The 115,343-nt window shown below is 68.3% G+C and carries 105 protein-coding genes and 1 pseudogene (2 of these 106 cut by a window edge); 54 read left to right on the top strand and 52 right to left on the bottom strand.

All coding sequences use genetic code 11. The features are described 5' to 3' along the window. Positions 1–356, top strand: partial view of a dihydrodipicolinate reductase gene (locus IBJ82_RS06475; RefSeq protein ID WP_194824947.1) — the end only. 730 nt of this gene lie to the left of the window's left edge; the window shows 356 of its 1,086 coding nt (coding positions 731–1,086); its start codon lies off the left edge, out of view; its stop codon occupies positions 354–356. Between the two features lie 22 nt (positions 357–378). Here IBJ82_RS06475 and IBJ82_RS06470 read toward each other — a convergent pair whose 3' ends face one another. Further along, a complete protein-coding gene (locus tag IBJ82_RS06470; RefSeq protein ID WP_194824946.1) occupies positions 379–1,074 on the bottom strand; it encodes a PadR family transcriptional regulator in 696 nt (231 codons plus the stop codon). Positions 1,075–1,203: 129 nt separating this feature from the next. Here IBJ82_RS06470 and IBJ82_RS06465 point away from each other — a divergent pair, with 129 nt between their 5' ends. Continuing rightward, positions 1,204–1,710, top strand: a complete 507-nt coding sequence (locus IBJ82_RS06465) for a flavin reductase family protein (RefSeq protein WP_194824945.1) — start codon at positions 1,204–1,206, stop codon at positions 1,708–1,710. Between the two features lie 48 nt (positions 1,711–1,758). Here the strand turns inward: IBJ82_RS06465 and IBJ82_RS06460 are convergent, their stop codons facing one another. Then, positions 1,759–3,390 carry an NAD(P)/FAD-dependent oxidoreductase gene (locus IBJ82_RS06460; RefSeq protein WP_194824944.1) on the bottom strand — a complete coding sequence of 544 codons (1,632 nt, stop codon included), beginning with the start codon at positions 3,388–3,390 and terminating at the stop codon, positions 1,759–1,761. Positions 3,391–3,585: 195 nt separating this feature from the next. Between IBJ82_RS06460 and IBJ82_RS06455 the strand changes: the two genes are divergently transcribed. The 6 genes from IBJ82_RS06455 (at position 3,586) to IBJ82_RS06430 (ending at position 9,221) form a co-directional block, all read left to right on the top strand. Further along, positions 3,586–5,121 (top strand): FAD-binding protein, encoded by a 1,536-nt coding sequence (locus tag IBJ82_RS06455; RefSeq protein ID WP_370585174.1) that lies wholly within the window; start codon positions 3,586–3,588, stop codon positions 5,119–5,121. 106 nt (positions 5,122–5,227) lie between these two features. Next, the gene (locus IBJ82_RS06450; protein ID WP_194824943.1) at positions 5,228–5,599 is read left to right on the top strand and encodes a nuclear transport factor 2 family protein; all 372 of its coding nucleotides are present in this window, start codon (positions 5,228–5,230) and stop codon (positions 5,597–5,599) included. Between the two features lie 11 nt (positions 5,600–5,610). Continuing rightward, positions 5,611–7,272, top strand: a complete 1,662-nt coding sequence (locus IBJ82_RS06445) for an FAD-binding protein (RefSeq protein ID WP_194824942.1) — start codon at positions 5,611–5,613, stop codon at positions 7,270–7,272. An 11-nt stretch (positions 7,273–7,283) separates the two neighbouring features. After that, positions 7,284–7,541 carry a hypothetical protein gene (locus tag IBJ82_RS06440; RefSeq protein WP_194824941.1) on the top strand — a complete coding sequence of 86 codons (258 nt, stop codon included), beginning with the start codon at positions 7,284–7,286 and terminating at the stop codon, positions 7,539–7,541. A gap of 22 nt (positions 7,542–7,563) precedes the next feature. After that, positions 7,564–8,355, top strand: a complete 792-nt coding sequence (locus IBJ82_RS06435) for an SDR family NAD(P)-dependent oxidoreductase (protein ID WP_194824940.1) — start codon at positions 7,564–7,566, stop codon at positions 8,353–8,355. Next, positions 8,352–9,221: an alpha/beta fold hydrolase gene (locus tag IBJ82_RS06430; RefSeq protein WP_194824939.1), complete on the top strand. Its 870-nt coding sequence runs from the start codon at positions 8,352–8,354 to the stop codon at positions 9,219–9,221. Before IBJ82_RS06435 ends, IBJ82_RS06430 begins: the two co-directional genes overlap by 4 nt. Positions 9,222–9,293: 72 nt before the next feature. Here the strand turns inward: IBJ82_RS06430 and IBJ82_RS06425 are convergent, their stop codons facing one another. Further along, complete coding sequence (locus IBJ82_RS06425) at positions 9,294–10,121, bottom strand: mycofactocin-coupled SDR family oxidoreductase (RefSeq protein WP_194824938.1); 828 nt, start codon at positions 10,119–10,121, stop codon at positions 9,294–9,296. Between the two features lies 1 nt (position 10,122). Then, entirely contained in the window at positions 10,123–10,920 is a 798-nt protein-coding gene (locus IBJ82_RS06420) for a mycofactocin-coupled SDR family oxidoreductase (protein ID WP_194824937.1), read from the bottom strand. 193 nt (positions 10,921–11,113) lie between these two features. Between IBJ82_RS06420 and IBJ82_RS06415 the strand changes: the two genes are divergently transcribed. The 6 genes from IBJ82_RS06415 to IBJ82_RS06390 all read left to right on the top strand — a co-directional run bounded on the left by IBJ82_RS06415 (position 11,114) and on the right by IBJ82_RS06390 (position 17,455). Next, a complete protein-coding gene (locus IBJ82_RS06415; RefSeq protein ID WP_194824936.1) occupies positions 11,114–12,169 on the top strand; it encodes a ferredoxin--NADP reductase in 1,056 nt (351 codons plus the stop codon). Positions 12,170–12,184: 15 nt separating this feature from the next. Further along, positions 12,185–13,690, top strand: a complete 1,506-nt coding sequence (locus tag IBJ82_RS06410; RefSeq protein ID WP_194824935.1) for an MDR family MFS transporter — start codon at positions 12,185–12,187, stop codon at positions 13,688–13,690. After that, complete coding sequence (locus IBJ82_RS06405; RefSeq protein ID WP_194824934.1) at positions 13,684–14,469, top strand: 2-keto-4-pentenoate hydratase; 786 nt, start codon at positions 13,684–13,686, stop codon at positions 14,467–14,469. Before IBJ82_RS06410 ends, IBJ82_RS06405 begins: the two co-directional genes overlap by 7 nt. A gap of 53 nt (positions 14,470–14,522) precedes the next feature. Continuing rightward, positions 14,523–15,431: an acetaldehyde dehydrogenase (acetylating) gene (locus IBJ82_RS06400; RefSeq protein ID WP_194824933.1), complete on the top strand. Its 909-nt coding sequence runs from the start codon at positions 14,523–14,525 to the stop codon at positions 15,429–15,431. A gap of 86 nt (positions 15,432–15,517) precedes the next feature. Next, the gene (gene dmpG / locus IBJ82_RS06395; protein ID WP_194824932.1) at positions 15,518–16,552 is read left to right on the top strand and encodes a 4-hydroxy-2-oxovalerate aldolase; all 1,035 of its coding nucleotides are present in this window, start codon (positions 15,518–15,520) and stop codon (positions 16,550–16,552) included. A 303-nt stretch (positions 16,553–16,855) separates the two neighbouring features. Next, the gene (locus IBJ82_RS06390) at positions 16,856–17,455 is read left to right on the top strand and encodes an SRPBCC family protein (RefSeq protein ID WP_194824931.1); all 600 of its coding nucleotides are present in this window, start codon (positions 16,856–16,858) and stop codon (positions 17,453–17,455) included. Positions 17,456–17,458: 3 nt separating this feature from the next. Here the strand turns inward: IBJ82_RS06390 and IBJ82_RS06385 are convergent, their stop codons facing one another. Both IBJ82_RS06385 and IBJ82_RS06380 read right to left on the bottom strand, forming a co-directional pair. Continuing rightward, the gene (locus IBJ82_RS06385) at positions 17,459–18,730 is read right to left on the bottom strand and encodes a glycosyltransferase 87 family protein (RefSeq protein ID WP_194824930.1); all 1,272 of its coding nucleotides are present in this window, start codon (positions 18,728–18,730) and stop codon (positions 17,459–17,461) included. 119 nt (positions 18,731–18,849) lie between these two features. After that, positions 18,850–19,281: a MarR family winged helix-turn-helix transcriptional regulator gene (locus tag IBJ82_RS06380; protein ID WP_194824929.1), complete on the bottom strand. Its 432-nt coding sequence runs from the start codon at positions 19,279–19,281 to the stop codon at positions 18,850–18,852. 58 nt (positions 19,282–19,339) lie between these two features. Here IBJ82_RS06380 and IBJ82_RS06375 point away from each other — a divergent pair, with 58 nt between their 5' ends. Both IBJ82_RS06375 and IBJ82_RS06370 read left to right on the top strand, forming a co-directional pair. Then, the gene (locus IBJ82_RS06375) at positions 19,340–20,359 is read left to right on the top strand and encodes a hypothetical protein (RefSeq protein WP_194824928.1); all 1,020 of its coding nucleotides are present in this window, start codon (positions 19,340–19,342) and stop codon (positions 20,357–20,359) included. Between the two features lie 236 nt (positions 20,360–20,595). Then, positions 20,596–21,513 (top strand): tetratricopeptide repeat protein, encoded by a 918-nt coding sequence (locus tag IBJ82_RS06370; protein WP_194824927.1) that lies wholly within the window; start codon positions 20,596–20,598, stop codon positions 21,511–21,513. A gap of 124 nt (positions 21,514–21,637) precedes the next feature. Here the strand turns inward: IBJ82_RS06370 and thpD are convergent. From thpD to IBJ82_RS06345, 5 genes and pseudogenes are all read right to left on the bottom strand, one after another. Then, positions 21,638–22,510, bottom strand: a pseudogene (thpD, locus tag IBJ82_RS06365) (ectoine hydroxylase); the annotation flags it as partial. After that, entirely contained in the window at positions 22,494–22,898 is a 405-nt protein-coding gene (locus tag IBJ82_RS06360; protein WP_056809684.1) for an ectoine synthase, read from the bottom strand. The gene IBJ82_RS06360 and the pseudogene thpD, both read right to left, overlap by 17 nt. Continuing rightward, a complete protein-coding gene (ectB, locus tag IBJ82_RS06355) occupies positions 22,895–24,166 on the bottom strand; it encodes a diaminobutyrate--2-oxoglutarate transaminase (protein ID WP_194824925.1) in 1,272 nt (423 codons plus the stop codon). The genes IBJ82_RS06360 and ectB overlap by 4 nt, the downstream gene beginning before the upstream one ends. Beyond that, a complete protein-coding gene (ectA, locus tag IBJ82_RS06350; RefSeq protein ID WP_194824924.1) occupies positions 24,163–24,714 on the bottom strand; it encodes a diaminobutyrate acetyltransferase in 552 nt (183 codons plus the stop codon). The genes ectB and ectA overlap by 4 nt, the downstream gene beginning before the upstream one ends. Before the next feature lie 71 nt (positions 24,715–24,785). Then, positions 24,786–25,496, bottom strand: a complete 711-nt coding sequence (locus IBJ82_RS06345) for a response regulator transcription factor (RefSeq protein WP_194824923.1) — start codon at positions 25,494–25,496, stop codon at positions 24,786–24,788. A 278-nt stretch (positions 25,497–25,774) separates the two neighbouring features. Here IBJ82_RS06345 and IBJ82_RS06340 point away from each other — a divergent pair, with 278 nt between their 5' ends. Beyond that, on the top strand, positions 25,775–26,719 hold the full coding sequence (locus IBJ82_RS06340; RefSeq protein WP_194824922.1) for a threonine/serine dehydratase: 945 nt from the start codon (positions 25,775–25,777) through the stop codon (positions 26,717–26,719). On the opposite strand, the gene IBJ82_RS06335 is transcribed toward IBJ82_RS06340, so the two are convergent. The 9 genes from IBJ82_RS06335 to IBJ82_RS06295 all read right to left on the bottom strand — a co-directional run bounded on the left by IBJ82_RS06335 (position 26,716) and on the right by IBJ82_RS06295 (position 38,078). After that, positions 26,716–27,570 (bottom strand): SDR family oxidoreductase, encoded by an 855-nt coding sequence (locus IBJ82_RS06335; RefSeq protein ID WP_194824921.1) that lies wholly within the window; start codon positions 27,568–27,570, stop codon positions 26,716–26,718. The two genes, IBJ82_RS06340 and IBJ82_RS06335, sit on opposite strands and share 4 nt — an antisense overlap. Before the next feature lie 34 nt (positions 27,571–27,604). Continuing rightward, positions 27,605–28,300, bottom strand: coding sequence for an FHA domain-containing protein (locus IBJ82_RS06330; protein WP_194824920.1), 696 nt, complete (start codon positions 28,298–28,300; stop codon positions 27,605–27,607). Between the two features lies 1 nt (position 28,301). Beyond that, on the bottom strand, positions 28,302–29,591 hold the full coding sequence (locus IBJ82_RS06325; RefSeq protein WP_194824919.1) for a VWA domain-containing protein: 1,290 nt from the start codon (positions 29,589–29,591) through the stop codon (positions 28,302–28,304). Beyond that, on the bottom strand, positions 29,588–30,598 hold the full coding sequence (locus IBJ82_RS06320; RefSeq protein ID WP_370585172.1) for a protein phosphatase 2C domain-containing protein: 1,011 nt from the start codon (positions 30,596–30,598) through the stop codon (positions 29,588–29,590). The genes IBJ82_RS06325 and IBJ82_RS06320 overlap by 4 nt, the downstream gene beginning before the upstream one ends. After that, entirely contained in the window at positions 30,595–33,030 is a 2,436-nt protein-coding gene (locus tag IBJ82_RS06315) for a serine/threonine-protein kinase (RefSeq protein ID WP_194824918.1), read from the bottom strand. Before IBJ82_RS06315 ends, IBJ82_RS06320 begins: the two co-directional genes overlap by 4 nt. After that, a complete protein-coding gene (locus IBJ82_RS06310) occupies positions 33,027–34,199 on the bottom strand; it encodes a hypothetical protein (RefSeq protein WP_194824917.1) in 1,173 nt (390 codons plus the stop codon). The genes IBJ82_RS06315 and IBJ82_RS06310 overlap by 4 nt, the downstream gene beginning before the upstream one ends. Continuing rightward, positions 34,196–35,167 carry a glutamate ABC transporter substrate-binding protein gene (locus IBJ82_RS06305; RefSeq protein WP_194825212.1) on the bottom strand — a complete coding sequence of 324 codons (972 nt, stop codon included), beginning with the start codon at positions 35,165–35,167 and terminating at the stop codon, positions 34,196–34,198. Before IBJ82_RS06305 ends, IBJ82_RS06310 begins: the two co-directional genes overlap by 4 nt. After that, positions 35,158–36,429: a hypothetical protein gene (locus IBJ82_RS06300; protein ID WP_370585171.1), complete on the bottom strand. Its 1,272-nt coding sequence runs from the start codon at positions 36,427–36,429 to the stop codon at positions 35,158–35,160. Before IBJ82_RS06300 ends, IBJ82_RS06305 begins: the two co-directional genes overlap by 10 nt. A 149-nt stretch (positions 36,430–36,578) precedes the next feature. Continuing rightward, a complete protein-coding gene (locus IBJ82_RS06295) occupies positions 36,579–38,078 on the bottom strand; it encodes an NAD(P)/FAD-dependent oxidoreductase (protein ID WP_194824916.1) in 1,500 nt (499 codons plus the stop codon). Positions 38,079–38,285: 207 nt separating this feature from the next. On the opposite strand from IBJ82_RS06295, the gene IBJ82_RS06290 reads away from it, so the two are divergent. From IBJ82_RS06290 to IBJ82_RS06280, 3 genes are all read left to right on the top strand, one after another. Continuing rightward, positions 38,286–39,440, top strand: a complete 1,155-nt coding sequence (locus IBJ82_RS06290; protein WP_194824915.1) for an LLM class flavin-dependent oxidoreductase — start codon at positions 38,286–38,288, stop codon at positions 39,438–39,440. 306 nt (positions 39,441–39,746) lie between these two features. Beyond that, the gene (locus IBJ82_RS06285; protein ID WP_194824914.1) at positions 39,747–40,361 is read left to right on the top strand and encodes an HAD hydrolase-like protein; all 615 of its coding nucleotides are present in this window, start codon (positions 39,747–39,749) and stop codon (positions 40,359–40,361) included. Between the two features lie 68 nt (positions 40,362–40,429). After that, positions 40,430–41,011, top strand: coding sequence for a bifunctional 2-polyprenyl-6-hydroxyphenol methylase/3-demethylubiquinol 3-O-methyltransferase UbiG (locus tag IBJ82_RS06280; protein WP_194824913.1), 582 nt, complete (start codon positions 40,430–40,432; stop codon positions 41,009–41,011). An 87-nt stretch (positions 41,012–41,098) separates the two neighbouring features. Here the strand turns inward: IBJ82_RS06280 and IBJ82_RS06275 are convergent, their stop codons facing one another. Further along, complete coding sequence (locus IBJ82_RS06275) at positions 41,099–41,341, bottom strand: hypothetical protein (RefSeq protein WP_194824912.1); 243 nt, start codon at positions 41,339–41,341, stop codon at positions 41,099–41,101. 16 nt (positions 41,342–41,357) lie between these two features. Then, complete coding sequence (locus tag IBJ82_RS06270; RefSeq protein ID WP_194824911.1) at positions 41,358–42,425, bottom strand: NAD-dependent epimerase/dehydratase family protein; 1,068 nt, start codon at positions 42,423–42,425, stop codon at positions 41,358–41,360. 124 nt (positions 42,426–42,549) lie between these two features. On the opposite strand from IBJ82_RS06270, the gene IBJ82_RS06265 reads away from it, so the two are divergent. The 11 genes from IBJ82_RS06265 (at position 42,550) to IBJ82_RS06215 (ending at position 52,496) form a co-directional block, all read left to right on the top strand. After that, a complete protein-coding gene (locus tag IBJ82_RS06265; protein WP_194824910.1) occupies positions 42,550–43,173 on the top strand; it encodes a TetR/AcrR family transcriptional regulator in 624 nt (207 codons plus the stop codon). A 96-nt stretch (positions 43,174–43,269) separates the two neighbouring features. Continuing rightward, positions 43,270–43,590, top strand: a complete 321-nt coding sequence (locus tag IBJ82_RS06260; protein ID WP_194824909.1) for a nuclear transport factor 2 family protein — start codon at positions 43,270–43,272, stop codon at positions 43,588–43,590. Then, positions 43,587–44,735, top strand: a complete 1,149-nt coding sequence (locus IBJ82_RS06255; RefSeq protein WP_194824908.1) for an alkaline phosphatase family protein — start codon at positions 43,587–43,589, stop codon at positions 44,733–44,735. The genes IBJ82_RS06260 and IBJ82_RS06255 overlap by 4 nt, the downstream gene beginning before the upstream one ends. A gap of 63 nt (positions 44,736–44,798) precedes the next feature. Next, positions 44,799–45,119, top strand: a complete 321-nt coding sequence (locus IBJ82_RS06250; protein ID WP_194824907.1) for a hypothetical protein — start codon at positions 44,799–44,801, stop codon at positions 45,117–45,119. Between the two features lie 152 nt (positions 45,120–45,271). Then, entirely contained in the window at positions 45,272–46,546 is a 1,275-nt protein-coding gene (locus IBJ82_RS06245; RefSeq protein ID WP_370585170.1) for a transcriptional regulator, read from the top strand. An 87-nt stretch (positions 46,547–46,633) separates the two neighbouring features. Continuing rightward, entirely contained in the window at positions 46,634–48,151 is a 1,518-nt protein-coding gene (locus IBJ82_RS06240; protein ID WP_194824906.1) for an aldehyde dehydrogenase family protein, read from the top strand. Next, positions 48,151–48,558, top strand: a complete 408-nt coding sequence (locus IBJ82_RS06235) for a DUF779 domain-containing protein (protein WP_194824905.1) — start codon at positions 48,151–48,153, stop codon at positions 48,556–48,558. The genes IBJ82_RS06240 and IBJ82_RS06235 overlap by 1 nt, the downstream gene beginning before the upstream one ends. 219 nt (positions 48,559–48,777) lie before the next feature. Beyond that, a complete protein-coding gene (locus IBJ82_RS06230) occupies positions 48,778–51,117 on the top strand; it encodes a nitrate- and nitrite sensing domain-containing protein (protein ID WP_370585169.1) in 2,340 nt (779 codons plus the stop codon). A 1-nt stretch (position 51,118) separates the two neighbouring features. Continuing rightward, positions 51,119–51,523, top strand: coding sequence for a roadblock/LC7 domain-containing protein (locus tag IBJ82_RS06225; RefSeq protein WP_056809728.1), 405 nt, complete (start codon positions 51,119–51,121; stop codon positions 51,521–51,523). Between the two features lie 12 nt (positions 51,524–51,535). Beyond that, positions 51,536–51,910, top strand: coding sequence for a DUF742 domain-containing protein (locus IBJ82_RS06220; protein ID WP_056809730.1), 375 nt, complete (start codon positions 51,536–51,538; stop codon positions 51,908–51,910). Beyond that, on the top strand, positions 51,891–52,496 hold the full coding sequence (locus tag IBJ82_RS06215) for an ATP/GTP-binding protein (RefSeq protein WP_056809731.1): 606 nt from the start codon (positions 51,891–51,893) through the stop codon (positions 52,494–52,496). The genes IBJ82_RS06220 and IBJ82_RS06215 overlap by 20 nt, the downstream gene beginning before the upstream one ends. 4 nt (positions 52,497–52,500) lie before the next feature. Here IBJ82_RS06215 and IBJ82_RS06210 read toward each other — a convergent pair whose 3' ends face one another. Further along, positions 52,501–53,361 (bottom strand): SDR family NAD(P)-dependent oxidoreductase, encoded by an 861-nt coding sequence (locus tag IBJ82_RS06210; protein ID WP_194824903.1) that lies wholly within the window; start codon positions 53,359–53,361, stop codon positions 52,501–52,503. Positions 53,362–53,478: 117 nt separating this feature from the next. On the opposite strand from IBJ82_RS06210, the gene IBJ82_RS06205 reads away from it, so the two are divergent. Continuing rightward, positions 53,479–54,096, top strand: coding sequence for a TetR/AcrR family transcriptional regulator (locus IBJ82_RS06205; RefSeq protein WP_194824902.1), 618 nt, complete (start codon positions 53,479–53,481; stop codon positions 54,094–54,096). Between the two features lie 293 nt (positions 54,097–54,389). On the opposite strand, the gene IBJ82_RS06200 is transcribed toward IBJ82_RS06205, so the two are convergent. After that, positions 54,390–54,734, bottom strand: a complete 345-nt coding sequence (locus IBJ82_RS06200) for a hypothetical protein (RefSeq protein WP_194824901.1) — start codon at positions 54,732–54,734, stop codon at positions 54,390–54,392. Between the two features lie 162 nt (positions 54,735–54,896). Between IBJ82_RS06200 and IBJ82_RS06195 the strand changes: the two genes are divergently transcribed. Next, positions 54,897–57,092 (top strand): molybdopterin oxidoreductase family protein, encoded by a 2,196-nt coding sequence (locus IBJ82_RS06195; protein ID WP_194824900.1) that lies wholly within the window; start codon positions 54,897–54,899, stop codon positions 57,090–57,092. 34 nt (positions 57,093–57,126) lie between these two features. Here the strand turns inward: IBJ82_RS06195 and IBJ82_RS06190 are convergent, their stop codons facing one another. Together IBJ82_RS06190 and IBJ82_RS06185 are read right to left on the bottom strand one after the other, a co-directional pair. Next, entirely contained in the window at positions 57,127–58,173 is a 1,047-nt protein-coding gene (locus tag IBJ82_RS06190; RefSeq protein ID WP_194824899.1) for a fused (3R)-hydroxyacyl-ACP dehydratase subunits HadA/HadB, read from the bottom strand. Positions 58,174–58,280: 107 nt separating this feature from the next. After that, positions 58,281–58,802 (bottom strand): hypothetical protein, encoded by a 522-nt coding sequence (locus tag IBJ82_RS06185; protein WP_194824898.1) that lies wholly within the window; start codon positions 58,800–58,802, stop codon positions 58,281–58,283. A 155-nt stretch (positions 58,803–58,957) separates the two neighbouring features. Between IBJ82_RS06185 and IBJ82_RS06180 the strand changes: the two genes are divergently transcribed. Then, a complete protein-coding gene (locus IBJ82_RS06180; RefSeq protein WP_228536761.1) occupies positions 58,958–59,365 on the top strand; it encodes a Fur family transcriptional regulator in 408 nt (135 codons plus the stop codon). An 11-nt stretch (positions 59,366–59,376) separates the two neighbouring features. Continuing rightward, on the top strand, positions 59,377–61,605 hold the full coding sequence (gene katG / locus IBJ82_RS06175; protein ID WP_370585168.1) for a catalase/peroxidase HPI: 2,229 nt from the start codon (positions 59,377–59,379) through the stop codon (positions 61,603–61,605). 56 nt (positions 61,606–61,661) lie between these two features. Here the strand turns inward: katG and IBJ82_RS06170 are convergent, their stop codons facing one another. Continuing rightward, complete coding sequence (locus IBJ82_RS06170) at positions 61,662–62,117, bottom strand: SRPBCC family protein (protein WP_370585167.1); 456 nt, start codon at positions 62,115–62,117, stop codon at positions 61,662–61,664. 151 nt (positions 62,118–62,268) lie between these two features. On the opposite strand from IBJ82_RS06170, the gene IBJ82_RS35315 reads away from it, so the two are divergent. The 3 genes from IBJ82_RS35315 (at position 62,269) to IBJ82_RS06155 (ending at position 65,252) form a co-directional block, all read left to right on the top strand. Then, a complete protein-coding gene (locus tag IBJ82_RS35315) occupies positions 62,269–62,985 on the top strand; it encodes a metal-dependent hydrolase (RefSeq protein WP_194824896.1) in 717 nt (238 codons plus the stop codon). Between the two features lie 213 nt (positions 62,986–63,198). Continuing rightward, positions 63,199–64,455 (top strand): alpha/beta hydrolase, encoded by a 1,257-nt coding sequence (locus IBJ82_RS06160; RefSeq protein ID WP_194824895.1) that lies wholly within the window; start codon positions 63,199–63,201, stop codon positions 64,453–64,455. Beyond that, entirely contained in the window at positions 64,452–65,252 is an 801-nt protein-coding gene (locus IBJ82_RS06155; protein ID WP_194824894.1) for a HugZ family protein, read from the top strand. Before IBJ82_RS06160 ends, IBJ82_RS06155 begins: the two co-directional genes overlap by 4 nt. Here IBJ82_RS06155 and IBJ82_RS06150 read toward each other — a convergent pair whose 3' ends face one another. The 3 genes from IBJ82_RS06150 to IBJ82_RS06140 all read right to left on the bottom strand — a co-directional run bounded on the left by IBJ82_RS06150 (position 65,253) and on the right by IBJ82_RS06140 (position 66,668). Continuing rightward, positions 65,253–65,639 carry a VOC family protein gene (locus IBJ82_RS06150; protein ID WP_194824893.1) on the bottom strand — a complete coding sequence of 129 codons (387 nt, stop codon included), beginning with the start codon at positions 65,637–65,639 and terminating at the stop codon, positions 65,253–65,255. It lies immediately after the preceding gene. 13 nt (positions 65,640–65,652) lie between these two features. Beyond that, the gene (locus tag IBJ82_RS06145) at positions 65,653–66,003 is read right to left on the bottom strand and encodes a hypothetical protein (protein ID WP_194824892.1); all 351 of its coding nucleotides are present in this window, start codon (positions 66,001–66,003) and stop codon (positions 65,653–65,655) included. Between the two features lie 80 nt (positions 66,004–66,083). Continuing rightward, positions 66,084–66,668 carry an HdeD family acid-resistance protein gene (locus IBJ82_RS06140; RefSeq protein WP_194824891.1) on the bottom strand — a complete coding sequence of 195 codons (585 nt, stop codon included), beginning with the start codon at positions 66,666–66,668 and terminating at the stop codon, positions 66,084–66,086. A 162-nt stretch (positions 66,669–66,830) separates the two neighbouring features. Here IBJ82_RS06140 and IBJ82_RS06135 point away from each other — a divergent pair, with 162 nt between their 5' ends. Then, positions 66,831–67,805, top strand: a complete 975-nt coding sequence (locus tag IBJ82_RS06135) for a glycosyltransferase family 9 protein (protein ID WP_370585206.1) — start codon at positions 66,831–66,833, stop codon at positions 67,803–67,805. On the opposite strand, the gene IBJ82_RS06130 is transcribed toward IBJ82_RS06135, so the two are convergent. Then, positions 67,787–68,125 (bottom strand): helix-turn-helix transcriptional regulator, encoded by a 339-nt coding sequence (locus IBJ82_RS06130; RefSeq protein WP_056815240.1) that lies wholly within the window; start codon positions 68,123–68,125, stop codon positions 67,787–67,789. The two genes, IBJ82_RS06135 and IBJ82_RS06130, sit on opposite strands and share 19 nt — an antisense overlap. Before the next feature lie 183 nt (positions 68,126–68,308). Here IBJ82_RS06130 and IBJ82_RS06125 point away from each other — a divergent pair, with 183 nt between their 5' ends. Next, positions 68,309–69,076: a M23 family metallopeptidase gene (locus IBJ82_RS06125; RefSeq protein ID WP_194824889.1), complete on the top strand. Its 768-nt coding sequence runs from the start codon at positions 68,309–68,311 to the stop codon at positions 69,074–69,076. 3 nt (positions 69,077–69,079) lie between these two features. On the opposite strand, the gene IBJ82_RS06120 is transcribed toward IBJ82_RS06125, so the two are convergent. Continuing rightward, complete coding sequence (locus IBJ82_RS06120) at positions 69,080–69,982, bottom strand: LysR family transcriptional regulator (RefSeq protein WP_194824888.1); 903 nt, start codon at positions 69,980–69,982, stop codon at positions 69,080–69,082. Between the two features lie 90 nt (positions 69,983–70,072). On the opposite strand from IBJ82_RS06120, the gene mqo reads away from it, so the two are divergent. After that, a complete protein-coding gene (gene mqo, locus IBJ82_RS06115; protein WP_194824887.1) occupies positions 70,073–71,515 on the top strand; it encodes a malate dehydrogenase (quinone) in 1,443 nt (480 codons plus the stop codon). A 55-nt stretch (positions 71,516–71,570) separates the two neighbouring features. On the opposite strand, the gene IBJ82_RS06110 is transcribed toward mqo, so the two are convergent. Then, the gene (locus IBJ82_RS06110; protein WP_194824886.1) at positions 71,571–72,173 is read right to left on the bottom strand and encodes a TetR/AcrR family transcriptional regulator; all 603 of its coding nucleotides are present in this window, start codon (positions 72,171–72,173) and stop codon (positions 71,571–71,573) included. Between the two features lie 113 nt (positions 72,174–72,286). On the opposite strand from IBJ82_RS06110, the gene IBJ82_RS06105 reads away from it, so the two are divergent. Further along, the gene (locus tag IBJ82_RS06105) at positions 72,287–73,138 is read left to right on the top strand and encodes an SDR family oxidoreductase (protein WP_194824885.1); all 852 of its coding nucleotides are present in this window, start codon (positions 72,287–72,289) and stop codon (positions 73,136–73,138) included. 104 nt (positions 73,139–73,242) lie between these two features. Beyond that, entirely contained in the window at positions 73,243–74,253 is a 1,011-nt protein-coding gene (locus tag IBJ82_RS06100; RefSeq protein WP_194824884.1) for a hypothetical protein, read from the top strand. Between the two features lie 78 nt (positions 74,254–74,331). Here IBJ82_RS06100 and IBJ82_RS06095 read toward each other — a convergent pair whose 3' ends face one another. Further along, positions 74,332–74,658 carry a hypothetical protein gene (locus IBJ82_RS06095; protein WP_056809772.1) on the bottom strand — a complete coding sequence of 109 codons (327 nt, stop codon included), beginning with the start codon at positions 74,656–74,658 and terminating at the stop codon, positions 74,332–74,334. A gap of 303 nt (positions 74,659–74,961) precedes the next feature. Between IBJ82_RS06095 and IBJ82_RS06090 the strand changes: the two genes are divergently transcribed. After that, on the top strand, positions 74,962–75,297 hold the full coding sequence (locus IBJ82_RS06090; RefSeq protein WP_056809774.1) for an RNA polymerase-binding protein RbpA: 336 nt from the start codon (positions 74,962–74,964) through the stop codon (positions 75,295–75,297). Positions 75,298–75,371: 74 nt separating this feature from the next. Here the strand turns inward: IBJ82_RS06090 and IBJ82_RS06085 are convergent, their stop codons facing one another. From IBJ82_RS06085 to IBJ82_RS06045, 9 genes are all read right to left on the bottom strand, one after another. After that, entirely contained in the window at positions 75,372–76,172 is an 801-nt protein-coding gene (locus IBJ82_RS06085) for an ABC transporter permease (protein ID WP_056815247.1), read from the bottom strand. Positions 76,173–76,258: 86 nt separating this feature from the next. Then, positions 76,259–77,248 (bottom strand): ATP-binding cassette domain-containing protein, encoded by a 990-nt coding sequence (locus tag IBJ82_RS06080; protein WP_194824883.1) that lies wholly within the window; start codon positions 77,246–77,248, stop codon positions 76,259–76,261. After that, positions 77,245–90,912, bottom strand: a complete 13,668-nt coding sequence (locus tag IBJ82_RS06075; protein WP_194824882.1) for a non-ribosomal peptide synthetase — start codon at positions 90,910–90,912, stop codon at positions 77,245–77,247. Before IBJ82_RS06075 ends, IBJ82_RS06080 begins: the two co-directional genes overlap by 4 nt. A gap of 203 nt (positions 90,913–91,115) precedes the next feature. Then, positions 91,116–92,684 (bottom strand): apolipoprotein N-acyltransferase, encoded by a 1,569-nt coding sequence (gene lnt, locus IBJ82_RS06070; RefSeq protein WP_194825208.1) that lies wholly within the window; start codon positions 92,682–92,684, stop codon positions 91,116–91,118. Between the two features lie 125 nt (positions 92,685–92,809). After that, positions 92,810–94,402: an amidohydrolase family protein gene (locus IBJ82_RS06065; protein WP_194824881.1), complete on the bottom strand. Its 1,593-nt coding sequence runs from the start codon at positions 94,400–94,402 to the stop codon at positions 92,810–92,812. A 70-nt stretch (positions 94,403–94,472) separates the two neighbouring features. Continuing rightward, positions 94,473–94,676 (bottom strand): hypothetical protein, encoded by a 204-nt coding sequence (locus IBJ82_RS06060; RefSeq protein ID WP_194824880.1) that lies wholly within the window; start codon positions 94,674–94,676, stop codon positions 94,473–94,475. A 60-nt stretch (positions 94,677–94,736) separates the two neighbouring features. Next, positions 94,737–95,228: an FxsA family protein gene (locus IBJ82_RS06055; protein ID WP_194824879.1), complete on the bottom strand. Its 492-nt coding sequence runs from the start codon at positions 95,226–95,228 to the stop codon at positions 94,737–94,739. A 72-nt stretch (positions 95,229–95,300) separates the two neighbouring features. Next, complete coding sequence (locus IBJ82_RS06050) at positions 95,301–95,960, bottom strand: response regulator transcription factor (RefSeq protein WP_194824878.1); 660 nt, start codon at positions 95,958–95,960, stop codon at positions 95,301–95,303. A 68-nt stretch (positions 95,961–96,028) separates the two neighbouring features. Then, positions 96,029–97,204 carry a histidine kinase gene (locus tag IBJ82_RS06045; protein WP_194824877.1) on the bottom strand — a complete coding sequence of 392 codons (1,176 nt, stop codon included), beginning with the start codon at positions 97,202–97,204 and terminating at the stop codon, positions 96,029–96,031. A 56-nt stretch (positions 97,205–97,260) separates the two neighbouring features. On the opposite strand from IBJ82_RS06045, the gene IBJ82_RS06040 reads away from it, so the two are divergent. Then, positions 97,261–98,028: a TSUP family transporter gene (locus IBJ82_RS06040; RefSeq protein ID WP_194824876.1), complete on the top strand. Its 768-nt coding sequence runs from the start codon at positions 97,261–97,263 to the stop codon at positions 98,026–98,028. On the opposite strand, the gene IBJ82_RS06035 is transcribed toward IBJ82_RS06040, so the two are convergent. Then, entirely contained in the window at positions 98,025–98,675 is a 651-nt protein-coding gene (locus IBJ82_RS06035) for a TetR/AcrR family transcriptional regulator (RefSeq protein ID WP_370585166.1), read from the bottom strand. The two genes, IBJ82_RS06040 and IBJ82_RS06035, sit on opposite strands and share 4 nt — an antisense overlap. A gap of 137 nt (positions 98,676–98,812) precedes the next feature. Here IBJ82_RS06035 and IBJ82_RS06030 point away from each other — a divergent pair, with 137 nt between their 5' ends. The 3 genes from IBJ82_RS06030 (at position 98,813) to IBJ82_RS06020 (ending at position 102,644) form a co-directional block, all read left to right on the top strand. Then, positions 98,813–100,345 carry a TldD/PmbA family protein gene (locus tag IBJ82_RS06030; RefSeq protein ID WP_370585165.1) on the top strand — a complete coding sequence of 511 codons (1,533 nt, stop codon included), beginning with the start codon at positions 98,813–98,815 and terminating at the stop codon, positions 100,343–100,345. An 8-nt stretch (positions 100,346–100,353) separates the two neighbouring features. Continuing rightward, the gene (locus IBJ82_RS06025) at positions 100,354–101,733 is read left to right on the top strand and encodes a metallopeptidase TldD-related protein (protein ID WP_194825206.1); all 1,380 of its coding nucleotides are present in this window, start codon (positions 100,354–100,356) and stop codon (positions 101,731–101,733) included. Positions 101,734–101,807: 74 nt separating this feature from the next. After that, a complete protein-coding gene (locus IBJ82_RS06020) occupies positions 101,808–102,644 on the top strand; it encodes an HAD family hydrolase (protein ID WP_194824875.1) in 837 nt (278 codons plus the stop codon). Here IBJ82_RS06020 and IBJ82_RS06015 read toward each other — a convergent pair. Beyond that, positions 102,637–103,788 (bottom strand): erythromycin esterase family protein, encoded by a 1,152-nt coding sequence (locus tag IBJ82_RS06015; RefSeq protein WP_194824874.1) that lies wholly within the window; start codon positions 103,786–103,788, stop codon positions 102,637–102,639. The genes IBJ82_RS06020 and IBJ82_RS06015 overlap by 8 nt on opposite strands. Positions 103,789–103,869: 81 nt before the next feature. Here IBJ82_RS06015 and IBJ82_RS06010 point away from each other — a divergent pair, with 81 nt between their 5' ends. Further along, a complete protein-coding gene (locus IBJ82_RS06010; protein WP_194824873.1) occupies positions 103,870–104,577 on the top strand; it encodes a TioE family transcriptional regulator in 708 nt (235 codons plus the stop codon). Positions 104,578–104,665: 88 nt separating this feature from the next. On the opposite strand, the gene IBJ82_RS06005 is transcribed toward IBJ82_RS06010, so the two are convergent. After that, positions 104,666–105,955 (bottom strand): acetyl-CoA C-acyltransferase, encoded by a 1,290-nt coding sequence (locus IBJ82_RS06005; RefSeq protein WP_194824872.1) that lies wholly within the window; start codon positions 105,953–105,955, stop codon positions 104,666–104,668. Positions 105,956–106,034: 79 nt separating this feature from the next. Then, the gene (locus IBJ82_RS06000; protein ID WP_194824871.1) at positions 106,035–106,415 is read right to left on the bottom strand and encodes a PPOX class F420-dependent oxidoreductase; all 381 of its coding nucleotides are present in this window, start codon (positions 106,413–106,415) and stop codon (positions 106,035–106,037) included. 104 nt (positions 106,416–106,519) lie between these two features. On the opposite strand from IBJ82_RS06000, the gene IBJ82_RS05995 reads away from it, so the two are divergent. Further along, the gene (locus IBJ82_RS05995) at positions 106,520–107,224 is read left to right on the top strand and encodes a glyoxalase (RefSeq protein ID WP_194824870.1); all 705 of its coding nucleotides are present in this window, start codon (positions 106,520–106,522) and stop codon (positions 107,222–107,224) included. A gap of 37 nt (positions 107,225–107,261) precedes the next feature. Continuing rightward, positions 107,262–108,260, top strand: a complete 999-nt coding sequence (locus IBJ82_RS05990; RefSeq protein ID WP_194824869.1) for a hypothetical protein — start codon at positions 107,262–107,264, stop codon at positions 108,258–108,260. A gap of 18 nt (positions 108,261–108,278) precedes the next feature. Here IBJ82_RS05990 and IBJ82_RS05985 read toward each other — a convergent pair whose 3' ends face one another. Beyond that, positions 108,279–108,848 (bottom strand): class I SAM-dependent methyltransferase, encoded by a 570-nt coding sequence (locus IBJ82_RS05985; protein WP_194824868.1) that lies wholly within the window; start codon positions 108,846–108,848, stop codon positions 108,279–108,281. 55 nt (positions 108,849–108,903) lie between these two features. Between IBJ82_RS05985 and IBJ82_RS05980 the strand changes: the two genes are divergently transcribed. Continuing rightward, complete coding sequence (locus tag IBJ82_RS05980) at positions 108,904–109,671, top strand: helix-turn-helix transcriptional regulator (protein ID WP_228536456.1); 768 nt, start codon at positions 108,904–108,906, stop codon at positions 109,669–109,671. A gap of 122 nt (positions 109,672–109,793) precedes the next feature. Next, positions 109,794–110,558: a 2-phosphosulfolactate phosphatase gene (locus IBJ82_RS05975; RefSeq protein ID WP_194824867.1), complete on the top strand. Its 765-nt coding sequence runs from the start codon at positions 109,794–109,796 to the stop codon at positions 110,556–110,558. 29 nt (positions 110,559–110,587) lie between these two features. Here the strand turns inward: IBJ82_RS05975 and map are convergent, their stop codons facing one another. Together map and IBJ82_RS05965 are read right to left on the bottom strand one after the other, a co-directional pair. Continuing rightward, positions 110,588–111,355: a type I methionyl aminopeptidase gene (gene map / locus IBJ82_RS05970; RefSeq protein ID WP_194824866.1), complete on the bottom strand. Its 768-nt coding sequence runs from the start codon at positions 111,353–111,355 to the stop codon at positions 110,588–110,590. 60 nt (positions 111,356–111,415) lie between these two features. Continuing rightward, positions 111,416–112,231: a mycofactocin-coupled SDR family oxidoreductase gene (locus IBJ82_RS05965; protein ID WP_370585164.1), complete on the bottom strand. Its 816-nt coding sequence runs from the start codon at positions 112,229–112,231 to the stop codon at positions 111,416–111,418. Between the two features lie 118 nt (positions 112,232–112,349). Between IBJ82_RS05965 and IBJ82_RS05960 the strand changes: the two genes are divergently transcribed. Further along, positions 112,350–112,613, top strand: a complete 264-nt coding sequence (locus IBJ82_RS05960; protein WP_056809815.1) for a helix-turn-helix domain-containing protein — start codon at positions 112,350–112,352, stop codon at positions 112,611–112,613. A gap of 10 nt (positions 112,614–112,623) precedes the next feature. Here the strand turns inward: IBJ82_RS05960 and IBJ82_RS05955 are convergent, their stop codons facing one another. Both IBJ82_RS05955 and IBJ82_RS05950 read right to left on the bottom strand, forming a co-directional pair. Next, positions 112,624–115,032: an MFS transporter gene (locus IBJ82_RS05955; RefSeq protein WP_194824865.1), complete on the bottom strand. Its 2,409-nt coding sequence runs from the start codon at positions 115,030–115,032 to the stop codon at positions 112,624–112,626. A 238-nt stretch (positions 115,033–115,270) separates the two neighbouring features. Further along, positions 115,271–115,343: the end of an NAD-dependent protein deacetylase gene (locus IBJ82_RS05950; protein ID WP_194824864.1), read on the bottom strand. 770 nt of this gene lie beyond the right edge of the window; 73 of the gene's 843 nt are visible here — the last part of the coding sequence; its start codon lies off the right edge, out of view; it ends in the stop codon at positions 115,271–115,273.

The raw sequence follows: 115,343 nt of genomic DNA, 5'->3' as shown, positions 1-115,343 counted from the left end.
TGCCGAAAGGGTCGTTGGGCGCCAACTACATCAAGTACCAGGGCATGGTCGACGGGGTCGCGCGGGTGGAATCACATCTCGAATGGCAAATGACCCCGCACACCGATCCGGCGTGGAATATCAAGGGCTGCTACATCACTCAGGTGACCGGCGATCCCAGCATCTACAGCAAGCACATGATCTTCCCTCGCAAAGGGTTCGACCTGTCGGATCCGCGGAACTTCGCCTCGATCGGCATGACCGTGACCGGGCTGCCCGCACTCAACGCCATCACATCGGTGGTCGCGGCACCCGCGGGAATCATCACCAGCGCGGACCTTCCCTTGCGAGCCTTCGCGGGACGTTTCAAGCTCTGAACCAGCACAGGAAAAACACGGCCTAGTCTGCCGGGTCGTGCTGCTCGAGTTCTTCCGCGCGCACACGCTGCTCGATCTCGCGCCAGCGCCCCGGCGTCGGATGGGGGTATTCGGCGCGGTCGTCGTGTTCGGCATCGGCCAGCACGGTGGCCGCGTTGTCGATGTCATCGATCAACTGCTGGGCGAGGTCGCGTTCGGTCGCGTAATGGCGCTGCGCCCATTGCAGTACGAGCTGCGAATAGGCCCAGCCCGGTTCAGATTTCGCGGCTTCGGCATCGATCGCGGCGCGCTGCGCGAGTTTGTCGACATCGGCGATATGGTCGTGCAGGATCTGCTTGAGCCGATCCGGGGACCCGAGATGGCCGAACATGACGCGCAGCAGCACGTGGTGTTTGAGTACCGACGGATCGACGGGCGCCTTGTTCCACCACGTGGTCACCGCGGCCCGACCCTCCGCGGTGATCTGGTAGAGCCGCCTGGCGCGCATGGTGTTGTCGGGGTCGAGGCGCGAACTCGCGAAGCCGTGCTGTTCGAGCTTCTTCAGCTCGGCGTAGATCTGACTATAGGACGGGGTCCAATAGATGTAGCGCAGGCTCCAATCGGCCCACTTCTTCAGGTCGTAGCCGGAGATCTCCTCCTCGTACGAGAGCATGGCGAGCACCGCCCAGCTGGTCGGCGGCAGATTCGGCACGCCGGTGTCGGGGTCAGGGGTAGCCATTGCTGAATGCTAGCAACCGGCTTTATCGGAATTCACCCGTCAACAACCGCTGACCGGGAGGGCGTCTTGAGCCGCGCCCCGATCTTCCCGGATTCTGGGAAATATCGAATTCCGTTCGGAAGGACCCCTATGAATGCGGACAACGTCGTCGTCGACGCAGGTATCCCGGCCCCCGCGGACCTACGCAGAGTGCTCGGTCACTTCGCGACCGGCGTCGCGGTGATCGCCGCCCACGACGGGACGCGACCGCTCGGCTTCACCTGTCAGTCGGTGGTGTCGGTGTCGCTCGACCCGCCGTACGTGTCGTTCTGCCCGGCCAAGAGTTCGACCAGTTGGCCGCTGCTGCGCGAGGTGGGCGCCCTGTGTATCAACATCCTGGCGCAGGAGCAGAGCGCGCTGTGCCGCCAGTTCGCGGTGAGCGGCGCCGACAAGTTCGCCGGTGTCGAGTGGGACAGGGCGGGCAACGGCGCGCCCGCGCTGGCCGGGGCGCTGGCCCAGATCGAGGTGACAGTCGAGCTCGAGCACGACGCGGGCGACCACACCGTGGTGCTCGCCCGCATCGGTGACCTGCGGGCCACCGAGGGCGCCGAGCCGCTGCTGTTCTACAAGGGCGGGTTCGGCGGCTTCGCGTCCTGATCCGACGACAACGGGGTGGTCCACGCCGGACCACCCCGTCGTCGTGTGTCACGCCTCGATGACGTCGAAGCCCTTGTACCCGGCGGCCGCGACCTCGGCGATGATCTCGCCGTAGACGCCGAAACCGCCCACGAACGGCATGAACACCCGGGGCCTGCCCTCGATGTTCGCACCCAGATACCACGAATTCGCCTGTGTCATCAGCGTTCCCGCGGCCCGGTCGACGCATTCGAGCACCCACTCCGACACCGCGTCCTGGCGCGCCTCGAGCGCCACCGCTCCCCTACCGTCGAGGAAGCCGATGGCCTCGGCCACCCAGTCGACGTGCAGTTCCGAGTGCAGCACCATATTGGCCAGCACCGACGGACTGCCGGGACCGGTGAGGTTGAACAGGTTCGGAAAGCCTGTCATCCCCAGTCCCAGATAGGTTTTCGGGCCTTCTCGCCACGCCTGGTTGAGTGTCTCACCACCCCGGCCGACGATGTTCATCCGCGAAACCGAGCCGGTCATCGCGTCGAATCCGGTCGCGAGCACCAGGGTGTCGAGCGGGTAGTGCGCGTCGGTAGTGTGCACGCCCGCGGCGTCGATCCGGGTGATCGGCGTCGCCTTCAGGTCGACCAGCTCGACATTGTCGCGGTTGAAGGTCTGGTAGTAGTTCGTGTCGGTGCAGATCCGCTTGGTGCCGATGGGGTGGTCGTGCGGAACGAGCAGATCGGCGACACGCGGGTCCTCGATCACGGCCCGCACCTTCTCCTCCCAGAATTCCCGCGCGGTGTCGTTGGCGGCGAGGGTGGTCAGCTGGTCGGGGAAGGTCTTGCTGAACAGCACACCGCCCAGCGCCCAGCGCTTCTCGTAGGCCTCGCGCCGTTCTCGCGCACTCACCGTAACCGCGGAGTCCGGATGCGCCTGATGCGGGGAACCGCCGCCGCTCGCCATCGACAACCGCCTGCGCTCGGGATAGTTCGCCTTCTGCGCCGCGCGGTCCTGCTCGGTCAGCGGCGTATTGCCTGCGGGCACACTGTAATTGGCGGTGCGCTGGAACACGTGCAACTGCTGTGCCTGCTCGGCCACGCACGGGATCGTCTGGATGCCGGAGGATCCGGTGCCGATCACGCCGACCCGGCGGCCGGTGAGGTCGACCCCCTCGTGCGGCCAGTGCGAGGTGTGCAGGATCTGCCCGGCGAAGGTGTCGAGTCCGTCGATGGCCGGGGTGTTCGCGTTCGACAGTGGGCCGGTGGCCAGCACGACGAACCGGGCCGAGACGGCGTGGCCGGTGTCGGTGTCGACCTGCCAGCGCAGGGTCTGCTCGTCGAGCACGATATCGGTGACACGGGTACCGAATTCGATGTCGCGGCGCAGGTCGTAGCGATCGGCGACGTGCTCGAGGTAGGCCAGGATCTCGGGCTGGGTGGCGTATTTCTCGCTCCAGTTCCATTCCTGTTGCAGGGCGTCGTCGAAGGAGTACGAGTAGTCGACGCTCTCGACATCGCAGCGCGCGCCCGGATAGCGGTTCCAGTACCAGACGCCGCCCACGCCGTCACCGGCTTCGAACACCCGCACGGTGAGGCCGCTGCCGCGGAAGCGGTACAGCGCGTAGAGGCCGGCGATGCCCGCACCGACGACGACCACGTCGACGTCGGTCGGGCCTTTCGCTGGTGCCGATGGGGTCTCGGGGTTCACAGTGCCTACCTTTCGATGGAGACCGGTTTCTCTGCGGCGACGCTAAGGACGCGCGCACCGTTCGAGCAGGTCCCCTTCCCGCTGACCGGCACATTCGCGTATCGATGCCCTCCCGGTGATCGGGAGATCCGCCCCACGGCACCCGGCGGCGGGCCTACCGTCGAGCGCAATTCGAGGTGGTACCAGGAGGAAACAGTGGTGGACTGGAACGACGAGGTCGATGTGCTGGTCGCGGGGTCGGGCGGTGGCCTGGCCGGCGCCTACACCGCGGCCCGCGAGGGACTCAGCGTCGCGGTGGTCGAGGCGACCGACAAGTTCGGCGGCACGACGGCGTATTCGGGCGGTGGCGGAGTGTGGTTCCCCTGCAACCCGGTGCTCGAACGAGCGGGCACCGACGACACCATCGACGACGCGCTGACGTACTACCGCGCCGTGGTCGGCGACCGCACCCCCGACGAGTTGCAGCAGACCTACGTCCGGCGGGGTCGCGATCTCATCGAATACCTCGAAGCCGACGACCATTTCGCGTTCATGATGCTGCCGTGGCCGGACTACTTCGGTAAGGCGCCCAAGGCCCGGCTCGACGGTCAACGCCACATCATGCCGACACCCCTGCCCGCCGCCGAGCTGGGCCCGCTGCGCGAATCCCTGCGCGGACCCCTCGACACCGACCGGCTCGGCGCTCCCCTCCCGGACCTGCTCATCGGCGGTCAGGCGCTGATCGGGCGGATGCTGCGCGCGATCTCGAGCTACCCGCACGCGCGGCTGCACCTGGATTCGCCGCTGGTGGAACTGGTGGTCGAGGACGGCGTGGTGACCGGCGCGATCGTCGAACGCGACGGCGCCAGGATCGCGATCCGCGCGCGGCGCGGCGTGATCCTCGCGGCGGGTGGATTCGAGCAGAACGAGGCACTACGCGAGCACTACGGTGTGCCGGGTGAGGCACGGGACACGATGGGGCCCCCGGGAAATCAGGGCAAGGCGCACCAGGCGGGCATCGCGGCGGGCGCCGATACCGATCTGATGGATCAGGCGTGGTGGTCGCCCGGGCTGACCCATCCCGACGGGCGTTCGGCGTTCGCGCTGTGGTTCACCGGCGGCATCTTCGTCGACCAGGACGGCAATCGCTTCGTCAACGAGTCCGCTCCCTATGACCGACTCGGGCGTGATGTCATCCGGCAGATGCGCGAGCGCGGGCTGACCCTGCCGTTCTGGATGATCTACGACGACACCGAAGGCGAGGTGCCGCCGATCAAGGCCACCAACGTCTCCATGGTCGAGACCGAGAAGTACGTCGAGGCGGGGCTGTGGCACACCGCCGACACCCTCGCCGAGCTCGCCGGGAAGATCGGCGTGCCCGCGGCGAACCTCGAGGCCACCGTCGAGCGGTTCAACGCGATGGTCCCCACCGGCGTCGATCCCGATTTCGGACGTGGTGACGAGGCCTACGACCGGGCCTTCTCCAACGGCGAACCGCCGCTGGTGACCATCGAGAAGGGCCCGTACCACGCGGCGGCGTTCGGCATCTCCGACCTGGGCACCAAGGGCGGTCTGCGCACCGACAGCGCGGCGCGGGTACTCGGCCGCGACGGCGAACCGATCCCCGGCCTCTACGCCGCGGGCAACACCATGGCCGCCGTGAGCGGCGAGGTCTACCCCGGCGGCGGCAATCCGATCGGCGCGTCCATGCTGTTCAGCCACCTCGCCGTCCGCCACATCCTCGGCGAATGACCCACTCCCGGTCTCTCCCGCTGGCCGGGAGAGACCGGGGCACCCGGGCCACCGAATGTGGTTCGGTTCACAGACTCATCCCTTTCGACATTTCAGGAGCGACACGATGGCTTCAGCGGACGACATTCGCGCGACGGTGCGCAAGTATGTGGAGGCCGTCGGCAGCGGTACGGCCGCCGACGTCGTCGCCCTCTACCGCGAGGACGCGACGGTGGAGGACCCGGTCGGCACCGAGCCGCATGTCGGGCACGCGGCGATCACGAAGTTCTACGAGAACATCGAGCCGCTGGAGCGTTCGACCGAACTGTTCACCCTCCGCGTCGCGGGCGACAGCGCCGCGTTCAGCTTCCGGGTGGTTACCAAGTTCGGGGAGCAGACCTTCACCCTCGACCCGATCGATGTCATGACCTTCGACGAGGACGCCCGCATCGTGAGCATGCGCGCGTTCTGGTCCCAGGACGACATGGTCGTCGGCTGAGCGAGGCGGACATGACTGCGACCGAACAACACTGGGATCACGAGGTCGATTTCCTCGTCGTCGGCAGCGGCGCGGGCGGGCTCACCGCCGCGCTCGCCGCCGCCGATCGCGGCCTGGACACCCTGGTCATCGAGAAGGCCTCGGTATACGGCGGCAGCACCGCGCTCTCGGGCGGCGGTATCTGGGTGCCCAACAACCCGGCGCTGCTGCGCGAGGGCCTCGGCGATTCCCGCGCCGACGTGCGCGCCTACCTCGACGCTGTCGTCGGCGACCGGGTGCCGACGAAGAATCTCGACGCGTTCATCGACGAGGGTCCCCGCATGCTGGCCTTCCTCGAGACCAGCCCGCACCTGCGTTTCCAATGGTGCACCGGCTATTCCGACTATCACCCCGAAGCGCCGGGCGGACGACCGGCCGGCCGGTCCATCGAGCCGCTGCCGGTCGACCTCAAACAGCTCGGCGCGGACGAAGACCTCCTGCGACCCGCCGCGCTCGCGACGCCGCCCGGGCTGTTCATCACCTCCAAGGACTTCGTCCAGCTCAATATGGTGACCCGCACCTGGCGGGCGCGCTGGACGGCGCTGCTGACCGGTCTGCGGGCGATCAAGGCGATCGTGTTGCGCAGGCACATGGACACTCTCGGCCGGGCACTGATCGCCCGGCTGCGACTGGCGTTGCGCGATGCCGGTGTCCCGCTGTGGCTCGACACCCCGCTGCACTCGTTGATCACCGACGACACGGGCGCGGTGCTCGGCGTTCTCGCCGAACGCGACGGCCGCGAGATCCGGATCAGGGCGCGCGCGGGTGTGCTGCTGGCGACCGGCGGTTTCGAACACAACCAGGCGATGCGCAAGCAGTACCTGCCCGACGGCGGGCGCGACAACTTCAGCGCGGCCTCGACCGACAACACCGGCGACGGCATCATCGCGGGCGAACAGGTCGGCGCGGCCGTCGATCTCATGGACGACGCGTGGTGGATGCCCTCGTTCCAGCGCCCCGAGGGCATCAACCAGGTGCTGGTGTCGGAGCGGTCGATCCCGCGCTCGATCATCGTCGACAGCGCGGGCAAGCGCTTCACCAACGAGGCCTCGCCGTACGTGACGTTCGTGCACGCCCAACTCGCCGGCCGCCATGATCCGGCGTGGCTGATCTTCGACGCGAAAGCCAAGAGCCGCTACCCCATCGGCGGCATCGTGCCCGGCCAGAAGTTCCCGTCCTCCTGGCTGACGAGCGGCCTGATGCAGACCGCGCCCGACATCGAGGGACTGGCCGCGGCGATCGGCGTTCCCGTCGAGAGTCTGCGCGACACCGTCGGGCGCTTCAACGGTTTCGCCCGCGACGGGCACGACGCGGACTTCGGTCGCGGGGTGAGCGCCTACGACAACTACTACGGCGACCCGACCCTGGCCACGCCCGCGCTCGATGTGCTGGACAAGGGCCCGTTCTACGCGCTGCGGGTACGGATCGGCGACCTCGGCACCAAGGGCGGACTGGTCTACAACGCCGACGCCCAGGTGCTGCGCGCCGACGGTTCGGCCATCCCCGGCCTCTACGCCGCGGGCAACACCTCCGCCGCGGTGATGGGCAACGACTACGCCGGTGCGGGCGCGACGATCGGTCCGGCCATGGTGTTCGGCTACATCGGCGCGCGCCATGCCGCCGGCGAGCGATGAGGCGGGTGAGAATGCAACCCGTCGAATGCGCTTCCTGCGGCAACAAGGTGCTCGCCGAGAAGTTCAGTCCGAGCCACACCAGCATCCAGTGGCTCGACGACGCCGAGTCCGCGTGCCCCGAGTTCGCTCGGCGCGCGGCACTCGGTGAGCACAGCAGTTGGATCCCCACCTGCCCCGCCCTGCGCGATTCCATCGAGGACGCCGTTCGCGCAGGCGCGTTGACGACCGATCAGCTCCGCCACGAACCGGTTCCCGGCCGACTCGGCTGACACCCAGACCAGGAGAGAAACCATGAACAGACTCGACAACCACCGGACGCTGGTCACCGGCGCAGCATCGGGCATCGGCCAGGCCACCGCGCTGCGGCTGCTCGACGAGGGCGCCACGGTGGTGGCCGCCGATGTATCGGCCGACGGCCTCGCCGCGACCAGCGCGCAGGCCGCGGAGCGCGGGACCGCGGACCGGCTCACCACCCTGGTGCTCGATATCGGCGACGAACAGTCGGTGGTCGAAGGCGTGCGATCCTCGGTCGAGACCCTCGGCGGACTGGATTCGCTGGTGAACGCGGCGGGCATCCTGCGCGCCTCGCACACCGAGCAGACCTCCCTCGACCTGTGGGACCTGATCATCCGGGTGAACCTCACCGGCACGTTCCTGGTGGTCCGCGAGGCACTGCCCGCCCTGCTGGCCAACCCGCGCGCGACAGTGGTGAACTTCAGTTCCACCTCGGCCGCGTTCGCGCACCCGTACATGGCGGCCTATGCGGCGAGCAAGGGCGGCATCCAGTCCTTCACCCACGCCATCGCCCTCGAGTACGGCAGCAAGGGCCTGCGCGCGGTCTGCGTCGCGCCCGGCAGCATCAAGTCCGGAATCACCGACGCCACCCCGGGATACCTGCCCGCCGACTCCGACTGGGCCCTGTTCTCCAAGTTGTCCCCCGCACTGCCGACCGACCGCGAATCCGGCGGCGCGGGCATGGGTGACCCGACCGCGGTGGCAGGCGTGATCGCGATGCTCGTCTCCGAGGACGGCGCCTTCATCACCGGCACCGAGATCCGCATCGACGGCGGTACCCACGCGTGATCGACCTGAGCTACGAGGGCACACTGCGCGAGATCACCACCGACGCGGGTGTCCTGCGCTACCACGAGGCGGGTGAGGGACCGCCGCTGCTGCTCCTGCACGGATCGGGGCCCGGCGTCACCGGGTGGCGCAACTTCGGCGCCAATCTCGCCGCCTTCACGGACCGATTCCGTTGTCTCGTCCTGGAATTCCCCGGCTTCGGGGTGAGCGACGACTTCGGCGGACATCCGATGGTCACCGCGCTCGACGCGGTGGTCCGTTTCGTCGACGCGCTCGGCCTGGACAGCGTCGACATCATCGGCAACTCGATGGGCGGCGGCGTGGCGCTCAACTACGCCATCGCCCATCCCGAGCGGGTCGGCAAGCTGGTGACGATCGGCGGCATCGGCCGCAACCTCTTCAGCCCCGGCCCCGGCGAGGGCATCAAGCTGCTGCAGGAGTTCACCGAAGAGCCCACCCGCGAGCGGTTGATCCAGTGGCTGCACTCGATGGTCTACGACCCGGCGATGGTCACCGAGGAATTGATCGAGCAGCGCTGGACCCAGGCCACCGATCCCGCGACCCTCGACAGCGCCCGCCGAATGTACAGCAAGGCCGCGTTCGCGATGATGGTCCGCGCCATGGAAGCCTCCGACGCCCCACCACCGTGGGCGATGCTGCACAAAGTGCAGGCGCCCACGCTGATCACCTGGGGCCGTGACGACCGCGTGAGCCCCCTCGATATGGCACTGATCCCGATGCGCACGATCCCGCGCGCCGAACTGCACGTGTTCCCCAACTGCGGGCACTGGGCGATGATCGAACGCAAGAACGAATTCGAGTCGGCCGTACTGGCTTTCCTCACCCGCAAGGACACCGCACTCTGAACAAGACAAATGCGCGGGCTGCCATTCGGCAGCCCGCGCATTTGTTGTTTCTGTGGCCGAAGATCTCCTCGGCTAGCGCTGGGTACTGCCCGCGTCGATGGGCAGCGTCACCGCGGTGATGTAGCGGCCCTCGTCCGAGGCGAGGAACAGGGCGGCGTTGGCGATGTCGACCGGTTCGACCCATGGAATGGGCAGCATGTTCATCGTCACGGCCGCCTCCGCGAATTCCTCGCGGGTGGGATGTTCGCGGTCGGGCCGGAACACCTTGCGCACCATGTCGTTCTGGATCATCGGGGTGTCGACGTTGGTCGGATGCACCGAGTTCACCCGGACATGGTGCGGGGCGAGCTCTTTCGCGAGCGAGCGCATCAGTCCCACCACCCCGTGTTTGGCGGCGGTGTAGTGCGCGACGCCGACCAGACCGCGTAGTCCGGCGATCGAGCTGGTCAGGATCATCGCGCCGCCGCCGCGCGCGATCAGGTGCGGCGTGGCGGCCTTGCACGTCTGCCACACACCGGTCAGGTTGACGTCGATCATCGTCTGCCACTGCTGTTCGGTCAGTTCCAGCGCGCCGCCGCTGGAACTGATTCCCGCGGTGGCGCAGACGATGTCGAGGCCGCCCAACTGCTCGACCGCGGCGTCGACCGCGGCCCGCAGCGCCGCGCCGTCGCGGACGTCGACGGTCGCGGCGACGATCCGCGCGCCGGTCGCCTCGACCGCGCGCACGGTCTCGGCGAGGTCGTCGTGGGTCGCCCCCGGCGACACCACGGTCTCGACCGGTCCGCAGATGTCGACCGCGACGATGTCGGCGCCTTCCTCGGCCAGCCTGATCGCCTGTGCGCGGCCGATGCCGCGCGCGGCGCCGGTGATCAGCGCGATCTTGCCCGAAACCCGTCCCATGTCACACCTTCTGAGTAAGTCCGGCATCCACCACGAGTTGGGTTCCCGTCACGTAACGGGACTCGTCGGATGCGAGGAAGAGCACGGCATTGCTGATGTCGACCGGATCCACCCACGGAACGGGGAGAATCGTGCGGCGGGCGAGCGCCTCCGCCGCGTCTTCGCGGGTCGGATTCGGCAGGTCGGGGCACAGTTTGGCGTACACGGCGGCATTGAGGATCATCGGCGTCGCCACCGAGCCGGGATGCACCGTGTTCACCCGGATACCGCGCGGGCCGAGTTCATTGGCCAGGGTGCGGGCGAGGCCGACCACGGCGTGCTTGCTCGCCGAGTAGTGCGCGGCCGCGGCCGCGCCGACGATGCCGTTGGTGGAGCTCACGATCACGACCGACCCGCCGTCGGTCAACGCCGGAACGGCTGCCCGCACGGTGTGCCACATGCCGGTGAGATTGATGTCGATGGTGCGTTGCCAGGCCTGGTCCGACAGCTCCCAGGACAGGCCGAGGTCGCTGTAGATGCCGGCGTTGGCCACGATCACGTCGAGGCGGCCCAGTGCGGCGACGCCGTCGGCGACAGCCACATCGAGCTGTGCCTGATCGCGCACGTCGGCGACGCCGGTGACGCACAGGCGGCCCACCGTCTCGACTTCCCTTGCCGTCTGGGCCAATTCGTCCGCGGCGGCCTCGATGTCGAGGGCGATGATGTCGGCGCCCTCCTCGGCCAGCCGACGGCAATGGGCGCGGCCCATTCCCCCGGCCGCGCCGGTCACCAGCGCGACGGTGTTCTGCATGCGGTTCATCGGGCGCCCCCGGAATATCTGGTGTCCACGAGCCCGACGCTAGGGTCGTCGACCACCGCGTCTGCCCTGGTCTTCCCGGTCAGCGGGCTGTGCGCGGCGATCTCCCGGCCACCGGGAGCCATGGGCTCCGCAATGACGTCGGGCCTGCGACGGTTGCTCCGCAACGCCGGTTCTGTGATCGAGGAGGACACCAGTGACGAGGGCGACTGTCGACGTTCCGCGTGGCTCGCGGGTGGTGACGCTGCGGGTGTCGGCGGTGATCGAGGAGACCGAGGACGCCCGCTCGCTGGTGTTCGATGTGCCCGATGCGGTCGCCGACCGCTTCACCTACCGGCCCGGCCAGTTCCTCACGCTGCGTATCCCGAGCGAGCGGAGCGAAGCGGTGGCGCGCTGCTACTCGCTGGCGAGTTCGCCGTTCACGGGCGATCCGCCGCAGGTCACGGTCAAGCGCACGCTCGGCGGTTATGGCTCGAACTGGTTGTGCGACAACATTTCTGTCGGCGACACGCTCGACGTGCTGCCACCGCAGGGAACCTTCACCCCGGCCTCCCTCGACACCGATCTGCTGTTGTGGGCGGCGGGCAGCGGCATCACGCCGGTGATGTCGATTCTGCGTTCGGCCCTGGCGCGCGGCGCGGGCCGGGTGGTGCTGTTCTACGCCAATCGAGGGCAGGAATCGGTCATCTTCGCCGAGGCCCTGCGCGACCTCGTCGCGCGGTACCCGGGCCGAATCACCGTGGCGCACTGGCTCGAATCCCTACAGGGCCTGCCGACCGCGGCGCAGCTGGCCGAGTTCGCCGCGCCGTATCCGTCCTACGAGTCGTTCGTGTGCGGGCCGGGCCCGTTCATGTCGGCGGTGACCGAGGCGCTGTCCGGTGCCGGGTGGCCACGCGAGCGCATCACCACCGAGGTATTCGTCTCGCTGTCCGGTGATCCCTTCGCCGAGCCCACGCCCCTCGACCCGGTCGACGCCGAGGATGCCGCGCGCGTGGAGGTGGAGCTCGACGGGACGGTGCACGCGCTGAGTTGGCCGCGCTCGCGCACCCTCGTCGACGTGATGCTCGCCGACGGACTCGATGTCCCCTATTCCTGCCGTGAGGGCGAATGCGGTTCGTGCGCGTGCACCGTCGTCGACGGCGAGGTCACCATGACCAACGCCGCGATCCTCGATCAGGAGGATATCGACGCCGGCTACGCCCTGGCCTGCCAGGCCCGTCCGCGCACCGACCGGGTCCGTATCCGCTTCTGAGACGAAAGGTGTGCCGTGGCAACCGATACCGCGCGATCCGATGTCGGATTCGGCTCGGACCGTGGGCCGGTGCTGGCCTCACTGATGCTCGCCACCGGACTCGTCGCCCTCGATGCGACGATCCTGGCGACCGCGGTGCTGTCGATCACCGACAGTCTCGGCGATTTCACACTGTTCCCCTGGCTGTTCACCATCTACCTGCTCGCCCAGGCGGTCACCGTGCCGATCTACGGCGCGCTCGCCGACACGTTCGGCCGCAAGCCGGTGATGCTGTTCGGCATCGCGGTGTTCGCGCTCGGCTCACTGCTGTGTGGGTCGGCGAGCAGCATGCTCGCTCTGATCGTGTTCCGCGCCGTGCAGGGCATCGGCGCCGGCGCCATCCAGCCGACGACCATGGTCATCGCCGGTGACCTGTACACACTGGCCGAACGTGCCACTGTCCAGGGCTATCTGGCCGGGGTGTGGGCGGTGGCGTCGGTGACGGGGCCGCTGCTCGGCGGCATCTGTGCCGACTACCTCGGCTGGCGGTGGATCTTCCTGATCAACCTGCCGCTGGCCGCGCTCGCCGCATGGATGCTGGTCCGCAACTTCCACGAGTCCGTACCCCGGCGTCGCCGCGGCATCGACTACGCGGGGGCGGTGCTGTTGACGCTCGGGGCGGGGGCGCTGGTGCTCGGGCTGCTCGAGGGTGGGCACGCCTGGGCGTGGGGGTCGCCGCTCGGCTTCGCGGTGTTCGGTTGCGCCGCACTGTCGCTCGTGCTGTTCGTGGTCGTGGAAGCGCGTGCCGCGCAGCCGATTCTGCCGCTGTGGGTGTTCACCCGGCGGGTGGTGGTCGCGAGCTGCGTCGCGGCCATGCTCGGCGGGGCGCTGCTGTTCGGGTTCACGACGTATGTGCCGATGTTCAATCAGGGCGTGCTCGGTACGAGCGCTCTGGTCGCGGGGCTCGTCACCGGCGCACTCACCCTCGGCTGGCCGCTGGCGGCGGCTCGCGCGGGAAAGGTGTACCTGCGCTTCGGGTTTCGCGCCTGCGCCGTGCTCGGCAGTACCGTCGCGGCGATCGGCGCGGCGACGACGCTGCTCCTCGACGAGAACTCGGCGCTGTGGCAGGTCGCCGCCTCCTGTTTCGTCGTCGGCGCGGGCATGGGGTTGGTGGCCACACCCACGCTCATCGCGGCGCAGACGAGCGCGCAGTGGACCGAACGCGGCGTCGTCACCTCGGCCAATATGTTCGCTCGGTCACTGGGCAGCGCGGTGGGGGTCGCCGCGTTCGGCGCGATCGTCAACGCGCGCCTCGGTGACGTGGATGTGCCGTCGCCGCAATCACTGTCGGCCGCAACACATCTCGTGTTCGCGACCATCGCGGCGATGACTGTCGTTCTGGTAGCCGCGTGCGCGGCGATCCCGCGCCGGGCCTCGCAATTTCCTGTCCATCCAGCGGGAGGGCATGCACCTGTGCACGGTCTCGGCCACGAGCATGGGGTGGTATCACCAGAAGAGAAGAAGAGGGAGCCAGGATGCTGACAACCGGCATGCGCGCCGAGCTCGCCGCCGAACTGGCGCGGGCGGAGCTGGACCGGGTGGCCGTGTCCCCCATCGTCGACCGGTATCCGGGCATCGATGTGGTGGACGCGTACGAGGTCCAGCTGCTCAATATCCGGCGCAGGCTGGACGACGGCGGGAAAGTCGTCGGGCACAAGGTGGGGCTGTCGTCGAAGGCGATGCAGCAGATGATGGGCGTCGACGAACCCGACTACGGTCACCTGCTCGCCGACATGGAGGTCTACGAGGACCTGCCCGTCGACACCTCGAAGTTCCTGCTTCCCCGGGTGGAGGTCGAGGTCGGGTTCATCCTCGGCGCCGACCTGCCCGGCGAGGACTGCACCGAAGCCGATGTCCTCGCCGCGACCGTCGCCTACGCCCCGTCGATCGAGCTGATCGACTCACGGATCACCGATTGGAAGATCGGGCTGGCCGACACGATTTCCGACAACGCGTCCTCGGCCGGGTTCGTCCTCGGCGAGGAGCGAGTCGCACCGGGCGACATCGACATCACCGCGATCGACGCCGTGCTCACCCGCAACGGTGAGGTCGTCGCCGAAGGCCGCAGCGACGCGGTCCTGGGCGATCCGCTGATCGCGGTCGCCTGGCTGGCCCGCAAGGTCGCCACCTTCGGGGTGCGACTCAAAGCCGGTGACATCGTGTTGCCCGGCTCCTGTACCCGCGCGATCGACGCCCGCCCCGGCGACGACTTCCTCGCCGACTTCGCCGGACTCGGCTCCGTCCGCTTGTCGTTCACCTGAGCCGACCCCACCCCGCCGGCCTGCCCGGCCGCTATTCCACGAGGAGGCCGACCGTGTCCCACGGTTCCGTCACCGCCGCGATCGTCGGATCCGGCAACATCAGCACCGACCTGCTCTACAAACTGCTGCGCTCGGAATCCATCGAGCCGCGCTGGATGATCGGCATCGACCCCGACAGCGAAGGGCTCAAACGCGCTCGCGGCCTGGGCCTGGAAACCTCCGCCGAAGGCGTGGACTGGCTGCTCGCCCAGGATGAGAAGCCCGACATGGTGTTCGAGGCGACATCGGCCTACGTCCACCGCGCCGCCGCGCCCCGGTATGCCGAACTCGGCATCCGTGCCGTCGACCTCACCCCCGCCGCCGTGGGCCCGGCCGTGGTGCCGCCGGTGAACCTGGCCTCGCTGCTGGACGCACCGAACGTCAACATGATCACCTGCGGTGGCCAGGCCACCATCCCGATCGTCGCCGCCGTCTCACGCGTCGTGCCGGTGCCCTACGCCGAAATCGTCGCCTCGGTTTCGTCCAATTCCGCAGGCCCCGGCACCAGGGCGAATATCGATGAGTTCACCAAGACCACCAGCCGTGGTGTCGAGACCATCGGCGGTGCGCAGCGTGGCAAGGCGATCATCATCTTGAATCCGGCCGAACCGCCGATGATTATGCGCGACACCATCTTCTGCGCGATTCCCGACGACGCGGACCAGGATGCGATCGCTGCGTCGATCCATCGCATGGTCGCCGATATCCAGCAGTACGTGCCCGGCTACCGGTTGCTCAACGAGCCCCAGTTCGACGAACCCTCCGTCGTCTCCGGTGGGCTGGCGAAGGTATCGGTGTTCGTCGAAGTCGAAGGCGCAGGCGACTTTTTGCCGCCCTACGCGGGCAACCTCGACATCATGACCGCCGCCGCCACTCGCGTCGGCGAGGTCATGGCCGAACAGATCCTGTCGACTCGGGTGTGATCATGACCGATTCATCAGCCTTCGACACCATCACCCCCGAGGCCCTGCGCTCGCCGCAGCCGAGCCGGGCGTAAGGAGACTCGACCATGCCATTCTCTGCCGATCTCGACATCCGGATCACCGACACCTCCCTCCGTGACGGCTCCCACCACAAACGCCACCAATTCACCACCACCGAAGTCCGCGACATCGTCGCCGCCCTCGACAACGCCGGCGTACCCGTCATCGAAGTCACCCACGGCGACGGCCTCGGCGGATCCTCGTTCAACTACGGATTCTCCAAAACCCCCGAACAAGAACTCATCACCATCGCCGCCCAAACAGCCAAAAACGCCAAAATCGCGTTCCTCATGCTGCCCGGCGTCGGCGTCAAAGAAGACATCAAGATCTCCCAAGACAACGGCGCCTCCATCTGCCGCATCGCCACCCACTGCACCGAAGCCGACGTCTCCATCCAACACTTCGGCTACGCCCGCGACCTGGGCCTGGAAACCGTCGGCTTCCTCATGATGTCGCACACCCAACCCCCCGAAGCCCTCGCCGAACAAGCCCGGATCATGGCCGACGCCGGCTGCCAATGCGTCTACATCGTCGACTCCGCCGGCGCCCTGGTCCTCGAACAAGTCTCCGACCGCGTCGCCGCCGTCGTCACCGAACTCGGCACCGACGCCCAAGTCGGCTTCCACGGCCACGAAAACCTCGGCCTCGCCGTCGCCAACTCCGTCTACGCCGTCCGCGCCGGAGCCACCCAGATCGACGGCTCCACCCGCCGCTTCGGCGCCGGCGCCGGCAACACCCCCGTCGAAGCGTTCGTCGGTGTCGCCGACAAACTCGCCATCAAAACCGGTGTCGACTTCTTCGCCATCGCCGATGCCGCCGAAGACGTCGTCCGCCCCGCCATGCCCCAAGAATGCCTACTCGACCGGCAATCACTGATGATGGGCTACGCGGGCGTCTACTCCAGCTTCCTCAAGCACGCCGAACGCCAAGCCGAACGCTACGGCGTCTCCGCAGCCGAAATGCTCGTCCGCGCGGGCAAACGCAAGCTTGTCGGCGGCCAGGAAGACCAGCTCATCGACATCGCCTTGGAACTCCAACGCGAAGCTTCCGTCACCGCCTGAGGGGCGCATTCCGGCAGCTTTCGCCCCGTGCATCACAGAGGAATGGTGACTCACCACGAAGGAAGCGGTGCCGGTATGGTGTTGCTCGCGAGATCCTCTGTCCGGGTAGACATTCCGAACCGATCGGCTAGCGTCTCATGCACGCCGATCGGGACGAGGAAAACCTTTCAGGAGTGGTAGCCGGGAAACCGGCGGTGCAGCGCGGCACCTGCAACACCCTGTCTGTAGACCTACCGCTCGGCATTTTCTCCTCGGCGTCGACGTGCGAGCATCGCACGCGACGTCTTGATGAAGTGGGGGATCATGGCCCAGCGAAGTAATCGCAGGCGTCAGGACGCAGTACTGATCACGTCCGACACCACACCCTCACACGGCTTGGACCAGGTGCGCGTCAGCGGCGAGGTCTCCCTGGCTGTTGCGCCGGAAACGCTGTGGCGCCTACTGTCCCAGCCGGAGCACATCGCCTCGTGGATGTCCGAACTCCACGCCTGGACCGGCCCGACAACAGATCGAGTCGATGCCGGTCGCGAACTCGCCGCACAGGTTCAGATGTTCCACATGATCCAAGACGTGCACTTGGTCGTCACCGAATATCGCCCGACCCGCGGTTGGACGATGACGTGCAGCGCGGTAACCGGGGTCGCTGTCGCCTTCACCGTGGAAGTCGAGCAGCTGCGAGACGTTACCCGCGCGATGCTGCGAACCAGCCTGCACGGCCAGGCATTGCGGGACGCCGATGTGGTCGTGCTCCGTCACGCCATTCAGTCCGGACTGGACGCGAGCCTGCGTCAACTGGCCGACATCGCCCACCCCGACATCGCCCACCCCGACGTCACCGTCTATCCGCTCCCGGTAGCCCTCGGTTACCACCCGACACGAGACAAGGCCGCCGGTTTCACCTGATAGTCAGGCGACGCGTACGTGTTCCTCGACCGTCGCGGGCTCGGCCACCGGCTGCGCGGGCCGACGTCCGGTGACGAGGAACAAGACAACGAGCGCGACGGCCAACCACACGTACGTGTCGCCGATGATGTGTTGATCCCAGGTCCACGAGGTCTCACGGTGTTCGCCGTCGGGCAGGAAGCTGTGCGGCGCGATCACGAAGACCGCAGCGACGGCGACAGCCGTGGCGTACCAGCCTCGGGCGCTGGCGACGGGCAGGGTGCGGGCGTGGCAGACCATCGCGAGCAACGCGGGCGCGATCCAGACCCAGTGGTGCGACCACGAGATCGGCGACAGCAGCAGCGTGAAGACCGCGTTGAGGGACAGGGCGATCGCCGGGGCGTCGGCGGCCTTGCGCATCGCGGCTACCACGAGGACGAGCAGCAGCGCACCCAGCACGAGCCACAGGACATCGAAGGGCAGGCCCGTGATGTGCAGGCGAGCCATGACGGCCTGGATCGACTGATTGGTGTGGAAGGCCGAGCCACTCAGACCCGAAACATTGCCGAGGCCACCGAACCAGTAGCGGGTGGATTCGGTGGGCAGGAACGCGAACGAGGCGATGGTGGCGATCGCGCCGGTGGCCGCGGCGGTCGCGGCGGCCTTGTAGTCCTTGCGGACCAGGAAGTAGAGCACGAAGGCGGCGGGCGTGAGTTTGATGGCGGCGGCGAGGCCGATCAGCATGCCACGGGGGTAGCGGGTCTTCGGGAGCAGGCAGTCGGTGGCGACCAGCACCATCAGCAAGAGGTTGACCTGACCGAAGTCGATGGTCGAGCGGACCGGTTCCAGCAGCATCGCCAGCGGCAGTGCGCAGGCGGTGACGAGCAGGGCGACCTGCTTGCGGTCGGGATGGTAGCGACGGGCGACCAGGTACAGGGTCCAGGCGACGGCGGCGATCGACACCACGACGTAGAGGATCTTCGCCGTGCCCCACGGCAGCAGCGCGAACGGCGCCAGCGCGATGGCCGCGAACGGCGGGTAGATGAAGGGCAGGCCGATGCCGATCGTGGTCTTGGGCAGCTGGCCGTACATGTCGGCGCCGTCGCGCATCGCCTCGATGCCGAGGCGGTAGACCTGGAGATCGATGAACCCGTCGGAATAGCGTTCGAAGGGCCAGATCGGCGTCCTGACGCAAACGACCGAGACAATGGTGAGCAGCACCGGCACCAGCCACCATGCTCGATTGATCGGGCGTGGTGAACGCTCTTGCACGGGGTGGGTGGTGTCACTACTCATCCGCGGCGACTATACCGACTCGCGTGCGCTGCCGGGGCACCGCCCATCGGGCGGAGTGACGCGCGCAATAGCCAGGCGGATGCCCACCGATGGACCGAACGCGCTGAATAGCGGGCTGGTCAGTCGCCGCGGTTGTAGCGGGTCAGGTAACCGGCCATGGCCGCGACGTCGTCGTCCGTCCAGTCGGCGAAACGCGCCTGGAAGGCCTCCCGCCGTCGGCGTTCGGCCTCTCGGGCGACGATTCGGCCCGCGGGGGTGGCGTGCAGGACGTGATTGCGCCGATTGTCGGGGTCGACCGCCCGTTCGAGGTAACCGAGCTTCTCCAGCGCGCCGACCTGTCTGCTGACGGTCGACTTGTCGAGCAGGAACTGTTCGGCGAGATCGGTAGCCAGGCAACCGTCGCGTTCGAGGATCAGGTCGAGAATGCTGTAGGCGACCAGGCTCAGCTCGGGATGCAGCTCGGCGGCGCGGCCGCGGGCGCGCCGGGCGAAGGCGGTGAGCTCTCGCTGGATGGTGTCGACAGCCTGGGTTCTTGTGCTCTGCGCTTTCATAGTTGTATGATACAACCATACTTAGTTGCATTTACCAACTGTTTGGAGATTCCCCTCGATGACTCGCACACAGTTCCGGCACCTCGCCGGACATCTGCTGACGCCGCTGCTGATGTGCCTCGGAATGGCCTTCGCCTACCTGGGCGCGTTCCACCAGCCCGAGCCGAACAATATGGCGCTCGCGGTCGTCGGCGACTCCCCGCAGACGATGGTGCTGGCGCAGACGATGAAGGACAAGGGCGGCGCCGGCCTCGACATGGTCACCGTGCCCGACCGCGCGGCGGCCGTCAGCGCGCTACAGAACCGCGAACTCATCGGCGCCTACGTGCCCGACGCCGTCACGCCGGAACTGCTCGTCGCCACCGCGAGCTCCGATACCAGCGCGATGGCCGCGGAGGTGGCGTTCCGGTCGGTGTCCGATCATCAGGGCGTGCCGCTGGTGGTCACCGATGTGACGACCAAGGCCGGCGGTGATCCGACGGGTCAGGGCATCTTCTTCCTGCTGGTCGCGTTGAGCGTCGGCGCGTACGGCAGCGTCGCCGTGATCGGCGCCGCCGGGGCGATGTTGCGCATGCGGGTGCGCGCGGCAGTCGGTGTGGTGACGGCGCTGGTTGTCAGCCTCATCGGTGTTCTGGTGGCGGGTCCGGTATTCGGCGTGATCGACAGCGACTTCGCGAGCGTGTTCGGTATCGCCTGGCTCTACACCTCGGGCATCATCCTGATCGGCATCGGCCTGCACACGTTCCTGAAGCGCTGGACCACCCTGGCCCTGATCACCCTGTTCGTGATGCTGAACTTCACCACCTCCGGCGGCGTCTACGGGCCCGAACTCCAGAACGGCTTCTTCGGTGCGCTGCACTCGTTTTGGAACGGCGCCGACTTCGTCGAAGGTCTGCGCGACCTGCTCTATTTCGACGGTGGTGCCGGGTTCGGTACCCGGCTGTTCGGGTTGTTCGCCTGGTTGGTGGCCGGTCTGGTGCTGGTCGTGGTGGCGGGTCGCCACGAGGCACGGCACGCGCCGAAACCGATCGCGCCTGCCGCGGTCGAGGAGGAGATCGGCGAATCGGTCGCCGTCTGACGACGTGATGCCACGCCCGATCAGTCGCGTCACGCCCCGGCGAATCCCGTTGCCCGACATCCGGACACACCGCTCCGGATCAGGTCGACGCACTCGCCGCGGCGCTCGCGTATTCCCCGGCGATGTTGTCGTGAATCGGCCACGGCCGCCCGTAGACACGAGTACGGTGTAGCGCGCAACCGCGGACCATCTGGCGCCGCGAGGGGGTGTGACAGCGGAAAGAATGGGTGCCACCGATGAATGACCCCGGCGCGCAACGCCCTGGCGAATCGGTACCGCTCGATCAGCGCTATCAGGGCGCCGATCCGATCGAATGGTGCGGTGCGGCGGTCTATCCGATGTATGCCGAGGCGCTACCCGCCGGGACGACGGCGCTGCATCTGCGCGCACTGTCGGTGATGGCGCCCGAGGACGTGACGGGCCTTGGCCTAGGGCTCTCCGTGCACGAGGGGCACGTGAACCTCGACGGGAGATCGCTGGCGGGCGTCGACATCTGGTACGAAGCACTCGCCGATGGCATCGACATCTCGGTGACCGCCGACGCACCCGACGCGCTGTTCACTCTCACACCCGTCTGGGTGGCGGGGTCGGGCACACATCAGTCCTGGACCGGCAATTACGGCATGGTCGTCGACCTGCTCCCCGACGGAGCGTCGACGCTGTGGTGCAGCACCGGACCCGGCACACCCGATTTCAACGAACTGGTCGTCGAGCTCACCACGGGCCCAACCGAACCCGATCGACCCAGCACACCCGTCGATGCGGTCGAGCCGACCTCACCCGTCGGCCCCACCGAGCCGATTCCGCCGTCGGTATCCACGGAGCCGGCACCCCACACGACGAACCCCGACCCCCCAACTGACGTCGCCATCGCACCCGTCGGCCCTCCGACTCCCCCGCGATCCGCCAGCCAAGGTGTCGGTGCCGCCCTGCACGACCTCGGAACCGCCATGCACGAACGCGGCGAACACGATTCGGCCCGCGCCCTGTGGACCCAGGCCGCCCAGGCAGGCCACAGCGGCGCCGCCTACGACCTCGGCACCCTCCTCTTGCAACAGGGCGAACGCGCCGCCGCCGAACAGTGGTGGAAAACCGCCGCCCACGACGACCCACGAGCGGCAGCCTCCCTCACCGCCTTGTCCGAACTGCCCTAGGTCTCGCGGGCACGACAAAGCCGCCGCCCGCGATGATTCGCGAGCGGCGGCCGCGTGTTCGGGCTGCCCTAGGTTGCCTGGTTCGCCAGTGCGCCGACAGCTTCCGGCGCGACATCCCGCAGCGCGGCGTGAAGTCGCGGGCCGCGATGTATTGCGGGCGGCGCTGGGGGGCGGCGAAGGGCTCCTCCAGGGCGTTTTCCACGCTGTTGAACACTATGAAGATGTTCGATCGCGGGAACGGGGTGATGTTGTTCGACGATCCGTGCATCATGTTGGAGTCGAACAACAGTGCCGAACCCGCCCGACCGGTGAACTGGGTGATGCCGTAGCGGGCGGCCAGGAACGTGACGTCGTCCGTCGTCGGGACCCCGATTCGCTGCTCGCGCAACGACTCCCGATAGTGACCGCTCGGCGTTTCGCCCAGGCACGGCACGAAGGTGCGGTGTGAACCGGGCATCAGCATCAGGCTGCCGTTGAACGGGTAGTTGTCGGTCAACGCGATCGACAGACTCACCGCACGCGGGGTGGGCATGCCGTCCTCGGCGTGCCAGGTCTCGAAATCGGAATGCCAGCCGAAACCGCTACCACCGAAACCGGGCATGTAGTTCACCCGGGTCTGATGCAGGTACACCGGCGAACCGAGGATCTGCTCGGCGAGCCCGGCGATCCGCGACTCGGCGACCAGCTCCGCGATCGGTTTGCTGAGCTGATGTACCTGGAACACCGAACGGACCTGCCCCGCAACGGGTTCCACGATCACCCGTGCGTCGCCGTAGAGCACCGGGTCGGCCGCGAGGTGGCCGACCTCGGCGCCGAACGCGGCCACCTCGTCGGGGGTGAGCAGATCGGGGATCGTCGCGAAACCGTTCGCGTCGAATCCGGTCAGCTCCGGCGAGGTGACCCGGCCCCACACCGTCGGATCGGTGCGCTCGATGTGCGGGGCCGGCTCGGACAACCGGGTCGGGTAGCCGTCGAGCTGATCAGACACTGGCGCCATCCTCCTCGATAATCAGCGGATACACCCCGTTCTCATCGTGTACCTCGCGGCCGGTGACCGGCGGATTGAAAACACAGAGCATCCGCAACTGGGTGCGGGCGGTCACCTGGTGACGTTCGTGGCCGTTGAGCAGGTACATCGAGCCCGGACCCAGCTCGTAGTCGGTCTCGTTGTCGAAGTCGTGCAAACTGCCCTCGCCCTCGACCAACCACACCGCCTCCACGTGGTTCTGGTAGTGGAATTTGTGAACTGTGCCTGCCTCGATCGTGGTCTCGTGGAAGGAGAAACCGACTTTGTCGCCGCCGAGCACGATGCGCTTGCTGCGCCAACCGGGCCCTGCCACATCACGTTCGGTACCGGTGATCTCTGCTGTGGTGCGCACGATCATGCGGCACCACCACAGACGGTGTCGATCGAGGAGACCAGCACCGACAGGCCCTGATCGAGTTCGTCGCTACCGAGCGTCAACGGCGGCAGCAGTTTGACGACCTCGTCCATCGAACCCGAGGTCTCCACCAGCAGACCCTGTTCGAACGCGGTACGGCACACCTTGCTCGCCTGCGACGGGTCGTCGAAGACGATGCCGTGCACCATGCCGCGGCCACGGGTGGACACTCCCTCGTGCCGCTGCGCGACCGCGCTGAGGGTGCGGCCCACGTATTCGCCGTTCTCGGCGGTGCGCAGGGCGAGCTTGTCGTCGGACCAGTACTCGCGCAGGGCGGCGGTCGCGGTGACGAAGGCGGGGTTGTTGCCACGGAAGGTGCCGTTGTGCTCACCGGGTGCCCACTGGTCGTGCTCGGGCTTGAGCAGCACCAGCGCCATCGGCAGGCCGTAGCCGCCGATCGATTTGGACAGCGTCACGATGTCGGGGGTGATACCCGCGATCTCGAAGGAGAAGAACGGGCCGGTGCGTCCGCAACCCATCTGCACGTCGTCGACGATGAGCAGGATGTCGCGCGCGGCGCACAGACCGGCCAGGTGGCGCAGCCACTCGGCACGGGCCAGGTTGACACCGCCCTCACCCTGCACGGTCTCCACGATCACCGCGGCGGGGCGATCGAAACCCGAGGAACTGTCGTCGAGGACGCGCTGCATCCAGCCGAAGTCCTCGATGGTGTTGTCGAAGTAGCCGTCGTAGGGCATCGGCGTGGAATGCTCGAGCGGCACACCGGCGCCGGCCCGTTTGGCCGCGTTGCCGGTGACCGCCAGCGCGCCGAGGGTCATGCCGTGGAAAGCGTTGGTGAAGCTCAGGATGGTCTTGCGCCCGGTGACCTTACGGGCCAGTTTGAGCGCGGCTTCGACGGCGTTCGCGCCGGTGGGCCCAGGGAACTGCACCTTGTAGTCGAGGCCACGCGGCGTCAGCAGATTGTCGCGGATGGTCTCGAGCAGCTCGCGCTTGGCCACGGTCGACATGTCCAGACCGTGGGTGATGCCGTTGCTGCCGATGTATTCCAGCAGCGCCTTCTTCAGAATCGGGTTGTTGTGGCCGTAATTCAACGCGCCGGCGCCTGCGAAGAAGTCGAGATATTCGCGGCCTTGCTCGTCGCGCAACCAGGCGCCTTCGGCGGTGCCGAAGATGGCCGGCCAGTCACGGCAGTATCCGCGCACGTTCGATTCCATTGCCTCGAAAATGCTGGTGTCGGTGGTCGTGATCATCGTCGTTCCTCCTGGCGCTGAGCCGGTGAAATCACATACAGCAGCTCTGCCTCGTGTGAATCGGGGAAATCGTTTTCTTCGAACAGGTCCTCGGTGCGCAAATCGGCACCGCGTTCCCGGGCCACCGCGGAGAACAACGCATGGGATGCGGTGTTTCCGGGTGAGATCGTGGTTTCCAGGGTGGTGATGCCTGCCGCTGCTACCGAATCGAGCAGTGCGTGCAGGATGGCGGCGGCCAAGCCGCGGCCTCGGGCTTGCGCGTCGACGGCGATCTGCCACACGAACAGCGTGTCCGGAGCTTCCGGACGCACATATCCGATGACGAACCCGACGGGCTGACCGTCACTCTCGGCGACCAATGAGGTCGCACTGAAATCGCGACACCACAACAGGTACGCATAGCTGGAATTGACGTCGAGTACCTGCGAATCACGGGCGATCCGCCACAGCTGAGCGCCGTCGCCCAGTCGTGGATGACGCAATCTCGGTTCCGAACCAGGGGCCGCCACACTAGCGGCCGACTCGATGGACTTGGTGGACGTTGTCATATATCTAACGTGCCCAGCTGACTTTGCGGTCATTGTGTCGAACTCTTTGCGGTTGTATGACGAATCGTTTACTACGACTGCACATCGAGGCGATACCCGAGACCGCGCACGGTAACCACGATGCGCGGGTCGGAGGGGTCGCGTTCGATCTTGGTGCGCAGGCGTCGCACGTGGACGTCGACGATCCGCTCGTCACCGTAAAAGCCTTGATCCCACACTCTTTCGAGCAGCACGGATCGACTCAGCACCCGGCCGGGGGTCTCCGCCAGTTCACACAGCAACCGGAATTCGGTGACTGTGAGGTGGATCTCCTCGGTACCGCGGCGCACCGCGCCCGCGTCGGCCGCCAGCACCAGCGGAGCGTGCGGATCGGCGTCGAGCACGGCTTCGGGGGTCGTGTCGCGATCGGCGGTGATGCGGGCACGACGGCGGAGCGCGCGCATCCTGGCAGTGATCTCCTTGATTTCGAACGGCTTGCTCACGAAGTCGTCGGCCCCCGCCTCCAGGGCCGCGACCACATCGTGGGTGTCGTAACGGGTACTGATCACGATGATCGGTACGTCGTGGTCGCGACGGATCTCCCTGATGCAGTCGAAGCCGTCGGCCTCGCCGCGCATCAGGTCGACGATCATCAGATCGGGTGGCCCGTCGTTTCGCAGCCGATCGAGGGCGTCGGAGGGCACGCCTGCCTCGGCGACGGCATACCCTTCGTCTTCCATCGCGCGACGTAGGTTGCCGCGCATCTGGACGTCGTCGTCCACGATCATCAGGTTCGCGCTCATGCCAGCACCTCGCTGACGCTCGGCGCCGACATGACCGCGATGGCGGCTGTGTTTACCCGCTCACTTCGCTCGCTCATTGTGCACATCCTTTGCTGACACGCCGGGCGTGTGCCGGTGCACTGGGGAATTTCGCGTCCCCAGACCGACACGCCATCCCGCCTTCGAGCTTGTTACCGGTTTGTTATGTACCCAGACCGGCCCCGGCGTAAACCCGTCGTAACAATCCACCCGGTCAACAGCCCGTTCAGCGAGGCCGATCCGGTGGCATAGTCGTGAGCGTGACCCCGACTTTCGCTGACATCGAAGCCGCCGCGGCGCGTATCGACGGACTGGTTCGCCCACTCACCGTCGCACCTGCTGGACCAGGGCCGGACCAGCTCTGGTTCGCACTGGAGTTCTTGCAGTTCACCGGCACTTTCAAGGCGCGCGGTGCGCAGAACTTCGTGCGCGCGCACGCCGCTGCGGGGACGTTGCCGGACGCGGGTGTGACGATCGCCTCAGGCGGCAACGCCGGGTTGGCGTGTGCGTGGGCGGCACGCGAGGCGGGGGTGCCCGCGACGGTGTTTCTGCCCGAGACCGCTCCCCCGGTCAAAATTGGTCGACTTCGTGACTACGGCGCCGAGGTCCGACTGATCGGTCCGGAATACAAGCAGGCGCTGGCGGCATGCCGGGAATTCGCCGAGACCAGTGGGGCGCTGGCTGCGCACGCCTACGACCATCCGCTCGTCGCGGCGGGTGCGGGCACGCTGACGCGCGAGATCCAGGCGCGGATACCCGATCTGGATACGGTGCTCGTCGCGGTCGGTGGCGGTGGGTTGTTCACCGGAACAGCGATCGCCGCACAGCATTTCGGGATTCGTACGGTGGCCGTCGAACCCCTGGGTTGTCGATCGCTGCATGCCGCGCTCGAAGCCGGTCGCCCGGTGGATGTCACCGTCGACTCGATCGCCGCGGACTCGCTCGGCGCGCCGAACGTGTCCGCGATGGCCCTGGCCGCGGCCCAGCATCCGAGCGTGCGTTCGCTGCTGGTGCCCGACGAGGCGATCCGCGCGGCCAGGAAGCAACTGTGGGACGCACACCGCATCGTCGTCGAGAACGGCGCGGCCACCGCGGTGGCGGCGCTGCTCGACACCGGGTCGGGCCCGGCCTATCGCCCCGAACCCGACGAACGGGTGTGCGTGATCCTGTGCGGGGCCAATACCGACCCCAGCGACCTCGTTTAGCGGACCAGGGCGTTCTTGTCTGCGTAGTTGGTCATCGCGGTGTTCAGGCCGCGCATGGCCAGGGTGTAGCCGTAGGGGAAGTAGCGCTGGCCCCAGTGGGCGAACTGGATGTCGCGGGAGGTGTAGACCCAGTAGCGGTTGCGTTCGACACCCTTGATGACGGCCGTGGCGCCCTGTTCGGGGGTGACGGCGTGGCGCATGAACAGGCGGATCGCCTTCTGCAGGGCCGCGTTGTCGCGGTCGACACCGGCGATGTCGATGGTGTCGGCCATCGGGGTGGCCATCGCGCCGGGGCAGACCAGGCTGACGCCGATCTTGTGACGGCGCAGGTCGAAACGCAGTACCTCGGAGATGCCGCGCAGGCCGAACTTGGTGGCGCTGTAGGGAGCGTGCCACGGTAGGCCGAAGATGCCCGCCGCCGAGGACACGTTCACCAGGTGACCGCCGCGACCCGCGGTGATCATCGGGCGAACGAACTCCTCGATCACGTGGATCGGGCCCATCAGGTTGATGTCGACGGTGCGGCGCCACTGCTGGGGAGTGAGCTTGTCGACGGTGCCCCAGGTGGCGATGCCTGCCACGTTCATGACGATGTCGACATGGCTGACGGCCTCGAAGGTGTGGGCGGCCAGTCCGACGACCGCGGAATGGTCGCTGACGTCGGCCGCGTGCGCGAGATGCACCGTCGCGCCGGTCGCGCGCAGTTCCTCGGCGGTGGTGGCGAGTGCGTCGGCCGTGATGTCGGTGAGGACAAGAGACGCCCCTTTGGCGGCGGCCGCGAATGCCGTGGCGCGACCGAGGCCGCTGGCGGCACCGGTGATCAGGCAGGTCTTCCCGTCGAACTTCGTCATGATCCCGACCCTACGGTTTGGTGAACAGATGCGTCTACGGTTCCATGGTGATCGCGATGGTGGTCCAGCCGCCGACGTGGATCCGGCTGCCTTCGCGCAGGGCGATCGCCTGCTGTGGGGTGATCGGAGATTCGGCGCCGTCCAGGCTGGTCCCGTTGGTGGAACCGAGGTCGGTGATGGTGAGCGCGCCACCCTGATCGACCTGGATCATCGCATGCGCGCGAGAGACACCGATATCCGCGGGGGCGATGCCGAGGTCGATCTCGGGCAAGATTCCTTGCGAAGCCGATCGTTTTCCGATCAGGAACTGGGTACCGCGCAAGGTGATTCGGCGTTCGGGATAGAAATCAGGGAATTCGACACGCTCGGCATCGGGCCCCTTGCGTGCTTGGACACGCGCGTAGAACTCGCGGTCGGCGAAGATCCGCGCGACCCACATCCTGGACCGACCGCTGTCGGGCGGCAGGCCGGTAGCGACCATGGTGGGGTCGAACCCGCTGGCGGGGTCAGCCGATTCCGGTCGGTCACCGGGCCGCGACGTCGCAGTCGGTGGCGGAAGGGCGGAATCGTGGCCGCATCCTTCACAGAAGCGCCCGCTGGTCGGCGCGTGGCAGTGGGTGCACAGGCGCAGCGCTGCCGGGTCGGGCGCGGGCGGTGCGCCGAGTGCCGATCCGCACACATCGCAGTAGTCGGTCGACCGCGACTGGTGTCCGTCCGCGCACATCGGCATGTCAGCCGCCCTCCGGCCGCACCCGCGCGGTTTTGGTCGAGCGGATGTCGAGGGCGAGTTCGTCGGCCGCGGCGACCTGACCGCGCAGCTTCACGGTGCCGTCGTGCTCGACTTCGACCACACCGCGCAGCAGCTTGGCGGTGGATTCGTGGCCGGAGGCAGCGGCCAGCTCCACCGCGCGCCGCAGTTTCGCGGTGGCGGTCGTGACATCGCCGTTGCGGCGGGCAGCCAAACCCTCCTGGACGGCCTGGGCCAGTTCGACCTGCCCGGTGTAGTGGGCGACGCGAGTGCTGATGCGGGTCGACAGGGTCGAATCGGTGGTCCAGACGGCGCGCACCAGACCCTGGCCGAGGACCTCGGCGCCGGCCAGCACACTCAATCGCGCGGCCAACTTCTCCCGGCCCGGCGCGGCCGGTTCCAGCTCGATCTGGACGTGGTATTCGCGTTCCTCGGCGGCCCACGACGACAGCGGGTACTCCCCCACCTGCGCGCCGACATCGGTACGACGTCCGGTCAGATCTTCGAGCACCGGCGAGACCTGTTTGACCATGCGCACCCGAGCGCCGGCGGGGGTCCAGACCTTCAGGGTCAGTTCCGGGATCACCCGGGCGGCCGACGAGCGCATCATCGCGGCGAAGTCTGCGGCCAGGTCCTTCGGATCGGCGACGATATTGGCGTCACCGGATAATTTCTGGGCGATCTTGCGCACTTCCTCGGCGACCCAGTCGTCGCCGACACCGCGACAGTCGCAGACGAAAAGGCCTTCGGCCCGGTCGAGTTCGGTCGCGAGTTCCTGCGGGGTTTCGTGTTCGTTCTTGCCGTCGGTGAGCAGAATCGCGTGCGCCTGCGCACCGGGGTGCGCGGCGGCGACCTGGCGGGCCAGCGCCAGCCACGATCCCATCGCGGTGCCGCCGTCCGGACGCAACCGATCCAGGGCCCGACGGGCCGAGCCGCGGTGGGCGCGGTCGGCGGGCGCGGACATGGTGTTGTCGGTCGGGTAGATCAGCCGGGCCGATTCGGTGCCCTCGATGATGGCGAACGCGGTGCCGTCGGGGATCTCGTCCAAGGCGGTGCGGGTGGCGTTGCGCGCGTTCTCGAATTTGCGCTTGTTACCCATCGAGCCCGAACAGTCGATGATCAGGATCTCCAGGCGCGGCGGCGGCGTTGCGACGACGGCGAGTTCGGGACCGGTGGTCACCGTCAGCACCGCGTCCACCACGTTCGCGCCTTCGGCGAGGAATTCGTTCTGGTCGACGGCGATCGAGATACCGGCTGTCTCAGGGGAACTCATGACACTCCTGGTTCGTGCGATACGGCGACGGGCACCGGAGCCAGTGCGACCGTGATGTTGTCGCTGCCCCCGCTGTTCAGGGCGAAGTCGGCGAGCGCGCGGGCGGCGGCCTGCGGTGAGGTCTCGACCGTGAAGCCGGCGAGCGCGACCGCCTCGGGCAGGTAGTTCCACAGGCCGTCGCTGCACAGCAGCAGCGTGCCCGGTTCGGTGGCGAGCATGCGTTGCAGGCAGTTCGCCGACCACGGCGCTTCGCCACCGTCGGCGCCGAGCCAGCGCAGCAGGGTGTGCGCGCGCGGGTCGTTCATCGCGGCGGTCTCGTCGAGGGCGCCCGCGTCGACGAGAGCCTGGGCCCACGAATCGTCGATGCTGAGTCGACGCGAGGCGGTGGGATCGCCCGCGGCGAGCCAGAAAGCCCTGCTGTCACCGACATTGGCGACGGTGATGTCGGTACCCAGATTCGTCTCGCGCATGATCGCCGAGACGTAGGTGCACGACGGCGCGTACTCGGGAGTGCGCGACATGCCGCGCACCGCCGCCGTCGCCGCCGCCAGTCCCGCCATCGCGGCGTCGGAGTCGGGCCTGCCCTCGGCCAAGGCCGCCAAGGCGGCGTCGACGCCGGTACGAGCGGCATTACCCGAGGCGGCCTGCGGATCCTGGGAAGTGGAGACGCCGTCGCTGACCACGATCACCCGGATGCCGTCGCCCTCGCGCACCGCGGCCGCGACCGCGTCCTCGTTGCGGGAGTGGCTGATTCCGCGGTCGGTGAGGACATACACCGCGCCGAGGTCTTCCTCGAAGCGATCGGGCATGGGCTTGGGGCTGCCGCACTTGACGCAGTAGCCGCCCTCGTAGCGACGTTCACCACAGGTGGAGCACTGCGGCACCGACACCGGATCATGCACGGGCAGTGCGACTTTCCGCACGCCGAGTTCGCGACCGCAGCCTTCGCAGAAGCGGTGCCCCGCCCGTGCCGAGCCCACGCAATCGGCACAGCCCGGCGCCGTCACAGGGTGGTCCTCGGGCGCACCGAGTTCGCCTGGTCCACCAGGACGAATCGGGTCCACATGTCGTCGGCCTCGCGCGCCAGTGTCCGCAAGCATCGTTCCAATCCCGTCCGCACGCCCTGCTCGGTGAATTCCACGTCCAACAGCTTGCCTGGTGTGCTCGGCCGCTGTCCCGACCGGATCCAGTTCAGTGCCGCCTCGAGGACGAACATGCGCACCTGTGCGGTGCGTTTGCGCGAGTCGAGGCGCAGTTGGTCGACGCGCTCGCCGGTACGGCGCAGCAGCGCTTCGTCGAGGTCGGCCGGATCACGGTGCGTCAGTAGGGTTTCGACGGCGGAGACCCGGGCCTCGGTGAACATCGAGGAGGTGCGGTCCACTTGGTCGAGGACCGCTACCGCGCCCGCGCGGTCGCCGCTGGTGCGACGCAGTCGCGCCGCGCCGAAGGCGGCGGACAGGAAAGTGTGGTCGGTCCGCCAGACCATGTCGTAGAGCGCCGACGCACGGCTGAGCGCGAAGGATCCGGTGCCCGGGTTCTCGCTGCCGCCGGCGGCGCCGAGCTCCAGTGCGGCCGCCAAGGCGAGTTTCGGGGCGGGCTCACCGGGCAGCGCGGCGTAGACGGACTCGAAATCCGCTGCGGCGGCGGCATAGTCGCCGGTGAGCAGGGCGGCCTGGGCCCGATACCAGACGGGGCGCCAGTCGAATTCGAGCTCGGCGTCCAAGCCGGCGAGACGGTTCAGTGCCGCTGCCGCGTCGCCTGCTTCGAGTTCGGCGCGAACCAGTCGTAGCGGGATCTCGACCGACTCGCCCGCTCCGGTGACCACCGCGCGCAGTCCAGCGGTGAGCGCCTGCTCGAGTTCGGCCGGGGTCGCGGCATCGGTGGTCGCCAGCAGGGCGGCGCCGCTGTCGCCGGGGTCGACCAGCGGAGCGGGCAGGCCGGTGATGAGGGCGGCGGGTTCGGGTGTGACGCTGTCGATGCCGAAGACAGCACGGGCGGGACCGAACTGGCTCGACATGCCAGGGCGTGGGATGCCGTCGCCGGTCGCCAGCACTTCCCGCAGGACACCGGTGAGCTGGTCGGCCATCTCGCTCATCGAGGCGAAGCGCGCGAGCGGGTCGGGGTCGGTGGACCGCTGCAGGAAGCGGTCCAGCGAATCATGTTCGGCCAGTAGCGGTTCGGTGTCGGGACCGGGTATCGGACCGAGCTTGCCGTCGACGGAGGGCACCCGCATCATCAGCACGGCCAGCGTGCGGCCCGCGGTGTAGATCTCGGTGGCCACCGTCGGCCCGGTTTCGGCGATCTCGGGCGCCTGGTAGCCGAGGGTGCCGTAGATGGGGCTGGTCCGGTCGTCCATCGCGATGACCGCGCCGAGGTCGATCAGTTCGAGGCGTTCCTCGGTCTGCATCACATTGTCGGGCTTGAAATCGCAGTAGGCCCAACCACGAGCGTGCAGATAGCCGAGGGCGGGCAACATCTCCAGCACATAGGCGATCGCCTGGGCGGGCGGCAGATAGCGCTGGGTCTCGGCGCGGTAGGCGCGCAGGATCTGTTTGAGCGACGTGCCGCCGACATAGGCCATGACGATGTAGCCCACGGGCTCGCCGTCGGCGTCGGCGTGTTCGGTGAAGTTGTGGATCTTGACGATGTTGGGGTGGTCGACCTCGGCGAGGAAGCGGCGCTCGGCCAGCGCGGCGGCCAGCGCGTCGGGGTCACCGGTGTCGATGAGGCCCTTGAGGACCACCCAGCGCTTGTTGACGGCGCGGTCGGTGGCCAGATAGATCCAGCCGAGACCGCCGTGGGCGAGGGCGCCCGCCACCTCGTACTGGCCGCCGACGAGATCGCCTGCCCGCAACCGTGGCACGAACGAGTAGCGGGTGCCACAGTGCGGACAGAACCCGGAGGTCCGGCCGGGAACGCCCGCCTGACCGCGGCCGACGGGCTTGTCGCATTTGCCGCAGAAGCGGTCGGGTTCGGGCACCTGGGGATCGGTGAGCACGGCCGTGGCCGGGTCCACGCGCGGGACCGGCGGCACTTCGACGAGTCCGGCGCCGAGCCTGCCGCGCGCGGCCGACCGTGCCGAGCCCGACCGGGTTCGCACCGAGCGACTCGAGGTGCGGCCGCTCGCACTGACCGTCGACGCGGACGGGCTGTGCATCGGGCCGGTCACCGCGGCCGGAGCGGTACCGCAGGTGTCGCAGTAGCCGTCGACGATCGTTCCGTCACACTCGGTTTCGCCACAGGCACCGGGGACCGGCACGGGCGGCGGTGGCGCCTGACGGTTACCGCTGCGTGGTTGCGCCGTGGTGCGCCCCGACCGGCCGTTGGCCACGGAGCTGGGCTGCCGCACCGGCGGTGGGCTCGCGACGGGCGCGGTACCGCACAGTGCGCAGTAGCCGTCCTCGATCGTGCCGCCGCACCCCGGTTCACTACACGTCATGCTGTCCGCCCCGCTTTCTCCCCGATGATCGAACGATAGTCCGCGACCGCCCGGGTGACCGCGGGCAGATCGCACGGTGTTCGGGTGAGTAGACCGGCCGCGATCCGGTCGGCCGCGAGCACATCACGGTCCTCGCTCACGCCGAGCCGAGAGGCCTTGGCGCGGTAGGCCGTGAGTCTGCCGCGCAGTTCGGCGCGCCGGTCGAGCAGTCCACGCGCTAATTCGTCTCGCCGCGTGGCCTTTTCGGTGGCGTCGGCGGTGCGCACGCGCAGCGCGAGGAGTTGTTCGACCGTCGAGCGGTCGGGCGCATCGCCGAGCGCGGCGAGTTCGGCGCCCAGCCTGGTGGCCGGTTCGCCGCTGTCGGGCAGCGCGCCGGTCGCGACCTTGTGCTCGGCCTGGGTCGCGGTGTCGTCGGCGCGATGTTGGAGTTCGCCGAGATCGGCCAACCGCGCGCGTAGGGCAACGACCGCGCCAGGTATGTCGGCGGCCACAGCGAGATATTCACTGTGGCGGGCGGATTCGGTGTCGATCAGCGCGGTGAGTGAGGCCAGGGCGGTGTCGATCTCGCCCGGTCCGAAGCCGAGCGGGTCGGTGCCCGCGCGACGCAGGAGGGTGGCCAGTGGTTCGCCGGCCGCGTCGAGTGCGCCGCGCGCCTGTTCGACGCGCTGTTGCAAGGGGGCGAGCGCGCCGAGCACCTTCTCGTCGACCGCCGCGATCTCGTCGGCGAAGGGGGCGACGAAGGCGAACGCGGCGCGCATCCGGTCGAGGCAATCGGCGATACCGACCGTCACGATGGTCTCGCTGGGGCCGGTGAGACCGCGCTGCGCCAAGGGAATCGGGATTCTCGCCACTTCGTGGGGGCGGCCACGCAGCAGCTCCGTGAGCCGCCCGCGTGCGCGCTCGTCGACCTTGCCGCGCCCGGCCCGCACCGCCTCGGCTTCGGTGAGGATGGCGCGCACCCGCCCCAGGTCCTCCCAGAGTTCGCCCAGCGCCTTCTCCACCGGCACCCAGCGACGTGCGGTTTCCCCCGTCGGCGGATAGCGGCGGACCAGTGCCAGGCCGGGATGGCGGTCCAGCTCGAGCAAGGTCGTGGTCACCTTCGCCAGTTCCGCTGTCCGCCCGGTGAGTTCACGATCGATCTCGAGCACACCGAGCATCGGCCAGGTCATCCGACGTACCGGGGCACCGGTGGGCCCTGTGAGGCACCGAGAGTCGACAGGTGCTGGGCGTAGATCCGCTGCCAGGTGCCGTCGTTGCGGGTGCGGTCGAGCACGCCGTTGACGAAACGCACCAGTTCGTCACTGCCGCGCGGCACGCCGACCGCGTACGCGCCCGCACCGATCGGGTCGCCGACGACCTCGAGATTGCGGTCCTGGGCGACCAGACCCGCCAGGATGGGCTCGTCACCGCTGATCGCGTCGACGGTGCCCTGCTGCAGGGCGACCAGGCAGTCGGTCCAGTTGGTCACGCCGAGCACGTTCGGGGGCGTCGGCAAGGTGAACAGCGGTGCGGCCGCGGTCGTGCCCTTCGCCACGCACACCCGCTTGCCCGCGAGCCCGGCGCCGTTGGTGATGCCCGCGCCGTGGGGGGCCGCGATCCGTTGCGCCGCACGGTAATACACGCTGGAGAAGTCGACCTCGCGGCGGCGTTCACAGGTCGCCGAGAAGGTGCGCACGATCATGTCGACCTTCTTCTCCTGCAGCAGCGGGATCCGGTCGGCCGCGGTGACGGAGCGCAGTTCGATCTTGTCCGGGTCACCGAACAGGTCGCGCGCGATCTCCCTGGCGAGGTCGATATCGAAACCTTCGAGCCTGCCGGTCGACGGATTGCGGAACCCGAACATGTAGGTGTTCTGATCGACACCCACGCGCAGCCTGCCGTTGGCCACGATCGCGGCCATCGCCGATCCCACCGGCATCGCACCCGGTCGCGGCTGGGTCGTCGGTGCCAGAGTCGCTTCGGTATCGCAGGTTCCGGTGCCCTCGGCTGCCGGGGCCGAGGTGATCGCTTCGGCGCCGGGCAGCGGTGGGGCGATGGCGGTGGCGGCGATGGTCGACGGTTCGGGTGCGTCGGCGCAGCCCGCGACCAGCGCGAGGGCCGCGGCGAGCACGACCAGCAAGGGGCGCCTCACAGGAATTCCTTCAGTCGTGGCCAGAGTCCGGAGATCACCGCGCCTGCCGCGGCCAGGAGCAGGAACAGGGTGCCGAAGGGGCTCAGCGTCAACGACGTCGCCGCGGCGGCGACGCCGTCGCGCAGGTCGTCGCGGGCCTGGGCGAGGTCGTCGCGCAGTTCCTGATCGAGGCGCGCGAAGCTGGTGGCCGAGCTGTCGGGGCCGGTGCCGATCGCCTGGGTGACCGCACCGGGATAGTCGGCCTTCTCGTAGGCGGTGCGCTGGGCGTTGTGTCCCGCGCTCCAATTCGTCAGCGCGCGTTCGGCATCGGAGTCGCCGCCGCCGGCCGCGGTGAGACGCCCGCGCAGGTCGTCGCTGTGGGTTTGGAAGGCCCTCTCCGTGGCGGTGATGTCGCCGCGGGTGATCAGGGCCAGGGTTTCGTCGGTGCGGGCCTGTTGGGCCAGGATGCGGGCGCCCGCCAGGTTCTCCACGCGCGCGCCTGCGCCGGAATTACCGTTGTCGAGCAGTTGCGCGGCGGTCAGGGTGGCACCCGCGGTCCACAGCAACGCCACCAGGGCGGCCAGCCCCGCCATGGCCATCCCGGTGTTCACCAGACGGTTGGTCCTGCGCAGCAACACGATCGATCCGACCGCGCATACCGCGAGTACGAGCACCAGGAGCACGATGCTCGTCCACGGCAGCGTGCCGATGCGCTGTTGGTCCTCCCGCACGGCGGCGAAGCGGGCCTTGCTGAGTTGTTCGGCATTGGGCAGCAGCGAGGTCTGCATCAGATCCGAGGCCTGACGCAGATAGGCCGACCCCACCGGAAAGCCCTGACGATTGTTGGCGCGCGCGGTCTCGACCAAGCCGGTGTAGGTCGGCAGGTCGGCGGCGATGCGGGCAACGATCGCCCTGGTCTGCGCGTCGGCGGCACCGGCTGTCGCTTCCGCCAGTGCGGCGGCGGCATCGGCGAGTGCCTGCTCGTAAGTGTCTCGTACCTGCGGTGATTCGATGCCACCGGACAGGAAGGCCGTCGCCGCGCCCGCGTCGGCGGCCGAGAGCGACACGTACAGACTCTGCGCGGCGAAGGCAAGTGGCTCGGTCCGATCCAGCACCTGTTCGGTACGCACGATCTTCGCGTCGAGCTGTTGGCCCACAGTCGATCCGGCAACCAGGCAGGCCACCGTGGTCACGACGAGGACCACCCCGATCACACCTGGTGTCGTCGCGGCGAATCGCCGCAGCCACGTCCCCGCGTCACGGATGGTCGCCGGTAGGCGAGATCCCACACCGTCCTCCTTCATCTCCCCGGGCGGTGTCTTCGATCGCGATAGTACGGGAGCGGCTGAAAGTTCGCCCGGGTGAAGGAAACCGGCCGATCACGGACAGCGAAAGGCCCGCCACGGTTCGTTGTGGCGGGCCTTTTCGGGTTCGGTGTCTACGCTCCGGCGACCTTCTCACCGGGCTTGACGGTGGTGCCGGTCTTGGTGAACTGCAGCACGCCGTCTTCGATCGGCGCCTTGTGCATCAGCGTGCGGTCCCGGTAGTAGTTGTTGATCAGCTTCCAGGCGCCGCGGGCACCCTGGCGGGGCATGGCGTCGTTGCCACGCTGGATGTAGCCCGAGGTGAGGGCGCCACCCATGAGCGACTCGTCGGCGATGTCCTCGGGGTCGGCGTGCACCTCGAAGGTGGTGTAGCCGCGGTCGCGCATGATGTTGAGCACGCGGCACAGGTAGGCGGCGGCGAGGTCGGCCTTCAGCGTCCAGGAGGCGTTGGTGTAGCCGATGATCATCAGGAAGTTCGGGATATCGGAGTACAGGACGCTCTTGTACGCGACCGTCTCGTTGAACTTCACCGGGGTGCCGTCGATGGTCAGGGTGATGCCGCCGAGCATCTGCACGTTCAGGCCGGTGGCGGTGACGATGATGTCGGCCTCGAGCTCCTGACCCGACTCGGTCAGGATGCCCTTCTCGGTGAACTTCGCGATGCGGTCGGTGACGATGTCGGCCTTACCGCTCTTGAGCACCTTGAACAGGTCGCCGTTGGGAACCACGCACAGGCGCTGATCCCACGGGTTGTAGCTGGGGGTGAAGTGGCGCAGGTCCACCTTCTTGCCGAGCTGCAGGCGCACCTGGGCCAGCATCAGCTTCTTGGCCAGCTCGGGGTTGGTGCGCGAGAGCTGGAAGCTGGCGCGCTGCAGCGCGATGTTGCGGGCGCGGCCGATCTTGTAGGCGACGGCGTCGGGCACGCGCGACTTCTTGAAACCGATGGCGACCGGGTCGTCGGAAGGCAGGGCCTGGATCCAGGTGGGCGAACGCTGCAGCATGGTGACGTGCGCGGCGGTGTCGGCCATCGACGGGATCAGCGTGATCGCGGTGGCACCGGAACCGATGACGACGACCTTCTTGCCCGCGTAGTCCAAATCCTCGGGCCAGTGCTGCGGGTGCACGATCTGACCCTTGAAGTCGTCCTGACCGGGGAAATCGGGCTGGTAGCCCTTGTCGTAGTTGTAGTAGCCGCTGGCGCCGACGACGAAGTTGGCGGTCCAGGTCTCGGTCTCGCCGGTGGCCTCGATCACAGCCTGCACGGTCCACAGCGCGGTGCCACGATCGAAGTCGGCGGTGACGACCTTGCGGCCGAAGCTGATGTGGTCGGTGACGCCGTATTCCTTGGCGGTGTCCTCGACGTAGTCACGGATGCTGGCGCCGTCGGCGAGCACCTTGGTGCCGATCCAGGGGCGGAATCCGAAACCGAAGGTGAGCATGTCCGAGTCCGAGCGGATGCCGGGGTACTTGAACAGGTCCCAGGTGCCACCGATGTTCTCGCGGCGCTCGAGGATCGCGTAGGTGCGTCCGGTCTGCTCGCGAGTGAGGTGACAGGCCGTGCCGATTCCGGACAGGCCAGCGCCGATGATCAGTACGTCGACATGCCGCGTCATTGAGGAAACTCGTTTCGTGGGGTCGCGACCCGTGCACCGTCGCCCGAGCCTGTGTCGAGGTTACGTGTTTCGCATAGTTACGTCTAGTTAGGTGTGGTGGCGCCGCGGCGTGTCGTGGGTTGCGCGCACGGTGATCGGAATCCGTGACGGGGGCGGGCGCACGGGTCAGCATCGATGGGCCCCATCACTGCAACGAAAAAGGCGGACATGACCGAACGCGGACTGTCGTTCCACTGGTTCCTACCCACCTACGGCGACTCGCGCGGCCTGATGGCGGGCGGACACGGCAGCTTCATGTCCGGTGATCGTCCCGCGACGCTGCGCTATCTCAACCAGCTCACCGCCGCCGCCGAGGACAACGGCTTCGAGGGCGTGCTCACACCCACCGGCGCCTGGTGCGAGGACGCGTGGCTGACCACCGCCATGCTGGTGCAGACCAGCGAGACGCTGAAGTTCCTGGTGGCGCTGCGCCCCGGACTGACCAGCCCCACCCTGGCCGCGCAGATGGCGGCGACATTTCAGCGCCATTCGGCCGGGCGTCTGCTGCTCAACGTCGTCACCGGCGGTGAGCAGCGCGAGCAGGAGGCCTACGGCGACTTCCTGGACAAGACCCAGCGCTACGCGCGCACCGGCGAGTTCCTGCACATCGTGCGAGAGCTGTGGTCGCGGACCGAGCCGTTCAGCTTCACCGGCGAGCACCTGCGGGTGAAGGACGCGATCCTGAGCGCTCGTCCCGACCCGATTCCGCCGGTGTTCTTCGGCGGCTCGTCGGGTCCGGCCGGACCGATCGCCGCCCGCTACTCCGATACTTACCTCACCTGGGGTGAGCCGGTCGACGCCGTCGCCAAGAAGCTGGACTGGATTCGTGGGCTGGCCGCCATCGAAGGCCGCACGGTCGACTTCGGCCTGCGCATCCACGTGATCAGCCGCGATACCGCCGCCGAGGCGTGGGCCGAGGCCGACCGCCTGCTCGACGGCATTTCCCCCGGTGAGATCGAACGGGTGCAGGCGAACCTGGCCAAGAGCGATTCCGAGGGGCAGCGACGCATGGCGCGGCTGCACAACGGTCGCACCGACGGACTCGAGATCGCCCCGAATCTCTGGGCGGGCGTCGGCCTGGTGCGCGGCGGCGCGGGTACCGCGCTGGTCGGATCGCACACCGAGGTGGCCGATCGCCTCCTCGAATACGCCGCGATCGGGATCGACCAGTTCATCCTGTCCGGGTATCCGCATCTGGAGGAGGCGTACTGGTTCGGCGAGGGTGTGCTGCCGATTCTGGAGCGCAAGGGTGTGTGGACGCATCCGTCGCGGCCGGTGTCGGTGCCCACGATCGCGCCGTTCACCGCGGCCGCCAGTAGCTGATGCCGCGCGGTGAGTGCACCGTGCCGAATGGCAGTCGTTGCACCGTTGCGTTATCTGCCATCGGCTGAGCGACGGGATGGCTCAACACCTTTCGGCGTCGCCCGAAGCGGGCGTGACCTGCCGATCTTCCGGTTACCAACTGGTAGGTCCGAAATGCCGTGACGCACATCATGCTTCGCTGCACCGCACTCCCCCAACCGTTTTCGGCATCGAGTGCAGCCGGGGTTCCACGTGAATCAGTGCAGTTCGGGGCAGGTGCGGCCTCGATCGACAGGGTTCGGGGCAGTCGGCGATAGGCTCGCAACCGTGACTCTCACCGTCGGCTTCGACCTGGACATGACTCTCATCGACTCACGTCCGGGCGTCGCCCTGGCGATCGACACCCTCGCGCGCGAGTTCGATCTGCCGATGGACGGCTCGCATTTCGCGGAGCACCTCGGTCCACCGCTGGCCACGCTGCTGGGCGAGGCAGGCGCACCCGACGATCTGATCCCCCATCTGGTCACCCGCTACCGCGAGCTGTACCCGGACGTCATCGACCACATCGCCGCGCTGCCCGGGGCCGACGACGCCCTGGCCGCCGTGCGCACAGGCGGTGGACGAACCTTGGTCGTCACCGGCAAGTTCGAACCGCACGCGCGACTGCACGTCGATCACCTCGGCTGGCACGTCGATCGTCTCGCCGGTGATCTGTGGTCGACCGGGAAGGCCGAGGTATTGCGCGCGGAGGCCGCGTATGTCTTCGTCGGCGATCACGCGGGTGACATGCGCGGCGCCAAGGCCGCCGGTGTGGTGGCCGTCGGTGTCACGACCGGACCCTACGACGCCGAGGGCTTATGGGCCGCGGGCGCCGATGTGGTGCTCGACGACCTCACCCAGTTCCCCGGGTGGTTGTCCGCTCACAGGGCGTTCGACCAGTAGTTCGCCGAAACAGCTTGTTACGCAGCCCCGTTCCGGAACCCATCCGAGACCCGGCGCGTTGACCGGTCATGCCGACCGACCCCTACTGGAACCACAACACGCACTACCACCCCTGGGTACTCGAGCAGGTGCCCGACAACGCCCGCACGGCATTGGATATCGGCTGCGGTGACGGGCTACTCGCCCGCAAACTCGCGACCCGCTGCGATGCGGTGCTCGGGGTCGACATCGACGACCAGGTGATCGCCAACGCCCCCGCCGCACCCAACGTCCACCTCGAACACGCCGACTTCCGCGACCTCGACCAGACCTTCGACGTGGTCACCGCCGTCGCCACGCTGCATCACGTCCCCGTGCGCGACGGCATCACCACGCTGCGCCACCTGGTCGCTCCGGGCGGCACCCTCGCGGTGGTGGGTCTGTGGAAGATGCACCCGGTCAGCGACTTCCACTATCTGCCCCTCTTACCCGCCATCTGGGGACTCGATCGTTGGCGGCACCGTTCGCACGGTGGCCCCGATGTCACCCTGGCCGCTCCACGGGAAACCCTCGCCGAAATCCGGTCCGCCGCCGCCGAACACCTTCCCGGCGCCGAGATCCACCGCCGCCTGATGTGGCGCTACACCCTGCGGTGGCAGCGGCCACGCTGAGCCGGCCGCACGACGCGCGCGGCGGCCATGGCGGCGAACTCCTTGCCCGGTGATCCTGGATCTGCAACGCCGAGAATGGCGTTGACGTCAGACCTGGCCCGCACAGGCCAGGTGCGTACCGACAACGGCGAGTCCGAGGACCGCGACGGCCACCGAGAGCGCCGGGGCCGGTTCGCGAACCAACCGGGTCGCGCCGCGCCGTACCGCGTCGCCGACCCGCTCGAGCCGGATCCCGAGTGTCGAACCTCCCGTGGACTCCGCGCCCGCACGACCGCGCAGCTTCCGGCGGACGACGCCGACGAGAGTGAGCAGGAGTGCGGTGATCAACATCGCGGCCCCTTCCCGCTCAACGAGTTCCGACTACGGCACGCGATGACTTCGCGGGCCGGCCGGGAGCGGTGACGATGCCGAAGGCGATCAGGCTGTCGGCGGTGTCGCGGACGGTGTCCTCGATCGGGCGCATGGTCCAGCCGAGTTCGCGGCGGGCCTTGTCGGCGCTGACGTGTTCGGTGCGACCGAGGACCGGCACCGTCAAGCGGACGCCTTTGTCGAAGACCGCGACGAGGCGGATCACCCAGTTCGGCAGGACCCGGGTCGGAACACGGAAGCCCTCGGCGGCGTAGTCGCGGGCCAGCAGGCGGGCCAACTCCCCCATCCACAGTGGATCGGTCGCACAGATGTATCGATTGCCCGCGGCCTCGGGTACTTCCATCGCCAGCCGGTGCGCGACGGCGAGATCGCGGACGTCGACCGGGGTCCAGCCAGTTTTCACCGAACCCGGGACATCGCGAGCCAGCAGGCGGCGGACCGGTTCGTGGGAGGTGCTGGTCCTGGCTTCGAGCAGCGGGCCGAGGATCATGCCCGGGTTGACCACCACCAGTTCGAGACCGGTTGCGGCAGGCATGGATTCGACGAAGTCCCAGGCCGCTCGCTCGGCGAGGGTCTTGCTCTTCTGGTAGGCGGGGATGCGGTCGACCACCGACCAGTCCTCCTCGGTGCGCACCTCGTCCACGTCGTGGCCGTAGGCGACGGCGGCAACCGAGGAGGTGAGCACGACGCGTCGAACACCGGCGGCCGCGGCGGCGCGCAGCACTCGCAGGGTGCCCTGTACCGCGGGTTCGATCAGGTCCTGCTCGTTCTCGGGCGGGGTGGCGGGGAACGGCGACGCGACGTGGAGCACGGTGTCGCAACCCGCGACCGCCGCGGCCCAGCCCGCGTCGTCGCCGAGGGAGGCCGCGACGAATTCCAGGTCACCGCCGGTGCGGCGCGCGAGCTCGATGAGGTGGGCACGGGCGGCGTGCGCGGCGAGATCGCGCACGGTGGCGCGGACGGCGTAGCCGTGGTCGAGGAGTTCGGCGATGCAGTGGCCGGCGACGAAACCTGTCGCGCCGGTGACGAGTACCCGAGTGGTCATGGTGGTCATCCATTCCGTCGATTCGGTGGGGCGTGCATCTAAGCGATGCTCAATTAATCTAAACACTGCATAGATTTCCTGTCCAGTGCCAATTTCGGCCGCGGTCTCGCCTAGGCTCTCGAATGTGAAGCGCACCCGTTACCACCACGGCGACCTGCGCGCCACGCTGATGGACGCCTGCCTGCGCCTGATCGAGAGCGAGGGCTTGGCCGCGGTGAGCCTGCGCCGCGTCGCCAGGGAGGCCGGGGTCAGTAGCGGCGCGCCCTACCACCATTTCGCCGACCGCGCCGCACTGCTCTCGGCGCTGTCGATCGACGGCTTCCAGCAGTTGGCCTCCTACATGACCACCGCCAGGGCTACGACGCCCGACCCGCTGGAAGCCCTCACTGAACTCGGTGCGGCCTACGTGCGGTTCTCCCGCGATCACCCCGCCCAGTTCCGGCTGATGTTCCGCCCCGAACTGTCCCAACCGGACAAGCACCCCGACGCCCACGTGGCCGGTGACGCCGCCTTCAACGTCCTGGTCGACACCGTCGCCGAATGCGTCGCGGCCGGCGCCATCCCCGCCGACCGCGCCGAAACCCTCGCCGTCGCCTGGTGGGGGCTGGGGCACGGACTGGCGTCGCTGTGGCTCGACGGTCATCTCGAAAAGCGCAGCGAACAAATGGGCACCCACGCGCCCGAGCTCGTCGACACGATCATGCACACATTCACCGCGCTGATCACGCCGGGCCCGCCGCCCGCCTGACGCACCGACGATATTCCGCCGAACCGGCGTGCGCGCTGACCTAGAGTGGGTACGACCGTGTTTGTCGTTGCGTAGCCGTTTCGAGCAGGAGGCCCGATGTCTGGCACCGCGAAACTCGATCCCGTGGTCGAGGCGTTCGTCGACGCGCTCAACGCGCAGGACACCGACCAGTTCTACGGCGTGCTCACCGAGGACGCCACGATGTCCGATGACGGCGTCGAACGCAATCTCGCGCAGTGGACCGAGGCCGAGATCTTCAGCAGCAACGGACATCTCGTCGTGGACACGGTCGACTCCGAAGACGGCCTCGCACTCACCGCCGACTACACCAACAGTAGGTGGGGTTCGATGCGAACCACCTGGAAGTTCGTCCTGCGTGACGGGCTGATCAGCCGATTCGAAACAGGACAGGCGTGAGCGACGATCTCCTGCTGACACCGCGTTACGGCACAGCCGCACTCTCCGATCTACTCCCGTCGGTACTGACCTGCCTCGGCGCGCCCGGCGATACCGACCGGCTCGGCCTCGCGCTCGATGTCGACCGGGTCTGCGTCCTGCTCGTCGACGGACTCGGCGCGCAAGCCCTGGCCGCCGAATCCGCTGCCGCGCCATTCCTGACGAGCCTGCCCGAGGCCAGTCTCGACGCCGGTTTCCCCAGCACCACGGCGACGAGCTTGACCACCCTCGGCACCGGACTGCCGTCGGGCGAGCACGGCATCGTCGGCTACAGCATGCGGCTGCCCGGCGAGGAGCGCCTGTTCAATTCGTTGCGCTGGCAACTCATCGGCGCCGGCCCCAAGGTGGAGGCGCTCACCGCCTTCCCACCCGACCGAATTCAGCCGCACCGCACCATCTTCGAGCGCGCCACCGACGCGGGCATCGCCGCCGTGCAGGTAGCGCCGAGCTATCAGGACGGCTCCGGCCTGACCCTGGCCGGGTGGCGCGGCGGCGGATTCCGCACGGCCTTCTCGGTCGGCGATCTCGTCGACGGCGTCCTGACCGCCCTCACCTCCGCACCGAAAACCCTGGTCTACACCTACCATTCGGAGCTCGACACCACCGGTCACGCCCGCGGACCCGCCAGCCGCGCGTGGCGCTTCGAGCTCGCCAATGTCGACCGGATCGCCGCCGAGATCGCGGCCCGTCTGCCCGCGCGCTCGGCGCTGGTCGTCACCGCCGATCACGGCATGGTCGAACTCGTCGAACGCATCGACTTCGACACCCACCCGTACCTGTCGGACAACGTGCTGGCACTCGGCGGTGAACCGCGCGCCCGCCACGTCTACACCGACGACAGCGCTTCGGTCGCCGACACCTGGCGAGGCGTGCTCGGTCCCGGGTTCCTGGTCCGCACCCGCGAGGAGGCGATCGACGCGGGCTGGTTCGGCCCGATCCTCACCCGCGACGCCGCCGCGCGCATCGGCGATCTCGTCGTGGTCGCCGGCGGCGACGGCGGTGTCGTGCGGTCCGGCGCCGAACCGCTGCAATCGCTGATGGTCGGCCACCACGGCTCGCTCACTGCCGCCGAACTGCGGGTTCCCCTGCGGATCCACCGCGCCTGAGCACCACCACTTAAGCTGTCCCGGACGCGCAGGCGCGCGCTGTGAACCATTCCAGGAGGAAACATGGCTGCCAACACCCGAACCGGCGCCGTCGCGGTGGGCGTCGCGGTGCTGGCGGCACTGGCCACCGGCTGCACCGAGGTCGAGCGCGCGCTCAACCAGGGTGGCGAAACGAGCTGCCGCGACTACGTCAACCAGGACGCCAACACCAAGCGGATCACCATCACCAAGGCGATCAAGCAGCAGACCGGCAACGACAACGAGCCCGCGGGCACCGTGGTCGATTCGATGATCGTGCAGGTCGACGTGTTGTGCGCGACCCAGCGCAATGTCGACACTCCGATCAAGAACGCCGACATCGCCGGGATCTTTCTGAACAAGTAGTCGGCGTCAAGCCGACACGACAGGTCAGCCACCGGTGACCTGGCCGTCCTCGACACAAACGTTCCCATGGTGGCGGTGCAGCTGATAGACAGTAAGCGCCACACCCGTTCTCGTCGCTGGAACGGTGCGTCACCGACGAGCAGGGAGTGAACGTGGGCGAAGAACTGGGAAGAGCTCGACCAGACGCCCCCGACAACCCGATCGCCGGCCCGCACCGCCCCGAACGGCTCTCGGACTACCGCGTCGAGCTCGAGAAACAGTGGAACCGCCTGGCGGCACCCTCGCGCCCACTGACCCTGCCCCGCGACACCGGCGCCGTGCGTAACGATGTCGCCAAATCCTGGCAGCGCTCCCTGCACACCGTCGACCCCGCCACCGAGGTCGCGCCCGGACTCGACGACATCAGCGACCGCTGGTCGGAATCCCCGCTGCGCAGGCCCGTCACCGAACTCGCGGGTCAGCTGCGCGGAATGGCCGAGGAATCGGGCTATCTCGCCGTCGTCAGTGACGAATCGGGCACCATCTTGTGGACCGCGGGCGACCGCACGCTGCGCCGCCAAGGGGAAGCGGTGAACTTCGCGCCGGGCGGGGTCTGGGACGAAAGCCATATGGGCACCAACGGGTTATCCCTTGCCCTGCACGACGACCGGGCCGTCACCGTGTTCTCCGCGGAGCATCTCGTCGCCGCGTTGCACGGCTGGGTCTGCTACTCGGCGCCGATCCACGGCCCCGACGGTCGAACGGTAGGTGTGCTCGATCTGTCCTCGACCTGGGAACGCTCGCATCCGATGGTGATGACCTCGGTTCGCGCGCTCGTCACCGCCGTGGAGACGATGCTGCGCGCGGAAGCACCGACGCCCGCGCCGGGTGTGCGGCTCGAATGCCTGGGCGCGGCAAGGCTTTTGCGCGACGGACGCCCGGTGCCGCTGCCGCCACGCCAACTCGAGATCCTGGCCCTGCTGGCGCTCGAACCCGACGGCTACACCCCCGAACAGCTACACGCCGCGGTCTACGGTGAGCGGGCGGTATCGCTGAACACGCTCAAAGCCGATGTGTCGCACCTGCGCCGCGCCACCCGCGGCGAGATCGCGAACCGGCGCTACATGCTCACCGGCGCGGTGTCCTGCGACGCGGTGGATCTGCTGGCCGCCATCGAGGGCGGCGACCTCACGTCAGCGCTGTGGCTGTATCGCGGGCCGCTGCTGCCCGGTTCGGATCTGCCCGGCGTCGAACAGTGGCGCGCCCACCTCGACGTCGGTATCCGCAATGCCGTGCTGGGCAGCGACCGGCCCGAGCACGCGGTCGCGTTCGGGCAGCGGTGCCCCGGCGATGTCGCCGTGCACGAGCATGCCCTGCGGCTACTGCCTCGTGACGACGTCCGTCGTGCCGTCGTTACCGCCCGACTTTTCACCGCACGTCAAGGCTGACCTGCGCAAACGCCGTCACCAACCTCGTACCAACCTTCGCCGACCATAGTGTGGGGCACCACGCAGAGGTCGCGAGGAGCGAGGCGCATGATCTACGGCAAACCCGGATCGGATACCGGCATAGTCAGCTATGCCCCCCGATACGACAACTTCATCGGAGGTGACTGGTCTCCTCCTGTCGAAGGCCGTTATTTCGACAACACCTCACCGGTCGACGGTGAGGCCTTCTGCGCGGTGGCCCGCTCCACCGCCGCGGATATCGACATGGCGCTCGAGGCCGCGCACCGCGCCACCGAGCGCTGGGCCGCGACCTCGGCCACCGAACGATCCGACATCCTGCTCAAGATCGCCGACCGGATCGAGAACAGTCTCGAACCGCTAGCGGTGGCCGAAACCTGGGACAACGGCAAACCGGTTCGCGAGACCCTCGCCGCCGACCTCCCCCTTGCCATCGATCACTTCCGCTATTTCGCGGGAGTGCTTCGCGCCCAGGAGGGATCGCTGTCGCAGATCGACGCCGACACCGTCGCCTATCACTTCCACGAACCGCTCGGAGTGGTCGGGCAGATCATTCCGTGGAACTTCCCGATCCTGATGGCCGCCTGGAAACTCGCCCCCGCTTTGGCGGCGGGCAACTGCGTGGTGATCAAACCGGCCGAGCAGACTCCGGCGTCGCTGCTGCTCGTCGTCGAACTCATCGCCGATCTGCTGCCCGACGGAGTTCTCAACGTGGTCAACGGTTTCGGCGTCGAGGCGGGCAAACCGCTGGCGCAGAGCCCGCGCGTGGCCAAGATCGCCTTCACCGGCGAGACCACCACCGGACGGCTGATCATGCAGTACGCCAGCGAGAACATCATTCCGGTCACCCTCGAACTCGGCGGCAAGAGCCCCAACATCTTCCTACCCGATGTGATGGCCGCCGACGACGACTATCTCGACAAGTGCGTCGAGGGGTTCGTCATGTTCGCCCTGAACCAGGGCGAGGTGTGCACGTGCCCGTCGCGCGCGCTGATCCACTCGTCGATCTACGACGAGTTCCTCGCCCGCGCCATCGCCCGCACCGAGGCCATCGTGTCCGGTCATCCGCTCGACACCGAGACGATGATCGGCGCACAGGCCGGCAACGACCAGTACGAGAAGATTCTGTCCTATTTCGACATCGGCAGAGCCGAAGGCGCCCGCGTGCTCACTGGAGGGGAAGCACGCAAGGTCGACGGTCTACCGGGTGGGTACTACATCGAACCCACCGTCTTCGAGGGTGACAACACGATGCGGATCTTCCAAGAGGAGATCTTCGGCCCGGTCGTCGCGGTCACCCGCTTCGATACCGTCGACGAAGCGATCCGCATCGCCAACGGCACTCTCTACGGTCTCGGTGCGGGCGTGTGGACCCGCGATATCAACACCGCCCATCGGCTGGGCCGCGGCATCAAGGCGGGTCGGGTCTGGACCAACTGCTACCACGCCTACCCCGCCCACGCCGCGTTCGGCGGCTACAAGAAGTCGGGATTCGGCCGGGAGAACCACGCGATGATGCTCGGGCACTACCAGCAGACCAAGAACCTGCTGGTCAGTTATTCGACGACGAAACTCGGGATGTTCTGATGCAGAATCGAATCCACCGTGTGGAGATCACCGAGCGCGCCCAGACCCTGCTGCGCCGCCTCATCGAGGACAACGGACCGGTGCTGTTCCGCCAGGCGGGCGACGGCTGCGACGACGACAGCACACCGGTATGCCTGTCGACCAAGCAGTTCCCGATCGAGAAGGCCGACATCCTGCTCGGCCGACTCACCTGGCACACCGAATTCTGGATCAGCCCGGCGCAATTCGAATGCTGGAAAGATACCCACCTCACCGTCGATGTGACGCGCGGTGAGGCCGCCGAGGATTCGCTCGAAGCCGGCCAGGGCATGCGATTCGTGTTGCGCGCCAGGCTGCTGACCGATGCGGAGAACGCGGCACTGGCGGCCGGGCCGCCACCCCGAACCGGCGCCGACCGCACCCTGTAGCGGCCCCCCCGAAAACCTGACCTGGCAGCATCTTTCCGGCGCTGCCAGGTCGCGGCGAGCCCCCGCCGACTGGGCCATCGCGGCTCAGCCGGCGGGGTGAGCTCGCCGTTTTTTCGTGTTCGACCCCATATAGCAAATGTGTTCCCGCACAAACCAAATCGCGTCTCGCTCACCGAGACACACACGACAACACTGCAACGATTCCGTTACGTTATGGCGATGTTCTTAGCGAGACTCGGTGTGCGCACCCGGATTCTGGCGATTGCTCTCATTCCGAGTTTGACCCTGGTGGTGGTCGGGGTCGGTACCGCCGGCTATCTGGTCGAGGAGAGCAATACGGCCAAAGCGTGGGCCACCGAACTCCAACAAGCCGGCCGCTTCACCCAGGAGATGGTCGAGGCGATCCAGTCCGAGCGTCACCTCACCCTGTCGCTGGTCGCCGGAGACATGACCACCACCCCCGCTCTACCCGCCGCGCGTACGCGCACGGACGCCGCGTTCCTGAAGCTCAATCAAATCGCGCAGCAGATGCAGGCCGTCGACGGCGCCGATATCGGCGACGACCAGACCGAATTCGAAGCATTCCAGGGGCACCTCAAGGCCATGCGCGGCGGCGCGGACGTGGGTATGTTGCCCGCACCGGACGCTTACATGTTCTTCAACCTGGTGGTCGACAAGTTCATCCGTGGCACCAAGATCGCCATGCTCGCCGCCCCCGACGCGACCGTGTCCTCCGGCGTGGGTGAGGGCATGCGCCTGCTCAACGTCATCGAGGCCATGTCACGCGGCAACGCGCTCGGGTCGGCGCTGGTATCGGCCGAGGGCGACTTCGCTGTCACGGTCGACGAATTCATTCGTCAAAGCGGCTTCTACCGCACCGAACTCAGCAACCTGACCCCCGAACTGCCCGAAGGCGAGCGCAACGCGATCGTCGCGCTGACCGCCTCGGCGCCGTGGCAACAGCTCACGCAAATGGACAACGCGATCATCGCGCGCTTCTCCGCTCCCGCCGCCACCACGAGCACCGCCAGGGCGACTACCCCGCCCGCACTGCCGATGTCGGCCGCCGAATGGCAGAGCGCCTCGGCGAGCGTCAATCGCGCGCTGCTCGATGTCTATACCGGTCACAACCAATTCATCCAGACTCTGGCCAAGGACTCCGCACAGCGCTCGGAGGCGACCGCGGCCGCCGCCGGCGGCGGCGTTATCGCGCTCAGCGTGCTCGTCTTCCTGGTCTCGGTGGTCCTGGCCAATCGAATCATTCGTCGCCTACGTCGCCTGCGCACCGCCACACTGCAGCTCGCCGACGAAAAGCTGCCGGCCACCATGCGCGCTCTGCGCGACGGTGAGGAGGTCGACTCGGCCGAGACCTCGCCGTCCCTCGACTTCGGGCAGGACGAGATCGGTCAGGTCGCCAAGGCCTTCGAGCACGCCGCCGCGGCGGCGATCGGTGCCGCCGTCGACGAGGCCCGCACGCGGGAGGGTGTGCGCGCGGTGTTCCTCAATATCGCCCACCGCAGCCAGATCGTGGTGCACCGCCAGCTCGAGATCCTCGACGAAGCCGAACGCCGCCAAGAGGATCCGGCACTGCTGGAGACGCTGTTCCGGCTCGACCACCTGGCCACCCGCGAGCGCCGCAACGCCGAGAACCTGATCATCCTCGGCGGCGGTCGGCCGGGGCGCCAGTGGCGTCAGCCGGTGCCCGTGATGGACGTGGTGCGCAGCGCCATCGGTGAAACGCTCGACTACGCGCGCGTGCGCGTCACCAAGCTGCCCGATGTCAACGTCGTCGGCACCGTCGTGGCCGACCTCGTGCACCTGCTCGCCGAGCTCGTCGACAACGCCACCGCGTTCTCCCCGCCGCAGTCGCGGGTCGAGGCGGGCGGCAATGTCGTCGGCAAGGGTGTGGTCGTCGAGATCACCGACCAGGGCATGGGCATGAGCGCCGACGACCTGGTCCGCTACAACAGCATGCTGGCCGATCCGCCGGACTTCGGTGTCGGCACGCTGTCCTCGGACTCGCGCCTCGGCCTGTTCGTGGTCGCCCGGCTGGCCCTGGCACACGGCGTGTCGGTGCGGCTGAGCGAATCCGATTACGGCGGTATCCGTGCCATCGTGCTGATCCCCCAGCAGTTGCTGGCGGGCGAGGCCGACTCGGCAGGCACGCCGCCCACGACGACGGGCCCGCTGCGGCGTGGTCTGCCCGCCCCGCAGGAATCATCGGGACCGGTCGCCGCCCTCGAAGCGGCTCCGGCGCCCGTCGCGACCCTGGTCGCCGACCCGCCGACCCCGCGTCCGATGGCGCCGGCCCCGGAGGCGCCCCCCGTGCAGAACCCGCGCTACGACACCGGCTCCGACGAACGCCCGGCACTGCCGCGGCGCAGCAGGCAGACGAATCTGGCACCCGAGCTCACCGAGCCCGCCGCCGAGGTGCCACCCGCACCCGAGCGTCCCCGCTCCGCAGAACAGGCGCGCGACATCATGTCCGCGATCGAGAACGGCACCCGCCAGGGTCGCAAGCAACAGACCACATCGAATCAGGACGAACAGGAAGGCTGAGGTGAACTCTTCCCCCGGTGATCTCAACTGGCTACTCGACGATCTCGTCGACCGGCTGGCAGGGGTCCGCTACGCGGTTGTGCTGTCCACCGACGGACTGCTGCTCGGACGCTCCTCGCAGATGAAGCGTGAAGATGCCGAACACTTCGCAGCCATGTCCTCGACCCTCTACGGTCTCGCGCGCAGCGCGGGTAGCCGGTTCGACGGTGGCGGTGTGCGCCAAGCGGTGATCGAGCTCGATCGAGCGGTGCTCTTCGTCACCTCCGCGGGCGAGAACGCTTGCCTGGCGCTGCAAGCCAACGAGTCGGCCAATCTCGGCATGGTCGCCTACGAAATGAATCTCACCGTGCAGCGGGTCGGCAGTTATCTGTCGACGGAGCCGCGGCACGGGCATGCGCAGCTATAGAAAGTTTCGACAATGACTCGACTCGGCGATCCGTGGTTCGACGACGCGGCCGGACCCCTGGTCCGGCCGTACGCGGTGACCCGCGGCCGCACCATGGGTGCGGCGCACGACCTGGACATGCTCACGGTGGTGGTAGCAGTGCATCCCGCCCCCACCCTGCGCAAACCAGAACCCGAGTACACGACGATCGCACAGTTGTGCAAGCGTCCGCAGTCGGTGGCCGAGGTCTCGGCCGTGCTGAAACTGCCTCTGGCGGTGACCAAGATCCTCGTCGGTGATCTCATCGCCGAGGGCCACCTCATCTTCCGGGCTCCGGTATCGGCCGAGGCCGGTGCCGGTGACCTCAACATATTGCGAGCGGTTCTGGATGGCATCCGAAAACTTTGACCCGACGTCCGCAGGCGACCAGCACATGGCCGCCTCGGTCAAAATCCTCATCGCCGGCGGCTTCGGCGTCGGCAAGACCACCATGGTCGGCGCGATCAGCGAGATCGCGCCGCTGCGGACCGAAGAGTTGATCACCGAGGTCAGCACCGGTGTCGACGATCTGTCGGGCGTGGAGCAGAAGCACACGACCACCGTCGCGCTCGACTTCGGTCGCATCACCATCGACCGGGATCTGGTGCTGTACCTGTTCGGTACGCCCGGACAGGACCGCTTCTGGTTCCTGTGGGACGAGCTGTGCCGTGGCGCCCTCGGCGCGATCGTGCTGGCCGACACCCGGCGGTTGAGCAACTCGTTCGCGGCTGTGGACTTCTTCGAGCGACGCGGTTTGCCGTTCCTGATCGCGGTGAACTGCTTCGACGGTGCCCCGCGCTACACGGTCGACGAGGTGCGCGACGCGTTGGACCTCGACCCGAACACACCGGTGATCCTGTGCGACGCGCGCGATCGGCCCTCGGCCAAGGCGGTGCTGACGCACCTGGTCGAGTACCTGATCGATCGCGCCGCACGGACTCCCGTCACCACCTGAGCGGCTAGGCCGAGCCCGGCGCGGCTACTGCCCGCTCCGCGGCTCGGCTGGTCTGCTCCCATGCCGACCAGGTGGCCAACTTGGCGCGCGCGAGGTCGAAGGCCAAGTCGTACACCATGTTTCCGAGCAGCAGGCGCAGCGGCGGTTCCTCCGCGCCGACGAGCGTGAGCAGCGCCTCGGCGGCGAGAGCCGGTTCGCTGTCGATCGACCCTTCGGCCCACTGTGCCTCCAACTGGGCGCGCAGCGGGGCGTAGGCCTCGATCGGTGTGGTGTTCGCCATCGCCGAATACAGGTCGGTCCAGTACCCGCCCGGTTGCAGAATGCTCACGCGCGCACCGAATTCCGCGGCTTCCATCGCCAGCGCCTCGCTCATGCCCTCCAGCGCGAATTTGCTCGCGGCATACATTCCCGACAGCGGGAACCCGGCGAGTCCGCCGATGCTGGAGACCTGCACGATGTGCCCGCCATGCTGGGCGCGAAGGTGCGGCAGCACCGCCTGGCTCACCCAGAGCGCGCCGAAGAAGTTGACCTCCATCTGCGCGCGGGCCTCGGTTTCGGTGAATTCCTCGATCATGCCCATCGACAGAGTGCCCGCGTTGTTGACCACGATGTCGAGGCGACCGAAGTGCGCGACGGCGGCATCGACGGCCTCGTGTACCGCATCGCGATCGGTGACGTCGAGTATCAACGGCAGGACCCGGCCCGGATGGGCGGCGGCGAGTTCGTCGAGTGCGGAGCCGGTGCGCGCGGCAGCGGCGACCCGATCCCCCGCCGCCAGCGCGGCCCCGGCGAAGGCCCGGCCGAGACCGCGGCTGGCTCCGGTGATGAACCAGATGCGGGATGCGGTGGTACCGGCGGTGGTCATATCTATCCTCCTTGCCTAGACAAGACGTTGCGTCTCGTTTGATGATTCGAGGATGCCACCGACACACCCGCCTGTCAAGACGCAACGTCTCGTCTCTTCGGTTGGTAGGATGGCGCCATGAGTCAGCAGGTGAACCCCGCACCCCGTCCTACGGCCGACGCGACCCGGCGCAACGAGGGATCTCGGCGCGCGATCCTGTCCGCCGCCTTCGAATTGGCAGGCGAGATCGGCTACGACAAGCTGACCATCGAGGCGATCGCCGCCAGGGCAGGCGTCGGCAAGCAGACGATCTACCGATGGTGGCCGTCCAAGGGCGCCGTTTTGCTCGACGCCTTCCTGATGCTCAGCGAGACCGGCGACGACGCGACACCCGGCCTTCCGGACACCGGCGACCTGGAAGCGGATCTGAAGCTCGTCCTGCGCGCCACCGTCGCCGAACTGGCCGACCCCCGCTTCGATCTCCCCCTGCGCGGTCTGACCAGCGCCATCATGCACGACACCGCCCTGGCCGCCACTTACGTGGAACGCCTCCAGGGCCCCGTAGACGACCTGAAACGCCGACGGCTGGCCGCCGCGCAGACCGCCGGCCAGATCGCCGCCGACATCGACCTCGACGTGGCCATCGCGATGATCTGGGGCCCACTGATGGACCGATGGCTACTGCGCACGGGCACCCTGACCACCGAATTCGCCGATCGCGTGGTCGAGACCGCCCTGCGCGGTCTACGCGGCTGAACTCACGGAACAGGCTGCCCAACAGCGCTGTTCGGCCGACTCGGCCGGGCCTCGGCACCCCGAACACCCCGGCTGCCACGCTCGATGCCTTCCAGCGCGCCTGGTACGTGACCGCCGCGGTCGCGGTCCCGGCCGGACTCATCGGCTTCGCCGTGCGGTTCGGGCCACCGATCGAATCACCCGGCGGGGTCACCACCCCGGTGGCAACCGAGAACTCCGGGGGCGCACCAGTTTCCGCCTGACCCCCGAGCGGTCGGCGACGACGATGTCGCCGGCCGCGTCCCTCGGTCCGCTCAGCCCCAGTTCGCTTGGTTCGGGACCGACGAATCGAAGATTACGTAGAAGAAGTGACCGGGGGTCAGTTCGTTCATGTCGTGCCAGCGACCCCATGGGTCTCGCTGGTAGTAGTGCTCCATCCCGGTGCCATCGTCGAAGCAGACGATGTTCGAGGTGCCGAACGGGCTCCAGTACGCGTCGGTGCCGGGGCGCGGCGGTTCGAGCGGGGTGCGGAACAGGTGACTGCACGGCGTGATGACGGGATCGTAGTAGGTGGGCTGGGCGGCGGCGGTGGCCTGCCCGGCGATCCCGGCGACCGTGACCGCGGCGGCCGCGAAGCCGAGACGAACGGTGGAACGCATCGCATCTGCTCCTCACCCGAGCGGAAAGGAAGGCGCTTCGTATCGCAAACGATTTTACGCCCGCTCGCCGGGCTGCGCGGAAATCCGACCGTAGACGGATATGCCGAGCACCAGGTCGCGCTACCGTGGCATGACCGGGCTCAGCGGAAAGTAGGAACAGCTGTGGACAGCACGACGATTGCACGGCAATGCACACTGTGCGAGGCACACTGCGGAATTCTGGTCACCGTCGAGGATTCGCAGGTCACCCGCATCGAAGGCAACCCTGACGACGTGCTGTCGAAGGGCTACATCTGCCCGAAGGCCACCGCCATGGGCGGTCTGCACCATGATCCGGACCGGCTGCGGACACCGATGCGCCGCGTCGGCGACACCTTCCAGCCCGTCGGCTGGGACGAGGCATTCCGAGAGATCGGCCAGCGTTTGCGCGCGGTCCGGTCCGCGCACGGTTCCAGCGCCACCGGGATGTACATCGGTAACCCCGCCGCCCACAGCTCCTCGGTGATGTACGGAGCGCTGCTTCGGACCGCCCTGCTGACCCGCAACTTCTTCTCCGCGTCCTCGATCGATCAGTTCCCGCAGGAATTCGTCGCGTGGCGGATGTTCGGTTCGAACGTTCTCATGCCGGTCACCGATATCGATCGCACCGACCGGCTGGTGGTGCTCGGCGCCAATCCCGCGGTATCCAACGGATCGATCACCACCATGCCCGGCGCGAAAACGCGGATCAAGAACGTCCGCGCACGGGGCGGCACGGTGGTCGTGATCGACCCGCGCCGCACCGAAACGGCCAGGCTGGCAGATGAGCACGTGGCGGTCCGTCCCGGCGGCGATGTCTACCTGCTGCTCGGGATGCTGCATGTGCTGATCGCCGAGGAGCTGTGCGACGAACGGGCGGTGCGGTCACTCTGCACCGGCTGGGACGAGCTCGCCGAACTGGTCGCCGATACCACCGCGGAACGCATGGCGCCGCTGGCCGGCGTCGACGCCGATACCATCCGACGGCTGGCCCGCGACCACGCGGCGGCGCCCTCCGCGGTGTTGTACGCACGGATCGGGGTGTGCCAGCAGGTGACGGGCACGCTCACCCACTGGCTGGTCAACACGATCAACGCGGTGACCGGAAATCTCGATCGAGCGGGCGGTCAGATGTTCGCCTCCCCGGCCGTCGACGCCGCCCGCTACGCGAAGTACCTGCCGATGGGCCACGGCGCGTGGACCGACCGGTCCGGCGTACACAAGTCGTTCCGCAGCGAACTGCCGGTCGCGGTCCTCGCCGAGGAGATCCTCACCCCCGGACCGGGTCAGATCAAGGCGATGATCACCTACGCGGGCAATCCGGTGCTCTCGACACCGCAGGCGGACAAGCTCGACGCCGCGCTGGAGTCACTGGATTTCTACGTGGCTGTGGACATGTACGTCACCGAGACGACCCGGCACGCCGACTTCATCCTGCCGCCCGTCTCGGCGCTGGAGCGCGAGGAACTCAGCCTGCTGTTCCCGATATTCAGCGTTCGCAACAACGCCCGCTACGACGCCAAAGTCTTCGAACCATCGGCCGACGGACTCGAGGACTGGCAGATCCTGGCCCGACTGGTGACCGAGGTGGTACCGCTGCCGCTACGACGGTTCGCCGGACGCGCGCTCAACGCCGCGTTCGAACAGCTCAGTCCCCTGCGATTGACGGCGGCGGCCGTCGCGACAGGCCCCTACGGCGTCCTGCGCCGCGGGCGAAAAGGGCTGACGCTCAGCAAGATCCGCGACACACCGGGCGGTGTCGACCTCGGCCCGTTGCAGCCACGGCTGCCCGAACTGATCGGCACCAGCGACCGCAAGACGCACTTGGTGCCCGAGGATTTCCTGGCGGCGATGCGCACGGTCCTCGACGAGACGACCGCGGCGCCGGAACCCGGCTACGACCTCCAACTCATCGGACGGCGCCACCTGCGCAGCAACAACTCCTGGCTGCACAACATCCCGTCGATGGTGAAGGGCCGTGACCGCTGCACCGTGCTCATCCACCCCGACGACGCCGCCGCCCGTGGTCTCGCCGACGGCGATCCGGCGACGATCGAATCCCCCGTCGGTTCGATCGAGATACCGGTGGAGATCAGCGGCGATATTCGCCCCGGGGTGGTGGCGATCCCGCACGGATGGGGGCATCGCGAACCCGGGGTCGGCTGGACCGTCGCGGCGGGACTGCCGGGCGCCAATGTCAACCTGTTGCACGACCCGGCCCGCATCGACCCGCTGTCCGGCACCTCCGCGGTCAACAGCACGTGGGTGCGGGTGAACCCGGTCGAGACCGAAATCCCGGACGCCACAACGCGATCCGAGGTCGCCGCCGCGCCGCGGTGAACCCGATCAGGAATCCGGGTCCACCGCGTCGGGTTCAGCGAAAGCGCAGGTTCGCGGTGGCGAGACCGAAGATCTTGCGACCGCCGGACTTGGCGACGATGGCGATCACCGCGCTGCGGGTGGCCGGGTCGAGCGACTTCACGCGGCCGACGTATTCGACCTGGCCGCCTTCCCTGCCGACGATCGTGTAGGTCGACAGGCGAACGCCGTAGCGGGTGACAGCGCCGGGGTCGCCGGACCAGGTGGAGAGGAAGCCCGCGCCCAGACCCATCGTCAGCATGCCGTGGGCGATGATGTCGGGCAGGCCGGCCAGCTCGGCGATCTTCTCGTCCCAGTGGATCGGGTTGACGTCACCGGAGACACCGGCGTAATTGACGAGGTCGCCGCGCGAGAGGCGGGCATCGCGCAGCGGGAGTTCGTCGCCGACGGTCAGTTCGTCGAACGACATCGTGGTGTTCGGAACGCGGGCGCCGCCCTCGACGGACAGCGGAACCTCACCCTCGGGACGCAGCGTGGTCTCCACGACGGCGTTCTTGTCGGCGCTGTAGATACTCACGCCGTGCACCATGATGTTCTCCACCGCGGCGGTGATCGCGGGATCGACCCCGTCGTCACCGGTGATGCCCACGACAGTGGTGTGCATGATGTGGACGGTCTCGCCGAGCTCGTCGACGAAGGTGTTGGTGACAGTGATCAGGTCCTTGCCCGCAATCGTGCGCACCGAGGAGAGCTCCACGTCGACGACGAGGCGGTCACCGGCCACGATCGGCTTGTGCTGTTCGAAGACCTGCTCGGTCTGCACGAACATGTCGTAGCCGACCACCACCGTTTCGAACAGCAGCCTGTTGGCCGCCATAGCCGGGATGGACACGAACGTCAGCGGCGCGACCAGACCCGGGTAGCCGAGCGCGGCAGCCGCCTCGTCCTCCCAGTGCGCGGGGTGGAAGTCCTGGACCGCGCGAGCGTATTCGCGGATCTTCTCGCGGCCGACCTCGTAGACACCCTCTACCCGGTAGTAGTGCCCTACCTTCGACGCAGTATCAGGGGCATCGACGGGCGGGACATCGACTACGGAAGTCACTATGAATCACCTTCGTTCGGGGAACGGACACCCGGCAGGCTAGTCGACGCGCAGGCGGACCGGGCATTCCTTGGCACAGTTCACAGTTCTGTCGCCTTCCCTCGCGCTCAGAAGGAGGGTACGTCGCTGGTGCTGGCATTGCCACCGATAGAGGGTTGCAGCGTGATCTCCCAGTCGGAATCACCGTCGAACGGGTCGTCGAACTTCTGGAACTCGCGCTCGCGGGTGAAGGCGAGCGTCGCCTCGTCCCAATCCTTGCCGGTCTTGAGATAGACGTAGTAGGTGCCGTCGATGCCGTCGAGCGTGGCGTTGGAATTGCCCTGGACGTAGATGGTGGCCTGCGGCTTCTTGGGATCGCCGTTGGTGACCACGACCGCGAAGTCGTCGCTGTTGCCGTTGACGATGTCGAGCTTGCCCGCGCCGACCAGCCCGTCCTGCTGGACCACCGCACCGTTCTCGCCTCGGCGGTTCAGCACCGGCGCCGCGGGAGTGGTCGCGCGCACGGTCGTGGTGGCCTTCGACGAACTGCTCGTCGGCGTGGCGGCGACAGACGTGTCCGAACCCCCGCAACCACCGACCAGAAGCACAACCGCGATCGCGGAAATGGCATACCACTGACGATTCGACATCGATCCCCACCCCGTGTTCCTTGACCGATCTCCCCGACCGGCCTCCTCGCACAGTATTGCTCGAGTTTCGCCGAATTGTCAGACGGAAAGCCTTGCCACATTATCTGGAATGAGTCATAATCTGGAATGTGTCCATACAATCGGACTTCGAACAGATGCTGCGCGCAGCCTCACTGCGCGTCACCGCGCCACGCCTGGCGGTGCTCACCGCAGTGCACCAGCATCCGCACGCCGACACGGACACCATTCTGAGCCGAGTCAGAGCCACCCTCGGGGCCGTCAGCCAACAGGCCGTCTACGACGTACTGCGGGCACTAACCAGCGCCGGACTGCTCCGGCGGATCCAACCGATGGGCACCGTCGCGCGCTATGAGACCCGCGTCGGTGACAACCATCATCACCTGGTGTGCCGATCCTGTGGGGTGATCGTCGATGTCGAGTGCGCCGTCGGCGACACGCCCTGTCTGACTCCCCTCGACGACCGCGGTTTCGTCGTCGACGAGGCAGAAGTCATCTATTGGGGCAGGTGCCCCGACTGCACGACATCACCATCACTCTCCTGAAAGGATTCACCGTGCCCGAGGAACACCCACCTATCGCGGAAGCCAACACGGAAGCCGGTGACAGTGGTTGCCCCGTCATGCATCGTCCGTTCGCCTCCACCGACGCGCGCGGAGCGAACAGCGAGTGGTGGCCGAACCAGCTCAATCTCACACTGCTGCAGAAGAATCCGCCCTCGGTGAACCCGATGGGCGAAGACTTCGACTACGCGGCCGAATTCGCCACCCTCGATCTGGCCGCGGTGAAGGCCGATATCGAGCAGGTCATGACGACCTCGCAGTCCTGGTGGCCCGCCGACTTCGGCCACTACGGCCCGTTCTTCATCCGGATGGCCTGGCACTCCGCGGGCACCTACCGGGTCGGTGACGGCCGCGGCGGCGCGGGCGCGGGCCTGCAGCGCTTCGCCCCGCTCAACAGCTGGCCCGACAACGCCAGCCTCGACAAGGCGCGCCGCCTGCTGTGGCCGGTGAAGAAGAAGTACGGCCGCAAGCTCTCCTGGGCCGACCTCATCGTCTACACCGGCAATGTCGCGCTCGAGTCGATGGGCTTGCCGACCTTCGGGTTCGGTGGCGGCCGCGTCGACGCGTGGGAGCCGGAGGAAGACGTGTTCTGGGGTCCCGAGCGCACCTGGCTCGGCGACGAACGCTACAGCGGTGACCGCAATCTCGACCGTCCGCTCGCCGCGGTCCAGATGGGCCTGATCTACGTCAATCCCGAAGGCCCCAACGGCAATCCGGATCCTCTCGCCGCCGCCGCCGACATCCGCGAGACCTTCGCCCGGATGGCGATGAACGACGAGGAGACCGCCGCGCTCATCGCCGGCGGGCACACCTTCGGCAAGACCCACGGCGCGGGCGACGCCGACCTGGTCGGCGTCGAACCGGAAGCCGCGCCGCTGGAAATGCAGGGGCTGGGCTGGAAGAGCAGCTTCGGCTCCGGTGTCGGCGAGGACGCGATCACCAGCGGCCTGGAAGGCATCTGGAACAGCACCCCCATCACCTGGGACAACAACTTCCTCGAAACCCTTTACGGGTTCGAGTGGGAACTGTCTAAGAGCCCGGCGGGCGCGCATCAGTGGATCCCGAAGGACGGCGCGGGCGCCGATACCGTGCCCGATCCGTTCATCGCGGGCAAGAAGCGCGCGCCGGTCATGCTGACCACCGACCTGTCGCTGCGGTTCGACCCCGTCTACGGGCCGATCACCCGCCGCTGGCTGGACAACCCCGCGGAGTTCACCGACGCGTTCGCGCGCGCCTGGTACAAGCTCACCCACCGCGATATGGGCCCCGTCGTGCGCTACCTCGGCCCGCTGGTGCCGTCCGAGGAACTGCTCTGGCAGGACCCGGTTCCCGCCCAGAACGGCCCGCTCATCGGCGACACCGAGATCGCCGCCCTCAAGGGCCAGATCCAGTCCTCGGGACTGTCCATCGCCCAGCTGGTGACGACGACGTGGGCGGCGGCCTCGTCGTTCCGCGGCAGCGACAAGCGTGGCGGTGCCAACGGCGGCCGGATCCGGCTGCAGCCGCAGGCGGGCTGGGCGGTCAACCAGCCCGACGAGCTCGCCCAGGTGGTGCGGGTCTACGAGGGCATCCAGGACACGTTCAACGCCACGGGCGGCGTGCAGGTGTCGTTCGCCGATCTGGTCGTCCTCGGCGGTGCGGTCGGTGTCGAACAGGCCGCCCAGGCCGCCGGCTTCCCGGTGACGGTGCCGTTCACGCCGGGCCGCACCGATGCGACCCAGGACCAGACCGACGTCGAGTCGTTCGACGCGCTCGAGACCGCGGCCGACGGGTTCCGCAACTACGTGTCCAAGGACGCGCAGATCCCCGCGGAGTTCCTGCTCATCGACAAGGCGAACCTGCTCACGCTCAGCGCACCCGAGATGACCGTGCTCATCGGTGGTCTGCGCGTGCTCGGCGCGAACTACCAGTCCTCGTCGCTGGGTGTGTTCACCGAGACCCCGGGGGCGCTGACGAACGACTTCTTCGTCAACCTCCTCGACATGGGCACCGAGTGGACGCCGTCGGCCACCGACGACAACGTCTACGAAGGCCGCGACCGCGCCACCGGTGCGGTCACCTGGACCGGTAGCCGGGTCGACCTGGTGTTCGGCTCCAATTCGCAGCTGCGAGCGGTGGCCGAGGCCTACGCGACCGACGACGCGAAGGAGAAGTTCGTGCACGACTTCGTCGCCGCGTGGACCAAGGTGAGCAACCTGGACCGGTTCGACGTCACAGCCTGATCCGAACAGCGAAACACCCTGCGACGCACAGTGCGTCGCAGGGTGTTTCGCTGTCGTCAGGACTCCGCGAGCTCGGCCAGCCGGTCCACCGAGGCCTGCAGCTTGTCGGCGGTCGTGGCCTTGGCCCGCACCTGCCGCAGCTCGTCGTGCAGTTCGGTCCAGTCGTAGGTGTGGGTCACCCGGGTGTGGGTGTCGTCGATCGGCTCGAGCTCCCAGCGCCACAGGTGTCCGGGCGGGGTCTTGTCACGCTCGGACGGGTTCCACGCGATGCGGCGACCCTCCTCGAACTCCACGATGTGGTTGTCGCGGTCGGCACCGTTGGTCAGCGTCGTGGTGAACACGTCACCGACCGCGCGGACCCGCTGGCCCGCGCTCGCCTGCGCGAGGTTGTCGTTGCCGTCCCAGCGGGGCTGCTGCTCGGGATCGGCGATCAGGTCGAAGATCGCGGCGGGGCTCGCCGCGACGTCGCGGGAGGCGTGGACGATGCGTGGCACGTCGATGGTTTCGGTCACCGCGCGATAGAACCAGCAGCTCACCCACCCCGGCAACCATTCCGCTCGAGGCAGCGATTAAGTGCCTGCCCCAACGATCTTGATGAGCACCGCATTCCGGCGCTGTCCACGGCATATGCGTCGAAGTCGTGACGTACTCTAACGTTGCGGGGTGCTAGGACATTCACATGCGACGAGTGGGGCGCTGGCCTGGGCCGGTACTGCCGCGGCGTTACCACTCACGGTCGCGGCTTTCCCTCTGTTCGACAGCGAGACAACGCAATTCGGCATCGCCGAACTCATCATGGGCACGCTGCTCACCGCGGGTGCGGCGCTGCTGCCGGACGCGGATCATCCCAGCGGCACCATCTCCCACGTGCTCGGCCCGGTGTCACATCACCTGTGCCGGTTCATCTCCTGGGCGTCGGGCGGGCATCGTCACGGAACACATTCGCTGCTGTTCGTCGTTGCCGCGGTCGCGGCGACCTGGGCGGGCGAGCACTATCTCGGAAGGCCGTTCACGCTGGGCCTGGTGTTCTTCCTCCTCGCGCTGGCGGTGCGTTCGCTGCACCTGTGCCCGCCGGGGAAGAGTGTGCGGACCTACGGAACCGTGATCGTGCTGGCCACGGCGGGAACCTTCGCCGTCGATCACTGGATCGTCGATCGGCCGGTGTGGCTCCCGATCTGCGTGGGCCTCGGATGTCTGGCGCACCTGCTCGGCGACTGCCTGACCGACCGGGGCTGTCGACTGCTGTGGCCGTTTCCGTTGCGTACCCGGGTGCCACTGATCGAGCGGACCGGGAACCGGGTCGAGACCTGGGTCATCTCCCCCCTGTTCGTGCTCGGCACGATGGGCGCGCTCTGGTACGCGATCACGCACCAGCCGTGATCACCGGGGCGGCGGGGCTCCCGCCGTCCCGAGCCCGGTCGGCGCAGCCGGCCCCCTTGTCATCCTGACGCAACTACATTCGTTGATGCGCATATCGCTGTATCACGATGTTATTTGTGACCCGCCCCAGACCCAGCGGCTCGGCATCGTCGCAGGTCTCGAAGCCGCCCCCAGATCGAACGTCTTTCAGTGCACAGTTGTACTCTCAGGGCTGTGACGGAGCAGCTCCCCCAATCCCAGGCCGAAGTACAGGCGCTCACGCGGCTCGCCGGTGACGAGTTCGTCGGTGCGGTCGACGGGATCGCGGCCATCCACCGCGCCATCTCCGATCGGGTGTTCGCGGCGGTGCGGTTCGGCGTCGGACCCGCGGCGGCTCCGGTGAAGATCGTGCACGACGCAATCACCGACGGCATATACGCGGCCGTCAGCGGCACCGGATTCGTCGTCGGCGAGGTCGCGAGCGCGGTCACGCTGCCCGGCGTCACCGCGCCGTCGCGCACGGTGTGGGGCTCGGGCGTACTGGCGGCGATCCAGGGGCTGATCGGTGACTCGCTCGAAGACGAGACCCCGATCCTCTCCTCCCCCATGACCTTTCGCGTCGACGGCGTTCCTGTTCCGCCCGAAGAGTTCGCCGCCCACGTCCCGGTGCCGACGACCAGACTGGTCGTGCTCCTGCACGGACTCGTGGAGACCGAACACTCCTGGCGCCTGGGTCACCGCCCCACCTACGGCGAGCGCCTGGAAGCCGATCTCGGCTATATCCCAGTCTTCGTCCGCTTCAATTCCGGGCTGCACATCTCCGAGAACGCCGCCCAGCTCAGCGCCCTGCTGACCCGCCTTGTCGACAGCTGGCCGATGCCGGTGCACGAGATCTGCCTGGTCGGGCACTCGATGGGCGGACTGATCATGCGCAGCGCCTGCCATCAGGCCGAGGAGTCGGGCCAGGCGTGGGTGCGATCGGTGCGACAGGTCGTGTGCCTTGGTTCCCCTCATCACGGTGCGCCGCTCGAACAGTTCGTGCACTACGCCTCGGCCGCACTGGACCGGCTGCCCGAGACCCGGCCGCTGAGCACCCTGCTGCGCAGGCGCAGCGCGGGCATCCGGGACCTACGTCAGGGTTCGCTGGTCGACGAGGACTGGCGCGACCTCGATGTGGACACCCTGCGGGCGCGGGCGGTCAAGGAAGTGCCGCTGCTCGCCGGCGTCGAGCACTACTTCGTCACCACGACCATCACCCACAGCCCGAAGCATCCACTCGGCGTGATCATCGGCGACGGCATGGTTCTCACCGGAAGCGGGTCGGGACGCGGACGGACCAGGCGCCTGGATTTCGACGCGGTCAACGGCCTGCACATCCCCGGGGCCAACCACTTCAGCCTGCTCAATCACGACGCTGTCTACGATGCGCTGCACAGCTGGTTGTCGAGCACGCCCCGCCGCTCGCGTCAGGTGGATACGCTGTGGCCATGACTCTCGACCACGGCGATCCGGGCGACGCACCTGCCATTCCGCTGCCGACCGCTCCCCTGGCCAACGAGGCCCGCCCCTCGCCGGCCGAAGAAGCCAGAACCATCGCGGCAGGCACCAATACCGGCACCCTGGCCAGCCTCACCGCCGACGGCGCACCGTGGGCCTCGTTCATCACCTACGGATTGCTCGACGGCGCACCGGTATTGAGCGTGTCGCGGCTGGCCGAACACGGCCGCAATCTGGCCGCCGATCCGCGCGCCAGCATCGCGATCGTCACGCCCGACATTCCAGCCGACCCGCTCGCGGGCACCAGGATCACCCTCGCGGGTTTCGTGGAACGGCCGACCGGCGCCGAGGCCGAAGCGGCCCGCGCGGCCCACCTGGCGGCGATCCCGGCGGCCAAGTACTACATCGACTACAGCGATTTCACGCTCTGGGTGTTGCGGATCGAACGGGTGCGCTGGGTCGGTGGCTACGGCCGGATGGATTCGGCCTCCGCGGCCGATTACCTTGCCGCACAGCCGGACCCGATCGTCGCGCACGCCGCGCCCGGCATCGCGCACCTCAACGCCGACCACGCCGAAGCACTGCTGGCGATGGCCCAGCAGCTGGGCGGCTTCCCCGACGCCATCGCCGCCACCTGCGAGCGCGCCGACCGCTACGGCCTCGACCTACGCGTGGAATCCCCCCGCGGAGTGGCGCGCACCCGGGTCGGCTACGCCGCGCCGCTGTCGGAGATCAGCGAATTGCGCGCGGCGACGGTCGAGTTGGCCAAACGGGCCCGCGCGACGGACTGATCACGCCTCGTACAGCTCGAGCGGCAGGTCGTCCGGATCGAAGAAGAAGGCCATCTGTTTGCCGGTGTGTTCATCGGTGCGCAGTTCCTCGGTCCGGACGCCACGGGCTCGCAGCTCGTCGAGGGCGGCGGGCACGCTCGCGACCGCCAGAGCCAGGTGCCGCAAGCCTGCCGCTTCCGGCCTGCTCGACCGTGCAGGCGGGTCGGGAAACGAGAACAGTTCGATGCGGACCCCGCCGGGCAGCTCGATGTCGAGCTTCCACGAATCGCGATCGGCCCGGTAGTTCTCGTCGATGACGGTGCCGCCGAGGGTTTCGGTATAGAAGCTTCTGGAGCGGGCGTAGTCCGTCGCGATGATCGCGATGTGGTGGACGCCGAGAAATCGCATGTCGCTCGCCCGCTCAGGTCCAGAGCACCGCGACCAGCACGTTCACGATCGCGAGGCCACCGGCGGCATCGGTCATCCAGTCGATCTGCTTGCCCCGCTTCGCATCGCCCCTGCCCATTTCGGCGAACGCGGCCACCGCGAACGCGACCGCCAGCTTCACCGCCAGCTTCGCCGTATCCGGCTCCTTGTCGAGCGAGTCGATTCCCGAAGCCATCCCGGCCAGGATCACGCCGGTGATCAGCTGCGCGCGAGCACCCCACACCATCAGCTCCGACACCACCGGGCGCCCTGCGACGTAGCCACCGACCACCGCGGCCATGCCGAGCAGATGGGTGACGACCACCAGGTTGTAAACGAATTCCATAGCTGCGAAGCGTAGTTCAGACGAAAACGGCCGGTACCCGAAGGCACCGGCCGGTTCAGACGAACTTTTCCGTGGGGGGCTCAGACCACCTGCTGGTCCAGCAGATGCGCGTCCTTGCGGACACCGAAGGCGGTGATGACCTCCATGACACCGATGATGATCAGGAAGATGCCGACGACCCAGACCAGCGTGGACAGCGACGAGATCGGCCACACGATCAAGACGACACCGGCCAGCGCGCTGATGATGCCGTAGAAGATCTGCCAGCCGCGGCCGGGCACGCCCGACTCCGAGAGCGCGGCGAAGAGCACGGCCACGCCACGGAACAGCCAGCTGATACCGATCCACAGCCCGAGCAGCACGATCGAGGCCAGGTCGTCGCGGAAGCAGAAGACGCCGATGATCAGCGACAGCACACCGCTGATGAACGACAGCACGCGAAAGCTGGTGCTCGGCAGATGAGTGAAGGCGGCGATCAGCTGGAAGATTCCGCTGACAACCATGTAGATACCGAACAGAATGCCCGCCACGAGCAGTGACGGACCGGGCCACACCAGCACGATGATGCCGAGGACCACCGCGAGGAGGCCGGTGACCAGAATTGTTTGCCAGGTCTTCTTGGCAAGAGCCGTCAACGGGCTCCCTATCACGGTATTTGTCGTCATAACGAGATGTTATGCCCGGTCGCTCCGGTTTTCCGGAAAATAGCTGGGGCTGTCATCGTGTCGCGATCTGGCGGGTCGCACGCCGCGGCCGTCGAACCGGCCCGCCACATCGTTGCCCTGGCGAAAAGTTTGGTCGGCGACCGTCTCGGGTAGATGAAGAATGTGTCGGTTGTACTCGTGCTGCAAGCTCGTGGCCTCGGTGAGCTTCTCTCCGCGGTCCCGGCTCTGCGTGCCCTGCGCCGGGCCGAACCACAGAAACGGATCGTCTTGGCGGCGCCGCATCGGTTGGAGCAGATCGTCGACCTGATCTCCTCGGTCGACGAACTCGTCGCCACCGCCGATCCGGCCGCCTTGATCTGGGATGGACCCGCGCCCGAATTGGCGGTGAACCTGCACGGCCACGACGGCGACAGCGCACGAGCGCTGGCCGATACCGGGGCCGAGCGGATCATCGGCCATCGAACGCCCGCCCTACCCAAGCTCGCCGGTCCGCGCTGGGATCCGGAGGCGCATGGGGTCGACCGGTGGTGCCGCCTGCTCGAAGGCGAGGGCATCGACGCGGATCGACGCAACCTAGGGCTGGTTCCGCCGGTGGCCTCGATCAGCCGCCGTGACAGCATCGTCGTCCACATCGGTGCGGGTGCGCCCGCGCGCCGGTGGCCGCCGGAGCGATTCGCCGCGGTGGTGCGGCACCTGCTGGTACTGGGCCGCGACGTGGTGCTCACCGGCGACCCGTTCGAGCACGACATCGCTCGACAGGTGGCCGCGCAGGCCGGCCTGCCCGACGACCGCGTCCTCGCGGGGAGACAGAACCTCACCGATCTCGCGGCGACGGTGGCCGAAGCCGCCCTCGTGATCAGCGGCGATACCGGTGTCGCCCATCTGGCGACGGCGTTCGGCACCCGCACGGTGCTGCTGTTCGGTCCGACACCGCCGCGCCGTGGCGGCCCGCCCGCACACCTGCTCGGCAGGCACGCGGTGCTGTGGGCCGGACAGGTCGGCGATCCCGACGGCCTCTCACCCGACCCTGGCCTGCTGCGGATCGGCGTGCCCGAGGTGATCTCGGCGGTCGACATGCAACTGGACAAGCAGGCCTGGGCCGAATCCGGCAGGTCGCGCTACCGCCGAGTGGGCTGAGCCGGGTCGTCGCCGACCGCGTCCCGCAGCGCGGCGGCATGGGCCGCTAGGGCGCTCGGCCAGTATTTGTCGAGGTAGTCGCGGGCATCGTTGAGGCCGCGGGGGTCCAGGGAGTAGAGGTGCCGGTTCCCGTCGCGACGCATGCGGACCAGGTGGGCCTCTCGTAGCACGCGCAGGTGCTGTGACGCGGCTGAACTGGTGATTCCGGTGGCGGTGGCGAGGTCGGCCACCGAGCGGGGACCCTGCGGCAACGATTCGAAGATCGCGCGCCGGGTGGGGTCGGATAACGCCGTGATGGCACGGACTCCGTTAGCGTCCACTGAATCAGTGTCCCCGGGATGCGATATTTCGGCAACGATCTTGACCAGCGACATTTCACCCGGTGAGTCCGAGGATGCCAGCTATCGTTAGGCTATTGTTATAGATCAACTGGGGTTTTGCCGCTTCGTGATCGCAGCCACAGGATTCGCCGCGAAGGTTACGGTTTAGCTACGTTCTTAAACATGTTCGTGACCAACCCGTTATCTGCTCGAGTCTCCGACGCCTTCGCAGGTCGTTGGGGAGGCGTGGTCGCGGGTGCGGTGGCTTTGTCCGCACTCGTGGGTACCTCCGTCGCCACTTTCAGTGAGCCCGAGAGCCCTGTCCCCACTACCACGATCGCCGCGGATACCACCGAGGCCATCAACACGGGCCAGTCACCGTACCGCTTCACCGCGTACACCCCTGCCGAGGCCCAGGGCCCGCAGGGCGTGACCCCCGCCCCCGCCTCCGCCCCGATCCCGTGGGAAGAGCACCGCGAAGCGGTCGGCCTTGAACTGTCGGCGCTGCCGTTCATCGCTCCCCCGCCGCCGCCGCGCCCGCAGACCGTTCGCCCGGTCAGCGGCAGGCTGACCTCCTACTACGGCGCCCGCTGGGGCACCGCGCACAACGGCATCGACTTCGGCGACCCGGTCGGCGCACCGATCTTCGCCGTCACCGACGGTACCGTGATCGAAGCCGGTCCGGCTTCGGGCTTCGGCCTGTGGGTCCGCGTCCAGCAGGACGACGGCACCATCGGTGTGTTCGGCCACGTCAACGACATCCTGGTTCAGGTCGGTCAGCACGTCAACGCCGGTGACACCATCGCCACCGTCGGTAACCGTGGCAACTCCACCGGCCCCCACCTGCACTACGAGGTGCACGTGCCGGACGGCTCGCTGTACGGCGCTCCGATCGACCCGCACCCGTGGCTCGCCGCGCGTGGGATCGACGCCGGCGTAGCCCAGGACTGATCCTCACCCACTGATCGCCGCCCGACGCGCGATCAAGAATTCCCGAAGCCGCGCGACCGCGAGCGTCGAGTCATGGTCTCCCGAGACCAGGCCGACCTCGCGGTCGCGTTCGCCATCGATGGGGATCACCGCCAGGTCGGGATTCGCGACCTCGGCGGCAGGCAGGAGCGCGACCCCCTGCCCGAGCGCGACCAGGGCGCGCAGAGTTTCGAACTCGGTGATCTCGAATACCACTCGTGGTGTGAACCCCGCTGCGGCACACCAGGTGTCGAGCAGGGTGCGCAGCTGATAACTTGGCGGGTTCGCGATGAACGCCTCCTCGGCCAGTTCGGCGAGGTCGATGCGGGTGCGCCGCGCCAGCGGATGCGCGCGCGACACGTGCAGGTCGATGCGCTGACGTCCGAGGTCGACCGTCGGCAGGTCGGACGGGGGCGGGATCATCACCGCGAGGTCGAGCCTGCCGTCGCGCACCTGCTCGGCCAACGCCTCGCCGTGTGCCTGCACCAGATGCAGCCGGATCCGCGGCGCGCGGGTATGGAACTGCGCGAGCAGCGAGGGAATGCTGACCGGGCCCAGCGTGAGCGGGAACCCGAAACGCACCAGCCCGCTGTCGGGGTCGGCGTCGGCACGCACCCGGTGCACCGCGTCGTCGAGTGCGCGCACCAGCCCGCGCGTGCGTTCGTAGAGGTCACGACCCTGCGGGGTGAGCGTGACGCCGCGCCCGACCGGCTGGAACAGGGCCACTCCGAGTAGGTGCTCCATCGTCTTGATGCGGCGGCTCAGCGAGGACTGCGGCACGCCGAGACGCTGGGCGGCCCGGGTGAAGTGACCTTCTTCGGCTGCCGCGTCGAAGGCGGAAAGCAGCGGGGCCAGCGCCTGCGCTCCCGACTCCGATGAATCATCCATATCCGGATCATATACTCGGCGATTCCGTGTTGGACGGATCACTGCTCCCGGCGTGACGATAGGGGAACACAGCTCACGGGAGGTTCGACAATGAACGACACCACACCCATCCGGTCCGAATCCGGCAGTGGCGAAGACATTCTCGACGCGGTGCTGATCGGCGGCGGCATCATGTCGGCCACGCTCGGCGCCCTGCTGAGCACGCTCGCGCCGGACTGGTCGATCGCACTGTTCGAGCGCCTCGGCGAACCGGCGGCCGAGAGCAGTCATCCGTGGAACAACGCGGGCACCGGACACTCCGGGATGTGCGAGCTCAACTACATGCCCGACCCGAGCGAGGGCGCCAAGGCGGCCGGGATCGCCGACCAGTTCGCGCTCTCGCGCCGGTTCTGGTCCGCGCTGGCCCACCGTGGCGAGCTGGAGCCCGCCACTTTCCTCACCCCGACACCGCACGTCACGGCGGTGTTCGGCGAGGCCGATATCGCCTACCTGCGCCAGCGCTACGCGACACTGCGGGAACTGCCGGCCTTCGCGGAGATGGAATACACCGAGGACCGCGCGGTGATCGCCGACTGGGCACCGCTGCTCGTGCGCGGTCGGGCCGACGGCGAGGCGATGGCGGCCACCCGGCACACCGCGGGCACCGATGTCGACTTCGGCGCGCTGACCAGGTCGCTGTTGTCGACGATGCGCGCGGCGGGCAACGCGGTGCGGATGCATCGTGAGATCACCGGCCTCACCCGGGGCAAGGACGGACTGTGGACCGTGCGCGGGCGCGATCTCGACAGTGGGCGGCGGTTCCAGGTGCGGGCCCGGTTCGTGTTCGTCGGCGCGGGCGGATACGCGTTGCGGCTGTTGCAGCGGGCCGGGCTACCGGAGGTGCGGGGGTACGGAGTGTTCCCGCTGGGTGCGCAGTTCCTGCGGACCGACAATCCCGAGGTCGTCGCCGAGCATCACGCCAAGGTCTACAGCCAGGCCGCGCTGGGCGCACCGCCGATGTCGGTGCCGCATCTGGATCGTCGTGAGGTCGACGGCATGGGCGCCTTGCTGTTCGGTCCCTACGCGACCTTCAGCACCCGCCTGCTGCGGCACGGCAAGCTCACCGACCTGTTCACCACCCTGCGCCCGCACAATATCGTCCCGCTGGTCGCGGTCGGCCTGCGAAACTTCGATCTGGTCCGCTACCTCGTCACCGAACTGCTGGCCTCACCCCGGCGCAAGTTCGCACAGCTGCAACGCTTCTACCCGACCGCCGACCCCGCCGACTGGACCTTGATCCAGGCCGGGCAACGCGCCCAGCTGGTGAAACCCGATGGCCGGCGCGGCGGAGTACTCGAATTCGGCACCGAACTGGTCTCCGGTGCGGACGGCAGCATCGCCGGGCTCCTCGGCGCCTCTCCCGGCGCCTCCATCGCACCGTCGATCATGCGGGATCTGCTCGAGCGCTGCTTCCCCGAGCGCCGCTACGAGTGGGCCCCACTGCTCGCGGAATTGCTCCCGCCTACCGGAGCGACCACGAAGGTTTCCTCGTAAGCGACTGTCGCACAACTGAATCCGCACCCCAGCGGGAGTCGGGGTGCGGATTGCGTCATCGTGGGGCCGTCAGGAGTGCGCCGATCAGCCGGTGGCTGCGGGCGGTCATCTGAGCGGCCGTCTGATCGGGGTGGCGCAACCACCACAGGACCAGCGAGGTCACCGCGCCCATCCAGACGTCGGTCAGCGCGGACAGGTCGGTGGGGTCGGTGAGCTCGACAGCACCGATGGCGTCGGCGACACCGCGGGCGGCCTGGGCGGCAATCCGGCGACGGGCGGCACGGACGGCGTCGGCGGCGGGCCCGTCGTCGGGGTGGGATCGATCGAAGAGCACAGTCCAGTCGTGCGGGCGCGGCGCCAACGCGACGAAAATCGCGTCGAGGGTACGTTCGGCCTTGCTGATACCGCCCGTCCCGCCGATGGCGGACTCGATCGCGTCGAACAGCACACCCGCCGCCCGGTCCACGCAGGCGATGTAGAGCCCGTCCTTGGAGTGGAAATAGGTGTACACCAGCGGCTTGGACACTCCGGCGCGCTGCGCGACGTCGGCGAGGGAGAGCCCCGCGTAACCCACACGGCCGATCTCGGCGACAGCCGCGTCGAGGATCTGCTGTTCGCGCTCGGGGCGCGGGACGCCCTTGGTACCGGCTGTGCTCACCCAGCCATCCAACCATTCGACCCCCCGCCGGTTGACACCCAATTGGCCTCTTTGTAATTTACTATTAAGTAAATTAGCTGTTCGTCCCACCGCTCGACTCGACAGGAGTCCCCGTGTTCGCCGAAGTCGCACAATCGGTGCTGCTCAATCCGCCCGCCCTTCCCGGCATGCTCGCGCGATGGGTCCGTGGTGAGCGACAGGAGATCGCGGGCAAGACCGTCGTGTTGACGGGAGCCTCCTCGGGTGTCGGTAAAGCCGCGGCGCATACCCTCGGCCGACAAGGGGCGCGGGTGGTTCTCGTCGCCAGGAACGCCGAACCACTGGCCGAGGTGCGCGACGCGGTCCGCGCCGACGGCGGCAATGCCGAGATGTTCACCTGCGACCTCGCCGACGCCGAGCAGAACGACGCACTGGCCAAGGCCCTGCTCGAGCAGTTCGGAACCGTCGACGTGCTGGTGAACAACGCGGGCCGTTCGATCCGCCGCGGCGCCGCCGACACCACCGACCGGTTCCACGATTACGAGCGCACCATGGCGCTGAACTACTTCGGGGCGACGCGGCTCACGATGGGGCTGCTGCCGTCGATGCTCGACGCGGGTACCGGGCACATCATCAATGTCGCGACGTGGGGTGTGGCCGCCGGGTCGATGCCGCTGTTCACCGCTTATCACGCGTCGAAGGCGGCGCTGGGGGCGTTCGGACGCAGTCTCGGCGCGGAGACCAGGCGCCGCGGCGTGCACGTCACCACGATCGGCTATCCGTTGGTCCGCACGGAGATGATCGCACCCACCGGCAAATACGCCGACGCGGCAGCGCTGTCGGCCGAGGAGGCCGCCGACTGGATCACCACCGCCATCCGGACCCGTCCGGTCGAGCTGTACCCGACCTACACCCGAGTCCTGCAGGCACTCGCGCTCGTCTCCCCCCGTGCGGTCGATGCCGCGATCTGGCGCATGGGAATCTGAGAAAACCCCTAGAACTCGGGTAGGACGACCCGTACCCCGGTATCGGAGTCGAACCGTTCCGCAGCGGGACGTGATGTGGCGCACCGGATTTCTACCTTCGATCCATGGCGACGATCGATCTCACCCACACCCTGTCTCGGATAAAGTTCCACAGTGCGCGCGATGGCACCGACCGCGCCCCCTGGCACGGCCCGCTGCTGGTGAATTCCGCGCTCATGGCCGCGTTGGTCGTGGTGTCGATCGTCGGGATGGTGGTCGACGACCGACTGCTGCTCGGCGAGTCGGTGTGGCTCAAGCCTGCCAAGTTCGGCCTCGCCTTCGCCCTCTACGGCGTGACCCTGGCCTGGATTCTGCGGCTGCCGCATCGCGGGCGGCGTGCCACCTGGTGGCTGGGCACCGTCTTCGCGATCACCGGCGTCGTCGATGTGGGGTTCATCGCGATGCAAGCGGCGCGCGGGACGTTCAGCCATTTCAACGACTCCGCCGATCCGGTCAACGAGATCGGGCAGCAGGTGTTCGCCTCCGGCGTGCCCGGATTGTTCCTCGCGAATCTCGTCCTGGCGGTGATCATCTCCTGGCAGAAGCTGGCCGACCGGCCGACCAGGATCGCGTTGAAGGCGGGACTGTGGCTGGCGGTGACCGGGATGGCGCTCGGATACCTGATGGGGCTCACCGGGCCGCAGCTCGTCCGCCAGGCCGATGGCACCGTGGTGGGATTGGTGGCCGGTCACACGGTGCGCCCCGGCGATACAGCACGTGACAGTGCCGCGGGCATGCCGATCACCCACTGGAGCACCATCGGCGGCGACCTGCGCATCCCGCACTTCGTCGGCCTGCACGGCATCCAGGTGCTTCTCCTGCTCGCCGTCGTCCTGGTCGCCCTCGCGCCTCGATACGCCTGGTTGCGCACCGAGACGACCCGCGCCGCCCTGCTCGTGGTCGCCGTCCTCGGCTACTTCGGCCTGCTCACGCTCGTGGCCTGGCAGGCGCTGCGCGGACAGGCCCTCACCAGCCCCGACCTCGCGACCGCCGGCGCCGCCGCGGCCCTCGTGCTGTTCGTCGCAGGGGGCGTCACCGCCGTGTACCTACGTTCGCGCGAGGCATTGTCGACCTGACGCCGTTGTCGCCCGCCCGATGCCGAGGCCCCGTGTTCCCCCACCGAATCACAGTGGGAAGCACGGGGTTTCGCGCATTCAGCGGAGTCGTTCAGCTTCCCGCGCCAATTGCACCAACGTCGCGCTCAACTGCGCCAACTCCGCCGGGGAGGCACCCTCGCCCACCGCCGTCGCCACATCCTCGGCCGCACACCGCGCCGCGAACCACCGATCTGCCAGATCCGCGGCTTCCTGCGCGGTCAGCACGACCGCGTCCTCGGGAATCCCGGTCCCCTTGAGACTGCTGCGGTGTTCATAGGCACGTTGGCGGCACGACTGGCGGCAATAACGGCGACGCCGACCCGACTCCGAATCCACGATCTCCCGCCCGCACCACAGGCAGGACAGCAGGCGACTGCGCGACATGATCGGAAACCCTATCGGCCCGCGCCGGTCTTCGCCGGTTCAGGTCTCGCTGAGCGGGCACCCTCGGCGATATCGACCCACCGCCACCACAGATTCGGGGGTTGCTCGGCTTACCTCGCCCTACGACTACAATGGAACAGTTCAGACCTCGCGCGCGTTGAAATAGTACTTAGTCCTGTTTTCGGCGCGCCTCCGCCGATGGACTGACCGAAGGGTGCGACGAAGGAGTGCCCGTAGGGAGGGAAGAGGCGGAGTTAAGCGCCGAAAACCGCGGCCCCGGCCGCCATATATACAGGAGCACACATGGCAGATCGCGTACTCCGGGGCAGTCGGCTCGGAGCGGTGAGCTACGAGACCGATCGCGACCACGACCTGGCCCCGCGTCGGATCGCCCGCTACCGCACCGACAACGGTGAGGAATTCGACGTCCCGTTCGCCGACGACGCGGAGATCCCGCCCACCTGGTTGTGCCGTAACGGCCAGGAGGGGCAGCTCATGGAGGGCACCTCCGTGGAGACCAAGAAGGTCAAGCCGCCGCGCACCCACTGGGACATGTTGCTGGAACGTCGCAGCAAGGAGGAGCTCGAGGAACTGCTCAAGGAGCGCCTCGACATCCTGAAGACCCGCCGCCGCGGGTAAGACGGTTCGACCGCACAACGCCGAAGGCCGCCTCCCCCATCGGGGAAGGCGGCCTTCGGCGTTCGAGGGCTTGTTCAGTGGCTCGCAACCTTGCGGTACTGCAGTAGGGCGGCCGGCATCGCGATGGCCAGAATGACCAGCGAGCAGATGATCGCGTAGAGGATGCAGTTCTCCGCGGCCCAGCCCGTCGCCGGGACGAAGGTGGGGGGCGAGTCGTTCTCGAAGAGTTTGCGACCCGCTGCCGAGACCGCGGTGATCGGGTTCCATTCGGCGATGGCGCGCAGGGGTCCGGGCAGCGTTTCGGCGGAGATGAACGCCGAGGAGATGAACGTCAGCGGGAACAGCCAGATCAGGCCCGCGCTCTGTGCCACTTCCACCGTCGGCGAGACCAGACCGGTCAGGGCGCCGACCCACGACATCGCGAACGCGAACAGCAAGATGATCGAGAAGGCGATCACGGCGTCGCCGAAGCTGCCGTGGATGCGCCAACCCACGATGTACCCACAGATCGACATCACGCCCAGGCTCACGATATTGACGACCAGGTCCGACAGGGTGCGCCCCATCAGGACCGCCAGCCGCGACATCGGCAGCGTCCGCATCCGGTCGATGATGCCCTTCTGCAGGTCACCGGCCAGCCCGACGGTGGTGAACGCGGCATTGAACGCCACGGTCTGGGTGAAGATGCCCGCCAGCAGGAATTCGCGGTACTGATCGCCGCCGAGCGAGGCACCGAAGATGTAGGCGAACAGGAACACGAACATCAGCGGCTGGATGGTGGCGGTGACCAGCAGCGTCGGTACTCGCAGGATGGTGAGCAGGTTGCGGTAGGCGACGATCGCGCTGTCACGCACGAACCGGGCCCGTGGTTCCATCTCCTCGGGGCCGGCCGACCGCGGGGTGGTCGACTGGACCGGCAGGTCGCGGGTTTCGTACTCGTCCACCGTGACCTCGGGGGCACTCACGACAGAACCTCCTCTTGCACATCGTCGGTTTCGGGTTCGGGGATCGGCTCGGCCGGGGTGCCGGTGAGCGAAAGGAAAACATCGTCGAGAGTCGGGCGTACGACGGTCGCGTCGAGGACGCAGACCCCGGCGTCGTCGAGGCGGCGCAGCGCTTCGACCATCGTGCGTGACCCGTTGCCGACCACCACCGACACCTCGTCGCTGCCGGGTTCGTGGAGGGGTTCGCCGACGCCCACCTGGTGCAGCACCGACATCGCGGGCCACGGGCTCTGCCCGGCGGCGAGGGTGACGGTGAGCCGGTCGCCGCCGATAGAGGTCTTGAGTTCGTCGGCGGAACCACGGGCGATGACGGTGCCCTTGTCGATGACGGTGATCCGGTCGGCGAGCAGGTCGGCCTCTTCGAGGTATTGGGTGGTGAGCAGCACGGTGGTGCCGTCGTCGACGAGATCGCCGATCACCTGCCACATGTCGAGGCGACCGCGCGGGTCGAGGCCCGTGGTCGGTTCGTCGAGCACCACCACGGGCGGTCGCGCCACCAGCGCACCGGCCAGGTCGAGGCGACGTGCCATACCGCCGGAGTAGGTGCCCGCCCGCCTGCCCGCCGCGTGGTCGAGTCCGAACGCGGTGAGCAGTTCCTCCACGCGGGCGACCGACTGCTTGCGGCCCATCCCGTACAGGCGAGCCACCATGCGTAGGTTCTCGTAACCGGTCAGGTTCGCGTCGACCGCCGCGTACTGGCCGGACAAGCCGATCCTGGTGCGCGCGGTGGCCGGATCGGCCAGCACGTCGATACCGGCGACCCGCACCGAACCGGCGTCGGGTCGCAACAGCGTGGTGACGATCCGCACGGTGGTGGTCTTGCCCGCGCCGTTGGGACCCAACAGCCCCAGTACGGTGCCCGCCGGGATCTCCAAATCGATTTCTTTCAGGACGCGCACCTTGCCGTAACTCTTGGCCAGGCCACGCACTTCTACCGCGAGACTCACGGATGCATCTCCTTCTGGCCGCTGCCGCACACGGTGATCTCCGGTATCGCGTCGAGGTGGCGATGCAGCACGGGGCCGATCGCCGCCAGCGATTCCGGTGTGGTCATCGCCGCGTGCCTGCAGGGCAGGTCGTGGTTGTGGATGTTGCCGGTGACGAACGGCTGCCAGGCTTGGGCACACCGGCTCGGATCGGCGGCGTTGATCTCGTCCGCCGTGGCGGTGAAGAACACGAGATCGCCGTCGAAGGTGCGCGGCCGGAACCGGTTTGCCATGACAGTGCCGTCGGCGTACCCGGTGTAGAGGCGTTGCAGGTGGTCCACCGAGAGCGCGGCGAACGGGCCCGCCTGTGCCCGTAGCAGATCCGCCGCTTCGTGCAGGTCCAGGTCGGCGGGCAACGGTGCGCCGTCGACCAGGTCGGCGCCGAACTCGCCGAGGATATCGGCGACGCTGGGCATCGAGGTGTCGAGCCAGCGGTCGCCGAGTTGGTAGCTGTCCATCATCGCGAGCAGTGCGACGTCTTCACCCGCTTCCTGCAGTTGCACCGCGACCTCCTGCGCGATCAGGCCGCCGAGCGACCAGCCGAGCAGGTGGTAGGGACCGTGCGGCTGGATCGACTTGATATGGGCGACATAGTGTCCGGCGGCTTCGGGAATCGAGGTGAAGCTGTCGTCGCCGGACACGTGCGGGGCCTGCAGGCCGTATACCGGGCGCTGCGGGGCGAGATGAGCGAGCAGTCCCGCGTAGCACCAGGCCAGACCGATCGCCGGGTGCACGCAGAACAGCGGGGTGTCGTGCGGGCTGGTGGATGGGCGGATGGGCAGCACCGGGCTGGTCGCCGCCTCGATCACCGCCTCCGGGTCGGCGCCGTCGAGCCTGGCCGCGATGGCCGAGGGGGTGGCGTCGCCGAACATCATCTGGACGGGCATCTCGTACCCCTGCTCACGCAGTGCCGCAACAACTTTGGTGGCCAGCAAGGAGTTGCCGCCGAGTTCGAAGAACCCGTCGTCCGCGCCGACCCGCTCCACCCCGAGCACCTCGGTGAACACCGCGCACAGTGCCCTCTCGGCCGCGGTCACGGGCGCGCGGTAACCGCCGGACGCCGTGAACACCGGCTCGGGCAGCCGGGCGCGATCGAGCTTGCCGACCGGGCTCAGCGGTACCTCGTCGAGCAGCATGATCGCCTGCGGGACCATGTAGTTCGGCACGTGCCCGGCGACGTGGGTGAGCAGATCGGGCACGCTCGGCGCGGACCCGTTGCGCGCCTTCACATACGAGACGAGCGCCGTGACCCCGGCCTGCGTGGTGTGACCGATGGTGAGCGCGAGCTCGACATCGGCGTGCCGGGCGAACGCGACGTCGATCTCGCCGAGTTCGATCCGGAAACCGCGGACCTTCACCTGATGGTCGGTACGGCCGACGTACTCCACGTCCAGCGCCGACTTCGCGCCGTTGCGCCAGCGCACCAGGTCGCCCGTGCGGTACATCCGTTCACCCGGTGCGCCATAGGGATCGGCGACGAACCGCTGGGCGGTCAGACCCGGCCGGTTCAGGTAGCCGCGGGCCAGCGCCGAGCCGGCCAACTGCAGTTCACCGGTGACGCCGATCGGCGTCGGATGCAGTCGCCGGTCGAGCACGGTCGCCGCGACGCCGCGGATCGGCCCGCCGATGGTGATCGGACCCTGTGGGGTCATCGGCTGCGGCATCAACGTGACGATGGTCGTCTCGGTGGGGCCGTACACGTTGTAGAAGTTGCGCCCCGGCGCCCAGCGGGCGAGCAGTTCCGGCGGCAGCGCTTCACCACCGGTGAGCACATGGGCCAGCGAGTGCACGCCCGCCGGGTCGACGGTGCCGAGCGCGGCGGTGGTGACGAACGCGTGGGTGATCCGTTCCCGGATGAACACCTGCCGCAGATCCTCGCCGCCGACCACCCCGGCCGGGGAGATCACCAGCGTCGCCGCACCACCGAGCGCGAACAGGATGTCGAGCATGGCGGCGTCGAAGCTCGGGGTGGCGAAGTGCAGCACCCGGCTGCCGGGACGCACGTCGAAGCGGTCGGCGGTCTCGGCGGCGAAATTCGACAGACCACCGTGGGTGACGACGACGCCCTTCGGTGTACCGGTGGAGCCCGAGGTGTAGATCACGTACGCCGGATTGTGCACGCGCAGTGGGCGAACGCGTTCGGCGTCGGTGATCGGCGAGTCGTCGGTGCCGAGCACGGTGGCCCTGGTCTGCGGATCGTCCAGCACCAGCCAGCGGGTGTCGCTGGGCAGCCGATCGCGGTGCTCGAGCAGCGTCAGACCCAGTGCCGCGTCGGAATCGGTGAGCATGTGACTGATCCGCTGTGCCGGGTAGTTCGGGTCGACGGGCACGAAAGCGGCGCCCGCCTTGGCGACGGCGAGCATGGTCGCCACCGATTCCACCGAACGCGGAATACCCAGTGCCACCAGGGTTTCCGGACCGACGCCCCGACCGATGAGGACGCGGGCGAGCCGGTTGGTCCACCGGTCGAGCGCGTCGTAGGTGACCACCGTGTCGCCGGCGCACAGCGCGACGCCGTCGCGCGAGCGAGCCACGGCGGCGCCGAAGACCGCGGGCAGTGTGACCGGCTGCTCGGCGCGGGTGCCGTGCACCGGCGCCAGCGCGGTCCACTCGACCGCGTCGAGCAAGGCCAGGTCACCGACCGCGGTGTTCGGGTCGGCGGCCACGGCGGTGAGCAGCCGGACCAGCCGGTCGCCGAGCCTGCGCGCGGTGACCTCGTCGAACAGGTCGGCCGCGTAGTTCACCGACAGGCTGATGCCGTCGCCCACCCGGTCGGCGGTCTGGGTTTCGGTGAAGGTGAACTGCAGGTCGAACTTGGCGATACCGGCGTCGGCGTCGACCGCTTCGATCCGCAGGCCGGGCAGTTCCAGCATGCGCACGGGGGTGTTGCGCACCGAGAGCATCACCTGGAACAGCGGGTGATGTGCCTGTGAGCGCGCCGGGTTGACCACTTCGACGAGCCGTTCGAAGGGCACGTCGGCATTGGCGAAGGCGTCGAGGTCGCCGTCGCGCACGGTGCGCAGCAGATCGACGAACGCGCGCTCGTCGGCCACCTCGGTGCGCAGCACCAGGGTGTTGACGAACATGCCGATCATCGCGTCGAGCGCGGGATGCCCGCGGCCCGCGCTGGCGGTGCCGACGGCGATGTCCTCGGTGCCGGTGACCCGGTGCAGCAGCACCGCCAGGGCCGCGTGTAACACCATGAACATGCTGACGTTGTTCGCGGTGGCGATGCCGCGCAGCGCCCGGTGGGTCGCCGCGTCGACCGCGCAGTCGACGGTGCCGCCTCGATAGGAGGGCACCGGCGGGCGCGACCGATCGGCAGGCACGGTGAGCAGTTCGGGCAGGCCGTCGAGCACGCCGCGCCAGTGCCCGAGCTGCTTGCTGATCAGCGAATCAGGATCGTCCTCGGTGCCGAGGAGGTCCTGCTGCCACAGCGTGTAGTCGGCGTACTGGATCTGCGGGATCTGTTCGCCGAACGGTTCACCGATCTGGATGCCACGGTAGGCGGCGGCCACTTCGGCCGCGAGCGGTTCCAGCGACCAGCCGTCCATCGCGATGTGGTGCACGACCAGCACCAGCACATGCTCGGTCGACCGCGCGACGGCGAACTTGGCCTTGGTCGGCACCGACTGCCCCGTGTGGTCGACGCTGATCAGCGCCGCCCGCATCGGCACCGAGGCCGACAGGTCGAATCCCGGGGTGACGAAACGGGTCACAGCCGTTTCGACCTCACCGGCGGTGGCCGTCGCGTGGAACAGCGTGACGGCGGCGATCGCCGGGTCGAGCACCAACTGCTCGGGCTCCCCCGAGCTTTCCGGGAAGACCGTGCGCAGCGTCTCGTGCCGACGTTGCACCGTGTGCAAAGCGGCGATGAGCGCATCGAGGTCGACGGTGCCGTGCAGACGCAGCACGACCGGGATGTTGTAGGCCCCCGACGATTGGCTCTCGCCATCGGCGCCCGCGTTGAAGCGGTTGAGGAACCACAGCCTGCGCTGCGCCGCCGACAGCGGAATCCGTTCCGGTCGGCGCTGGGGCACCAGGTCCGGCCGGTACTCGTCGCCGGACGGTCCGGATTCGATGAGCGCGGCGAGCTCGGCGACAGTCGGCGTCGCGAACACGGTGCGCACTTCCAGGCGCACATTGCTGGCCGCGGCCAGGCGGGCCACCAGCTGGGTGGCCAGCAGCGAGTTGCCGCCGATGTCGAAGAAGCTGTCGGTGGCGCAGACCTCGCTCGTCCCGACCAGATCCTCGAACACCCGCGCGACGGTCCGCTCGGCTTCGGTCTGTGGCGCCCGGCCCGCGGTGGCGGTGAATTCCGGTTCGGGCAGCGCGGTGCGGTCGAGCTTGCCGACCGGAGTGAGCGGCACCTGGTCGATCAGGTTCAGCGACGACGGAACCATGTGCCCGGCCAGCCGGACCATCGCATGGCGCTTCACCCCGGCCACTTCGGCCGGGTCGATGCCCTCGTTCAGCTGGATCCAGGCGACGATCCGATCGTCGCCCGCGATCCGCCGCACATCGGTGTGCGCGAAGCGGACCTCGGGATGGCTGCCGAGCACGGCGCTGATCTCGCCGAGTTCGATGCGGAAACCACGCACCTTGACCTGATGGTCACTGCGACCGAGGTAGTCGATCTCCCCACCCGCGGTCCAGCGAACCACGTCGCCGGTGCGATACATCCGGCTGCCCGCCGGGCCGAACGGGTCGGCGATGAATCGTCCGGCGGTCAGGCCGTAGCGCTCGTGATAGCCCTGGGCGATACCGGCGCCACCGAGGTAGAGCTCACCCGGCACTCCGGTGAGGACCGGCCGCAGCCGTTCGTCGAGCACGAGTGCCCGTGAACCACGCACGGGCGTTCCGATGGCCACCGGAACACCCACCCGCAGCTCCGACATCGCGGCGATGACGGTGAACTCGGTGGGCCCGTAGGCGTTGACGAACCGCCGGCCCGGTGCCCAGTTCTCCACCAGGTCCGGTGGCACCGCCTCGCCGCCGGCCATCAGACCGCGCAGCATCGGCAGCGGCCAGCGGCTGGCATCGATCGAGGCCAGCACCGCGGGCGTCAGGAAGGTGTGGGTGATCTGTTCGTGTTCCAGCAGGGCCCCGAGTTCGTCACCGCCGTAGATGTCGATCGGGCCGATCACCATCTCGGCGCCGGAGTAGACGGCCAGGAGCATGTCCAGCACCGAGACGTCGAAACTGGGCGTGGAGAAGAAGAACGTCCTGGAGAACCGGTCGAGACCCATGCGTTCGCGCAGGTCGAGCGCGAGGCTCGTGAGACCGCTGTGGGTGACGGTGACACCCTTGGGCAGGCCGGTGGAGCCGGACGTGTAGATCTGATAGGCCAGGTCGGCGGTGCGCACCGGACGGATCCGCTCGGCGTTGTCGATCCGGACCCCGTCGTAGCCCGCCAGTTCGGCGTTCAGCTCGTCGTCGTCCATCAGCAACCACTGGGTGTCGAGCGGGCCCGCGGCCTCGCGCAGTGCGTCCGCGTCGGCGCGCACGGTGATGACCGCGCCTGCACCGGAGTCGGTGAGCATGTGCCGCACCCGGTCGGCCGGGTAGCGCGGGTCGACGGGGACGAACGCCGCACCGGAGGCCGCGACGCCGAAGATGGCAAGAGCGCAGTCCAGTGAACGGGTCAGACCCACCGCCACGCGGTCGCCGGTGCCGATCCCGCGAGCGATCAGTGCCCGACCGAGCCGGTGTGCCCGGCTGGCGACTTCGGCGTAGTCGAGCTCGCCCACTTCGCCGGTGGCACTGCCCTCGGCGAACCAGCGCAGCGCGGGCCGACGCGGAAACTTCGTCGCCGCGCCGTCGAGAATGTCGGCCAGGATGACCGGCGTGACCGCGGCCGGTCCCTGTGCGGGGACGTGGTCGCGCCGTTCGAGCACGGTGAGCGGGTTCAGATCGCACACGAGCCGCCGCGGGTCGGCGGTCACCTGGGTGAGAATCTGCACGAACCGATCGGCGAGGGTGGCGATGGTGGCGGCGTCGAAGAGTTCGGCGGCGTAGACGAACTCGAACCGCAGCCCGTCCTCGTCGGCGGGCGCGACCCGCAGTTCCAGGTCGAACTTGGCCAGCGCGATGTCGAGCTCGCGCGCGTCCAGCCGCAGGCCGGGCAGTTCCAGCGTCGGTGTGCGGTTGTCCTGCATGCTCAGCGCGACCTGGAACAGCGGGTGCCGGTTGCTCGCCCTGCTCTCCCGGCCGAGCGCGTCGACGACGCGTTCGAACGGCACATCGGCGTGGGCGAGGGCGGCCAACTCACTGTCGCGGTCGGCCTGCAGCAGTTCGGTGAAGCTGCGGTCGGGGTCGACATCGGAGCGCAGAACCAGGGTGTTGACGAACATGCCGACGAGGTCGTCGAGCTGGATGTCGGTGCGCCCGGCGACCGGAGTACCGATGGGGATGTCGCGTCCGCCGGTGACGCTGCGCAGCAGCACCGACAGGGCAGAGCGCACGACCATGAACAGACTGACACCGGTATCGCCTGCCAGCTCGGCCAGTGCTTGTTGCAGCGGCGCCGAAACCTGGCAGGTCACGGTGCCCGCCGCCCCCGTCGGTTCGACCGGACGGGGGCGGTCGAACGGCAGCGGCAACTCGTCGGGCAGCTCGGACAGGGTTTCGCGCCAGAACGCGAGCTGGGTGGCGGTGATGCTGTCCGGATCGTCCTCGGTACCGAGGACGGCCCGCTGCCACAGGCTGAAGTCGGCGTACTGCACCGGCAGCGGCGCGTGCTCGAAGGCGGTGCCGCCGGTCCGCGCTACGTACGCCATGGCGAGATCACGCGTCAGCGGGCCGAGCGACCAGCCGTCGGCGGCGATGTGATGCACGACGACGCCGAGCAGATGCTCGTCGGATGCGGTGCGCTGCAACGACACTCGCAACGGCGTCTGCCGGGTGAGGTCGAAGCCCTTGCGGGCCAGCGCGGTCAGCGCCGCCTGCGCCCGATCCGGTGCGGTGTCGACGACCTCGATCGCCGGCATCGCCTGCGCGAGCGGCAGGATCACCTGCTGCGCGCCGGAGAGGTCTTCCGGGAACACAGTGCGCAGTACTTCGTGGCGCTCCACCAGGTCGGTGAGGGCGCCCTGCAGCGCGTCGACGTCCAGATCTCCGCCGATTCGCAAGACGAATGCGATGTTGTAGGCGCTGGATTCGGGGGACAATCGGTTCAGGAACCACAGCCGTTGCTGCGGCAACGACAGTGGTATGCGTCCCGGGCGCGGGGTGTGTACCGCCAGCGCCACCCGCTGCGTCCGGGGCGCTTCCGTGATCAGCCGGGCGATGCCCGCCACGGTCGGCGCCTCGAAGATCTGCCGGACGGGCAGATCCACTTCGAAGTCGGCGTGCAGCGCGGCGGCGAGCCGGGTGGCCAGCAGCGAGTTGCCGCCGATGTCGAAGAAGCTGTCCTCGGCGCCGGGAATCGGGCGACCGAGAATCTCGGTGAACACCGCGGCCACCCGCATCTCGAGGTGCGTGCGCGGCGCGCGTGACCCACCGTTGACCACGAATTCCGGTGCGGGCAGCGCCTTTCGGTCCAGTTTGCCCGCCGGGGTGACCGGCATCGCGTCGAGCACCGCCAGCGCGGCGGGCACCATGTAGCCGGGCAGCCTGCCGCGGGCGGTGTCGAGCAGGGCGGCCGGTTCGATCGGGCCGTCGGCGGTGACGTAGGACGCGAGCCGCTGCTGACCCTGCTCGTCGACGTGGACGATGGTCAGCGCGGACCGCACGCCCGGGTGTTCGCGCAGCACATGGTCGATTTCGCGCAGTTCGACGCGGAAGCCACGGATTTTGATCTGGTCGTCGGCACGGCCGAGGAAGCGCAGGCGGCCGGTCATGTCGGCGACCACGAGATCGCCTGTGCGATACATTCTTTCGCCGACTCGACCGTGCGGATTGGCGACGAATCGCTGCGCGGTGAGTGCCAGCTTGCCGAGGTACCCGCGAGCCAGACCGGGCCCGGAGACGTACAGCTCGCCCGGTGTCCCCGGCGGCACCGGGTTCATCCGGCCGTCGAGGACGAACAACCGCATGCCGCGCACGGGCGCGCCCAGCGGCACCGGCTCCCCCGGCACCATGGCCGCGCTCGCGGTGACCGCGACGGTGGCCTCGGACGGGCCGTACATGTTGTGCATCCGGTATTTCTTGGCCCAGGCGTCGACGAGCTCGTCCGAGCAGGCCTCGCCACCGACGATGACCGTGCCGAGGGCCGGGAACTCACCCGCGGGCACGGTGGCCAGCGCGGCGGGGGTGATGAACGCGTGGGTGATGCGTTCCGAGCGCAGGAAACCGGCCAGTTCCGCGCCGCCGTAGAGGTCGGCCGGGGCGACCACGATCGTCGCGCCCGCGGCGAACCCGAGCAGCAGTTCGAGCACCGAGGCGTCGAAGCTGGGCGAGGAGAAGTGCATGGTGCGCGCGTGGTCGGTCACCTTGAACAGCTGGGTCTGTTCGCTGGCCAGCGAGGCGATACCCGCGTGGGTGACCACGACGGCCTTGGGGATGCCGGTCGAGCCCGAGGTGTAGATGAGATAGGCGGGCTGACCCGCCCGCATCGGATTCCTGCGGTCGGCGTCGGACAGCGGGGTGGCGGAGCGGACCGCGCAGTCGGCCTCGAAATCGGCCGTCCCGAACACCATCCACTCCGGCGCCCGCCGGTGCTTGCCGGTGGTAGTGGGCAGCGCGGCGAGGTGTTCGGGCAGGGTGAGCCCGAGCGTGGCGCCGGAGTCGCCGATCATGTGCGCGATGCGTTCGCTCGGGTAGGCGGGATCGACGGGCACATACGCGGCGCCGGTCTTGGCGACCGCCCAGATGGCGATGATCGACTCGAGGCTGCGCGGCAGCGCGACGGCCACCACCGATTCGGGGGCGGCACCGTGCGCGATCAGGCTGCGCGCCAACCGGTTCGAGCATTCGTCGAGCTCCCGGTAGGTGGTGTCGAAACCGAGGTAGCGCACTGCCACCGAGTCGGGCAGGTGTTGCGCGGTGTCGCTGAGCAGCCGGGCCAGCGTGCCCGCCGGTTCGGCGGGCGCACCGGCCACCGGAACCAGTCGGGCGATCTCGCGGCGGTCGAGCACGTCGAGGTCACCGATGGCCGTGGCGGGGGTCGCGACGGCAGCGGCCAGCAGAGTGGTGAACCGCCGGGCGATGGCCTCCACCGAGGCGCGATCGAAAACGTCGGTGGCGAACCCGAATTCGGCGTGGAGCGGTCCGTCGTCGTGGTTGTCGCGCACCTCGAGCTGAAGGTCGAACTTGGCCACACCGATCTCGATCGGCACCAGTTCCGCTGTGACGCCGGGCAATTCGACGCGCAGCTCCGGAGTGCGGTCGTAGGACAGCATCACCTGGAACAGCGGATGCCTGCTGGTCGAGCGATCGGGGTTGACCAGTTCCACGAGCCGCTCGAAGGGCACGTCGGGGTTGGCGAAGGCATCGAGATCGGTCTCGCGGACCAGGTCGAGCATGCGGTCGAATCCGGCATCGAGGTTCACGTCGGTGCGCAACACCAGGGTGTTGACGAACATGCCGACCAACTCGTCCAGCGCCGGATCGGACCGGCCCGCGATGGGCGTACCGATGGTGACGTCGGTACTCGCGCACAGCCGGGCCAGCAGGGTGGCCAGCGCCGCGTGCAGCACCATGAACATGCTCACCCCGCGACCGGTCGCGAGTTCGGCTGCCGCACGCCGGGTTTCGGCGTCGATGACGAATTCGACGGAGTCCCCACCGGTGCCACGCTGCATCGGCCGCGGCCGATCGAGCGGCAGGTCGAGCTGATCGGGCAGCCCGGCCAGCGTGCCGCGCCAGTGCCCGAGCTGACGCGCGATGGGCGCTTCGGGGTCGGTTTCCTCACCGAGCAGTTCGCGCTGCCACATCGCGAAATCGGCGTACTGCACCGGCAGCGCCGCCCACTGGGGTGCGGCACCGCCCGCGCGCGCCGACACCGCGACCATCAGATCCCTGGCCAACGGGGCGACCGACCAGCCGTCACCGCTGATGTGGTGCAGCACCACGAGCAGCAGGTGATCTTCGGCGCCGACCCGGTACAGCGCGACCCGCAGCGGTGTCTCGGTGCGCAGATCGAAACCACGCGACGCCACCTGCGCTGCCAGCGCGGGGATCTCGGCGGCGGACACGTCCACCGGCGTGAGTTCGGGTTCCACCCCGGCCGCCGCGTGGATGAGCTGGTACGGGCCGTCGGGGCCCTCGGGGAAACTGGTGCGCAGGCTCTCGTGGCGGTCCAGGACGTCGCGCAGACCCGCGCGCAACGCGTCGAGGTCGAGATGTCCGGTGAGCCGCAGGGCCAAGGGCATGTTGTAGGCGGCGGCGTGTTCGGCGAAGCGGTTGAGGATCCACAGCCGCTGCTGGGCCAGCGACAGCGGCACCTGTTCGGGCCTGCGCACGGGAACCAGTTTCGGCGTGGAGGTTTCGGGCCGATGGGTGCTGATGTAACCGGCCAGCGCGGCGATGTTGGGCGACTCGAACATTTCCCGGATGGTGAGGTTCGCATCCAGGGTGGTGTTGATCCTGGCAACCGCGCGGGCGGCGACCAGGGAGTTGCCGCCGAGGTCGAAGAAGCTGTCCTCGACACCGATCACGGTGCCGTCCAAGGCGAGCACCTCGGTGAAGATCTCCGCGAGTGCGCATTCCAGTTCGGTCTGCGGCGCCGCGGCGCCGGAGGTCACCCGCACACTCGCCTCCGGCGCGGGCAGCGCCTTACGGTCGACCTTGCCGTTCGCGCTCAACGGCAGTTCGTCGAGCACGACCAGCGCCGAGGGCACCATGTAGGACGGCAGGCCACGGCGCAGTGTCGAGAGCAAGGCGGTGGACTCCGGCGCCGGGGCGCCCCGCGCGGCGACCACGTAGGCGACGAGTTCGTCGTCACCGGTACGGCTGGCACGAGCGACGCAGACCGCGCGGGCGATCCCGTCCTGCGCGAGCAACGCGGATTCGATCTCGCCGAGTTCGATCCGCAGTCCGCGGATCTTGACCTGGAAGTCGGTGCGGCCCAGGTATTCCAGGACACCACCGGCGATCTGCCAGCGCGCCAGGTCACCGGTGCGATACATCCGCTGCCCCGGTGTGAACGGGTTGGCGACGAACCGGTCGGCGCTCAGGTCGGGGCGCCCCAGGTAGCCGCGAGCCAGCTGCACGCCGGCCAGGTACAACTCGCCCGCGACACCGGGCGGCACCGGTCGCAGATACGAGTCGAGCACGTAGGTCTGGGTGTTCCACACCGGCGAACCGATCGGCACCGTGGTGGCGTCGGCCGGGCACGGCCAGTAGGTGACGTCGACCGCGGCCTCGGTGGGCCCGTAGAGATTGTGCAGTTCCGGTCCCCCGTCGGGACCGTGCAGCGCGGCATGGAAATCGCGAACGGTGGCGCCCGGTAGCGCCTCGCCACTGCAGAACACCCGGCGCAGCCCCGCCCCGCCGCGCACGCGCGGGTCGGTGACGAACAGCGACAGCATCGAGGGCACGAAATGTGCGGTGGTGATGGCCCTTTCGGTGATGATCCGCGCGAGGTAGGCCGGGTCGCGATGCCCTTCGGGAGCGGCGACCACCAGGCGCGCACCGACCTGCAGCGGCCAGAAGAACTCCCACACCGACACGTCGAAGGTGGCCGGGGTCTTCTGCAGGACCGCGTCGGTGTGATCGATGGGGTATTCGGCCTGCATCCAGCGCAACCGGTTCACGATCGCGGCATGCGTGACGCCGACGCCCTTGGGCTTACCGGTGGAGCCGGAGGTGAAGATCACGTAGGCGAGATGCTCGGGCCGCAAGGGCGCGCGACGGTCGGCATCGGTGATCGGCGCGACATCGTTGCCGCTCACGTCGAGAGCGTCCAGATCGACCCGGACGGTGCCCGCAGGCAGCCGGACACCGTCGCGATCCGCGGTGAGCACACACACCGGATCCGCCTGTGCCACTACCGCTTCGATGCGATCGACCGGATGCTCGGGATCCAGCGGCAGGTAGGCCGCGCCGGTCGCGAGCACCGCGTAGATCCCGACGACCAGATCGATACTGCGATGCAGGCACACACCGACGGTGGTCTCCGGGCCCGCACCGCGGGCGATGAGTTCGCGCGCCAGCTGGTTCACCCGGTCGCCGAGTTCGGTGTATCCGATGGTGCGGTCACCGAATTCGAGACCGACGGCATGGGGGCTGCGGCGCACCTGATCCTCGAACAGCGAGACCAGGGTCGCGGCCTGCATCGGCATCTCGGTGACGTTCCACTCCCGCAGCACCCTGTCGTTCTCGGCGGCGGTGATCGCGGTGAGCGCGTAGGTGGGGGTGGTCGGCTCGGCAGCGAGGAAGCGCGCGAGGAAGTCGAGGTAGCGGGAGTGGTGGGCAGCGTTCTCGGACTCGCCGTAGAGCTTCGGGTTGGCCTCGAAGTCGAGTTGGATGCGGCCGCCGTCGCCGTTGTAGATGTTGATCGAGAGGTCTTCGACGGGTCCGGTGGCGAGAACATTGACCTGACCGGCGATATCGTCGAACTTCAGCTCGTCGTGGAACAGCATGATGTTGACCATCGGCCCGAAGAAACCCCGCGCGTCGCGGGAGTAACCGCAGTCGCGACGGATGTCGTCGGAGCGGTAGCGCTGGTGCCGCAGTGCGCCGGTGATCTGCAGTTCGGTCTGGCGCACGACGTCGGCGACGGTGGTGTGCTCGTCGAACCGGACCCGCAGCGGCACCACGTTCGACACCACGCCCGCCGAACGGCGCAGCACCACGGTGGTGCGGGCCGAAACCGGCAGACTCAGCACGACATCGGGGTCACCGGTGACCGAACGAACGTAGGCGGCCAGTGCGGCGACGATGAGCGCCGAGTTGGCCGAACCGTGGGTGGCGATCGCGTCGGTGAGCAGGGTGTCGAGGTCGGCGTCGAGCACCGCGGTCGCGCGGTGGCGACCCGCGTCGTGGGTATCGCCCGCGGCGGTGACCGACGACAGTGTCATCGGTTCACCCACGCCGGCGAGCTGTTCCTTCCAGTACTCGCGGTCGGCGCGGAACCGGCTGGACTCACGGTAGCGGGATTCGTCGGCGTAGAGGTCGACGAGAGCGGCGGCCCGGGACACCGACGGTTCGCGCTGCTCGCCGACGGCGGTGTAGATCTCGGCGGTGCGCGAGAGCGCGTTCATCGCACCGTAACCGTCGATAACGATGTGGTGTCCGCGCTCGTACCAGAACCATTCCCGGTCACCGACCCGCAACACCACATTGATGGTGAGTGGCTCGTGCTCCATGTCGATCGGGGTGCTGGCGTGGGAGTTCATCCATCCCAGCGCGGCAGCCCGCGGGTCGGATTCGCCGCGCAGGTCGATCCGAGCCCACCCGGGCCGCCAGGTCGGGTCAACTCGTTGGTGGGGTACGCCGTCGATCTCGAGTAGGCGGACATGTCCCACCTGGGACTCCGCACCGTAGCGCTCCACCGCGTAGAGCAGCCTCCCGACATCGAGATCACCGTGCAGTTCGACGTAGTGCGCGATGGTGAGCGGGATGTCGGGCCGGATCCGTTGCGCGTACCACAGTGCTGTCTGACCGGGTGAGAGGGCGAACGGTTGGCCCGGGTCCTCGTCGGTGACGCTCGAGCTGACGTGGTCGGTGGCCAAAGAACTCATCAAGCACTCCGTTTCTGCCTTGTGTCACAACTCCCCGAGCAGCGCCCGGGCACACGACGGCCCAGGGCGTGGCTTTTCCACGCCCATGATTCGGAGTACTCCGGCAGCCGGATGGCTACCGAGATGGATTTATTTTGATCTCTGTGGATTACGCCCCTGCAGCAGCAACTTCGTGCCGCTTCCCCCGGGTTGAAACAAACCGCTTATTCAGAATTGTCCGAAATCCGCACAGCCTTCGCCGGATTCGCTCCGCGCCGTCGAAGAAACACCAGCCCGACGCCGATCGCGGTCAGGATAACGGACGCCATTTCGGGCCATGCACCGACTCGGGTAGCGATTGTCGTCGCGTCGCGCAAAGGTAGCTGAGCCACCAGCGCGGCGGGGATGACCTGCTCGGTGTGCTGCCTGAGCACGCCATCAGCAGTGATGATCCCGCTGACTCCGGTGGTTGCTGCGACCACGAGCGCGCGCCCGTGTTCGACCGCACGCACCCGCGACATGGCGAGTTGCTGATAGGTCATCTCGCTCTCACCGAACGTGGCGTTGTTGGTCGGCACTGTCAGCAGTTGAGCGCCCGCGGCGAGAGATTCCCGAAATGCTCGATCGAAAGCGACCTCGTAACAGGTCGCCACACCGATCGGAACACCAGCGGCTGTCACCGTTCCGTCACCGTTACCCGGCACGAAATAGCCCGCACGATCGGCATAGGAAGAGAACAAACGGAAGAAACCACGCATCGGCAGGTATTCGCCGAATGGCTGGATGATCTTCTTGTCGTGCCGCTCCCCCGGGCCGGCCGTGCCGTTCCACACGATCACCGAGTTGGTGGTCGTGCGGTCACCATTCACCAGGACTGCGCCGACCAGGATCGGGGCGCCGATCTTCACCGAGGCTTCGGTGATCTCCGCGGCGGCGTCGGCATTGCGCAGTGGATCGATATCGGAGGAGTTCTCGGGCCAGATCACGATGTCGGGCCGTGCGGCCTGTCCGCGGTTGACGGCGTCGGCCAGCTCCTCGGTGCGCCGGACGTGGTTGTCCAACACCGCGCGGCGCTGGGCGTTGAAGTCGAGCCCGAGCCGCGGCACGCTGCCCTGGATGGCGGCGACCGTGATCGTCCGGGTGCCTGCATCCGGGGCGGGCAGTGTCGGCCGCAGGATCACTCCGGCCAGGGGCATGATAGCCACGGTCACCACGGCGGTGGCAAATCCGATGCGCGCGGCGCGGGTATTCGCGCGCGGCGCGGGGGTGCGCGCCCAGGCGAGCAAGCGCAGGGCAAGGGCGGCCAGGCCGGTGCCGGTCAACGCGACCGCGAAGCCGACCAGCGGCGCACCGCCGTAGGCGGCCAGCGGCAGATACCAACCGTCGGCTTGCCCGAACGCGACGCGCCCCCACGGGAATCCACCGAACGGGAAACTCGACCTGACCCATTCGCTCGCGGTCCACGCCAGCGCGAGCCACACCGGCCAGCCCGGCAGCGCGCTCAACCACCGGGCGAGCACGCCCCACAGTCCGAAGTACACCGCGCACACCGTCGAGAGCGCCAGCCACGGCACCGGCCCCACATAGATCCCGGTCCAGGGCAGCAGCGGCACGAAGAACGCCAGCCCGCCGAGCATCCCGTAGCCGAACCCACCACGCAGCGTGCCCGGCCCGCGCACCGCGACGGTGAGCAGGGCGATGGCGACCGGCGCGAGGAACCAGAACGGGCGGGGCGGGAAGCTGCCGAACAGCAACAACCCACCCGCCGTCGCCACCAGCATCCGCAGCATCATCGTGTAGCTCTGTCCCTTGTGCGTGTCGGCGACGTCGGACGTCGTGGCGTCGGGATGGGCCGTGGCGGGGTCGATCATGGTGTGCTGCTCCGTGATTCGTTGCTGGCGCGGGTGCCGACGGCGGGTCAGGCGGTGTAGATCGTGGTGCCGTTGTGCACGGTGCGCAGGCAGGTCGGCAACTCGGCACCCGGGTCGAGGCGTGGGAGGCCGGGGACCCGGGAGCGGGGGTCGGTGGACCAGCGCTGCACGGTATCGGCGGCCGCGGCGACGACGAGGTCACCCGCGTCCCAGACCGCGTAGGAGGCGGGGGCGCCGGGGACCAGCGTGCCGGCCATGCCGTCGCGCACGCCACCCGCTCGCCAGGCGCCGCGGGTGGCGGCGGCGAAGGCGGCCCGCGGGGACAGTCCGTGACCGGAGGTGCGGTGATGCACGGCCGCGCGCACCTGTTCCCACGGGTTCATGGCGGTCACGGGTGCGTCGGAGCCGATGGCGAGGGAGATGCCCGCCGCCGCCATCGCAGAGAAGGGGTTGAGGCCGGCGGCGCGCTCGGCGCCGAGGCGCGTCGCGTACATCCCGTCGGGGCCGCCCCAGGCGGCGTCGAAGCCGGGCTGCACGGACGCGATCACGCCGAGCGCGGCGAGCTGTTCGATCGCGGCGGCGTCGGTCATCTCCGCGTGCTCCACCCGGTGCCCGCGTGCGGCGATCGCCGGACCTCCGAGTTCGGCTGCGACACGGGCGAATCCGGCGACGACGGTATCCATGGCGGCGTCGCCGATGGCGTGGAAGCCTGCCTGGATGCCCGCCTCGGTGCACGCGTGAATGTGCGCGGTGACGGTGTCTTCGTCGAGGAAGCTCTTGCCGCAGCCCGCCGCGTCGGCGTAGGGCGCACGCAGCAGCGCGGTGTGTGAGCCGAGCGAACCGTCGACGAACAGGTCGCCGCCGAGCGCGTGCACCCCGAGCTCGGCGATCAGGGCGCGCGCCTCATCCGCGGTCCGCACGGCTTGACCCCAGTAGGCGCGCACGGCCACGCCGTGTTCGAACGCGAGCAGTTCGCGAATGTCGTCGCGGCCGGAGATATCGGGCCCCGCGCATTCGTGCACAGCGACGATGCCGTGTGCGGCCGCCGCGTCCAGAGCGGCCTTGCGCGCCGAATCGCGCTGGGCGCGAGTGAGTTCCGCGAGGGCGACCGTGCGCACCCGGTGGTGGGCGTCGGCACGCAGCAGTTCGCCGCGCTGGTATCCGTCGCCGAGATCGCCTGCCGCGTCGAGCAGCGCCGAGGACGCCACGGCCGAATGCGCGTCGACGCGCGCCAGGTAGACGAGCCTGCCCGCACCGGCAGCCTCGTCGAGTTCGGTGACCGTCGGCGGGCGCTGCTCGGGCCAGGTGGTGTCGTCCCAACCCTCGCCGATGATCACCCCGTCCGGCTGATTCGCGGCGTGGATGCGGACCGTCTCGAGCAGTTCGGCCAGGGATCCGGCGCCACTCACGTCGAGTCCGGTCAGCTGCAGTCCCAGCGCGGTGATGTGCACATGCGGGTCGACGAACGCGGGTGCGACGAACGCACCGTCGAGGTCGACGATCTCCGCGTCGGGATGCATCGCGCGCCCGGGCGCTTCAGCGCCCAACCACACCACGGTGCCGTCGGTGACCGCCATCGCGGTCGCGTCCGGGGAACTGGAACTGTAGAAACGACCACCGATCAGCAACTGGGTACTCACGATGCCCCAGTCTGCCGTATCGACGGATCGTCACCTCGGCAGGGACAGTCTCAGCCGGGCGGCGAGCGGGTCAGGTCGGCAGCGACAGCGCGGCGCGCACTTCGGCGTCGCCGAACCCGGCGGGACAGTGCCCGCCCGCCTCCACGGCGATCAGTTCCAACCGCCATGCGGCGGTGGTGAAGTCCGACATCGACTGTCCGGCAGCGGCGCTCGCTCTACGCACCGCGTCGGCCAGTTCCTCGCTCACCGTGACGGTGATCTGCTCGGGGGCCATGTCGGTACTGTAGACCCTTCGCCGCCGCGCGCGGGCATGTCGCTCGGAGCCTTTTCGAATTCAGGCGGGGCCGAGCGCGCGCGGACCCGCGGTGTGACCGTCGTCGTACCACTGACCGACCACGGTGCCGTCCACCACGTCGCCGTCGGCGTCGACCACCATCCCGCGATACGGCGAGGGCGCGAACGAGGGCAACGGACCGAAGCGCCGGGTACCGAGCTTCTCCAGCGCCGGTCGCAGCAGTGCCCTGGTCGGCGGGAACAGCGCGAGCAGGCCGACGAGTCCGGTGACCAGGCCCGGCACGAACAGCAGCACCGATCCGGTGGCGACGATCACGCCGTCGGCGACCGCGCTCTCGGCGGTCACCTCGCCGCGTGAGGCCCGCCGGAATCGGTCGAACACCCGCCTGCCCTGCCGTGCGAGCAGTACCAACCCCACGCCCGACACCGCGACCAGCGCGACCAGCGCCCAGCCGATGCCGATCAGCTGGGCGAGACCGACGAGGGCGGCGATCTCGACGACGAGGTAGAGGACGAACAGCAGGGCGGTCATGGCGATCCTTTCGGACGATCTATCCCGTCAACGCACGAGCGCCCGATTTTTCTCCCGAGCGGGACCGCGCGCTCAGCCACCGGGCCGGACGAGCCCCGTTTCGTAGGCCAGCACCACCGCCTGCACCCGGTCGCGCAAGCCGAGTTTGGTGAGCACCCGGCCGACATGTGTCTTCACCGTCGCCTCCGACAGGAACAGCGCCGCGGCGATCTCGGCGTTCGAGCGGCCGATCGCGATCTGTTCGAGTACTTCGCGTTCGCGGGCGGTGAGGACGTCGAGGATCTTCGGGTCGCGCAGACTCGTCGGGTCCTCGGCGACGAGCCGGTCCAGCAAGCGCTTGGTGACCTTGGGCGACACCACCGCGTCCCCGCCGGCGACGCTGCGGATGGCCGAGATGAGGTCCTCGGGTGGGGTGTCCTTGAGCAGGAATCCGCTCGCACCGGCGCGCAGGGCACCGAGAGCGTGTTCGTCGAGGTCGAAGGTGGTCATCACGAGCACCCGCACACCCTCGCCCGCGGCCACGATCCGCGCGGTGGCGGTCACCCCGTCGACGACGGGCATCCGCACGTCCATCAGCACCACATCGGGGCGCAGTTCGCTCGCCCGCCGCACGGCCTCGTCACCGTTGCCCGCTTCGCCGATCACCTCGATGTCGGGGTGTGCGCCCAGCACCATTTTCAGGCCCATCCGCATGAGTTCCTGATCGTCCACCACGAGCACGCTGATCGGCATTGCCTCACCCTAATGCGCACAGCCGCGCCGCGTTCTTCCGTTTTTCGCGTAGGGCCGCAGCGCGTGGGTCAGTCCGTTTCGGTGCGCAGCGGGAGGTCGGCCCGCACCCGCCAGCGTCCGTCGTCGAGCCTGCCCGCGCTCAGGGTGCCGCCGAGCACCGCGACTCGTTCGCGCATCCCGACCAGCCCCATCCCGGCACCGGGAATCTCGGCGCCGGGGCTCACCCGAGCGGGAACGCCGCCACTGTCGGTGACTTCGACGAGGATGTCCTCCTCGCGCCGGTGCACCCGGACCACGGCCTTCGGCTCTGTTCCCGCGTGCCGCAGGGTGTTGGTGAGCGATTCCTGCACGATGCGGTGCAGGCCGAGGCTCACCTCGGGAGCGATGTCGTCGAGTTCACCGGTCAGTTCCAGGTCCACGGCCAGACCCGCCTCGCGCATCATCTGGGCCAGCTTCGCGATACCCGCGCTGCCGTGTTGGGGCAGCAGTTCCGGGGCGTGCTCGGTGCGCAGCAGCGCGACGGTGCGGCGCAGCTCGCGCAGGGCTTCGCGCCCGGTCCCCGCGATGGTGGCGAGCGCGCGTTCGGCGGTTTCGGGGTCCTTGCGCAGGGCGTATTTGGCGCCGTCGGCCTGCACGATGATGACGCTCACCGCGTGCGCGACCACATCGTGGAGTTCGCGGGCGATGCGGGTGCGTTCGGCGGCGACCGCGTCGTGCGCGCGACGTTCCTTGTCGTAATCGGCGACCGCGAGCCGCGCGGCGACCTCGGAGTCGTACGCGTGCCGGGCGCCGTTGAACTCGGCCAGCGTCCAGCACAGCGCGTAGATGAGCCCGGCCATCGCCAGATCTCCACCCCTCGGCTGGTCGAGCAGCAAGACCGACAACGCCATGTCGAGCGTGAGAAAGGCGAGGAAGATGAGCCCCTCACGCCGGCCGACATAGGCGACGAGCGTGTAGAGCATCACCCCGAGGCCGATCAAGGCGACGTGGTCGGCGGCGTTTTCATCGGCCAGGTAGCCGATCAGGGTGTTCAGCAACGACAGCACCAGCAGCGCCGCCGCCACCGCGCGCGGATACACCCGGCGAAGGATCAGCGGCAACGGCAGAATCACCGAGAAGAACAGATAGACGACCTTGTTGCGTTCGTCGCCCACCCCGAGGGCGTCGAGCAGCAGGAGCAACCCCGCGAGAATCGAGTCAGCGACGATGGGTCGTCCGCGTAGCCACAGGCTGAACCGGCGCACGAGGCCCAGCGTAGCCCCGGCTGGCTTTCCGGCCGTGATCTTGATTGCCTGGACGCGTGCAACTCGGAGACTGGACGGTGCTACTGGTCGCCGCCGCGGCGGCGGGCTGGGTCGATGCCGTGGTCGGCGGCGGTGGGCTGATCATTCTGCCGACGCTGTTCCTCGTCGTCCCCGGCATCGCACCGCAGACCGCGCTCGGCACCAACAAGCTCGCCGCTCTGGCAGGTACCGCGACCGCGGTGGCGACCTTCGCGCGCAGGGTGCCGATGCAGTGGAAGATCCTGCTGCCCGGCGCGGTGATCGCCGCGATCACCGCCGCGTGCGGCGCGGCGGCGGTCTCGCTGATCGACCGCGACCTGTTCATCCCCCTGGTGATGGTGGTGCTCGTCGGCGTGGCGGTTTTCGTGACCTTGCGCCCCTCGGTCGGCCTGACGATGGCCACCCATCCGCCGACGCGCCGCAAGGTGATCCTGGTCGTCGGCCTCGCATCCGGACTGATCGGCCTCTACGACGGGCTGCTCGGACCGGGCACCGGCACCTTTCTGATCATCACTTTCGCGACGCTGCTCGGCACCGAGTTCGTGCGGGCGGCGGCGATGGCGAAAGTGATCAACTGCGGGTCGAACGTGGGTGCGCTGCTGTTCCTCGGCTCGACCGGCCACATCCTGTGGGGCCTCGGTGCGGGCATGGCGGTGGCCAATGTCATCGGTGCGCTGATCGGTTCGCGGATGGCATTGGCCAAGGGCGCCGAGTTCGTTCGGATCGTGTTGCTCGTCGTCGTGGTGGTGATGGTGATCCGCTTGGGGTGGCAGCAGTTCGGTTAGCGCACCGGCTCGGAGGGCGCGGAGGCGGCCAGCCAGGGCTGCAGGACCCGCGAGGTGGTCTCGTGGATCTTGCGGTGCAGGCGTTCGCCGTCGTCGATGCCGTGCTGGGGCTGTTGGAACAGCACGGTCAGCGCCCCCGATACCGCGCCGACCACGGCGCCGACCAGCGCCGCGGCGCCGACCTCGTCGAGTTCGTGCGGGAACGCGATGTGCAACTGATGGGCGATCTCCCGCTGCGCGACCAATTGCGCGTGCGCGGCACGACCACTCACCGAGGGGACAGTGCGCGAGACCCGCGCCCGCAGCGCGGCCACCCGCGAACTGATGTCGTCGACGAGGCGTTCGCCGGGATTGTCACCCGCGGCGCGCAGGGCCCGCAGCAACACCTCCACCGGCCGCTCACCGGGCCGACGCGTGGCGATGGCGGCGACCGCCGCGCGCACCCGTTCGTCGCTCTCGGGGAAGAGCAGATCTTCTTTGCTCGCGAAGTAGTTGAAGAAGGTCCGGGTGCCGACCTCGGCCTCGGCCGCGATCTCGGCGACGGTCGTTTCCTCGTACCCTCTGGCCTCGAACAATTCGACGGCGGCCACGAGGATCGCACGACGGGTTCGTTCCTTTTTTCGATCGCGCAGGGCAGATGGCGGCACGGCGGGCACCCTACGGCATTATCGGCGTCGCTCGCGGGATGACCGGAGTCCGCGCGTCACGACGACAACCGACATGACGGTGCGCCGGAAGCGGTTCCGGCGCACATGTGTCGGTGGCACCGGTTAGCGTAGGTGCGGTGAGGGATACCACGACTTCCAGAGATGTGGATGAGGAGTTCCGCGCGCTCGGGCTCGCTACCCTGGCGGAAGCCGCGCTGTCGGCGGCCCGCGCGGCAGGGGCCGAGCATGCCGATCTGCGCGTGCAACGCTTGGTGTCGCAGTCGATTCGGTTGCGCGACGGTCGCGTCGAAGCCGTCACCGACGCCACCGAGCTGGGGCTGGCGGTGCGCGTGATCGTCGACGGCACCTGGGGTTTCGCCTCCCATGCCGCGCTCACGCCCGAGATCGCCGCCGAGGTCGCGCGCCGCGCGGTGACCGTGGCACGGGCGCTGCGTTCGCTGAATCGGGAGCGCGTCGAGCTGGCCGACGAGCCGCGCTATGACGATGTCTCGTGGGTCTCGGCCTACGACCTCGACCCGTTCGCGGTGCCGACGGCCGACAAAGTGGCGCTGCTGCAGGACTACTCGGAACGCCTCTCGGCCGCCGATGGTGTCGACCATGTCACCGCCTCGGTCTTGCAGGTCAAGGAACAGACGTTCTACGCCGACACCGCGGGTTCGTCGATCACCCAGCAGCGGGTGCGCCTGCATCCCCAGTTGGCCGCGGTCACCGTCGATTCCGCGTCCGGGGTGTTCGAGACGATGCGCACCCTGGCCGCGCCCGCGGGTCGCGGCTGGGAGTACGTCACCGGTGCCGACGGAACGTGGGACTGGACAGGCGAACTCGCACAGATCCCCGGTTGGCTGGCCGAGAAGGTGAAGGCGCCCAGCGTTGTCGCGGGCCCTACCGATCTGGTGATCGACCCGACGAACCTGTGGCTGACGATCCACGAATCCATCGGCCATGCCACCGAATACGACCGCGCGATCGGCTACGAATCCGCGTATGCGGGTACCTCGTTCGCGACTCCCGATCAGCTCGGCACGCTGCGGTATGGCACGCCGATCATGCATGTCACCGGTGACCGCACCCAGGTCAACGGCTTGAGCACCGTCGGTTACGACGACGAGGGTGTGGCGGGCCAGCAGTGGGATCTGGTGCGTGACGGCGTCCTGGTCGGCTACCAGCTCGACCGCGTGTTCGCCCCGCGTCTGGGCCTCGACCGCTCCAACGGTTGCTCGTATGCCGATTCGCCGCACCATGTTCCGATCCAGCGGATGGCGAACGTGTCGTTGCAGCCCGATCCCGAACGTGACACCAGCACCGCCGAGTTGATCTCGCGGGTGCAGGACGGCATTTACATCATGGGCGACAAGTCGTGGTCGATCGATATGCAGCGCTACAACTTCCAGTTCACGGGTCAGCGATTCTTCCGGATTCGCAACGGCGAGCTGAACGGGCAACTGCGCGATGTCGCCTACCAGGCGACGACCACCGATTTCTGGGGGTCGATGGAAGCGATCGGCGGGCCGAGCACCTGGCAGCTCGGTGGCGCGTTCAACTGCGGTAAGGCACAGCCCGGTCAGGTGGCGGCGGTGAGCCACGGCTGCCCGTCGGTGCTGGTGCGCGGGGTCAACATTCTCAATACCCGGACGGAGGGCGGTCAGTGAACGAGGGTCTGTTCCCGGCGGGCGCGGTGGTCGAGCGTGCGCTGGCGGCGTCGAAAGCCGACGAGGCGATCGTGATCGTCACCGACGCGCACGATGCGTCGCTGCGGTGGGCCGGCAATTCGATGACCACCAATGGTTCGTCGATCTCGCGGGATTGGGCGGTGATCTCGGTGTTCCGTGACGGCCCGAACACCGCGCGGGTCGGCTCCATCAGCTCCACCAGCGTCGATCCCACCGAGATCGAGGCCGTGGTGCGCGCCAGCGAGCAGGCCGCTCGCACGGCGGCCCCCGCCCGCGACGCTATGCCGCTGCTCGAACCCACCGACGACGACACCGCCACCTGGGATCAGGCGCCCGGCGCCACCGAGATCGAGGTGTTCGCCGGGTTGGCGCGCGAGTTGTCCACCGGATTCGACGGCACCGATCGCCTCTACGGTTTCGCCCACCACCAAGTGCACAGCACCTGGCTGGGCACCTCGACCGGTATCCGCCGACGGTTCAGTCAGCCCACCGGTTCGGTGGAGATCAACGGCAAGCGGGGCGAGGGCAAGGATCTGGCGAGCGCGTGGGTGGGAGTCGGCACCGCCGACTTCACCGACGTCGACACCCCTGGCCTGCTGGCCGAGCTGTCGCGGCACCTCGACTGGTCCAAGCGCCGCGTCGAGCTGCCCGCGGGCCGCTACGAGACCCTGTTGCCGCCGTCGTCGGTCGCCGATCTGATGATCTATCTGGCGTGGAGCATGGAGGGCCGTGGCGCGCACGAAGGACACACCGCGTTCTCCCGCGCCGGTGGCACGCGCGTCGGTGAGCGGCTCGGCGACATCGCGCTGACCCTGTTCTCCGACCCGAATGCGAGCGGTCTCGAATACCGGCCGTTCGTGGCGACTCCGTCGTCGTCGGAGTCGCTGTCGGTGTTCGACAACGGCCTGTCCGCGCAGCGGGTGGACTGGATCAGCGACGGCGTCATCGAATCGCTGGTCTATCCGCGCGCGACGGCTGCCGAATTCTCCGCCCCCGCAACGGTTCCCGGCGAGAACCTGCTGCTCACCGGTGGCGGCGACGCGTCGCTGGACGACATGATCGCTCGCACCGAACGCGGCCTGCTCCTCACCTGCCTCTGGTACATCCGCGAGGTCGATCCCGCCACGCTGCTGCTCACGGGATTGACCCGTGACGGCGTCTACCTCGTCGAGGACGGCCAGGTGACCGGCGCGGTCAACAACTTCCGCTTCAACGAAAGTCCACTCGACCTGCTGCGGCGGGTGTCGGAGGCGGGCGCCACCGAGATCACCCTCCCCCGGGAGTGGAAGGACTGGTTCACCCGCACCGCCATGCCCCCGCTGCGCATCCCCGACTTCCACATGTCGTCGGTCAGCCAGGCCACCTAGCGGGTACAGGCGCGCAACGGGCCTATCGGTCATCCCGGCCTGGTCGTCGACGCGGCGCGTGAAAGCATGATCGGGTGACCGGTATCCGGATGTTCGCCACCGACCTCGACGGCACCTTGCTGCGTTCCGATCGCACCGTCTCGCCGCGCACCGCCGAGGCCATGGCCGGTGCGCAGGCCGCGGGCATCGAGGTGGTGTGGGCGACGGCGCGTGCCCGCCATTCGGTGCACGAGTTGGCGCAGTCGTGCGGTTTCCGCGGTAAAGCGGTGTGTGCCAACGGCGCTGTGCTGCTCGACCTCGCCGACGGCACACCGGAGATCATCGACACCGTCTCGATCGACACCGGCGCGGCGGGTGCGGTGATGGCGCAGATCCGCGCGCTGATTCCCGGTGTCGTCTTTGCCAATGTGGGCGCCACCCGGTTCGTCGCCGAGCCCGCCTATGCCGCCCTGTGCAAGTTCACCGATCATCACCGGAACCCGCACGAGATGGAATTGTCGGACACCTTGCCGACGGGCATCGACGCGATGGTGAAGATCGTCGCCCGTCATCCCGAGTTACCGGGCGCCCAGCTGTACCGGCAGGCGGTGGCGGTCGGGATCACCGGAGTGGAGCTGACCCACTCCGGTGCCGCGTATATGGAGATGGCGGCGGAGGGTGTGTCGAAGGCCAGCGCGCTTGCCCGATTGTGCGCACTCGACGGCATCCACCTCTCGGAGGTCGCGGCCGCGGGGGACGCGCTCAACGATGTCGCCATGCTGACCTGGGCGGGTACCGCGCTGGTTCCGGCCAACGCGGTACCCGAGGTCATCGCCCTGGCCGACCGGGTGCTCCCGAGCAACGACGAGGACGGTGTCGCCTCCTACCTGGAGGAATTGGCGGGTTCGTCACCGCGCGACTCGGCTAGCTGACAGATGTCGGCGCCCGACCGACGCTGAGGTGCAGGATCGCATCCGTCACGTCCACGGTGTCCGCATCCAGCGGGAAGTATCCCTGCTCCCGGGTGACGTCGGTGCGGGTTCGTCCGGGTCCGATTTCTGCCGCCGGGAGCAGACCCCATGTGTCGATGCGGTTCTGCAGCGTGTGTTCGAAGGTGCCCGGCGCGGGTTCGGCGAGTTCGAGGCCGTCGCTGCGTCCCAGACTGCCGAGGATCACCCCGTAATGCTCTCCCAGTAGCGATCCGACGATCGCCCCCGCACCGGACCAGACGAGCTCCATCGACCCCATCGCCATGACGCTGGTGTTGCGCCGCAGGTGCAGGTTGTGCGAGTACACCAGGGTCGGCCCACGGCGCGCTTCGATGGACCGGATGTCGAGCAGGTTCTGGGCCATGAGTGCGTCACGGGAGGCGGCCAGGCTGTTCCATCGCACGCCGTCCTCGGTCGGCTGAGCCGCCTGCCGGTGATAGCGGAGCAAGCCGAGTCCAGCGGTGAGATGGACTTCCGCCCTTCGCCACTCGGCGAGCGAAGTAGCCGCGATCCGCTCCGGCGCGCGCGTGTAGAGAAGGGTGAGCAGGTCGTCGGCGATCACCCGCAACCGCTCGGCCTCGGGGGTGGTACCGGGCGAGACATTCGCGTCCAGGACCGCTTCGGCGCGGCTCCATCGCTCGTCGCTGCCGGCAGGCCCGCTGATGTCGAAGTCGATTTCCAGGTAGTCGCGGGCGAATTCGAGGTAGGTCCGAGGGCTGGGCGCACTCATCGTTTCCATCGCGGCGTCGAATCCGTAGAAGCCGACCTGATCTTCGGCCGACCGACCCGCGTTGTGGTCGCGCAGCCAAGCGACCAGTTCCCGGTTGCCGGTGAGTTCGCCGAATTCGTGCGAGAAGCCTGTCCGCATCACCTCGTCGAAGGCGCCGTGGCCACCTCGAACGAACTCGTCCACGGCGAGTGCGGCAACCCGATCTGTTTCCAGTGCGATCGATCGGAACCCATCGGCCACCAACTCGACGAACAGTTCGTTGCGGACCGACGCGAAGCCGGGTTCCTTGTGCGTCGGTTCCCCGAGCGCAAGCAGTTCACAGGACGGGCGGACGAAGTCGCTGATTTTCTGACTCATATCTATCAATCGTATCGTTGAAAGAACGGTTGAGACTTGATCAGGCATTATTCGCGCGCTCTGTCGTAAAGTCTCAAAACAGTGAGAACCCTACGACCGTCCGACCTAGCCCGCGAGCACGCGATCTCGACCCAGGCCGTCCGCAACTACGAACAGGACGGCTGCCTCCCGCCTGCCGAGCGCACCCCCACCGGCTATCGGATCTACACCGAGCTGCACGCGACAGCGCTGCGCACCTACCTCACCCTGATCCCCGCCTACGGCCACGCGACCGCGGGCGACATCATGCGCGCACTACACGAGGACGACCTCGACAATGCCCTCACGATCATCGACCGCGGGCACAGCCGACTCCTGCGAGACCGCGAGACCCTCACCTCGGTACATCGAGCCGTCGACCACCTGATCGCCGAATCGAGCTCTGACACAACACATTCAGCGGGCACCAGAACCATCGGCGAGCTCGCCCACCATCTCCGGGTCACCCCGGCCACCCTCCGAGCCTGGGAAGCGGCGGCCATCCTCTCCCCCGACCGCGATCCGACCACCGGGTACCGCCGCTACGGCCCCACCGACCTCCGCGATGCCGAACTGGCGCACATCCTGCGCCGCGGCCACTACCGCCTCGACCACATCGCCACCGTCATCGGGCAGATCCGCGCCGCGGGCAGCACCGAAGCATTGGCGAAAGCCCTCGCCGACTGGCAAACCGGACTCACCGCCCAGGGCATCGCCATGCTCGACGCCGCCGCCGCGCTGAGCCGATATTCGGCCGTGCTGCGCCGCTAGTCTCGAACGACCGTGGACGATGGCGGCCGAGGACCCCGATGGACGTCCGGGCGCACCGTCCCCGCCCCGGTGCGCCCGACCGATCTCCTCAGACCCGCTCGAGCACCGCCGACGCGCCGATGCCGCCGGCCGCGCAGATCCCCAGCAGTGCGGTCTCTTTCCCCGTGCGGGCCAGTTCGTTGGCCATGGTGGTGACCATGCGGGCACCGGTGGCGCCGAAGGGGTGGCCCAGCGAGATCGAGCCGCCGTGCACGTTCAGCTTGTCGATGTCGACGGTGCCGACCGGCTCGTCGCGGTCGAGACGGGCCTTGGCCCAGTCGCTGCTCTCGAGCATGCGCAGCACCGAAAGAGTCTGCGCGGCAAAGGCTTCGTGGATATCGACGAGGTCGATGTCGGCCAGGGTCATGCCCGCCTTGTCGAGCGCGCGCGGCATCGAGATCGCGGGACCGATGAGTACCTGATCGGCGGGGTCGACGCTGACGAAACTCCAGGAGCGGAAGGCGGCCTGCGGGGTGAACCCGAGGGCGCGCGCTTTCTCCTCGCTCATCAGCAACACCGCCGACGCACCGTCGGTGAGCGGGCTGGCATTGCCCGCGGTGACCGTGCCGTTCTCCTCGAACACCGGTTTCAGGGTGGCGAGTTTCTCGATGCTGGTGTTCGCGCGTACGAGCCCGTCGACGTCGATCAGCGTGCCCGACGGGGTGGTGACCGGCACGACCTCGTCATCGAAACGTCCCGAGGCGATCGCGGCCGCGGCACGCTGGTGCGATCGGGCGGCGAAAGCGTCCTGATCAGCGCGCGAGATCCCGTTGATGCGGGCCATCTTCTCCGCGGACTCGCCCATCACCTCGCCGGTGGTGCGCTCGGAGATCTTCGGCTGACGCGGCAGGATGTCGGTGAACGGCGCGAGCTGGCGGACCACGTCGAGGTAGTCCCTCGCCTTGGGCTTGCCCAGTGCCACCGGCGCGACCGCGTGCACGACCTTCTGCGGCAGCTTGATCTCGGCATTACTGGTGGAGTCGCTACCACCGGCGATCATGATGTCGTACTCGCCGCGCTCGATCGCCGCGGCCGCCGAGGTCACCGCCTGCAGACCGGACGCGCACGCGCGGGTGACCGTGTACCCCTCGCAACCGAAGTCCAGGTTCAGGTCGAGGGCGATCTCACGCGCGATATTCGGCGCGTGACTGGGCAGGACCACCCCGCCCCAGACGATCGACTGGATCTCGCCGGGCGCGATCCCGGTCCGCTCGATCAACCCCTGGACGGCCGCACCGGCCAGGGCGATGCTGTCGAGGCGGGTGAAGTCGGTGAACGCGCGCACGAAGGGGGTGCGAGCACCCGCGACGACAACGGCGCGGCGGCGCTTCTCGGCCATGGGGATCCTCTCGGAGAGCGAGTGAACCCCCACGGTATCCGATACCGGCAGTACTAGGTACTGATTCCGTGAACGGGGATCAGGCCGGAGTGATCTCGATGCCGATCGTGCCCGCTTTCCCGCGGCGCAGGTTGCTGGCGAGGATCACCAGCGGGCCGGTCAGCCAGTACTTTCGGCGCACCCCCGACCGCACCTGATCGGTTTCGGCGGCGTCGAGCAGTCGGGCGGTCCCGGTGACGACGGCGCCGTGCGCGGCTCCGCGCGCGTTGCACGGTTGCAGCGTCACCTCCGGATTGCGTCGGATGCGCTTCACTTTCCAGCTGTCGGTGACCGTCCAGACGTACAGCTTGTCCTCGCGGGCGACAGCCCACAGCGGCGTTCCGACCGGTGTGCCGTCTTTGCGGAAGGTGGTGAGGAGTACGTAATTCGCGGTCGCCAGTTCGCCGAGGCGGTTAGTCATGCCCGCAGCCTAATGGGCGCGGGGCCGGTCGAAAGATTATGGGCGCTCGCGCGAAAGTCCTCGTAGCCTCGGAAACGAATCGACTCTCTGGCGAAAGGCCGACGATGACCGATACCGCGGTACCCCTGCTGTGGAGCGGCGACCTGCCGAGCACCCTCGAGTTCTACCGGGCGCTCGGCTACACCGTGACCCACGAGCAAACCCGCCCCTATGTCTACGGTGCGATCGAACAACACGGCTGCGCGCTGCATTTCGCACCCGCGCCGAAGGGCATCGAACTACCGGTGGAGCACGCGGGCGCGCTGGTGATGGTCGACGACGTGGCGGCACGCCATGCCGAGTACACCGCCGCACTGCGCGCGCACTACGGCAGGATTCCGAGCAAGGGTTGTCCGCGCATCACCCGATTCCGTCCGGGTCAGTCCCGGTTCTCCCTGGTCGACCCGGTCGGCAACACCGTCCTCGTGATCCAGCGCGACGAGCCCATGGAACTCGAGTACGGCGGCTCCCGCGAGCTCGAAGGCCTGGCCCGGGTGCTCGACAATGCCCGCATCCTGCGCGATTTCAAGAACGACGACCGCGCGGCCACCCGCGTTCTGGAGACCGGCCTGCGCCGGTTCGGCGCCGCCGCGACCGCGCTCGACCGGGCTCGCGCCTACACCGCCCTCGCCGAACTCGCCGTCGTCGCCGAGGACACCGACGGGCTCGCACACTGGAAAGCCGAACTCGACACCGTCGAATTGACCGCCGAGGAGCGTGCGGCGATCGCTGACGATCTACTCACGGCCGCGCCTTCCCCGACCGACTGAACCGGCCTGGCGTCCGTTCGGCCAGTAGGCTTCGACCATGCGCGGTCGATCGAAGGAACGCACCACCCGTCGGCGGCGGACCCGTTGTCTGGCAACAGCAGTCATGGTTGCCGCCGCCCTCGGGGTCGGCCCGATGGGTACCGCACAGGCCGGTGCGCCGTCGTGCGCCGACGGCTGGCATGCCGAGGTATTGGCGGCCGATCTCGGCGGCTTGGAGAATCTCGAATACGACGGCCGCGGCGGCTTCTATCTCAGCGGCATCGTTCGCGGCGAGCTCCTGCATGTTGCCGCCGACAGGCACGTCACCACCGTCCGCACCGGCCTGGACAACCCCGCCGGGCTGCGGCTGATCGGCGAGGACCTCTATTTCGTCACCGGTGACGGCACCACACCGAACGGCGGCGGCACCCTGAGCCGACTCCACCTCGGTACCGGCGAAGTCACCGTTCTGCTTCCGAATCTGGTGCAGCCCAACGGATTACTCCTGCTCCCCGACGGTGACCTGCTCGTCTCCCAACTCTCCGTCCCCTGGCCCCCGGTCGGCATCAGCCGCTACCGCCCCGCCACCGGTGAATTCACCCTCGCCTGGTCCCCCGTGCCCCGCCCCAACGGCCTCGCACTCGCACCCGACCACCAGGCAGTGATCACCGAGGACGTCGCGACCTCCCAACTCCTGCGAGTCCCCCTCGACGCCCCCGACCGCCCGACCCCCATCGCCACCGTGAACGACGGCCTGCTGCCCGCACTCGACGACCTCGACGTCACCGCCGCCGGTCTCGCCTTCGTCACCGGCGACTATTCCGGCAGCGTCTACCAGGTCGACCCGACCACGGGTACCTGGTGCACCCTCGCCACCGGCTGGACCACCCCGCGAGGCCCCCTCCCCACCCCGCCGCCCATCGGCCCCACCTCGGCCCGCCTCGCCCCCGACCCCACCACCGGAGCCTGGTCCCTCTACGTCACCAGCATCGACGGCACCCTCCGCCGCCTCCGCCCGCCTCCCGCACTGGACCTCACTCCCTCCTTCCTCCGCTGAACACCTCCGCCGAGCCGGTCAGCGGGGCCGCTCGGCCCGGAAACGGAACATGGCACGGCCGGTTTCGACGTCGATGCCCGTGAAGCCTGCCGACGCCAGTCGGTCCGCGAGAGTATCCGGCGGAACCGGCACACACGTGTCACCCAGGTGCTGGAGCCGAAACAGGCGATTGTCGAGACCGTCCGAGCCTGCGAAGACACCGCCCGGTCGCAACACCCGCAGCGCTTCGGCGAACAGGTCGTCCTGCTGAACGGGTGACGGCACGTGATGCAGCATCGTGAAGCAGACGACCGAGTCGAACTCCTTGTCCGGCAACGGCATCGCTGTCGCGTCACCGTCCACCACCCGCAGACCTCCGGCGAAGCGGGTGCGTAGCCGCGCGGCCAGCACCGGGTCGATCTCCAGACCGGCGAGGGAGGCCGTCCGGTCCCGCAGGGGTGCCACATTCGCGCCGAAACCCGGGCCGATCTCCAATGCCGACGGGCCGAGTTCCACATCGCGCGTCACCCACGGCACGATCTGCGTCGCCGTCACCCACTCCCACGCCGCGGTCCGACACAACAGCCTGTGCCAATAATTCATCGCCATGGTCACGACGTTAGGAGCCCTTGTCCGTGGCCGATAGTCACTACACTGACAGACCATGTCGCAGAACAGACAGAACCTTGTTCTGGCCGCGGACACCGGTCCGACGGCGATGGTGTTCGGCGCCGGGGTCCTCCCGGCCGGGTACTGGTTCGATGAGCACCACCATCCACAGCACCAGATCGCTTGGGCGGGAGGGGGAGTCATCGGGATCGAAATCGGCGCCAACCAGTGGGTGCTACCGCCGACCAGGGCCTTGTGGATCCCCGGCGGGATCGCGCATCGCACCGGAACGACGGCCGGCGCCGATATGCGCGGCATCTTCGTCGAACCCGACCGGTGCCCGGCTCTGTTCGCAGGGCCGACCCTACTGAGCGTCTCCGCGCTGCTGCGAGAACTCTTCGACCACATGACTTCGCGACAGTTGTCAGACGATGAACGAACACGCGCCGAAGCGATGGTGTTCGATCTCCTCGAACCGGTCGACGTCATCCCGATCGGCGCACCACTGCCGACCGACCCACGAGCTCGCGTGGTTGCCGAGGCCCTGCTCGACAATCCGGCCGACGACCGCACCCTCGCCGAATGGGGTCCGCACGCCGCGGCCAGCTCCCGCACCCTGGCCCGTGCGTTCCGTGCCGAGACCGGCATGACCTTCGCGCAGTGGCGGACCCAGATCCGACTGGCCGCCTCGCTGACGCCACTGGCCGACGGTATGCCGGTGACCCGCATCGCCGCCCGGGTCGGCTACCGCAGTGCCAGTGCGTACGTAGCCGCGTTCCGACGAGCGGTCGGCACCTCGCCGGGCCAGTACTTCGCCCGTTAGCCACTCGCTCGACAGGCCACCGCCAGCCCGGATCGATCGGAGTTTCGCGCATCGTGCGGCGAGCAGTGGCGCAATGCCGATCTTCATGGTGGACTGGCGAATTCGGCTATCGGGAGGTCAGCGTGCGATCGGCACCGCAGTGGGCACGGCAGGACGGGTTCGGGATTCGGGTCGATTGGGGGCGGACCGGTGCGGCGGTGCTGGGGCCGGGGGCCGGGTGTCTGGTGGTGATCGATGTGTTGTCGTTCACGACGTCGGTATCGGTCGCCACCGCGGCGGGTACCGCGGTGTTCCCGTATCGGTGGCGTGATGATTCGGCGCGGGTCTTCGCCGAGGAGAACGCCGCCGAACTGGCCGTCGGACGGCGGGAGACCGGTCCGTGGTCGTTGTCGCCGGCGGCGATCCGACGGGCACCGTTCACCCCGCGACTGGTGTTGCCCTCACCCAACGGCTCCACCATCGCCGCCGCCGTCGAGGGGACGCCGGTGGTCGCGGCTTGCTTGCGCAATGTCGGCGCGGTCGCCGACTGGCTCGTCGCCCAGCACTGGGGTACTCCCGATCAACCGATCGCGATCATCGCCTCGGGCGAGCACTGGCCGGGCACCGATACCGTGCGACCGGCGCTCGAGGACTGGCTCGGCGCCGGTGCGCTCGCCGCCGCGCTGCTCCATCGCGGCCTCACCACACCGTCCCCCGAAGCACACACGGCGGCAACCGCATTCGAGGCGACAGCCGACGTCGGCGCCTCGATCACCGACTGCGCGTCCGGCCGCGAGCTCGCCGCGATCGGCTTCGCCGACGATGTGGCCATCGCGATCGAACGGGATGCCGACTCCACCGTTCCGGTGCTCACCGACAACGCCTTCGTCGACCGCCGAAGCGGATAGACAAGGCACAGTCAGCGTGGAACGGCCGGTCAGTCCTGTGAGGTGAGAATCCGCGGGCCGTCGGCGGTGACGGCGATGGTGTGCTCACTGTGCGCACAGCGAGAGCCGTCGGCGGAGCGGATGGTCCATCCGTCGGCGTCGGTGTAGACCTTGGCGGTGCTCGCCGCGAACCACGGCTCGATCGCCACGGTGAGACCGGGTCGCAGCCGGAACCCGCGGCCCGCCCTGCCATCGTTGGCGATATGCGGATCCTCGTGCATCGTCCGCCCGAGTCCGTGCCCACCGAACTCGGTGTTGACCGGATACCCGTACCCGCGTGCGACATTCGCGATCGCGGCGGAGATGTCACCGATCCGGTTGTCCGGCTGCGCGGCCGCGATCCCGGCAGCCAGAGCTTCCTCGGTGGCCCGCACCAGGCGCTCGTCCGCGGGCGCCGGGGCTCCCACGATGAACGAGACCGCCGAGTCGGCGACCCACCCGTCGATCGACACGGCCAGATCAGCCGTCAGCAGGTCTCCGTCGCGCAGCACGTAGTCGTGCGGAAGTCCGTGCAGCACAGCATCGTTCACCGCCAGGCACACCGTATTGCGGAACGGTCCACGTCCGAACGACGGTGAGTAGTCCCAGTAGCACGACACCGCGCCGCGCTCGCGAATCCGTTCCCGCACATACGCTTCCAGCTTGAGCAGGTTCACCCCGACCGCCGCACGGTCGCGCACCCCGGCCAGCACGTCGGCGACGAACCGGCCGGTCACCCGCATGCGCTCGATCTCCGCGGGCGATTTCAACTCCACCATCACGCCTCCCATTGGTATTTTCATACCGACACTAGCGGCGCCGGTATAAAAATACCAATCTCAGCGGTTCAGGTTGCCCATGTCCACGGGGATCTGCGCGCCGGTGATCTGACTCGCCTCGTAGGAGCACAACCATGCCACGGTCGCCGCGATCTCCTCGGGCTGACAGATGTGACTGGGGAGCGCGTTCATGAAGATGGGCGCGAGCGTGGCACCGTACTCCTCGAACAGCGGCCCCATCTCGTTGATCTGCATGCCGGTCGCCACGCCCGCCGGGTGGATGGTGTTCACCCGGATCCGGTGCGCGCCGAGCTCGTTCGCCATCGTCTTGGCCAGCCCCGTGATCGCGTGCTTGGTCGCGACGTAGTGGCCGGTGAACGGAATGCCCTTGATGCCCGCCACCGAACTGGTGAACACCATCGCGCCGCCCTCACCCTGCGCGATCAGGTGCGGTACCGCGGCTTTCGCGGTATGAAAGACGCCCGTGAGGTTGACGTCGATGGTCTCACGCCACTGCTCGGCGGTGATCTCCCACGACATCGCCGCCGAACAGATCCCCGCATTGGCCACCACCACATCGAGCCTGCCCAGCTGCTCGATGCCCGCCGCCAGCGCCGCCGAGAGCGCGTCGAAATCGCGCACGTCGACCTTGCTCGCGACGATCTTGCCGCCTGCCGCTTCGACCAGCTTCACGGTCTCGGCCAGATCCGCCTCCGTCGCACCCGCGTAGCTGGTGCTGGCGAACTCCGCGCACGCGTCGATCGCGATCACGTCGGCGCCTTCCTCGGCGAAACGCACCGCCTCCGCCCTGCCCTGCCCGCGCGCCGCTCCCGTGACGAAAGCGACCTTGCCCTCGAACCGTCGTGTCATTCCCATGCCTTTCGAACCTCGATGTCCTCCCTTGACACCTACCATCGCCACCGCCCGGGCGAGGCGAAACGGAGATCCCTACTCAACTTGGCCAACTTGTTCGCCAGGACATACCATCGGTCGCATGGTCCGTCTCCCGCTCAGCCCCGCGCAGGTCGAAGCAGGCCGCCGCCTCGGCCGCCGCCTTCGCACCGCGCGCGGCGATCGCGACCTCGCCGAGGTGGCCCTGCGAGCCGGTATTTCCCCGGAGACGCTGCGCAAGATCGAGTCGGGCCGACTGCCCTCCCCGGCCTTCGGCACGGTCGTCGGCCTCGCCGAGGCCCTCTCGATCCCCCTGGCCGAACTCGCCGAGTCCTACCGCGACGAGCAGGTCGCCGAGTCGGCCTGACCGTCCCCGCCTACCGGCGGTTCATCGACTCCTCGTTGTCGTAGCCCAGCGTCACATCGTGCGTGATCTCGCCGCGCGTCACCGAGACCTGGCTCGCGACGGGTGGATATCCGCGCGCGACCACGGTGTACTCCCCTTCGGGCAGGTCGGGGACCAGATACCTGCCCTTCTCATCGGTGCGGGCCGTCGCCGCCGGATCGCCACCCGAGTCCAGCACGGTGATCTGTACGTCGGGGACGGGGCGCTCGCCGTCCACCCAGGCCGAGCCGAGCAGAATCGCCATCGGTTCGAGGTCGATATCGCGCTGCAGCGAACCCGTCTCCGGCACGGTCAGCGCGACCGCCGAGGGACGCATGTGGTCGGCCACCGCGACCAGGGTGTACGTGCCGCTCACGACGTCGCGGCACACGTAGGTACCGTCTGCGCCGGTGATCGCCGCGCCCACCACCTCGCCCTCGGGGTCGGTGAGGGTGACCGTGGCACCCCAGAGCGGTTCGCCGCGGCGCGCCGACCGCACGATCCCGGTGAGTTCGCCCGCGCCGGTCAGCATCAGGTCGACGTGCTGGGCGCGCTCGCCGATCGACACGCTCACCGCCTCGGGCTGATGGCCGGCCGCGGCGGCGATGAGCACATAGTTGCCCGGTCGCGGCGCCTCGATCACGTACGCGCCGTCGGCGTCGCCGTTGCCGCGGGCCACCTGGCGTCCGTGTTGGTCGATCAGGGTGAGCGTGGCGGCGGGCACCGGACGCGCGTCGTCGCGGCGCAACAGTCCCGCGATCACCCGACCGGTCGAGACGGGGTGCAGTTTCCCGGCCATCTCGTGCGCGTCGTGCAGGCTCACATCGCGCAGCAGGGTGGCATCGTCGTGCTCTTCGGGTGCCGGATCCTCCTGCAGCGGAATCTCTTTCATGAACACCAGCACCAGGCAGGCCACCACCGCGAGATCGGCGGCGAGCAGGAACACACTGTGCATCGAGTCGGTGAATCCCTCGAGGATCGGGATCCGCAACTCGTCGGGCAAGGTGGCAATGCCGCTGGTATCGCTCAGCAACCCCTCGAGCTGCGCCCCGTCGAAACCGGCGGGCAGGCTCCCCCCGAAGGCTTCCAGGATCGAACCGGGCAGCCGGTCGAACAGCACCGTCAGGAACACCGCGACACCGAGGGTCCCGCCGAGCTGACGGAAGAACGTGGCCGCCGCGGTCGACACGCCCATCTCGGTGCGCCCGACCGCGTTCTGCGCGGCGATGATCAGCGTCTGCATGCAGCAGCCGAGCCCGAAACCCATGATCGCGCTGAAGGCGAGCGGCTGCCACAGCGGACCGTTGTAGGTGATCCGCGCGAACAGCGCGCACCCGATCGCCAGGATCAGCGCGCCGAGCACCGGCAGCACTTTGTAGCGCCCGGTGGCTTTGGTGATCAGTCCGGATATCTGCGCGCCCACCATGATCCCGAGCACCAGCGGCAACATCAGCAGACCCGCCTCGGTCGGCGAGAAACCACGCACGACCTGGAGATACTGCGGCACCATCGTGATCGCGCCGAACATCGCGACACCGACGAGGAACCCACCGAGGATCGCGATGCTGAACGTGGAACTGCGGAACAGCCGCAGCGGGATCAGCGCCGAGTCCTTCATCAGGAATTCGACCAGGATGAACAGCAGCAGCCCGGTCACGCAGATGCCGTAGCAGAGTAGTGATTTCGGCTCGGTCCAGCCCCACACCCGACCCTGCTCGGCCACGATCAGCAGCGGCACCACACCCACGATGAGCGTGATCGCACCGAGCCAGTCGATCCGGCTCTGTTGGCGTGTGTGCCCCACGTTGAGCACCTTCGCGACCACGAGGAACGCCAGCACCCCGACCGGCACGTTCACCAGGAACACCCAGCGCCAGCCCTCGATGCCGCCGAGGCTCTCGTAATCGGACAGGAATCCGCCGACCACCGGGCCCAGCACCGTCGCGATGCCGAACACCATGAGGAAATACCCCTGGTAGCGGACCCGTTCGCGCGGGGGCACGATGTCACCGACGATGGTGAACGCCAGCGACATCAACCCGCCGGCGCCCAAACCCTGGAAGGCGCGGCACCCGGCCAGCTGGTACATGGTGGTCGCGAAGCAGCAGGCCGCCGAGCCGATCACGAACAGGGCTATCGCCAGCAGATAGAACGGTTTGCGCCCGTAGATGTCGGCGAGTTTGCCGTAGAGCGGCGTGGTGACGGTGGCGGTGATCAGGTATGCCGTTGTCGCCCATGCCTGTTCATCGAACCCGTCGAGGCTGTTCGCGATGCGGACGATCGCGACGCTGACGATGTTCTGATCGAGCGCGGCGAGGAACACCCCCAATAGCAGGCCCGACAGAATGGTGAGTGTCTGGCGGTGCGTGAGGCGTGATTCGGCAACGACGGTATCGGTCATGGAAGAAGCCCTGGTTCTGATCGGCTGGCAAGTGGGGGTCGATCATTCGGCCCACACGAGGGCCGACAACCCCGCTGCGAGGAAAACATTGCGCCGCGGGTGGAACTCTTCATGCACTGGTGCGCCGAGCTTACCCACGTCCGATTTGCCGCCGTCACCGAGGGATCAAGTTATCGATCATTTCACCGGGAAACGAGCGCCTGCGGCGCTGGGAACTGTCGGTTCGGCGGACGTGAATTCAGCTGCCGAGTTCGGCGAGCGCGCACAGAGTTTCCGAACACCCCGCATCGATTCGGAGGGTGGCCAGTTCG

It is taken from the genome of Nocardia sp. XZ_19_231 (genome assembly GCF_015355705.1).
GTDB classification, from domain to species: Bacteria; Actinomycetota; Actinomycetes; order Mycobacteriales; family Mycobacteriaceae; genus Nocardia; species Nocardia salmonicida.
This window is presented reverse-complemented; position numbering and strand designations above follow the sequence as displayed.

What these genes read in the sequence shown, in the direction of transcription:
- IBJ82_RS06055 (WP_194824879.1), bottom strand. Translation starts at nt 95,228, where the DNA reads ATGACCGCCCTGCTGTTCGTCCTCTACCTCGTCGTCGAGATCGCCGCC.
- lnt (WP_194825208.1), bottom strand. Translation starts at nt 92,684, where the DNA reads ATGATGCTGCGGATGCTGGTGGCGACGGCGGGTGGGTTGTTGCTGTTC.
- IBJ82_RS06145 (WP_194824892.1), bottom strand. Translation starts at nt 66,003, where the DNA reads ATGGAATTCGTTTACAACCTGGTGGTCGTCACCCATCTGCTCGGCATG.
- IBJ82_RS06470 (WP_194824946.1), bottom strand. Translation starts at nt 1,074, where the DNA reads ATGGCTACCCCTGACCCCGACACCGGCGTGCCGAATCTGCCGCCGACC.
- IBJ82_RS06125 (WP_194824889.1), top strand. Translation starts at nt 68,309, where the DNA reads ATGTTCGTGACCAACCCGTTATCTGCTCGAGTCTCCGACGCCTTCGCA.
- IBJ82_RS06210 (WP_194824903.1), bottom strand. Translation starts at nt 53,361, where the DNA reads ATGACCACCGCCGGTACCACCGCATCCCGCATCTGGTTCATCACCGGA.
- IBJ82_RS06000 (WP_194824871.1), bottom strand. Translation starts at nt 106,415, where the DNA reads ATGACTAACCGCCTCGGCGAACTGGCGACCGCGAATTACGTACTCCTC.
- IBJ82_RS06220 (WP_056809730.1), top strand. Translation starts at nt 51,536, where the DNA reads ATGACTCGACTCGGCGATCCGTGGTTCGACGACGCGGCCGGACCCCTG.
- IBJ82_RS05955 (WP_194824865.1), bottom strand. Translation starts at nt 115,032, where the DNA reads ATGACCGATACCGTCGTTGCCGAATCACGCCTCACGCACCGCCAGACA.
- IBJ82_RS05990 (WP_194824869.1), top strand. Translation starts at nt 107,262, where the DNA reads ATGCGCGGTCGATCGAAGGAACGCACCACCCGTCGGCGGCGGACCCGT.
- IBJ82_RS06450 (WP_194824943.1), top strand. Translation starts at nt 5,228, where the DNA reads ATGGCTTCAGCGGACGACATTCGCGCGACGGTGCGCAAGTATGTGGAG.
- IBJ82_RS06180 (WP_228536761.1), top strand. Translation starts at nt 58,958, where the DNA reads ATGCTGCGCGCAGCCTCACTGCGCGTCACCGCGCCACGCCTGGCGGTG.
- IBJ82_RS06095 (WP_056809772.1), bottom strand. Translation starts at nt 74,658, where the DNA reads ATGTCGCGCAGTCGCCTGCTGTCCTGCCTGTGGTGCGGGCGGGAGATC.
- IBJ82_RS06425 (WP_194824938.1), bottom strand. Translation starts at nt 10,121, where the DNA reads ATGGGACGGGTTTCGGGCAAGATCGCGCTGATCACCGGCGCCGCGCGC.
- ectA (WP_194824924.1), bottom strand. Translation starts at nt 24,714, where the DNA reads ATGACAACGTCCACCAAGTCCATCGAGTCGGCCGCTAGTGTGGCGGCC.
- IBJ82_RS06140 (WP_194824891.1), bottom strand. Translation starts at nt 66,668, where the DNA reads ATGACGACAAATACCGTGATAGGGAGCCCGTTGACGGCTCTTGCCAAG.
- IBJ82_RS06270 (WP_194824911.1), bottom strand. Translation starts at nt 42,425, where the DNA reads ATGACCACTCGGGTACTCGTCACCGGCGCGACAGGTTTCGTCGCCGGC.
- IBJ82_RS06200 (WP_194824901.1), bottom strand. Translation starts at nt 54,734, where the DNA reads ATGCGTTCCACCGTTCGTCTCGGCTTCGCGGCCGCCGCGGTCACGGTC.
- IBJ82_RS06445 (WP_194824942.1), top strand. Translation starts at nt 5,611, where the DNA reads ATGACTGCGACCGAACAACACTGGGATCACGAGGTCGATTTCCTCGTC.
- IBJ82_RS06185 (WP_194824898.1), bottom strand. Translation starts at nt 58,802, where the DNA reads ATGTCGAATCGTCAGTGGTATGCCATTTCCGCGATCGCGGTTGTGCTT.
- IBJ82_RS05960 (WP_056809815.1), top strand. Translation starts at nt 112,350, where the DNA reads ATGGTCCGTCTCCCGCTCAGCCCCGCGCAGGTCGAAGCAGGCCGCCGC.
- IBJ82_RS06005 (WP_194824872.1), bottom strand. Translation starts at nt 105,955, where the DNA reads ATGGCCGAGAAGCGCCGCCGCGCCGTTGTCGTCGCGGGTGCTCGCACC.
- IBJ82_RS06085 (WP_056815247.1), bottom strand. Translation starts at nt 76,172, where the DNA reads ATGGAACCACGGGCCCGGTTCGTGCGTGACAGCGCGATCGTCGCCTAC.
- ectB (WP_194824925.1), bottom strand. Translation starts at nt 24,166, where the DNA reads ATGATCACGACCACCGACACCAGCATTTTCGAGGCAATGGAATCGAAC.
- IBJ82_RS06435 (WP_194824940.1), top strand. Translation starts at nt 7,564, where the DNA reads ATGAACAGACTCGACAACCACCGGACGCTGGTCACCGGCGCAGCATCG.
- IBJ82_RS06060 (WP_194824880.1), bottom strand. Translation starts at nt 94,676, where the DNA reads ATGGCCCCCGAGCAGATCACCGTCACGGTGAGCGAGGAACTGGCCGAC.
- IBJ82_RS06155 (WP_194824894.1), top strand. Translation starts at nt 64,452, where the DNA reads ATGACTCTCGACCACGGCGATCCGGGCGACGCACCTGCCATTCCGCTG.
- IBJ82_RS05995 (WP_194824870.1), top strand. Translation starts at nt 106,520, where the DNA reads ATGACCGATACCGCGGTACCCCTGCTGTGGAGCGGCGACCTGCCGAGC.
- IBJ82_RS06310 (WP_194824917.1), bottom strand. Translation starts at nt 34,199, where the DNA reads ATGACCTGGCCGATGCTCGGTGTGCTCGAGATCGATCGTGAACTCACC.
- IBJ82_RS06240 (WP_194824906.1), top strand. Translation starts at nt 46,634, where the DNA reads ATGATCTACGGCAAACCCGGATCGGATACCGGCATAGTCAGCTATGCC.
- IBJ82_RS06280 (WP_194824913.1), top strand. Translation starts at nt 40,430, where the DNA reads ATGCCGACCGACCCCTACTGGAACCACAACACGCACTACCACCCCTGG.
- IBJ82_RS06360 (WP_056809684.1), bottom strand. Translation starts at nt 22,898, where the DNA reads ATGATCGTGCGCACCACAGCAGAGATCACCGGTACCGAACGTGATGTG.
- dmpG (WP_194824932.1), top strand. Translation starts at nt 15,518, where the DNA reads ATGCCATTCTCTGCCGATCTCGACATCCGGATCACCGACACCTCCCTC.
- IBJ82_RS06325 (WP_194824919.1), bottom strand. Translation starts at nt 29,591, where the DNA reads ATGAGTTCCCCTGAGACAGCCGGTATCTCGATCGCCGTCGACCAGAAC.
- IBJ82_RS06090 (WP_056809774.1), top strand. Translation starts at nt 74,962, where the DNA reads ATGGCAGATCGCGTACTCCGGGGCAGTCGGCTCGGAGCGGTGAGCTAC.
- IBJ82_RS06150 (WP_194824893.1), bottom strand. Translation starts at nt 65,639, where the DNA reads ATGCGATTTCTCGGCGTCCACCACATCGCGATCATCGCGACGGACTAC.
- IBJ82_RS06290 (WP_194824915.1), top strand. Translation starts at nt 38,286, where the DNA reads ATGACCGAACGCGGACTGTCGTTCCACTGGTTCCTACCCACCTACGGC.
- IBJ82_RS05980 (WP_228536456.1), top strand. Translation starts at nt 108,904, where the DNA reads ATGTCGCAGAACAGACAGAACCTTGTTCTGGCCGCGGACACCGGTCCG.
- IBJ82_RS06050 (WP_194824878.1), bottom strand. Translation starts at nt 95,960, where the DNA reads ATGCCGATCAGCGTGCTCGTGGTGGACGATCAGGAACTCATGCGGATG.
- IBJ82_RS06380 (WP_194824929.1), bottom strand. Translation starts at nt 19,281, where the DNA reads ATGAAAGCGCAGAGCACAAGAACCCAGGCTGTCGACACCATCCAGCGA.
- IBJ82_RS06315 (WP_194824918.1), bottom strand. Translation starts at nt 33,030, where the DNA reads ATGACGTGTAGTGAACCGGGGTGCGGCGGCACGATCGAGGACGGCTAC.
- IBJ82_RS06250 (WP_194824907.1), top strand. Translation starts at nt 44,799, where the DNA reads ATGGCTGCCAACACCCGAACCGGCGCCGTCGCGGTGGGCGTCGCGGTG.
- IBJ82_RS06295 (WP_194824916.1), bottom strand. Translation starts at nt 38,078, where the DNA reads ATGACGCGGCATGTCGACGTACTGATCATCGGCGCTGGCCTGTCCGGA.
- IBJ82_RS06230 (WP_370585169.1), top strand. Translation starts at nt 48,778, where the DNA reads ATGTTCTTAGCGAGACTCGGTGTGCGCACCCGGATTCTGGCGATTGCT.
- IBJ82_RS05985 (WP_194824868.1), bottom strand. Translation starts at nt 108,848, where the DNA reads ATGGCGATGAATTATTGGCACAGGCTGTTGTGTCGGACCGCGGCGTGG.
- map (WP_194824866.1), bottom strand. Translation starts at nt 111,355, where the DNA reads ATGGTGGAGTTGAAATCGCCCGCGGAGATCGAGCGCATGCGGGTGACC.
- IBJ82_RS06015 (WP_194824874.1), bottom strand. Translation starts at nt 103,788, where the DNA reads ATGAGTCAGAAAATCAGCGACTTCGTCCGCCCGTCCTGTGAACTGCTT.
- IBJ82_RS06345 (WP_194824923.1), bottom strand. Translation starts at nt 25,496, where the DNA reads ATGAGCGCGAACCTGATGATCGTGGACGACGACGTCCAGATGCGCGGC.
- IBJ82_RS06370 (WP_194824927.1), top strand. Translation starts at nt 20,596, where the DNA reads ATGAATGACCCCGGCGCGCAACGCCCTGGCGAATCGGTACCGCTCGAT.
- IBJ82_RS06390 (WP_194824931.1), top strand. Translation starts at nt 16,856, where the DNA reads ATGGCCCAGCGAAGTAATCGCAGGCGTCAGGACGCAGTACTGATCACG.
- IBJ82_RS06100 (WP_194824884.1), top strand. Translation starts at nt 73,243, where the DNA reads ATGGCGACGATCGATCTCACCCACACCCTGTCTCGGATAAAGTTCCAC.
- IBJ82_RS06330 (WP_194824920.1), bottom strand. Translation starts at nt 28,300, where the DNA reads ATGCCGATGTGCGCGGACGGACACCAGTCGCGGTCGACCGACTACTGC.
- IBJ82_RS06375 (WP_194824928.1), top strand. Translation starts at nt 19,340, where the DNA reads ATGACTCGCACACAGTTCCGGCACCTCGCCGGACATCTGCTGACGCCG.
- IBJ82_RS06440 (WP_194824941.1), top strand. Translation starts at nt 7,284, where the DNA reads ATGCAACCCGTCGAATGCGCTTCCTGCGGCAACAAGGTGCTCGCCGAG.
- IBJ82_RS06260 (WP_194824909.1), top strand. Translation starts at nt 43,270, where the DNA reads ATGTCTGGCACCGCGAAACTCGATCCCGTGGTCGAGGCGTTCGTCGAC.
- IBJ82_RS05965 (WP_370585164.1), bottom strand. Translation starts at nt 112,231, where the DNA reads ATGGGAATGACACGACGGTTCGAGGGCAAGGTCGCTTTCGTCACGGGA.
- IBJ82_RS06385 (WP_194824930.1), bottom strand. Translation starts at nt 18,730, where the DNA reads ATGAGTAGTGACACCACCCACCCCGTGCAAGAGCGTTCACCACGCCCG.
- IBJ82_RS06420 (WP_194824937.1), bottom strand. Translation starts at nt 10,920, where the DNA reads ATGAACCGCATGCAGAACACCGTCGCGCTGGTGACCGGCGCGGCCGGG.
- IBJ82_RS06120 (WP_194824888.1), bottom strand. Translation starts at nt 69,982, where the DNA reads ATGGATGATTCATCGGAGTCGGGAGCGCAGGCGCTGGCCCCGCTGCTT.
- IBJ82_RS06275 (WP_194824912.1), bottom strand. Translation starts at nt 41,341, where the DNA reads ATGTTGATCACCGCACTCCTGCTCACTCTCGTCGGCGTCGTCCGCCGG.
- IBJ82_RS06205 (WP_194824902.1), top strand. Translation starts at nt 53,479, where the DNA reads ATGAGTCAGCAGGTGAACCCCGCACCCCGTCCTACGGCCGACGCGACC.
- IBJ82_RS06215 (WP_056809731.1), top strand. Translation starts at nt 51,891, where the DNA reads ATGGCATCCGAAAACTTTGACCCGACGTCCGCAGGCGACCAGCACATG.
- mqo (WP_194824887.1), top strand. Translation starts at nt 70,073, where the DNA reads ATGAACGACACCACACCCATCCGGTCCGAATCCGGCAGTGGCGAAGAC.
- IBJ82_RS06405 (WP_194824934.1), top strand. Translation starts at nt 13,684, where the DNA reads ATGCTGACAACCGGCATGCGCGCCGAGCTCGCCGCCGAACTGGCGCGG.
- IBJ82_RS06465 (WP_194824945.1), top strand. Translation starts at nt 1,204, where the DNA reads ATGAATGCGGACAACGTCGTCGTCGACGCAGGTATCCCGGCCCCCGCG.
- IBJ82_RS06335 (WP_194824921.1), bottom strand. Translation starts at nt 27,570, where the DNA reads ATGACGAAGTTCGACGGGAAGACCTGCCTGATCACCGGTGCCGCCAGC.
- IBJ82_RS06235 (WP_194824905.1), top strand. Translation starts at nt 48,151, where the DNA reads ATGCAGAATCGAATCCACCGTGTGGAGATCACCGAGCGCGCCCAGACC.
- IBJ82_RS06075 (WP_194824882.1), bottom strand. Translation starts at nt 90,912, where the DNA reads ATGAGTTCTTTGGCCACCGACCACGTCAGCTCGAGCGTCACCGACGAG.